This is a genomic window from Enterococcus silesiacus (assembly GCF_001886225.1).
Lineage (GTDB): Bacteria > Bacillota > Bacilli > Lactobacillales > Enterococcaceae > Enterococcus_L > Enterococcus_L silesiacus.
The window spans coordinates 1-108355 of sequence record NZ_JXLC01000012.1 but is presented as its reverse complement, the minus strand read 5'-3'; the positions used below and the strand labels follow the sequence as shown (position 1 = coordinate 108355).

100 protein-coding genes, 1 other RNA gene, 1 pseudogene, 1 riboswitch and 1 other annotated feature are annotated in these 108355 nt (G+C 37.0%); of the genes and pseudogenes, 83 read left to right on the top strand and 19 right to left on the bottom strand.

From position 1 onward, the window contains the following. From RV15_RS09900 to RV15_RS09805, 20 genes and pseudogenes are all read left to right on the top strand, one after another. The coding region (locus RV15_RS09900) for an LPXTG cell wall anchor domain-containing protein (protein WP_139243009.1) at window positions 1-248 on the top strand (248 nt) is incomplete at its 5' end. Window positions 249-481: 233 nt separating this feature from the next. Continuing rightward, window positions 482-676 (top strand): annotated as a pseudogene (locus RV15_RS09895) (Cna B-type domain-containing protein); the annotation flags it as partial. 100 nt (window positions 677-776) lie between these two features. Continuing rightward, window positions 777-2396, top strand: a complete 1620-nt coding sequence (locus RV15_RS09890; RefSeq protein WP_083429147.1) for an amidase family protein — start codon at window positions 777-779, stop codon at window positions 2394-2396. A 236-nt stretch (window positions 2397-2632) separates the two neighbouring features. Continuing rightward, a complete protein-coding gene (locus RV15_RS09885; protein ID WP_071877889.1) occupies window positions 2633-2929 on the top strand; it encodes a bacteriocin immunity family protein in 297 nt (98 codons plus the stop codon). 123 nt (window positions 2930-3052) lie between these two features. Beyond that, complete coding sequence (locus tag RV15_RS09880) at window positions 3053-4669, top strand: GMC family oxidoreductase (RefSeq protein WP_071877888.1); 1617 nt, start codon at window positions 3053-3055, stop codon at window positions 4667-4669. A gap of 879 nt (window positions 4670-5548) precedes the next feature. Further along, window positions 5549-8080 (top strand): lectin-like domain-containing protein, encoded by a 2532-nt coding sequence (locus RV15_RS09875; protein WP_217265814.1) that lies wholly within the window; start codon window positions 5549-5551, stop codon window positions 8078-8080. 112 nt (window positions 8081-8192) lie between these two features. After that, the gene (locus RV15_RS09870) at window positions 8193-8495 is read left to right on the top strand and encodes a hypothetical protein (RefSeq protein ID WP_071877886.1); all 303 of its coding nucleotides are present in this window, start codon (window positions 8193-8195) and stop codon (window positions 8493-8495) included. A gap of 108 nt (window positions 8496-8603) precedes the next feature. Continuing rightward, window positions 8604-8933 carry a conjugal transfer protein gene (locus tag RV15_RS09865; RefSeq protein ID WP_071877885.1) on the top strand — a complete coding sequence of 110 codons (330 nt, stop codon included), beginning with the start codon at window positions 8604-8606 and terminating at the stop codon, window positions 8931-8933. Window positions 8934-9535: 602 nt separating this feature from the next. Then, window positions 9536-10759 carry an arginine deiminase gene (gene arcA / locus RV15_RS09860; protein WP_071877884.1) on the top strand — a complete coding sequence of 408 codons (1224 nt, stop codon included), beginning with the start codon at window positions 9536-9538 and terminating at the stop codon, window positions 10757-10759. A 32-nt stretch (window positions 10760-10791) separates the two neighbouring features. Then, window positions 10792-11814, top strand: coding sequence for an ornithine carbamoyltransferase (gene argF / locus RV15_RS09855; RefSeq protein WP_071877883.1), 1023 nt, complete (start codon window positions 10792-10794; stop codon window positions 11812-11814). A 37-nt stretch (window positions 11815-11851) separates the two neighbouring features. Next, on the top strand, window positions 11852-12790 hold the full coding sequence (arcC, locus tag RV15_RS09850) for a carbamate kinase (RefSeq protein ID WP_071877882.1): 939 nt from the start codon (window positions 11852-11854) through the stop codon (window positions 12788-12790). Between the two features lie 63 nt (window positions 12791-12853). Next, on the top strand, window positions 12854-13546 hold the full coding sequence (locus RV15_RS09845; protein ID WP_071877881.1) for a Crp/Fnr family transcriptional regulator: 693 nt from the start codon (window positions 12854-12856) through the stop codon (window positions 13544-13546). 83 nt (window positions 13547-13629) lie between these two features. After that, complete coding sequence (locus RV15_RS09840; protein WP_071877880.1) at window positions 13630-15087, top strand: YfcC family protein; 1458 nt, start codon at window positions 13630-13632, stop codon at window positions 15085-15087. A 24-nt stretch (window positions 15088-15111) separates the two neighbouring features. Further along, window positions 15112-15576, top strand: a complete 465-nt coding sequence (gene argR / locus RV15_RS09835; protein WP_071877879.1) for an arginine repressor — start codon at window positions 15112-15114, stop codon at window positions 15574-15576. A 195-nt stretch (window positions 15577-15771) separates the two neighbouring features. Further along, complete coding sequence (locus RV15_RS09830; protein ID WP_071877878.1) at window positions 15772-16509, top strand: TraX family protein; 738 nt, start codon at window positions 15772-15774, stop codon at window positions 16507-16509. A gap of 119 nt (window positions 16510-16628) precedes the next feature. Then, entirely contained in the window at window positions 16629-17297 is a 669-nt protein-coding gene (locus tag RV15_RS09825) for a response regulator transcription factor (RefSeq protein ID WP_071877877.1), read from the top strand. 85 nt (window positions 17298-17382) lie between these two features. Beyond that, window positions 17383-18300, top strand: coding sequence for an ATP-binding cassette domain-containing protein (locus RV15_RS09820; RefSeq protein WP_071877876.1), 918 nt, complete (start codon window positions 17383-17385; stop codon window positions 18298-18300). Then, the gene (locus RV15_RS09815; protein ID WP_071877875.1) at window positions 18293-19096 is read left to right on the top strand and encodes a hypothetical protein; all 804 of its coding nucleotides are present in this window, start codon (window positions 18293-18295) and stop codon (window positions 19094-19096) included. Before RV15_RS09820 ends, RV15_RS09815 begins: the two co-directional genes overlap by 8 nt. Window positions 19097-19125: 29 nt before the next feature. Beyond that, window positions 19126-20031, top strand: a complete 906-nt coding sequence (locus tag RV15_RS09810; RefSeq protein WP_071877874.1) for a sensor histidine kinase — start codon at window positions 19126-19128, stop codon at window positions 20029-20031. 485 nt (window positions 20032-20516) lie between these two features. Continuing rightward, window positions 20517-20717 (top strand): cold-shock protein, encoded by a 201-nt coding sequence (locus RV15_RS09805; RefSeq protein ID WP_010761095.1) that lies wholly within the window; start codon window positions 20517-20519, stop codon window positions 20715-20717. A gap of 500 nt (window positions 20718-21217) precedes the next feature. Here the strand turns inward: RV15_RS09805 and RV15_RS09800 are convergent, their stop codons facing one another. Further along, entirely contained in the window at window positions 21218-22582 is a 1365-nt protein-coding gene (locus RV15_RS09800) for a TrkH family potassium uptake protein (RefSeq protein ID WP_071877873.1), read from the bottom strand. Window positions 22583-22819: 237 nt separating this feature from the next. Between RV15_RS09800 and treP the strand changes: the two genes are divergently transcribed. Both treP and RV15_RS09790 read left to right on the top strand, forming a co-directional pair. Further along, window positions 22820-24286, top strand: a complete 1467-nt coding sequence (gene treP, locus RV15_RS09795; RefSeq protein WP_071877872.1) for a PTS system trehalose-specific EIIBC component — start codon at window positions 22820-22822, stop codon at window positions 24284-24286. Window positions 24287-24817: 531 nt separating this feature from the next. Continuing rightward, window positions 24818-25822 carry a nucleoid-associated protein gene (locus tag RV15_RS09790; RefSeq protein ID WP_071877871.1) on the top strand — a complete coding sequence of 335 codons (1005 nt, stop codon included), beginning with the start codon at window positions 24818-24820 and terminating at the stop codon, window positions 25820-25822. 119 nt (window positions 25823-25941) lie between these two features. On the opposite strand, the gene RV15_RS09785 is transcribed toward RV15_RS09790, so the two are convergent. Next, window positions 25942-26301, bottom strand: a complete 360-nt coding sequence (locus tag RV15_RS09785; protein WP_071877870.1) for a YxeA family protein — start codon at window positions 26299-26301, stop codon at window positions 25942-25944. 183 nt (window positions 26302-26484) lie between these two features. Here RV15_RS09785 and RV15_RS09780 point away from each other — a divergent pair, with 183 nt between their 5' ends. Then, entirely contained in the window at window positions 26485-27189 is a 705-nt protein-coding gene (locus RV15_RS09780; RefSeq protein WP_071877869.1) for a zinc metallopeptidase, read from the top strand. An 82-nt stretch (window positions 27190-27271) separates the two neighbouring features. Beyond that, window positions 27272-27607, top strand: coding sequence for a hypothetical protein (locus RV15_RS09775; protein WP_071877868.1), 336 nt, complete (start codon window positions 27272-27274; stop codon window positions 27605-27607). Between the two features lie 78 nt (window positions 27608-27685). Here the strand turns inward: RV15_RS09775 and RV15_RS09770 are convergent, their stop codons facing one another. Beyond that, the gene (locus RV15_RS09770) at window positions 27686-28540 is read right to left on the bottom strand and encodes a helix-turn-helix domain-containing protein (RefSeq protein WP_071877867.1); all 855 of its coding nucleotides are present in this window, start codon (window positions 28538-28540) and stop codon (window positions 27686-27688) included. 81 nt (window positions 28541-28621) lie between these two features. Here RV15_RS09770 and tadA point away from each other — a divergent pair, with 81 nt between their 5' ends. The 4 genes from tadA (at window position 28622) to RV15_RS09750 (ending at window position 30156) form a co-directional block, all read left to right on the top strand. After that, window positions 28622-29122, top strand: coding sequence for a tRNA adenosine(34) deaminase TadA (tadA, locus tag RV15_RS09765; protein ID WP_071877893.1), 501 nt, complete (start codon window positions 28622-28624; stop codon window positions 29120-29122). A 40-nt stretch (window positions 29123-29162) separates the two neighbouring features. Then, window positions 29163-29247: signal recognition particle sRNA small type (gene ffs, locus RV15_RS09760), an RNA gene on the top strand. 129 nt (window positions 29248-29376) lie between these two features. Continuing rightward, a complete protein-coding gene (locus tag RV15_RS09755; RefSeq protein WP_245791321.1) occupies window positions 29377-29661 on the top strand; it encodes a hypothetical protein in 285 nt (94 codons plus the stop codon). 198 nt (window positions 29662-29859) lie between these two features. Continuing rightward, window positions 29860-30156: a putative quinol monooxygenase gene (locus RV15_RS09750; protein ID WP_071877866.1), complete on the top strand. Its 297-nt coding sequence runs from the start codon at window positions 29860-29862 to the stop codon at window positions 30154-30156. 95 nt (window positions 30157-30251) lie between these two features. Here the strand turns inward: RV15_RS09750 and RV15_RS09745 are convergent, their stop codons facing one another. From RV15_RS09745 to RV15_RS09730, 4 genes are all read right to left on the bottom strand, one after another. Continuing rightward, complete coding sequence (locus RV15_RS09745; protein WP_071877865.1) at window positions 30252-30800, bottom strand: DUF5067 domain-containing protein; 549 nt, start codon at window positions 30798-30800, stop codon at window positions 30252-30254. 524 nt (window positions 30801-31324) lie between these two features. Beyond that, window positions 31325-32131: a TPM domain-containing protein gene (locus RV15_RS09740; protein WP_071877864.1), complete on the bottom strand. Its 807-nt coding sequence runs from the start codon at window positions 32129-32131 to the stop codon at window positions 31325-31327. After that, window positions 32128-33300: a TFIIB-type zinc ribbon-containing protein gene (locus tag RV15_RS09735; protein WP_071877863.1), complete on the bottom strand. Its 1173-nt coding sequence runs from the start codon at window positions 33298-33300 to the stop codon at window positions 32128-32130. Before RV15_RS09735 ends, RV15_RS09740 begins: the two co-directional genes overlap by 4 nt. A gap of 122 nt (window positions 33301-33422) precedes the next feature. Then, complete coding sequence (locus RV15_RS09730) at window positions 33423-34655, bottom strand: SPFH domain-containing protein (protein WP_071877862.1); 1233 nt, start codon at window positions 34653-34655, stop codon at window positions 33423-33425. A gap of 288 nt (window positions 34656-34943) precedes the next feature. Between RV15_RS09730 and pbp4 the strand changes: the two genes are divergently transcribed. The 6 genes from pbp4 to argS all read left to right on the top strand — a co-directional run bounded on the left by pbp4 (window position 34944) and on the right by argS (window position 42062). After that, window positions 34944-36980 carry a penicillin-binding protein PBP4(5) gene (gene pbp4, locus RV15_RS09725; protein ID WP_071877861.1) on the top strand — a complete coding sequence of 679 codons (2037 nt, stop codon included), beginning with the start codon at window positions 34944-34946 and terminating at the stop codon, window positions 36978-36980. A gap of 128 nt (window positions 36981-37108) precedes the next feature. Beyond that, window positions 37109-37828: a tRNA (adenosine(37)-N6)-threonylcarbamoyltransferase complex dimerization subunit type 1 TsaB gene (tsaB, locus tag RV15_RS09720; RefSeq protein ID WP_071877860.1), complete on the top strand. Its 720-nt coding sequence runs from the start codon at window positions 37109-37111 to the stop codon at window positions 37826-37828. Next, entirely contained in the window at window positions 37812-38360 is a 549-nt protein-coding gene (gene rimI / locus RV15_RS09715) for a ribosomal protein S18-alanine N-acetyltransferase (RefSeq protein ID WP_071877859.1), read from the top strand. Before tsaB ends, rimI (RV15_RS09715) begins: the two co-directional genes overlap by 17 nt. Before the next feature lie 4 nt (window positions 38361-38364). Then, entirely contained in the window at window positions 38365-38829 is a 465-nt protein-coding gene (rimI, locus tag RV15_RS09710; protein ID WP_071877858.1) for a ribosomal protein S18-alanine N-acetyltransferase, read from the top strand. Then, window positions 38826-39860, top strand: a complete 1035-nt coding sequence (gene tsaD, locus RV15_RS09705; protein WP_071877857.1) for a tRNA (adenosine(37)-N6)-threonylcarbamoyltransferase complex transferase subunit TsaD — start codon at window positions 38826-38828, stop codon at window positions 39858-39860. The genes rimI (RV15_RS09710) and tsaD overlap by 4 nt, the downstream gene beginning before the upstream one ends. 66 nt (window positions 39861-39926) lie before the next feature. Continuing rightward, window positions 39927-40133 (top strand) — a binding site (T-box leader). Window positions 40134-40370: 237 nt separating this feature from the next. Continuing rightward, window positions 40371-42062, top strand: coding sequence for an arginine--tRNA ligase (gene argS / locus RV15_RS09700; RefSeq protein ID WP_071877856.1), 1692 nt, complete (start codon window positions 40371-40373; stop codon window positions 42060-42062). A 221-nt stretch (window positions 42063-42283) separates the two neighbouring features. Here the strand turns inward: argS and RV15_RS09695 are convergent, their stop codons facing one another. Then, window positions 42284-43246, bottom strand: a complete 963-nt coding sequence (locus RV15_RS09695) for a Gfo/Idh/MocA family protein (RefSeq protein ID WP_071877855.1) — start codon at window positions 43244-43246, stop codon at window positions 42284-42286. Window positions 43247-43484: 238 nt separating this feature from the next. Here RV15_RS09695 and RV15_RS09690 point away from each other — a divergent pair, with 238 nt between their 5' ends. From RV15_RS09690 to purB, 9 genes are all read left to right on the top strand, one after another. After that, a complete protein-coding gene (locus tag RV15_RS09690; RefSeq protein ID WP_071877854.1) occupies window positions 43485-44006 on the top strand; it encodes a hypothetical protein in 522 nt (173 codons plus the stop codon). Window positions 44007-44026: 20 nt separating this feature from the next. Then, entirely contained in the window at window positions 44027-44227 is a 201-nt protein-coding gene (locus RV15_RS09685) for a hypothetical protein (RefSeq protein ID WP_071877853.1), read from the top strand. 85 nt (window positions 44228-44312) lie between these two features. Further along, the gene (locus tag RV15_RS09680; protein WP_071877852.1) at window positions 44313-44936 is read left to right on the top strand and encodes a glycoside hydrolase family 73 protein; all 624 of its coding nucleotides are present in this window, start codon (window positions 44313-44315) and stop codon (window positions 44934-44936) included. 27 nt (window positions 44937-44963) lie between these two features. Next, on the top strand, window positions 44964-45647 hold the full coding sequence (locus RV15_RS09675; RefSeq protein ID WP_071877851.1) for a beta/alpha barrel domain-containing protein: 684 nt from the start codon (window positions 44964-44966) through the stop codon (window positions 45645-45647). A gap of 105 nt (window positions 45648-45752) precedes the next feature. Beyond that, window positions 45753-45850: riboswitch (purine riboswitch) on the top strand. 82 nt (window positions 45851-45932) lie between these two features. Further along, complete coding sequence (locus tag RV15_RS09670; protein WP_071877850.1) at window positions 45933-46514, top strand: xanthine phosphoribosyltransferase; 582 nt, start codon at window positions 45933-45935, stop codon at window positions 46512-46514. A 32-nt stretch (window positions 46515-46546) separates the two neighbouring features. After that, complete coding sequence (locus tag RV15_RS09665; RefSeq protein WP_139243012.1) at window positions 46547-47845, top strand: nucleobase:cation symporter-2 family protein; 1299 nt, start codon at window positions 46547-46549, stop codon at window positions 47843-47845. Window positions 47846-47999: 154 nt separating this feature from the next. Continuing rightward, the gene (gene purE / locus RV15_RS09660) at window positions 48000-48488 is read left to right on the top strand and encodes a 5-(carboxyamino)imidazole ribonucleotide mutase (RefSeq protein WP_071877848.1); all 489 of its coding nucleotides are present in this window, start codon (window positions 48000-48002) and stop codon (window positions 48486-48488) included. Next, window positions 48472-49602, top strand: a complete 1131-nt coding sequence (purK, locus tag RV15_RS09655) for a 5-(carboxyamino)imidazole ribonucleotide synthase (protein WP_071877847.1) — start codon at window positions 48472-48474, stop codon at window positions 49600-49602. Before purE ends, purK begins: the two co-directional genes overlap by 17 nt. Before the next feature lie 17 nt (window positions 49603-49619). Next, a complete protein-coding gene (purB, locus tag RV15_RS09650; protein WP_071877846.1) occupies window positions 49620-50915 on the top strand; it encodes an adenylosuccinate lyase in 1296 nt (431 codons plus the stop codon). A 156-nt stretch (window positions 50916-51071) separates the two neighbouring features. Here purB and RV15_RS09645 read toward each other — a convergent pair whose 3' ends face one another. Together RV15_RS09645 and RV15_RS09640 are read right to left on the bottom strand one after the other, a co-directional pair. After that, window positions 51072-51395, bottom strand: coding sequence for an inorganic pyrophosphatase (locus RV15_RS09645; protein ID WP_071877845.1), 324 nt, complete (start codon window positions 51393-51395; stop codon window positions 51072-51074). Between the two features lie 82 nt (window positions 51396-51477). Beyond that, window positions 51478-51864, bottom strand: coding sequence for a hypothetical protein (locus RV15_RS09640; RefSeq protein WP_071877844.1), 387 nt, complete (start codon window positions 51862-51864; stop codon window positions 51478-51480). 306 nt (window positions 51865-52170) lie between these two features. Between RV15_RS09640 and purC the strand changes: the two genes are divergently transcribed. The 10 genes from purC (at window position 52171) to RV15_RS09590 (ending at window position 62707) form a co-directional block, all read left to right on the top strand. Continuing rightward, window positions 52171-52887 (top strand): phosphoribosylaminoimidazolesuccinocarboxamide synthase, encoded by a 717-nt coding sequence (gene purC / locus RV15_RS09635; protein WP_071877843.1) that lies wholly within the window; start codon window positions 52171-52173, stop codon window positions 52885-52887. 19 nt (window positions 52888-52906) lie between these two features. Further along, window positions 52907-53155 carry a phosphoribosylformylglycinamidine synthase subunit PurS gene (gene purS / locus RV15_RS09630; protein WP_071877842.1) on the top strand — a complete coding sequence of 83 codons (249 nt, stop codon included), beginning with the start codon at window positions 52907-52909 and terminating at the stop codon, window positions 53153-53155. Between the two features lie 2 nt (window positions 53156-53157). Then, entirely contained in the window at window positions 53158-53841 is a 684-nt protein-coding gene (purQ, locus tag RV15_RS09625; protein ID WP_071877841.1) for a phosphoribosylformylglycinamidine synthase subunit PurQ, read from the top strand. Beyond that, the gene (purL, locus tag RV15_RS09620) at window positions 53838-56060 is read left to right on the top strand and encodes a phosphoribosylformylglycinamidine synthase subunit PurL (RefSeq protein ID WP_071877840.1); all 2223 of its coding nucleotides are present in this window, start codon (window positions 53838-53840) and stop codon (window positions 56058-56060) included. The genes purQ and purL overlap by 4 nt, the downstream gene beginning before the upstream one ends. Continuing rightward, the gene (purF, locus tag RV15_RS09615) at window positions 56045-57484 is read left to right on the top strand and encodes an amidophosphoribosyltransferase (protein ID WP_071877839.1); all 1440 of its coding nucleotides are present in this window, start codon (window positions 56045-56047) and stop codon (window positions 57482-57484) included. The genes purL and purF overlap by 16 nt, the downstream gene beginning before the upstream one ends. A gap of 43 nt (window positions 57485-57527) precedes the next feature. Further along, window positions 57528-58568 carry a phosphoribosylformylglycinamidine cyclo-ligase gene (gene purM / locus RV15_RS09610; protein ID WP_071877838.1) on the top strand — a complete coding sequence of 347 codons (1041 nt, stop codon included), beginning with the start codon at window positions 57528-57530 and terminating at the stop codon, window positions 58566-58568. Between the two features lie 2 nt (window positions 58569-58570). Continuing rightward, window positions 58571-59155: a phosphoribosylglycinamide formyltransferase gene (gene purN / locus RV15_RS09605; RefSeq protein ID WP_071877837.1), complete on the top strand. Its 585-nt coding sequence runs from the start codon at window positions 58571-58573 to the stop codon at window positions 59153-59155. Continuing rightward, on the top strand, window positions 59152-60693 hold the full coding sequence (gene purH / locus RV15_RS09600; protein ID WP_071877836.1) for a bifunctional phosphoribosylaminoimidazolecarboxamide formyltransferase/IMP cyclohydrolase: 1542 nt from the start codon (window positions 59152-59154) through the stop codon (window positions 60691-60693). Before purN ends, purH begins: the two co-directional genes overlap by 4 nt. Window positions 60694-60706: 13 nt before the next feature. Next, entirely contained in the window at window positions 60707-61975 is a 1269-nt protein-coding gene (purD, locus tag RV15_RS09595; RefSeq protein WP_071877835.1) for a phosphoribosylamine--glycine ligase, read from the top strand. A gap of 237 nt (window positions 61976-62212) precedes the next feature. After that, a complete protein-coding gene (locus tag RV15_RS09590) occupies window positions 62213-62707 on the top strand; it encodes a type II toxin-antitoxin system Phd/YefM family antitoxin (protein WP_071877834.1) in 495 nt (164 codons plus the stop codon). Window positions 62708-62718: 11 nt separating this feature from the next. Here RV15_RS09590 and RV15_RS09585 read toward each other — a convergent pair whose 3' ends face one another. The 3 genes from RV15_RS09585 to RV15_RS09575 form a co-directional block, all read right to left on the bottom strand. Continuing rightward, window positions 62719-63468 (bottom strand): TIGR03915 family putative DNA repair protein, encoded by a 750-nt coding sequence (locus RV15_RS09585; protein WP_071877833.1) that lies wholly within the window; start codon window positions 63466-63468, stop codon window positions 62719-62721. Continuing rightward, window positions 63458-64771: a putative DNA modification/repair radical SAM protein gene (locus RV15_RS09580; RefSeq protein WP_071877832.1), complete on the bottom strand. Its 1314-nt coding sequence runs from the start codon at window positions 64769-64771 to the stop codon at window positions 63458-63460. Before RV15_RS09580 ends, RV15_RS09585 begins: the two co-directional genes overlap by 11 nt. 133 nt (window positions 64772-64904) lie before the next feature. After that, on the bottom strand, window positions 64905-65714 hold the full coding sequence (locus RV15_RS09575; protein ID WP_071877831.1) for a Cof-type HAD-IIB family hydrolase: 810 nt from the start codon (window positions 65712-65714) through the stop codon (window positions 64905-64907). A gap of 184 nt (window positions 65715-65898) precedes the next feature. Between RV15_RS09575 and RV15_RS09570 the strand changes: the two genes are divergently transcribed. The 4 genes from RV15_RS09570 (at window position 65899) to RV15_RS09555 (ending at window position 72078) form a co-directional block, all read left to right on the top strand. Next, a complete protein-coding gene (locus RV15_RS09570; protein ID WP_083429150.1) occupies window positions 65899-66504 on the top strand; it encodes a DUF1361 domain-containing protein in 606 nt (201 codons plus the stop codon). A 68-nt stretch (window positions 66505-66572) separates the two neighbouring features. Next, complete coding sequence (locus RV15_RS09565) at window positions 66573-68876, top strand: 5'-nucleotidase C-terminal domain-containing protein (RefSeq protein ID WP_071877829.1); 2304 nt, start codon at window positions 66573-66575, stop codon at window positions 68874-68876. A 285-nt stretch (window positions 68877-69161) separates the two neighbouring features. Further along, a complete protein-coding gene (locus RV15_RS09560) occupies window positions 69162-70568 on the top strand; it encodes an NCS2 family permease (RefSeq protein ID WP_071877828.1) in 1407 nt (468 codons plus the stop codon). A 313-nt stretch (window positions 70569-70881) separates the two neighbouring features. Beyond that, window positions 70882-72078: a multidrug efflux MFS transporter gene (locus RV15_RS09555; protein ID WP_071877827.1), complete on the top strand. Its 1197-nt coding sequence runs from the start codon at window positions 70882-70884 to the stop codon at window positions 72076-72078. Between the two features lie 128 nt (window positions 72079-72206). On the opposite strand, the gene RV15_RS09550 is transcribed toward RV15_RS09555, so the two are convergent. Next, window positions 72207-72398, bottom strand: a complete 192-nt coding sequence (locus RV15_RS09550) for a YjzD family protein (protein WP_025868754.1) — start codon at window positions 72396-72398, stop codon at window positions 72207-72209. A gap of 252 nt (window positions 72399-72650) precedes the next feature. Between RV15_RS09550 and dnaE the strand changes: the two genes are divergently transcribed. The 13 genes from dnaE to RV15_RS09485 all read left to right on the top strand — a co-directional run bounded on the left by dnaE (window position 72651) and on the right by RV15_RS09485 (window position 90028). After that, window positions 72651-75983 (top strand): DNA polymerase III subunit alpha, encoded by a 3333-nt coding sequence (gene dnaE / locus RV15_RS09545; RefSeq protein ID WP_071877826.1) that lies wholly within the window; start codon window positions 72651-72653, stop codon window positions 75981-75983. Between the two features lie 171 nt (window positions 75984-76154). Beyond that, window positions 76155-77117, top strand: a complete 963-nt coding sequence (gene pfkA / locus RV15_RS09540; RefSeq protein ID WP_071877825.1) for a 6-phosphofructokinase — start codon at window positions 76155-76157, stop codon at window positions 77115-77117. Window positions 77118-77215: 98 nt separating this feature from the next. Further along, a complete protein-coding gene (pyk, locus tag RV15_RS09535; RefSeq protein ID WP_071877824.1) occupies window positions 77216-78973 on the top strand; it encodes a pyruvate kinase in 1758 nt (585 codons plus the stop codon). Between the two features lie 188 nt (window positions 78974-79161). Then, on the top strand, window positions 79162-80181 hold the full coding sequence (gene adhP / locus RV15_RS09530) for an alcohol dehydrogenase AdhP (protein WP_071877823.1): 1020 nt from the start codon (window positions 79162-79164) through the stop codon (window positions 80179-80181). Between the two features lie 671 nt (window positions 80182-80852). After that, window positions 80853-81155: an Fpa/YlaN family protein gene (locus RV15_RS09525; RefSeq protein ID WP_071877822.1), complete on the top strand. Its 303-nt coding sequence runs from the start codon at window positions 80853-80855 to the stop codon at window positions 81153-81155. 3 nt (window positions 81156-81158) lie between these two features. After that, the gene (locus tag RV15_RS09520) at window positions 81159-82349 is read left to right on the top strand and encodes an FtsW/RodA/SpoVE family cell cycle protein (RefSeq protein WP_071877821.1); all 1191 of its coding nucleotides are present in this window, start codon (window positions 81159-81161) and stop codon (window positions 82347-82349) included. Window positions 82350-82465: 116 nt separating this feature from the next. Further along, entirely contained in the window at window positions 82466-85894 is a 3429-nt protein-coding gene (locus RV15_RS09515; protein WP_071877820.1) for a pyruvate carboxylase, read from the top strand. A 19-nt stretch (window positions 85895-85913) separates the two neighbouring features. Next, complete coding sequence (locus RV15_RS09510; RefSeq protein WP_071877819.1) at window positions 85914-87035, top strand: CAP-associated domain-containing protein; 1122 nt, start codon at window positions 85914-85916, stop codon at window positions 87033-87035. Window positions 87036-87037: 2 nt separating this feature from the next. Next, window positions 87038-87469, top strand: coding sequence for a YlbF/YmcA family competence regulator (locus RV15_RS09505; RefSeq protein WP_071877818.1), 432 nt, complete (start codon window positions 87038-87040; stop codon window positions 87467-87469). After that, a complete protein-coding gene (locus RV15_RS09500; protein ID WP_071877817.1) occupies window positions 87459-87809 on the top strand; it encodes a YlbG family protein in 351 nt (116 codons plus the stop codon). Before RV15_RS09505 ends, RV15_RS09500 begins: the two co-directional genes overlap by 11 nt. A 108-nt stretch (window positions 87810-87917) precedes the next feature. Further along, window positions 87918-88481, top strand: a complete 564-nt coding sequence (gene rsmD / locus RV15_RS09495) for a 16S rRNA (guanine(966)-N(2))-methyltransferase RsmD (RefSeq protein ID WP_071877816.1) — start codon at window positions 87918-87920, stop codon at window positions 88479-88481. Then, a complete protein-coding gene (gene coaD / locus RV15_RS09490) occupies window positions 88474-88977 on the top strand; it encodes a pantetheine-phosphate adenylyltransferase (RefSeq protein WP_071877815.1) in 504 nt (167 codons plus the stop codon). The genes rsmD and coaD overlap by 8 nt, the downstream gene beginning before the upstream one ends. Next, a complete protein-coding gene (locus RV15_RS09485) occupies window positions 88967-90028 on the top strand; it encodes a SepM family pheromone-processing serine protease (protein WP_071877814.1) in 1062 nt (353 codons plus the stop codon). The genes coaD and RV15_RS09485 overlap by 11 nt, the downstream gene beginning before the upstream one ends. Window positions 90029-90161: 133 nt before the next feature. Here the strand turns inward: RV15_RS09485 and RV15_RS09480 are convergent, their stop codons facing one another. Together RV15_RS09480 and RV15_RS09475 are read right to left on the bottom strand one after the other, a co-directional pair. Beyond that, a complete protein-coding gene (locus RV15_RS09480; RefSeq protein WP_071877813.1) occupies window positions 90162-90983 on the bottom strand; it encodes a PH domain-containing protein in 822 nt (273 codons plus the stop codon). A 127-nt stretch (window positions 90984-91110) separates the two neighbouring features. Continuing rightward, window positions 91111-91635, bottom strand: a complete 525-nt coding sequence (locus tag RV15_RS09475) for a sigma-70 family RNA polymerase sigma factor (protein WP_071877812.1) — start codon at window positions 91633-91635, stop codon at window positions 91111-91113. A 99-nt stretch (window positions 91636-91734) separates the two neighbouring features. Between RV15_RS09475 and RV15_RS09470 the strand changes: the two genes are divergently transcribed. The 5 genes from RV15_RS09470 (at window position 91735) to RV15_RS09450 (ending at window position 96828) form a co-directional block, all read left to right on the top strand. Continuing rightward, window positions 91735-92358 (top strand): helix-hairpin-helix domain-containing protein, encoded by a 624-nt coding sequence (locus tag RV15_RS09470; protein WP_071877811.1) that lies wholly within the window; start codon window positions 91735-91737, stop codon window positions 92356-92358. 164 nt (window positions 92359-92522) lie between these two features. Then, entirely contained in the window at window positions 92523-93032 is a 510-nt protein-coding gene (locus RV15_RS09465) for a ComE operon protein 2 (protein WP_071877810.1), read from the top strand. After that, the gene (locus tag RV15_RS09460; RefSeq protein ID WP_245791319.1) at window positions 92995-95337 is read left to right on the top strand and encodes a DNA internalization-related competence protein ComEC/Rec2; all 2343 of its coding nucleotides are present in this window, start codon (window positions 92995-92997) and stop codon (window positions 95335-95337) included. Before RV15_RS09465 ends, RV15_RS09460 begins: the two co-directional genes overlap by 38 nt. A 49-nt stretch (window positions 95338-95386) precedes the next feature. Continuing rightward, complete coding sequence (gene holA / locus RV15_RS09455; RefSeq protein ID WP_071877890.1) at window positions 95387-96418, top strand: DNA polymerase III subunit delta; 1032 nt, start codon at window positions 95387-95389, stop codon at window positions 96416-96418. A 20-nt stretch (window positions 96419-96438) separates the two neighbouring features. Next, the gene (locus tag RV15_RS09450; RefSeq protein WP_071877809.1) at window positions 96439-96828 is read left to right on the top strand and encodes an ester cyclase; all 390 of its coding nucleotides are present in this window, start codon (window positions 96439-96441) and stop codon (window positions 96826-96828) included. A gap of 95 nt (window positions 96829-96923) precedes the next feature. Here RV15_RS09450 and rpsT read toward each other — a convergent pair whose 3' ends face one another. Further along, complete coding sequence (gene rpsT, locus RV15_RS09445; protein ID WP_071877808.1) at window positions 96924-97178, bottom strand: 30S ribosomal protein S20; 255 nt, start codon at window positions 97176-97178, stop codon at window positions 96924-96926. Between the two features lie 270 nt (window positions 97179-97448). Between rpsT and RV15_RS09435 the strand changes: the two genes are divergently transcribed. From RV15_RS09435 to RV15_RS09425, 3 genes are all read left to right on the top strand, one after another. Then, complete coding sequence (locus tag RV15_RS09435) at window positions 97449-98426, top strand: inorganic phosphate transporter (RefSeq protein ID WP_139243011.1); 978 nt, start codon at window positions 97449-97451, stop codon at window positions 98424-98426. Between the two features lie 12 nt (window positions 98427-98438). Beyond that, window positions 98439-99062, top strand: a complete 624-nt coding sequence (locus RV15_RS09430) for a DUF47 domain-containing protein (RefSeq protein WP_071877806.1) — start codon at window positions 98439-98441, stop codon at window positions 99060-99062. 82 nt (window positions 99063-99144) lie between these two features. Beyond that, on the top strand, window positions 99145-99783 hold the full coding sequence (locus RV15_RS09425; protein WP_071877805.1) for an HD domain-containing protein: 639 nt from the start codon (window positions 99145-99147) through the stop codon (window positions 99781-99783). Between the two features lie 138 nt (window positions 99784-99921). Here RV15_RS09425 and RV15_RS09420 read toward each other — a convergent pair whose 3' ends face one another. Both RV15_RS09420 and RV15_RS09415 read right to left on the bottom strand, forming a co-directional pair. After that, the gene (locus tag RV15_RS09420; RefSeq protein WP_139243010.1) at window positions 99922-101829 is read right to left on the bottom strand and encodes a heavy metal translocating P-type ATPase; all 1908 of its coding nucleotides are present in this window, start codon (window positions 101827-101829) and stop codon (window positions 99922-99924) included. Between the two features lie 312 nt (window positions 101830-102141). After that, entirely contained in the window at window positions 102142-102972 is an 831-nt protein-coding gene (locus RV15_RS09415) for an undecaprenyl-diphosphate phosphatase (protein ID WP_071877803.1), read from the bottom strand. Window positions 102973-103151: 179 nt separating this feature from the next. Between RV15_RS09415 and RV15_RS09410 the strand changes: the two genes are divergently transcribed. From RV15_RS09410 to RV15_RS09390, 5 genes are all read left to right on the top strand, one after another. Continuing rightward, entirely contained in the window at window positions 103152-103643 is a 492-nt protein-coding gene (locus RV15_RS09410; protein ID WP_071877802.1) for a PTS sugar transporter subunit IIA, read from the top strand. A 173-nt stretch (window positions 103644-103816) separates the two neighbouring features. Further along, window positions 103817-104881, top strand: a complete 1065-nt coding sequence (locus tag RV15_RS09405; RefSeq protein ID WP_071877801.1) for a DUF871 domain-containing protein — start codon at window positions 103817-103819, stop codon at window positions 104879-104881. A gap of 1 nt (window position 104882) precedes the next feature. Then, window positions 104883-105770 (top strand): N-acetylmuramic acid 6-phosphate etherase, encoded by an 888-nt coding sequence (gene murQ / locus RV15_RS09400; protein WP_071877800.1) that lies wholly within the window; start codon window positions 104883-104885, stop codon window positions 105768-105770. A 23-nt stretch (window positions 105771-105793) separates the two neighbouring features. Beyond that, window positions 105794-107230 carry a PTS transporter subunit EIIC gene (locus RV15_RS09395; protein ID WP_071877799.1) on the top strand — a complete coding sequence of 479 codons (1437 nt, stop codon included), beginning with the start codon at window positions 105794-105796 and terminating at the stop codon, window positions 107228-107230. A 245-nt stretch (window positions 107231-107475) separates the two neighbouring features. Beyond that, on the top strand, window positions 107476-108355 hold an 880-nt coding region (locus tag RV15_RS09390), incomplete at its 3' end, for a MurR/RpiR family transcriptional regulator (protein ID WP_071877798.1).

The window sequence follows — 108355 nt, the reverse complement described above, 5'->3', positions numbered from 1 at the left end:
TAACAGGCAATATCATACCGACGGATCCAAATACCAAAATTACTCCTGGGAATAGTATTGGCGTTACACATACGAATAACACTCCAAATATATTTAGTAAACCAAACGCATCATCTATTCGTTCAATACTGAAACAACTGCCTCGAACAGGTGTAGATCAAATTTCTAGCATCTTGATATCCTTGATTGGTTTAATGAGCTTGGGATTGTTTTTCTTTGGAATCAAGCCGCCTGAAAATAAAAATTGAAAAAAGAGTAAGAATGTACTGTTTGCATTTGTACGGTATAAGTTTTTGGTTTATATGGCATAATGGTAAAAATTTTCTCTAATATATGATTAGGGAAACAAAAGCCCCAGACGGCTCTGAATTGTCTGGGGACAAAATAAAAATTGCACCAGTTGATTTTGGAACGAATCAAGCAGTTCTTAAAAACGTTGTAAACAAAAAAATAAGAACTCAAAAGAGATGTAAAAGGAACAAAGATCTGGAAAAATACCGATAATCAAGATGGCAAACGACCAGACATAATTATTGTGAACCTTCTAGCAGATGGCCGACAAGTCGATTTAAAAGAAGCAATGGAAATTGATGGTTGGAATTATGAATTTAAGTATTTACCTAAATTCAAAGACGAACCATCAATCGTCTATACGATAACTGAGAATGCCGTGTAACACTATATTACTAATACTTATACCCTGATGAAACCTGGTACTCCCTATAAACCAATTAAAGAGAACTTCGCAACAGAACAGTTATTTAAAGGAGAAAACGATGAAAAAAATGGGGAATAAACTCCAATCGTGCGGAATACTTTTACTTATAAGTATTGTTTTAGCACCATTTTCACTTGGGTATGCTGAAGCAATTGAGACATCTCAGTCCCCAAAGACAATTGTTGATATTGCAATAAGCCCTAATGTAAATGAAGGTGTAACAAGCAATTTCACAATAGAAGAGTATGAAAGCAGTTCTGCTTTAGAATTAGCTGAAGCTGTTCGAAACAAACGGATAACTAGTGTACAGTTAGTGAATTTTGCCTTTAAAAATATCAAAGAAAAAGATGCTACGTTGAATGCTATGATCACATTGAGAGAAGAAGAAGCTTTAAAAGAAGCTGCCGAGCTTCAAGACAGAGGACAACCATTTTTAGGAGTACCATTACTTGTAAAAGGTTTGGGACATACTATTACGGGAGGAAGTAATTCTAACGGATTAACGTTTTCAAAGGATGTCATTTCTCATTCAACCAGTCCATTTACAAAAGCTTTTCAAGAAGCAGGATTCATTGTTATTGGGCAAACCAATTACCCAGAGCTAGGTTTGAAGAATATTACGGATTCTAAGTTGTATGGGCCAACGGGTAGTGCTTGGGACCCGAGGTATCAAGCAGGAGGTTCTTCTGGTGGGTCAGCTGCTGGAGTTGCGGCGGGTTATGCTCCTGTTGGATCTGGAAGTGATGCGGGAGGTTCTATCCGGATCCCAGCTTCTTGGAATGGTGTTATCGGGCTAAAACCCTCTCGGGGTGTTTTGGTTGGTAATTCAGCTAGCGAAAGGAATCAAACCAGTCATTTTGCTGAAACGAAAACGATGGCTGATACTAAGACTTTATTCAATACTTTTCAAAAAAAAGAGCTACCACAAATTAATTTTACGACTGACTTAAAAATTGGGTATTCTACAAAATCACCTGTCGGGACACCAGTTCAACCCGAAGCTGTTGAGGCAGTCGAAAACGCAGTTGTATTCTTAAGATCAGAGGGCTTTCAAGTCGAAGAAGTAGATCAGCCTTATAATGGTGTCGAATTGATGAAAAACTACTATACTATCGGTGCAAGTTCGGCTGGGATTATTGAGTTTCTTGCCAAACAACAACTTAAGCGTTCTGTTTCCATTGATGATGTTGATTTGACGACCTGGGCTCTGTACCAAACGAGTCAAGAGTTAACAAAAGCCGATGTTAATCACGCTTGGGAAACTATTCAAAAGATGTCTGCAGAGTTAGCTAGCTTCCAAGCAAAGTATCCCTTGTTTCTGACACCTACTACCGCATCAACTGCACCTTTAGTAGGTGATTCAATGATGAAACCTGAAGACATTGAAGCAATTAGGAATATGGAAAATTTATCTAAAGAGGAAAAACAACAGTTGGTTTATGATCAGTGGTTTCTAGGATTATCTTATACGCCTTTTACTCAAGTAGCGAATTTAACTGGTACGCCAGCCATCAGTTTACCAACTTATGTAACCTCTAAAGGTTTGCCATTAGGAATTCAATTTATGTCTGCAAAATATAATGATCGTTTGCTACTGTCAGTGGGGGATTTTTTTGAAGAACACAAAAAGTTTAATCAATTAGCATCCAAATCCCAAACATATAGTGAAGAAAAATAAAGTCAGATCCTTTAGAACCTGAAAGAAAATGTTGGTTATAACAAAAAGCTATTTGTCATTTGTTTGGAAAAACAGTGGGTCAAGGTATTTTCTTTTGAAACGACAGGCTATCCGCTTTCTTGTGGTTTGTATGTTTGATAAAGCCCATTAGTGCTACGTTGCATCATGGAGTTTTTTTTATAAAGGAAGGCACAATTAATTTAATAGATTAATTAATATACATTGGAGGGAATTTCATGGGTACATTAAAATGGTATTCCGGAGGAGTCGAACGAGGCAAACAAGCAGAAAGCATCATTAATGATATATTAGGTGATTTAAAAAAAGAACTAGGTCACGCATCGCTAAAAAAAGTTTTACAGAATTATCTTAAAAAATTAGAGCAAAGAGGTGCTGCTGTTCCAATGTTTTTAAGTCAAATGAACTTAGATATTTCTAAAGCAATCAGAAATGATGGCGTTACTTTATCAGACTATCAATCTAAAAAGCTAAAAGAGTTGATTTCAATATCCAATATTAGATACGGCTATTAATTTCGTACAAACTTATTTGTTTACAGAAGTATCTCGAAAGTTAGCGTATTGTTTCATTCCACATGCATAAAAAAATATAGTATCAGATAGTTAAAACGAATATAACAAGGAGGTTCTATTAAGATGATTGTTTCTAACACGGTAGACTATATTATAGTTGGTGCAGGTGCAGCAGGTCCTGTTGTTGCTTCAAGACTAAGTGAAATTTCTGATATATCAGTGGCCATAATTGAAGCTGGTTCTGAAAACACATCTGAAATATCTAGATCTCAGGGAGCTTTTTCTAGTGTATGGGGAACGGATATGGATTGGAAATATTCTACTATTAAACAAAAAGGGTTGAATAGCAGAGAAATTTATCATCCTAGAGGTAAAGTCATTGGAGGCTCAACTGCTATAAATGTGGGTTTTTGGATGAGAGGAATGAAGTCTGATTATGATAATTGGGAAAAACTAGGGGCTAAAGGTTGGAATTTTGACTCTGCTGTAGAGAAATTTAAACTAATCGAACATACAAAAAAAGGAACTCCTGAATACAGAGGCCGAGATGGGATAATAACTCTTGAAGATATTCCTGTTCCGACTACTTTAGCCGATGTGTTATTAGAAGGTGTGGAAGATTCTAAACTTGCCGATATTGGGGATTACAATGATTTAAATCCTTATTCAATAGACAGAGTACAGACTGACTTTGTTGACCATATTCGAACGTATCCAGCTGATTATTATCTTTCTGACGAAATTAGAAAGCGCGATAATTTAACGATCCTTACGAATGCTTTAGTTTCTCGAATACTTTTTAAAGGGACTAGAGCTATTGGTCTAGAGTATGAAAAAAATGGAGAATTGAAAAAGTTATTTGCAAGGAAAGAAATTATTCTTTCAGCGGGTGCGTACAATACTCCAAAAATTTTGAAACTCTCTGGAATAGGTCCTAAAGAAGAACTAGAGAAACTTAATATTCCAGTTATTGCTGACGTACCTGGTGTTGGAGAACATTTACAAGACCACCTATCAGCAGCGATTTCAGTTGTTTCCCCAGTAAGTAGTAAAGACTTTTATTCGAGTAACGCATTATCAGAAGAAGCTATTAACGAGTGGCTAAAATTTAAAACAGGGCCAGCACTATACTTTGCTGGTGCAGATGCGGGGCTTATTCGAACGAATGGGGGGCCAACTTTTGAAATAACACTAGCATATACTACTAATGTTGGAGATAATAATTCCAATTTTCCAACTATTTCGGATATCAAATCTAGAGGAGGCTATACGATCAGTATCCTTTTAGTAGACCCAAAAAGTCTTGGAAATGTGACTCTAGCTTCTGCTAACTATCAAGATGCTCCCATTATCGATCCGCGCTATTTAGTAAATTATGAAGATATAAAGAATTTTATCCATGCGTTTAGAACCTTTTCGAGGATAACTCAATCAGAAGTACTGTCAACATATACCGAAGCTGTTTATCCAAGTGTAGAAGTTACAGATAAAGAACTTGAAGAGTATATAAGAAATACGGCTACAACAGTTTATCATCCAGTAGGCACTGCTAGAATGGGTTCTCTTGATGATCCGATGGTGGTTGTTGATTCCGAACTAAGAGTACGAGGAGTGGAAGGTCTTAGAGTAGCTGATGCCTCAGTTATGCCGAACATTATCCACGGTCATACAATGGCTCCAACTGTTTTCATTGGAGAAATGCTAGGATCAATTCTGTTGCAAACATATCAAAAAAATTAGCAAAATTTGTAGTATTCCTGCTTGATCCAATTTAGAGTACAATGAGAACTTTTTAAGCTGAAACAGGCTCTAGTAAGACTATTTCAGCTTAAGTAGGAATACTTAACACTATACAAAGTACGGATGCTAAGGATAAACAGTGGGTAGGGGCTAATCAAAACAGTTTTTTGTCGACTAAATGAGGTAGAAAAACTTGATAAGACTATAGATAAGCTTGATTCCTTTAATTATTTTTCAACATGCTAATTCATTTGCACTCTTTATATTGCCTAGCAAAGTTTCCCCTTTAATTGTACCTTTATCATCTACATACATAGTTCACTACAAAACACCTTCATCTTCGCATAAATGAGGTTTCCATAGATTGTGACATTGTTAAGGCAATATTTTAATCCTGATTTTTGAAAGAGCAATATTGGTACTTGATTATGGGAATCTCTTTTTTATATCAGAGAAGGTAAAAGTGATTAACTGAATGTGACGATTAAATGGAATGCAACCATGATACTATTTTTATGAATAAATAGCTATTTATTCTGATTGTATTACAAAATTAAAAAAATAATCAAAGGTCTTCTAACAACTATTAATATCAATGATTCCTATCTTTACAGTGAACGATCAACACCACTTATTTGTAAGTAGAATGATATGGAGGCATGACTTTGTAACACAAGTAATGTTGTGAACGCTAAAGAATAACCGAAATATAAAGATTATACGGGAAAAATTTAACAAAGTAAGCAAAAAGGTCGGAAGTTGATTTCTACATAATATGAATTGGCGGAAGAGTGATAGACGCATTGCTGAAATGTAAATTAGGGAGAGTCTAGAATGAATAATATGAGAAAATGTATAACAACAATTTTAACAATATTTATGGTAGTTGGTCAGAATATTGGAGGTATAACCGCATTCGCTGAAACACTATCTTTAAATAATAATGGGAATGCTGCAGAAGAATTATATTTAAAAAAAGACAACGAAAAGCTTGAAGCCTTAAACTTAGAAGAAGGGGAAGAGGCGATAATATCTCTGGTTGACTCGAATGTAGAAGATGTGTCAGTAGAAATTATTCTTCCTGAAAATGTAGAATATATAAATAAAGAGTCCGAAAATAATGTAGGAATGACAATAAACTATGATAATCAAAGCCGTATTTTACATGTTGATTTTTTAAAAAGTAATGATATAAAAGTTGTCACATTTATGCTAAAAGCAATCAAAAAGGATACTTCCGTAAATAAATTGTATGCTCAAGCAAATAGAGGGGAAGTTGGTTTAGTACATTCTGAAAAAGTAGAAGTGCAAGTTTCTCCTATATTAGAGGCTACTGATAGTGATTCAATTGAATCAGAAGAAACAATTAACTCAAGTAACGAGGTCTTGGATGACCCACAAGTACAAACTAGTTCCTCCGAGAAAGAGGACGGTGACTCTGCTGCTGAACAAAACACTTCACAAGAACAAGGTAGTACTAGAGCAAAAAGATCAGTGGAAAGCAGAGCGAATTTAGACAATAATATTCCTGCACCGCCTGCATCTAATATGAATGTGCTAGATTATTTTGAAGTACCCAATTTAGGAAATAGTAGTAACGCAGCATTTCCTAATCAAGATTATCCTCAATCGGTTACTATTACACCTAACGAGCAGAGTAAATTTGGTGTAATGTGGGCAAAGAATGTTATTGATTTAAATGAAGATTTTTCGTTTGAAGGGTATGTATATTTAAATAATAAAAACGGGAAAAATGCCGATGGAATGGCCTTTGTGTTACAGAATGATCCAAGAGGAACTACTGCTTACGGTTCTCCAGGATGGGGTCTAGGAGTTTACGGAGGAAGACCTGGAGAAAATCCAAGTATAAAAAATGCACTCTCTTTTGAACTAGATACGTGGTATAACGGTCGAGAATCTGAGATAAATACTAATGTCTATGAGAATGGAAAAAATAATACACATCAAAATAAATATGATGGACATTTAGCTGTAGTTGAAACTAATAGAGATATTTCTGCTAATTTATGGAATAATAATGATGATTATGGATTGGATGCTGGACGGGTTAAACATAATAATGTGATTTACGGAACTAGTAGTAATCCTGTTAATAAAGATAAATGGCAAAGTTTAAATATTAAGTGGGATTCAAAAACAAAAACATTTTCGTTTAAATTAGATACTTTTCCAGAATTGATATATTCTGTGAAAGATATAAATGACACCTTTGGAGGAAACTTAGTTCGTTTTGGATTTACGGGATCTACTGGTGATGTTACAGAGAATAACTTAGTTTCTTTTAATAAATTACCCGTGGCACCTGTTAATGTTTTCTATAAGGACATTGATACAAATGAAGAGATATCAGATTCAGAGTTGTTAACGGGTAAATTAGGAGATTCTTGGAAAAGCGAACAAAAAGATATTGACCAATATGAGTTTGTAACAGTAGATAAAAAAACAGACGGTATCTTTACGCAAACTGCTCAAGAAGTAACCTATTTTTATAGAAAACTTCTACCAAAACTAGATATTGCGAAATCAGTTGATAAAACCATTGCCAAAGTTGGAGATGAACTTACTTACACGATTACGGCAAAAAATAGTGGTGAAGGTAGTTGGAATGGCACAATTACGGATAAAATTCCGGCGGAATATGTCAGCTTGGTTAGTGGTACAACAACCATCAATGAAGAAAAAGTAGCCGATGAAACAATTTGGAAAGACAATGTATTAAATGTTACGCAGACTGTCGAAGCCGATGGACAAGTTGAAATTAAATTCACTATGAAAGTGACAAAAGATGCGAAGGGTCAAACCATTGCGAACGTGGCAGAAACAGATGATCCAACTATTCCGCCAACGCCACCCGTAGAAACAAAAGTACCAGATGTATCATTAACCAAAACAGCCGATAAAGCCAACGCTAAAGTAGGAGAAGAGATCACTTACACGATCACAGCGAAAAATAGCGGAAATGGCGATTGGGAAAATGGCACCATCACAGATAAGATTCCGGTGGAATATGTCAGCTTGGTTAGTGGCACAACGACCATCAATGGAGAAAAAGTAGCCGATGAAACAATTTGGAAAGACAATGTATTAAATGTTACGCAGACCATCGAAGCAGGTGGCACAGTTGAAATTAAGTTTACAGTGAAAGCGATAGAAGCTGCCAAAGGGCAAACCATCGCAAACGTAGCAGAAACAGATGATCTAAATACTCCACCAACTCCACCCGCGGCAACCAAAGTACCCAATGATCCTGTGCCAATTAACAATAATATAAAAAAAGTTACACATTTACCTAGAGCTGGCGAAAATGGAAGTAAGTATTTAATAGGAATGGGAATAGTTAGCTTACTGATCACTGCTTACGTCATTTATAGAAAAAGGAAGATTGAGTAAACCTTATGTTTGGGAATTTAGATTAAACTATCTATAAAAAATGAGGGCTATCTAGAACTTGTATTGGATACAACAGTAGTCGAACCAAAACGAGCTGCAGGTGGTGAACAAAATGATTCAAGAAAGAGAAGAAGCAAAACGATTACGAAAGCAATTGCTAGCTTTGCTTAATCAAGATAGTGATTGGTTTCGAAAAGGCGAAACGGAAATGGCAAAGACAATTAGAGATGTGGGAAAGCAATTGTATAGTGCAGAAGCAGCTGCTGTTGCTAATATTAATAAATTAACTGTGGCTCACTACAATGAATTAAGAACCCAAGGCCTCTATTTACGCGAAATTGCCACCAGATATAAGTCAAATGAAAATGCGCTCAGAGTTTGGCGCAAAAAACACAAAGAGGCCATTATCGACTAAAAAAGAAAGGAAACATCTAAAAGTGAAAATAGTAAATACAATTGCCGATATTTTTATCTTCAATAAGCAATCGAGGAATCAAGAAAGAGTAAATAAGAAGGTTTGACAATGTTACCTGAAATAGAAGCAAAGCCATATAAAGACTGGCTTGAAGAAACTTTCCTTCCCAAATACTGCTCTGATACAGCAGTAGAAGAGATGCGGCGTATGATGAAAGAGCCTAAAGTATTGGGTAAAGTACGGAGGTTCAACGGACTTACCGCGTGTGATATTTATGACGACGGCTCACGAGTATTGGCTTATGTCGTAGTAAAAATGATTGATCCAGTAACTCAAACTATACAAGAACGAGAAATTAATCTAACCATTTCAATTCAAAAAGAGAAGCTGTACCGAGTAGAAAGAGTAGACTATTTTGGAAAAGAGTGGAACACATAAAAAGTAAAAAATATCAATTCCGCAAGTGCTACTTGTTGAGAAAATTGATTCACAATAAAGGTTTGCTTTAGAATGTATTTCGATGATAGTAGAACCTTATCAAAAAGTATAGAGCTAGCACAAAACCATCCTCCTGAATTTCAGATGACGGATGGTTTTTGTGTTCACTAGTAGAACAAAGATCTCATTTGTTGGAAAGTGTATCAATCTAAACTAAGAGTCATAACAATAAAGGATTAGAAGTAATTGTACTATTTTTACTTAATGCTAAATGAATCTAACTTTTGTAGTAGACTGATCTATCCTAATAGGGAACGTGAAATTCATAATGTGTCCACTTCAAAAGACAATAAATTAGTGATAATCATTGTCCATTAGAACCCAAGCAATTTTTTTAAATAAAAAGTGTGTATATTCTTAAAAATAAAGGATAAGTATAAATTTCTCTTGTTCATTTTTACACATTTATTTGAGTGTATGAAAGAATATACATCATTTTTGCATAATGTGGTCATCTTAGAATTTTGAATTCGAAAATCTCTAAGAAGAAAGCGCTCTTATTTTGTTAATCTAGGGACGAACCAAAAGAAGGAGGTATTTTGATGAAGAATCCAATTAACGTTTTTTCTGAAATTGGAAAACTGAACACCGTGATGTTGCACAGGCCAGGAAAGGAATTAGAGAATCTGATGCCAGACTACCTGGAATCACTTCTTTTTGATGACATCCCATTTTTGGAACAAGCCCAAAAAGAACATGATTTTTTTGCGGAAACACTGAGATTGAAAGGAGTAGAGGTACTATATCTAGAAGATTTAGCAGCTGAGGCATTAACGGATGCATCGATCAAAGAGCGATTTATTACAGAATATTTAAATGAAGCTGACATCAAAGAAGAACGAACAAAAGGACTGATACTTGAGCATCTTATGTCCATGTCCGATGGTAGAAAATTGATTGATAAGACGATGGCAGGTCTGCAAAAGTCTGAGCTACCATCTTTGGAACGAACTAGTTTATCAGATTTAGCAGATTCTCACTACCCATTTATCATTGACCCAATGCCAAATCTGTATTTTACGCGAGATCCATTTGCTACGATCGGTCATGGTGTATCGTTAAATCGGATGTATTCTGTGACTAGGAGAAGAGAAACGCTGTATGGAAAATACATTTTTGCTCATCATCCAATGTTTAAAAATGCGCAGGTGCCAATGGTTTATAACCGAGATGAAAATACTCGGATCGAAGGTGGTGATGAATTGATTCTCTCGAAAGAATTAATTGCTGTGGGAATTTCACAAAGGACAGATGTTGCTTCTATTGAAAAGCTAGCCAGAAATATCTTTGATAAGAATTTAGGCTTTGAACGAGTGCTAGCGTTTGATATCGGAGAGCAAAGAAAATTCATGCACCTTGATACAGTCTTTACAATGGTTGATTATGACAAATTTACGATTCATCCAGAAATTGAAGGGAATTTAACAATTTATTCGATTTCTAAAGGAACAGATGGTTTAGAAATTTCACAAGAAACAGACACGCTGGAACACATTTTGTGTAAATATTTAGAATTAGACCATGTTGCGTTGATTCGTTGTGGCGGAGGAAATCCAACCGCAGCGGCTCGTGAACAGTGGAATGATGGCTCAAATACTTTGGCGATTGCACCAGGTGAAGTCATTGTGTACGACCGAAATACAATCACCAATCAAAAACTAGAAGAAGCAGGAGTCAAATTAAATTATATTCCCGGTAGTGAACTTGTTCGTGGCCGTGGCGGCCCTCGGTGTATGAGTATGCCATTTGATCGAACGGACCTATAGAATTATCCAATTAAATTCAAGGAGGAAAAAAAATGACAGATTCAGTATTTCAAGGACGTAGCTTATTAGCAGAAAAGGATTTTACTAAAGAGGAATTAAATTACTTGATCGATTTTTCTATCCACTTAAAAAAAATGAAAAAACAAGGGATTCCTCATCATTATCTTGAAGGTAAGAATATAGCGTTACTTTTTGAAAAAACATCGACTCGGACACGTTCGGCTTTTACCACGGCTTCGATCGATTTAGGTGCTCATCCAGAATTTCTTGGAAAGAATGATATTCAATTAGGTAAAAAAGAATCGGTAGAAGATACCGCTAAAGTGTTAGGTAGTATGTTTGACGGAATCGAATTTAGAGGGTTCAGTCAACAAGTGGTGGAGGACTTAGCAAAATATTCTGGTGTCCCAGTGTGGAATGGTCTAACAGATGAATGGCATCCTACTCAAATGATTGCTGATTATATGACAATCAAAGAAAACTTCGGTACGCTTGATGATGTGACACTTGTCTACGTTGGTGATGGACGTAATAATATGGCCAATAGTTTGTTAGTAACTGGCGCTATTTTGGGTGTGAATGTCAGAATTTGTGCACCAGAATCGCTGTTTCCTGAAGCGTCAGTGGTCGCTTATGCCAAAAAATTTGCGGCAGATTCAGGCAGTGAGATTATGATCACCGATAATGTAGAGCAAGGAGTTAAAAATGCGAATGTCCTTTATACAGACGTCTGGGTTTCAATGGGGGAAGAAGATAAATTTGAAGAACGAGTGAACGCATTGAAAGACTATCAAATCAATATGGACATGATCAAAAAAACGGGGAATGCTGAAGGGAAGTTGATCGTTTTACATTGTCTACCAGCCTTTCATGATGCAACAACAGAATATGGTCAAATGGTTAAAGAAAAATTTGGCATTAGCGAAATGGAAATCACCGATGAAGTTTTTAGAAGCAAATACGGACGCCAATTTGAAGAGGCTGAAAATAGAATGCACTCAATCAAAGCAATTATGGCTGCAACCTTAGGCAACCTTTTTATTCCTAGAGTCTAAACAAACAACAAGCGAATAAACAGGAAGAGGGGATTGTATGAAAAAAACAACAATCGTAATTGCTTTAGGTGGAAATGCTATTTTATCGACAGATGCAAGCGCTAAGGCACAACAAGAAGCATTGACTTATACGGCAAAACAGTTAGTTAAACTGATTCAAAAAGGCTATCAACTTGTTATTTCTCATGGGAATGGTCCGCAAGTCGGCAATCTGCTGATTCAACAACAAGCTACTGATTCCAAAGAAAACCCTGCGATGCCATTAGATACTTGCGTTGCTATGACTCAAGGGAGCATTGGGTATTGGTTGGAAAATGCACTGGCAAAAGAGGTGCAAAATGCTGGTATCAAACAAGAAATTGCAACACTTGTTACACAAGTCATCGTATCAGAAAATGATCCAGCTTTTGAAGACCCAACAAAACCAATTGGTCCATTTTTGAGTCAAGAAAAGGCTCAAGCAATTATGAATGAAACTAACACATTATATAAGGAAGATGCTGGGCGTGGCTGGCGTAAAGTTGTTCCTAGTCCTAAACCGTTATCGATCCAAGAACATCAAGTGATCAAGACCTTGATCAAAAATGATATTCTCACGATTTGCGGTGGTGGCGGCGGGATTCCTATTTCAGGCAATGATTTAACTGGTGTGGAAGCAGTCATCGACAAAGATTTTTCTTCAGAAAAAATAGCTGAACTGGCAGATGCTGATCTATTTGTTATTTTGACCGGTGTTGAAAATGTTGCAATCAACTATGGCAAAGAAAATGAACAGCAGTTGAAACAAGTCAGTGTGAAAAAATTAGAAGAATATATAAAACAAGGCCAATTTGAACCAGGAAGCATGCTGCCAAAAGTAGAAGCTGCCATTCAATACGTAAAAGCAAAACCTACTAATAAAGCGGTTATCACTTCTCTTGAAAAATTAAGTGATTTCGGTGAACAAGAGGTGGGAACAGAAGTTGTTTTTGACTGATTAAACACCGCCTTCTTTAAAAAGCATTAGCGAAGAAAATTGACGAAGTTGGAGTTGAAAAAAATGACAGTATTGCAAGAGAATGAAACACTCAAGGGGTGCCCATATTTTTCACATTTAAGTGAAGAAGAAGCAGCGTGTATTCAGAAAAATTCATATTGTAGAGCATATAAAAAAGGCCAAGTTCTTTTTGATGCTGGCGATGAAAGAAACCGCATGTTTATTTTAAAAAAGGGGCTTGTGAAATTTGAAAAAATCGATCAAACTGGCACGCTGTTCTATTTGAACTTTGTTAAAGATAACGCGGTATTTCCATTAACTGGACTTTTTACAGACGAAAACTATCATTTCTCAGCTATCGCGATGACAGATATTGAAGTGTGCTATCTCTCAAAAAAAATCTTTGAAAAAGTAATACAGGGAAATAATCAGCAGTTGCTGTTTTATTTTAATCAAGTGTCTTTGTGCTTAAAAAAACATGTGCTTAAAATAGAAAGTTGTGTGACTTCAAGTGCTTCTGAACGCGTAAAAAATACACTGGCGATCTTGATGAATGAATTAGGTGAAAAGAACTACTTTAATCAAGTGGTGGTACCGTATCCGATTCTAATGAATGATATCTCTCATAGCAGCGGTACAACAAGAGAAACGGCCAGTCTAGTAATAAAGAAACTGATTAAAAAAAAGAAAATCCAGTATCTGCATAAAGAATTGATCTTTTTCGATCCAGCTTATTTTGCTTTGGATCACGACTAGTATTTCCCTGTATTTTTCCCTTTATTTTGACATCAACACCAAAAATTTGAAAGGAAAAGTATGGTTCTCATACAGAAAGAATAATGGAAATAAGAGCACAAAAAAAGCAGAAAAAATCGTTATCCTCGTTTAGTATTTTATTTATTATCATTATTGCTTTAACAATTGTTTCTTGGCTTTTATCTGGGCAAACGTTTACACCTACAGTACCATCGGGTGCTTCTGAAGCTGTGGATCACGTAGTCGGAGCAAAGCTTTCTGATTTTGTGATGGCGCCTTTTAATGGATTCAAAGATGCCATTGAAATTTGCGTGTTTATTTTAGTGTTAGGCGGATTTCTAAATATCGTCACTCGAACGGGCGCCTTAGAAGCGGGGATTCAACATGTTGTTAGAAAGTTAAAAGGAAATGAATTAATCATAATTCCTATTTTGATGGTCTTATTTTCGATTGGCGGTTCTACCTATGGAATGGCAGAAGAGACATTGCCTTTTTATGCATTGATCACGGCAACTATGGTTGCTGCGGGCTTTGACACCTTAGTTGCCGTGGGAACAGTGTTACTCGGAGCAGGTTCTGGTGTGATCGGTTCCACCGTCAATCCATTTGCAACAGGTGTGGCGATGGATGCGTTAAAAAGTATTGATATAACGCCGAACACTGGGGTAATTTTGATCATAGGATTGATTTTATGGGGGACTACAACAGCGTTCTCGATTTTTTATATGATGAAGTATGCTAAAAAAGTCAAAGCTGATAAAGGTTCAACACTTTTATCATTGCAAGAACAAGAAGATATGAAGAAATATTTTGGTCAAGATGAAAATAAAGAGTTGCCTTTTACGAGCAAGGATAAAATCATATTAAGTATTTTTTCGTTTGGCTTTCTGATTATGGTCATCTCTTTGATTCCGTGGGAGTCATTTGGTGTTCAGATTTTTGAAGGTTGGACTTCTTACCTTACTGGGACTAGTTTTGGTCATTGGTATTTTGGGGATCTTGCTATGTGGTTTTTCTTGATGAGTCTGGTAATTGCAATAGTCTATGGTTTGTCAGAAAAACAAACAATTACAACTTTTATTGATGGTGTAAAGGATATTTTGTCAGTTGTATTGATCATTGTTGTGGCTAGAGGAGCCTCTATTTTGATGGCGACGACTCATTTGGATTTATTTATATTAGATAAATCAGCTTCGGCGCTTCAAGGTTTGTCACCTGTTTTGTTTGTTGTAGGTGCGTATATTTTATATTTGTTACTTTCTTTCTTGATTCCTTCTACTTCTGGACTAGCATATGTTTCAATTCCAGTTATGGGAGGGCTTGCACATAACATTGGCTTAAGTCCAGATGTCATGGTGATGATATTTACAGCCGGTTGTGGTGTCATTAATTTAATTACACCGACATCTGGTGTGGTGATGGGTGGCTTAGAGATTGCCAAAATCGATTATGCAACATGGACTAAATTTATGGTCAAACCCATTATTGTGATCAGTTTTATGAATTTGTTGATATTGATCGCTGCTATGTTGCTTTTATAGTAGATAAAACTAGGACGTGTAAAAATGAATAAAGAGGAACGTCAAAAAATCATTCGGCAGCTGATCACTCAAAATACGATCGAAACACAAGAGGAACTGCTGGATTTACTCAGAAAAAATGGAGTAAAGGCAACTCAATCAACCATTTCTAGAGATGCTAGAGACTTATATATTGTAAAAACCTATCAAGAAAATGGAACAATGAAGTATAGTATAGTGGATCAAGAATCGCAGAAAAATAGTGAGAAAAAGCTGCGTGAATCGTTACAAGAGTCATTGAGAAAAATCGAGCAAGTAGGCTTTGTTGTATTGATCCATACAGAAAATGGGCTAGCTGATGTGATTACCAATTATATCGATGAAGTCAACTATGAAGAAATAGCTGGGACTATTGCAGGAAGTGATACGATCATCATCATCACACATTCAGATAAAATGGCCCAAAAGGTTGTTAGAAAATTTGAACTGCTTTTTAAGGACAGCGCATGAGGATAGGGAGCAAAACGGGAAAATCGTTTTGTTCCCTACTTATTTTGGATGGAACTATTTCTAAAATCGTTTAAGCTACGCTAATGACAGCTTTACCTTTTCTTTACCTTTTTTTGAAAGTGAATTTGTACTTTATCGGTAAAGTGTAGATAACACTAAATGTTAGTAGAAAAACGAAAAGAGGGTAACAAGAAAATGAATAAAAAACTAGATGCTTTTCATTTGAAAATCATTGCAGTGACGGCTATGGCCATTAATCATGCTGGAATTATTTTTGCATGGAGTCATAGCGCAAACACAATTGGATTGTATGCAATGTCAGAATTTGTGGGGCGATTTACGTTTCCAATCATGGCATATCTATTAGTGGAAGGGTTTCACTATACTAAAAATTTACGAAAGTATTGCATGAGGTTAATTCTTTTTTGGTTAGTGTCGATTTATCCATTTTATTTGATGCACAATCCAACATATACATTTTCGATCACGGATATCCCTAATAATATTTTCTTTACGTTATTAATGGGTTTATTAATGATGATTGTGTATTCAAGAACGAATAACAAAGCAATTCATGTATTAATTGTTTTAGGGTTTAGTCTCCTTACAGTTCTTTCGGATTGGTCAATTGTTGGCGTCCTTATAATTTGGTCTTTTTACGTAAATCACAATCAAAAAGGCAAAACACAGACAATAATTAGCACATTTATTATTTTTGAAATCATTTCAATTGTGGGCTTGATCATGAACAATGCTTCGCCATCTTGGATAGCAGAAGCTTTTTCACAATTTGGTTTTTTAGTAGTATTATTCTTGTTGCTACAATACAATGGAGAAAGAGGCTATTCTCCCAAATGGATCAAATGGGGATTTTACTGGTTTTATCCGATTCATTTAGTTGTATTTGAACTGATTAGGTATTTCATTTTTTAGAGTGGCAAGTCAAAAAAGGCCCAAGAGTGATCGAACTTGAGGGCTTTTTTAATGCGTACTCTGCTATAATGAATAGCGATAATTATTAAGCGATAGATAACAAGAATGAGGGAGAAGAAATGAACAACATTTTGATTGTCGAAGATGATCCTTATATCAATGATCTACTCTATGAAACGTTAGTGGAAGAATCATTTTCCTGTACACGAGCTTATTCTGGTACAGAAGCATTATTGTGTATAGAAAAGAAAAGCTTTCAAGTTATTTTATTGGATTTAATGCTGCCTGGTATTACAGGAGAAAAATTAGTGCCGCTTATAAAAGAAAAATCCAATGCAGCGATAATCATTATTTCATCAAAAGATGTATTAGATACTAAAGTTGAGATGTTGACTAGTGGAGCGGATGATTATCTCACGAAACCTTTTGCAATTGAAGAACTATTGGCCCGCATTCAAGTACAAATACGAAAAAGTAGTCCATATCAGGGACGATTGCTTTCCTTTCAATCGTTGACGCTGGATAAAGATCGAAATGCTTTAATCGTATCGGGTCAGGAGATTGCTTTAACACATCGAGAATTTAGCATTATGGAGTTACTACTATCCTATCCTAAAAAAATATTTAGTAAGCAGGAAATTTATGAATATGCTTGGGCTGATTTTTATATAGGTGAAGATAAAACTGTTAACGTCCATATTTCAAATATCCGACAAAAAATTAAAAAAAATTCTGGACAAGAGTGGATCAAAACGGTTTGGGGAGTGGGCTTTACTTTACAAGAATAAGCTTTAATGCTTCCTTAATTCTTTTTAGTATTGAATTTGCAGTTGCAAGCTAAAATGAGTTTAGCAAACAAGAGGGGGAAAGAGGATGAGTAACTATTTACTGGAAGCTAATGAGTTAAGTAAAAAGTACAAAGATCAGTTTGCAGTTAATCGTGTAAATTTACATGTGAAACGTGGTGCTATCTATGGATTAGTTGGCAAAAACGGTTCAGGGAAAACCACGCTCATGCGTATGCTTAGTGGGCTTGCTGCACCGACTAGTGGGGAGATTGCACTATTTGGTGAGAGTGGACCTCAAGTTAAAAACTATTTTTCACGTATCGGAATATTGATAGAAACGCCTGGTTTATATGGTGATATGAGTGCTGCTGATAATTTAAAATTAAAGCAAATTGCTATCGGATTATATGGCAAAGAGTACATACCTTCGCTATTAAAACTAGTAGGTCTTGCAGATGTGGGGAAAAAGAAAGTTAAACAGTATTCTTTAGGGATGAGGCAAAGATTAGGCATAGCGATGGCATTGATTGGTGAACCAGATTTACTCATCTTAGATGAGCCAGTCAATGGTTTGGATCCCCAAGGAATCGTAGAGATGCGAGATATCTTGATAAAATTAGTGGAAACTAAAAATATTACAATCATGATCTCAAGTCATCTTTTAGAAGAACTATCTAAAATGGCAACGGACTATGGCTTTATTCATCAAGGCCAACTGATTCGAGAAATTTCTCATGAAAAATTGACAGAGGAATGCAAACAGTTTATCGAGATTCGCTTAAACGAACCGCAACTGGCTACTACTGTGATCGAAAACATAGGAATTTCAAATTATAAAGTAGTTGATCGCAACACCATTCGAATTTATGAACAATTAACTAAAAATAGTGCAATTAATTTAGCACTTGCCAAAGCGAATATTGCTATTGACTCTATTACGATTTCGCAAGTTTCGCTAGAAGATTATTTTTTAAGTTTGACTGGAGGGAACAGCCGTGATTAATGTGATCAAGATGGATCTGTATCGGATGTTTCGCTCGAAAAGTACTTATCTTATTTTGCTGGGGACTTTATCTTTTGTAGGGATGATTTTGTATTCTATGAGCGAGTCAATCGGCACGCCTGATGTGGAGATTACTATAGGAATTACTACAAAGACGGATGGTTTGAGAAGCTATACAGATTTAGCAACACTTTTCAAAATTATGGCAAGTAGTAATTCATTCTTGATTGGGAGTGTGATTTTTAGCGTCTTATTTATCAATCGTGAAGAGGCATCCGGTTTTACTAAGAACATTGCGGGACAAGTGACAAGTAGAGGGTTACTCGTATTATCAAAATTTGTTAGCCAATGTTCATTCATAGTGCTTTCTTTTATTGGCAGTCTGTTTGTTTTCTTTTTTATGGGAAATATTATTTTTGATTCAGTTAGTCTAGGCAATGTTTTTGATTTAGTAAAGGAAATGAGTCTGCAATTTGTTTTTCACATTGCATTTGCCACAATCATATTGGGACTAATTACCTTGATCAAGCAGCCTATTGTGAGTATGCTGGTAGGTATTTTGCTAACCTTCGGTGGATTCAGCTATATCTATCAAATGATCAATAACATTATCCATGGTTTGACTGGAAACGAGACGTTTAATTTGATGAATTACACAGTCACTGGAATTGTCCCAAGTATTACTGGGACTTCTCCTATAACAAGTATTATCCGTGGAATGACGGTCTCTGCTGTATTTATTGTAGTAATGTTGACGTATAGCATCACCGTCAAAACAAAGAGCGATATCAACTAATATTGAGTAGAAAGTAAGGGAGTTTTGCAATGCTTTTAGGCACGATCACCGTTGGGCTTCTATGTATTTTCTTACTGTTGCACGTAGTTCAATACCGGCATCAGATCAAGAGCATCAACCAACAAATGCGTTTTATTCAACAACATGAAAGTAACCTGTTATTGTCAAATCAGTTTAGCGATAAGCAATTAAATGAATTACTCAGCTTATTAAATCAGATGTTGATTGAGCAGCGTTCTAATAAAATGACAACCAAAAAACAGGAACAACAGTTGAAAGATTCGATTGCCAATCTAGCACATGATATTCGGACGCCGTTAACATCATTGGATGGTTATTTTCAATTATTGATCAAAAGTAAAGATAGCGAAAAGCGGCAACAGTATGCAGAAGTCATCAAAAATAGAATTGAGACGTTAACTGAATTATTAGAAACGATTTTTACATATTCTAAATTAGAAAATGATGCGTATAAGATCGAGCTGCAAAAAACAGAAATAAATCAAGTGTTATTGGATACTATCTTTACCTTTTATCTTCAATTTTCAAACGAGGCGATCGAACCAAACATTTCAATTGGCGAAAGCCAACTATACATTTTAGCCAACAGCGCTGCTTTGACCCGAATTTTCTCTAATTTAATAAAAAATAGTTTAGATCATGGGCAAGGAGAAATAAAAATTAGCCAGGCGAAGGAGCGTGATCAGATGCTTTTCCGCATTCAAAATAAAGTTACCGCTGAAAGTGAACTGGATATGTCCCAAATTTTCGACAGATTTTATATGTCAGATAAATCAAGAGCTGGGAATTCAACTGGATTGGGTCTTTTTATTGTAAAAGAGTTTGTGGAGAAGATGAACGGGCATATTGAAGCTGAGTTAATCAAACAAGTCTTTTCGATTTCAATCAGATTTCCTCTTTTGAGTGATGATTAAAGATTTTTTTCTCATCGTAAGACTAGTTTGCTTGAAATATTTTTAGTTCTGTAAATGAAACTGTTAAGCTGTCATTTAGGTCTAGAAGAATTTTTATTTAAGTAAAAGATTAAATCAAAATAAGTATTACAAGAAAAAATCAATATAAGATTGCATCAACCAGTTTTATATAGTACACTGATTGAGTCTGAAAAATCAATACCTTAACAAATAACTATCCTTATGACTGAGATGCGTCTTTAAGAGCAAAACTCAGTCATTTTTTTATAGGAAAATATAGCTTTATTAATAAAAATGAGTATTTTCTCATAAATGAAGAAATAAGTATACTTTCATTTCATTCCATTGTACAATAATAAATGTAGTATAATTGTAATTTAAATTAATAGGTCATTTCATTCGTAAGGGTGTTTTAATTCCTCTTTTTTTATCACAAAGGTATTGCAAAAATTAATCGTGCTAAGAGCACTAGGAGGAACACATTTATGAATACAGGTACAGTGAAATGGTTTAACGCAGATAAAGGTTTTGGTTTTATTACTCAAGATAACGGAACAGATTTGTTCGCACACTTTTCAGCAATCCAAGGTGACGGATTTAAATCTTTAGACGAAGGTCAAAGCGTATCATTTGATATCGAAGAAGGCCAACGTGGACCACAAGCAGTAAACATCGTTAAAAACTAATTGAACTTTTCTGAAACGACTTAATTCATATTGAGTCGTTTTTTTATTTGTCATTCTATTTTTTTGAAACATATTAATTTTTTCAAGGGTTATTAGTTGATATTTTATTTATTTGAGTTTAATATACATATATACCAACAACAACCCTTTTTATTTTTTCATTTTACTCTTTTAGAGTAAAACTCCTTTTCCCATCTTCGAAAGAAGGTGGGATTTTTTCTTTTTTATGTAAAAAGGAAAAAGTATTATTTATAAAAGTAAATAAATAACTTTGTATTGAGGGATATTAGTTGATATTTATTTAAATAAATAGTATTATACATATATACCAACAACAACCCTTTTTATTTTTTCATTTTACTCTTTAGAGTAAAACTCCTTTTCCCACCTTCAATAGAGGGTGGGATTTTTTATTTTAGCATTTGTGATAAAGGATAATAAATATTTTTTAAAATAAAAAATAAACATAAAATGCTAAAAGCTTTTATGTTTATTTTATTTTACCCAATCATGACACTTTCATCAGGATATTTGAATTTGGCTTGTTGTTTTTGCCCTTTCGTGAGTAGTGAAAACCCAACTGTATAAATACCAACTCGTCCAATATACATCAATAACATAATGATAACTTTTCCTACAGCGGTTAAGTCAGGCGTCAATCCCATTGTTAGCCCGACTGTTCCAAACGCAGAAAATACTTCAAATGCGACATATTCTATACCAGAGGATTCAGGAATATTTTCAGTGATTGTTAAGAGCATAATCGATAGGACACATAATGTTAACGTAATGAAAAAAAGCGTTAAAGCTCGAAACACTGTACTGTTTCGAATGGTGCGTCCCTGAAACTCAGCACGTGTCCGACCCTTAAAAATCGAAACGATTTGAATAACTAACACGGCGAATGTGGTTGTTTTGAGCCCACCAGCGGTAGATCCTGATGTTCCACCAATATACATCAAGAAGATGGTTGTGATCAGTCCAGCGTTTGTCATTTGCATATAATCAATTGAATAGTAGCCTGCGGTTCTTGGCGTAACTGACATAAAGAAAGTATTTGCCAGTCGGTCAAAAAAATTAGTTCCTGTAGTCAGAGTACTTGCATTGTGCTCTGTGATAAAAAATATAATAAAGCCGCCGATTAATAAAGAAAGTGTAGTGATCAATGCGATTTTTGTGTGTAAAGAAAATTTTCGTTTGGCTTTAAAGCGTAGTAAATCTTGCCAAACAATAAAACCTAGTCCGCCAGAAATAATTAAACCACCTATAACCAGTAAAACAAATGGATTTGTCTGATAAGGAGTTAAACTGTCGCCTAATAAATCAAAACCAGCATTACAAAAACTGGATATAGAATGAAAAAGACCAAAAAAGAGCCCTTTCTTCCAACCAAACTCAGGGACAAACTCGATTGAAAGTAAAATTGCACCAGCCAATTGAATGATTGTTGCTAATTTAACCACATACATCATCAGACGGAAGGCTCCAGACATATCATCCAGATTGAGTGCTTCACGTAATAAAATACGTGTACTAAGTGTGATTTTTTTCCGTAAAATAAAATACAACAGAACAGGCATCGTCATAAATCCCAAACCGCCGATTTCAATCAATACCATAATAACTAACTGCCCATAAGCATTCCAGTGCAAGGCTGTATTAAGTGTAGTCAAGCCAGTCACACATACTGCAGAGACAGCTGTAAATAATGCGTCGATAAAAGGTGTAGAATTGCCGCTACGTGAGAATATCGGTAAGGATAGAAGAGTTCCGCCTAAAAATATCAACACAATAAATCCCAATGCTAAAACCTGAACGGCAGATAATTGTTTTTTTAATTTTACAGCAAGTTTATTTTTTTTCATCGTTTCCTCGGTTAAAAACTGTCATAAAACAGTTTTTTATTTTATTTGATACATCCAAGTTTACCATTTTATGGAATAAATGCCACTAATTTGAAAAAGTGTTTTTGGTTGAGCGAAACCATAGCGTAAAAGAAATTTATTGTTTAAAAAGAAAACGCTTGTAAAAAATCGAATAATAAAGTATTATACAAATACAGATAAATTGTATATACAAGTTACTTGAGAGGAGCAAAGGAAATGGGTAAGTTTCAAGAAGATGCAAAAAAACTGTTAGAGGATGTAGGAGGAAAAGAAAATATTGCAGCAGTTTCACATTGTGCAACGCGAATGCGCTTTGTACTTAATGATCCAAATAAAGCTGATACTGCAGCGATTGAGAAAATTCCTTCTGTCAAAGGGACGTTTACAAATGCTGGGCAATTTCAAGTCATTATAGGAAATGAAGTACCACAATTTTATAACGAGTTTTCTGCTATATCTGGACTTGAAGGCGTTTCCAAAGAGCAAGGGAAAGCTGCGGCCAAACAAAATTTAAACCCTGTCCAACGTGCAATTTCGGTGTTAGCAGAGATTTTTACACCGTTGATTCCCGCATTAGTAATTGGTGGGTTGATCTTAGGGTTCCGCAATGTATTGGAAGGGATCCCATTTGGCTTTTTGGATGGACAAAAAATTGTTGAAGTCTCTCAATTTTGGAATGGCGTGAACTCATTTTTATGGTTAATCGGTGAAGCTATCTTCCAGTTTTTACCAGTAGGTATTACTTGGAGTATCACTAAAAAAATGGGCACAACACAAATTCTTGGTATTGTTTTAGGGATCACATTAGTATCACCGCAATTATTAAATGCTTATTCTGTAGCGAGTACAGCTGCAGCTGATATTCCGTTTTGGGATTTTGGTTTTGCTCAAGTGAATATGATTGGCTATCAAGCACAAGTTATTCCGGCAATGCTGGCAGGGTTTTTACTAGCATATTTAGAAATCTTTTTCAGAAAAGTAATACCGCAAGCGGTCTCGATGATTTTTGTTCCACTATTCGCTTTAGTGCCAACTGTGATTGCTGCTCACGTGATCTTAGGACCAATTGGCTGGACGATCGGCAGCTGGATATCAGATATTGTCAATGCTGGTTTAACCTCTTCACTAAATTGGTTGTTTGGAGCAGTGTTCGGTTTTATGTACGCACCACTAGTTATTACTGGTCTGCATCATATGACTAATGCAATCGACCTACAATTGATTGCTGATTTCCATTCCACTAATCTGTGGCCGATGATTGCATTGTCTAATATTGCGCAAGGATCGGCTGTTCTAGCTGTTGTCTTTATGCATAGAGGAAATAAAGAGGAAGAGCAAGTCTCCATTCCAGCAATGATTTCTTGTTACTTAGGTGTAACCGAACCTGCGATGTTTGGTATCAACTTGAAGTATATCTACCCGTTTGTTGCAGGGATGATCGGTTCAGCATGTGCTGGATTATTCGCGACACTATTTGATGTCAAAGCAATCAGCATTGGTGTTGGCGGCTTGCCGGGGATTTTATCTATTGTTCCCCAATATTATCTACCGTTTTTCGGAGCGATGTTGATAGCCGTTATTGTGCCATTTATTTTAACGTACATCTTCAGAACAAAAGGGATTTTCAATAAGCTTGATCCTGTTGATGAAGCAACTGGAAAATTATTTGTTGAAGAAAACTAAGAAGGATAAAAATTCACTAAAACAAGGCAGTAACTGTTGGCCTTGTTTTTTTTGCTGCACAAAGTAATTTTAAGAGAGCTGATCAGTTCATACCGCTTCTTATGATCTAGCTACATGAACCAACTCTTCAGGAAAATAGATAAACTTCATATGGAATAAAAAGCATTCCACATTCAGCTTCCTAATTTTCATAAGAGCTGATCGGTTCATTACGCTTTTATGATCTAGCTACATGAACCAACTCTTCAGGAAAATAGATAAACTTCATATGGAATAAAAAGCATTCCACATTCAGCTTCCTAATTTTCATAAGAGCTGATCGGTTCATTACGCTTTTATGATCTAGCTACATGAACCAACTCTTCAGGAAAATAGATAAACTTCATATGGAATAAAAAGCATTCCACATTCAGCTTCCTAATTTTCATAAGAGCTGATCGGTTCATACCGCTTTTATGATAATAATAATAGTTGGCTTTTTTGGTTCTTTCGGGTAGACTAAATAGGGTTTAAGAAAAGGGAGAATGATAGATGGATATTTATTTAAAAAGTGCAATTTTACACATTATTGATCGTGAAACTGGAACGCCAGTGTTTTCGGCGAAAGAGCTAGATTTAACAACTGAGTATATTCGTGTTTATCTTACAAGCAAAATTACAAAGCTCTCGACTGCGCAAACTAAAACAGGTATTTTAGCGGAAGAAAGCGCATTTGTTGATAAGATGCGTGGGATTCCCAATGACTTTGTTCAAAAAAGTCAGCAATTAGCTCAGCATTGGTATGATGTTTATTCAGGTAGTGAGGATGCGCCGAGTGCGGATGTTCTTTTTATTTTGTATGAGCTAGATACAGTGATGCATTTAGCAATGATTAAGTTGAATTACAAAGAAAGCTACACACATTATGTGGACTATGAAGAGGATGCAGTCTACAATAAGCTGATCATCAATCGGGCAATTCTGCCGTCTAAATCACAAAAACCAGATGAAGGAATGACGGTTAATTTAGATACATTAGCGTATGAGTTGTTAGAAAAACGCTATGAGTTCTCTGGGGAAAAAGTCTGGTATTTTTCTGAAAAAGTGATTGAGTCACAGCCGGCTCCTTCTATTGAAGAAAACATGAAAGAAATCAAAAAAGCAGTGAAACGCATCGGTAAAAAGTTCAATGAAGATGAGTTTGAACTAATTGCTTCTGTTAAAGAAGCGGTTTATGAAAGTATCGAGGAAACTGGAACGATTGATAATGAACAAGTCGCTGAACTGGTTTTTAAGGAAAATGTTTCAGCACGGATGGCGTATCAAGAAGAGGTCAATGAATCAAAATTTGTTGATAAAACACCGCCAGTTCGTGAAGCAAGAGAAATTTCAGAGAAAAAATTTGGTAAACAAAAATTAAAAATGAGCAATGGTATTGAGTTGATTGTACCGCTTGAAGTTTATCGCAATGGAGATCTAATCGAATTTGTTAATAATCCAGATGGCACAGTTTCTATTGTATTGAAAAATATTGAAAAAATCAGCAATCAGTTGTAAACACAAAAAAATAAAATGATGTAAGCATGAGAATTAGAGTGGAAAAGTTATTTTTCACTGAATCAAAGAGCCTCAAACAAAACTAAACATCGGTTTTGTTTGAGGCTCTTTATGTTATATTATTGACCGGTTAGCTGTTCGAGGGCTTTTTTAGGAATCTCTTTTTCAGGGATTTCTTCCCAACTGAGTACGCCTTTTCTCGGATTTATTTTTAATTTTAAATACGCATTAATTCGTAGAGGGTTAGCTCTAATTTCTCTCAGTATTTGAATATCTTTTTCCCCTTTTTTATTAAAAACGGCTTGTTTATAGTCGTATTCCGTGTATTTTTCACCATTTGAAAATATGCCCGTTTTTATTTCGGTTGGTTCACCGACTCGAGTATAGAAATCTTTGCCGCCGAAGTAGTAATTATAACCAAACAAAATACCTGCTGTTAAAAGTACGAATGGCAAAATCAAAAGCAATAGTTTTTTCAATATCATCACCTCTTAAATATAGTATGCCTTTTTTTTAATACAGATGCCATTGAAATAACTTAAAATAATGTGACAGTTTTGTTAGAAGGAACATTTGTTAGAGTTCATAAAATCGTCAAGTTATAGTTATACTTTTTTTAGAAACTCATGATACAATATAGAAAAGAATAGGGGGAAGAGAAAATGATGCCTTTTTATGCAGTATTCGATCCAACATACATTTTAGTAATTGCGGGGTTGTTGATTTCATTAGCAGCATCTGCTTATGTAAATAGCACCTTTAAAAAATATGACAAAATTCAAAGTCGCAACAATGTGACAGGGACAAAAGCAGCCCAATATATATTGGAAAAAGAACAGATCAACAACGTTGGCGTTCAGCAAATTGCTGGTGATTTGACTGATAATTATAATTCTGGCAATAAGATGCTGAGTTTATCAGAAGCAACAGCGCAGTCGACATCCGTTGCAGCTATTGGCGTTGCTGCACATGAGTGTGGACATGCAGTTCAAGATCATACTGGATATAGCCCTTTAAAAATTAGAGCGGCGATCGTTCCTGTCGCTAATTTTGGCTCTGCGTTGTCATTTCCGATTATTTTAGTCGGTGTGCTACTTAGCTGGAACCAAACATTGATCAATATTGGCATATTAGCTTTTTCATTGGCGTTGCTGTTCCAATTAGTGACTCTACCAGTGGAGTTCAATGCGTCACGGAGAGCATTGAAAATTTTGTCAGACGGCAATATTTTGACAGAAGAAGAAGTACCGATGGCCAGAAAAGTTTTATTTGCAGCAGCGTTGACGTATGTCGCAGCAGCTTTGGCTACATTTTTACAATTACTTCGTTTAATTATTTTATTTGGTGGCAATAATCGCCGGGATTAAAAACCTTGAGCTTTTGTTTTATTACCTCAATTTTTAAGAGTATGGTATCATAAGATTAGATAATATGAGGAGGCTGAAAAGAATGAAAACATCTACAAAAATTAGTATTGGTTTAAGTATTGCTGCGGTGGCAAGCGTTTCAGTAGCAGTCATTGCGTCTGAGAAAATCGTTAAAAAGGTTTATCATGTATCAAATCGTTTTAAAGCGAAAAAATTCGTAAATGATAAATTTGGCGGTAATGAAAAATTACTTGGAATTGTTGATGATTTATCTGATGACGAGCTTGATTCTATGATGAACGTTTTAGGTAAAGTCAAAGATGGCAGAAAAAAAATCTCCTCTTATGGGGAATCTTTGAAAGACAATACTGAAAATTTAAAAGATCGTTTAGCTAGTTTTGTTGAAGAAATGATGTAAAATGTAGTCCTTACTATGAATATTCGACTTTTAAGGGGCTAAGACATAACTCGAAGAGTTGTGTCTTAGCCCCTTTTTTTATTTCGTGATCAGTAAATAACAAAATACAAGATCGTCCATCCGTTTTAAGGAGAGACCGGTTTGTTCGTAAAATTTCTCCAAACGATAATGAAGTGTATTGCGGTGCATGTATAAATCTTTAGCCGCTGAGCTAATATTTCCCTGATTACGCCAAAGAGAAAGGATGATCTTTTGTATTTCATTTGTTAAAATGAGCTGTTTGCCAAATGTTTGAATGATCAAACTTTTTTCCATAGCATCTTTTGTAAAATAATGTAAGGCAACATCTGTTAGCGAAAAAGTTGATTTACCACGAAGAGTATCTGCCTCTGTTTTAAAAATCTGCTGCTCTTCTTGAAAGAGTTTATATAAAAGTTCATTAACAGGAAAAAAACTGCCAACAAAAACGACTGTGGAAGAATCAAAATCTGCATCCAATGTCAAAAAAATACTTTCCAACTCTTCTAATGCATAATGATTTTTGCTATAGCGCTCGATTAAAGCGCCATCATTTTCGCTGATAAAAAAGAAGTCGCAGAGCTCTGGGAAAATTTCCTTGATGCTATTTTCCCATTCTGTTTGTAAAAATTCCTTTGGTTTTTTGAGTTGAAACTGCAGGATACGGAATGTTCCTTCAATGTCGATAGCTGCTTGATTGAACAAGTAATCAAACCAAGGATGTTTGTTTTGATTGATAGGATATTTTTTCTCAGGGAATAGTTGTTGTAACAAACGAATTTCAGTTTCTTTTAATGAGTCTTTTGCAATAATAAAATAACTTCCAGCGATCGGCAATGAAAGAGCGTTATTGCCTGCTTTTGTTTGTTGGACTTTTCCAGTAGGATATAATTTGATTAATTCTTCAATAGTCATAGACACACCTCACTTGTTTATTGTACCATGAATAAGACAAAAGGATAAAGAACGAGAGGCGGAAATCGCTTGAATGAAAAGATGAGTAATCTAACTATAGAAGAAAAAGAAGCGTTTATGCTGGAGGCTGTTAACGAAGCTAAAAAAGCTGAAGCAATCAAAGAAGTGCCGATTGGGGCAATCGTTGTTTTAGACGGGAAAATTATTGGCCGCGGACACAACCTCAGGGAGCAAAGCCAAGATGCAACAGCACACGCTGAAATGTTTGCGATCAAACAAGCCTGTGCGACTATTGAAAATTGGCGTTTAGAAAGAGCGCAATTGTTTGTCACATTAGAGCCATGCCCGATGTGTAGTGGTGCGATGATCCTGTCTAGAGTCAATGAGGTTTATTATGGAGCGAAAGATCCAAAAGGCGGCACAGCTGGAACACTGATGAATTTATTGAAAGATGAGCGTTTCAATCACGTAGCATATGTAGAATCTGGCATTTTGGAACAGGAATGCGGTACGTTGCTCTCAAATTTCTTCCGAAAACTTCGGGATGAGAAGAAAGTTTTAAAAAAACAAAAGAAAGACTAGCCAAGTGGCAAAAAATGCGGTATACTAAATCTTGCCGAAAGGCTAGGACAATGGTGGGCTTACGAAGCGTGTCAGATCCGGAAGGAAGCAGCACTAAGTAGGTGCCGCCATGTGTCTGAATTGAATAACTGAGTTGCCAAGGCTGCTAGGCCTTTTTATTTTGCTTAAAATAGCAAAAGAGATAGAAAAAGTATTTAGATTTAGGCTGTAATATGAATTTGTAGAAACATGAGAGTAGACATTGAAAAAAATTCGTGTATCATAAAGATATGGATACTCACATAGGATTACTAACCCATATCAAGGTGTTTAAAGAAAAGCCGTATGCTATAACGGGAATGTTAATTTGGGAAAATGATATCTGTATTAATTGTGTAATCAGAAATAAACCATTTGCCAAGTACGTTTTATCGTTACCGATGCACCAATATGAAATCGAGGTAAAAGGAAACTATAATAGTAGAGGTCAATTTGACGTAAAACACATGCGCATCGTTAACATAGATAGCTATATTGCTTTGATTGGGACACCTGAATAAGGTTGAGAGCAGAAGTAACTCTAAAGGAGCTGCTTCTGCTCCAACTGTTTATCAGGCTTTATATTTGAAAACTATTTATTTGTATACAAACACGAATGAAAGCGTTCATACGTTTGATTGAATAGGTAATAGAACAAGGTTACTAAAATTTTTCATTTTACTCAAAAATCATTATTGAAGAAAGTAGGGGAAAATCAGGTGCTAAAATTGATTGCGGAAGATTATATTAAAGTGGAATACATTTCAAAAGTAATGCCTTTATATAAAGAATTAGTAGAAAAAACTAAAAATGAACCACAATGTATCGCATACGATTTATTCATTGATCAAACGGATCCTGGTCATTTTATTTTCATTGAAGAATGGCCAGATGAGGAGGCTTTGAACAACCATGTTGAATCAGAGCACTTTAAAAGATTAGTACCACAAATCAATCAATTTATTCGAGAAGAAAACACATTTTTGCGAATGAAGCCCTTTTTAAGCGATGTCTAAAGATTATTTTTTTGAACATATAAAAAATCGGCATAACAATCATGGATGTAGTGATTGTTGTGCCGATTTTTAAGTTGGTACCGTAACATCGACGTTTATTTTAAGTTAATTGTTTTCTCTCCAAGTTCTTTTCCGGCCATCCCTTGATTTGCTTTTAAAATAACAGGAGTTTCGGTATCATCTAAGTCATAAGAGATGATGGCTTTTGCTGTACCACCGGGTTTGATATCATCCAGTTGATGTTCTGTGTATTCCGTAAATTTTTCATCTTGCGGTGTCATCCCAACGTTTAATTTATTGATGGTATCTTGAGCCTCTTGCGTCAAGCCCATACAAGCAATCCAAACAGTAGAAGCAGAAATTGGCTCCTGGCTATCGTTTGTGACTTCGTAAGTAATTGCTAGTTGAGGTTTTTCTCTAAATAGGCTTTCATCGGCGGGTAACACTTCGGTAGAAAGGATCTTGAGTGTCGCCATATCAATTTTCAACGTGTCATCTTTAAAGTAAACATCTTCAGATTTTTTTTTTGATGTTGCGGTACTATCCGCTTTTTTACTATCTGCCGAATTACTGTTGTCGCTACAAGCAGCTAATGTTAAGCCACATACCGTTAATAAACCTAAACTTAGTAGTATTTTTTTCATCAATAGTTCCTCGCTTTATAAAATAATAGTTATAGAAGACCCAAGCTAAATAGCAGCTAAATTGTTTTATCAGGGTTACTTGTCTATATACTACCTTGTATCTCACTAAATAACAAGATGACATTTGTTGTTTCAGATAATTTTGTTGAAAAAAGCCTGTTTTATTTTTTCCTCGCATTGAGGTGGTCCAAATGAGCAAAATATTCAGTGATTTGGAGTTAAACTGGCTAGCAAACGTTGTGGGATTTCACTTCTGAAACCCTAGTTGAAAGTGTAACTAATGGACAAAATTTTGTCACCAGTTATTTGCTATTATAAGCGGAATTAAAAAAAGATTCTTCCAATCTAGTTCCATTAACGGAGATGGAAGAGTATGATCCATAATTGGCTGAAATTATTAAAAAAACAGCGGGTATTTGGAGTAAAGAAGCAGAAGCGTATGTGTTAAAGACGTTCAATAAAATCTAAAATAAAAAAGGAAAGCCCGTCGTAAAAATACGAGTCTTTCCTTTTTTTATGTGGAATTAGAAACTACGACCGCCACCGCCAAATGTTCCGCCACCAGTGGAATGAGTACTGCTGCCACCGCCAGAGCCTCCACCACCACTAGAATTATTCCTAGGAATGCGGCGAGTCGTAACAAATGAATTAACTAAAACATCATTTCGCCGAGTTAAATTGAGGCTAGATTTTTCCCTAAATGGGTATTTATAGGTGCCAAATTTTAACTGGTATTTCGAAATACTTACAGCAAAGAAAATCCCGCTTAACACGATTGCCGCTACAAAAGCAATAACGATTTCAGTTGTAGTCAGGGATTTGTAGCGTGTAATTTTTCCAGTTTCAGTATCAACTCGATAGTGCCCACCAGAGACACCTTGATCAAAGTAATAGCTAGTTTTTTCTAGAAAAATTTGAGTCGCTTGAAAGTAATTTCCAGCGATCATACTAGGTTCGATAGCATCCAAGCTTTGCTCAATTCTTTTATCAGTCAAATAATCAATCATATTTCCAGAAGTAGAAATAATAAATTTTCTTTGAGCCATATCCAGATAAAATGTAATGCCATTTTCATTTTTTCCGATGCGGTCCAGCATGTAATAATCTGCAAATCTGGCGGAGTCCATATCGTTATCTGTATTTGTCACGATAAAAACACGTGCTTTCGTTTTTGCTTCGATGGGTGCGATTGTCTCTTTGAGTTGAGCGACTTCTTCCAAAGTGAATAGTGAGGCTTGATCATCAATCGAATCTTGTGCTGCCTGCACATTTACCGTGAAGCCAAAGAGTAGAAAAAGAATAGCCAAAAAACTAAAACTGATTTTTCTCATATGAACCAGCCTCCAATCAGAAAAATAGCTAAGATTGCGGCAAAAATACCAAACGTAAATAAGCCTAAACGTTTATAACTCACAGGTAAAATACCACTAACTTTTCCAGTTTGGCCATTCATGGCATAGTAGTACACTTTTTTAGATTGTTCATGGCTTCGATAGGTCACCACCCAAATCGGTAGTAACATATAGTGATTTTCTTCACTGTCCAAAGAAATATCTGTTCGTAATTTTGTTAATGTGGTATAACCAGAAGCTGTGTCGCGTAATAAGGATTCAGAGTAGTCTTTTAACTCACCTTGAATGGCTTTTTGGATCGCCTCATATTCAATATCACGTTTTTCAGCTTGAAATCCTGCTAAATATTGGCTCTTAAAAGAAACGGCTTTATCTAATAAAAAGGGCTGAACTGCTTCAACCATTTTCTGTTGGACGTTTTTAGAAAGGGCATTTTTGATCAATTCTTTAAATGAAATTTTTCCTTGTCGTTCAACATCGAATTGTTTTGTTTCAGTATATTCAAGGTCACCAATTCGCCATACACGAATCGTTGTCCCCATCCCATGCATTTGACCATCGATTTCAGCATCTACGACCCAATAAGGGAAATAAACACCGGTCATTTTATCAATCTGTTCTTTATTGAAAAAGTCTTTTGGGATAAACCATTTTTTCTTGGTCCAAGCTAAAAACTTTTCGACAGCCTCCTCTTTTTCGATTGCAAAAGGTAAAACCTTTTCAGGGAGGAAATGGCCACTCAAGCGTCCTGATAAAACTACTGGATTGTGACAATAATAACAATAAGTAGCGGCTGTTGTTGCTTCAGTGACAATCTGGGCACCACAGCTTGGGCAATCGAATAATTCCATGGCGCCTTCTAAATTATCCTCAGACATAGTGTCAGTTCCGCTAGCTTCTTTAAAGGCAGCTGTTTCTTCAGGAGTCATGTCATCAACTTGTGATTCAGCTGAAAAGGTTAGTTCTGGCTCAGATGTTTGAGCAGAGTCAGCTTCTAAATGTGCTTCTCTTTGTGCTTTTTCATAAGTGGTGACTTCATCTTCTGTATAGATACTTAAACAGTATTCACAGTGGAATTTTTGATCTTTAGGATCAAATAACAGCGGACCACCGCAGTTTGGACATTTGTGTGTAAATGTATCTGTCATGATCGTTCCTTTCTTTGAGTAGAGAATTAAAATTATCGATGAGTGCTTCTTTAGTGTTTCGGTTTTACAATAATAGATGGAAAAAGGGCAAGACACGGTCGCCCAGCCCTAATCCCTTTGGATTATAAAGGAATTCCTTGGAAAGGTTTGCCACAATGTGGACAGAATTTTGGAATTCCATTTGACAAATCAACGATTTCACTGCATTCGCTGCATTTCATTTCTAATTTTGGTTTTTCATTTGTTGGTTTAGGTGTTCCGCAATTTGAACAGAATTTACCGCTGTTTTCAGTTCCGCACTGCGGACAAGTCCAGGTATCAGTTGCCCCTTGAGCATTTTGTTGATTTTGTTTTTCTTGCATTTGTTGCTGATTCGTTTGAGAGGCTTGAGCAAAATAATTGCCACTAGTGTTCATGCCCATACCAACGCCCATAAAGCCGTTCATTGCACCGCCCTCATTATTTCCAGCAGCTTCCATACCGCGTGCCATCGATCCTTGGACATACCCTTCACGAATACTAGCGTCACTAAGCATAGCACCTTGATTGCGCATATTGATTAATTTAGTAGAATCATCAGTATAAGAGATGCTAGCGACAGCCACAGAGACGATTTCCATACCGCGTAATTCACGCCATTCATCATCTAATGCTTGTCCCATATACTTACTTAATTCTAGGCTTTTAGACGGAACATAAGAGATACGTTCGCCATCTGCCGACATTTTATTGATTACAGATTGTAAAGCACTTAAGAATTCTGCTAAATATTGTTCGTTGATATCATTGATATCGACTTGAGATTTATTTCTAGGGATTGCATTTGAAAAGAATAACAATGGATCCGTGATTTTGATTGAATAGTTACCATGAGCCCGCAAAAATAGTTCTGCATTGTAAAAATTATCAAAATAATTGATCGGCGATGACGTCCCAAATTTGATTCCCTTGATTTCTTGTAAATTGATATAAAAAACTTGCTGTTTTTGCGGTGTTACGCCGCCAAATTTGAAGCGGTCAAATGTTTCAGAAATTGCATCTTTTAATGATCCGTTAAATGCAGAAGGCGCGGAATCATTTTTAACTGTGTAGTAGCCTTCTTCAGCTGTATAGTCAATGATTTTGCCACCATCAACTAGAATCATCATCATATTTGGGTAGACATGGATAACAGAACCATCAGTTAAAACATCCTGAGTTCCTTTACGATTTGAGCCGCGTTTGTCATTCTTGCGAACAAAAACCCCTTTTGTCATAACGGTTGTGTCGCCCATATTGTCTGGTTCGATAACTTCGAGCCATTGGTCGGCTAATCCACCGCCGATTGTACTTGTTGCTGCTTTAATAATGCCCATTTGAATTCCTCCTAAAATTAAAAGCATAGCAGGGATGTTAAGTTCTGACAGAAAATTTGAAATAGCCTGCATAGCTAGATAAAAAAGTAGTTAGTAACAACAGTATACCATAGGTCGGTGTCAGAAAAATACTGTTAGAGATCGATTATAGAATGAAAAAAGGATCAACTAAAACGGACAAGTTAATGTTTATTTTTTTGCTAAAGCTAACATTTTTCTACCGTGGATTCTAAATGATAAGGTATAATGAAGAAAATACATTTAAACAAGAACTTGGGGGATTGGAAAGTGGAACGAAAAGACAAGAGAAAATCGAATAAGCCGCTGATTTTAATTGTGAGTGGCGTTGTAGTAGTTGGGGCCCTAACAGGTGGATACTTTGCTTATAGTGCATGGCAGAAGTCACAGGAGTTAAATAAAGCAGAAAAATCTGCAAAAACTTTTTTAAACTATCTATCGAAGCAATCATTTGATCAGTTTCCTGATTTATTAAGTGAATCATCTATAAAGCAAAGCGGCTATGACAAAGCTGCGGTTGTGGAGAAATACCAAACTGTTTTTTCTGGTATTCAAGCCCAAGGGATCAAAAGTAAAGATATCAAAGTGACGCAAGAAAATAATGGGCAGTTTAGCTTTACTTATAAAGTTGAAATGACAACTCCTTTAGGAAAACTAAAAGATTTATCTTATAAAACAATCATAAAAAAAGAAGCTGGAACGTACAAAATCGATTGGGCACCTAGCTTGATTTTCCCAGGAATGTCTGGGCAAGATAAAATCTCAATAGGGGTAGATTCAGCCATTAGAGGAGACATTGTTGATCGTAATGGTGAAGGCTTAGCTGTCAATCAAGCCTTTGATCAAGTTGGGGTAGTGCCTGGAAAACTTGGTGAAGGCGAAGAAAAAACCAATAATGTCAAAGCTTTCAGCGACCAATTTAAAATTCCAGTAAACGAAATTGAACAACAACTCAAACAAGCTTGGGTAAAACCAGATTCTTTTGTTCCGTTGACCATCTCGTTTGATCCGATAACTACCTTACCGACAGGTGCCGCTTCTCAAGATACAATCGTTCGATACTATCCTCTCAAAGAAGCTGCTGCACAACTTGTCGGCTATGTGGGTACGATTACTGCAGAGGATATTGAGAAAAATCCAGACCTAAGCAGTTCTGGTATTATTGGAAAAGTCGGAATGGAGCAAACCTTTGACAAACAATTAAGAGGTCATGATGGCGGAAACATCACAATCACTGACGAAAATGGCAATGCCAAAAGTGTGCTGCAAAAGGTAGATAAAAAAGATGGAGAAAAAATCCAACTAACGATCGATAAAAACGTACAGTCACAATCGTATAACATTTTCAATAATCGCCCAGGTAGCGCAGTCATTATGGACCCTCGTCAAGGAGATGTATTGGCGGCCGCTAGTTCACCTTCTTTTGATCCAAACAAGATGGCAAATGGGATTTCTCAAACAGATTATGATGTCTATGCTAATGATGGAAATCTACCCTTTACGGCAAGGTTTGCAACAGGCTATGCCCCAGGTTCTACCTTTAAAACAATTACGGGTGGCATTGGTTTAGATGCTGGTACTTTAAAACCAGACGAAGAGATCGCAATCAACGGCTTAAAATGGCAAAAAGACGCATCATGGGGCGATTATTTTGTAACACGGGTGAAAGAAGCTAGTCCAGTCAATTTGCGTACTGCATTAGTAAATTCCGATAATATCTACTTTGCGGAACAAACACTGCGCATGGGAGAAGATACCTTTAGGAAAGGCTTAGACAAATTTATTTTTGGTGAAAAATTAGACCTGGCGATTCCAATGAATCCAGCGCAAATTTCTAATGAAGATAAATTTAATTCAGAAATTTTGCTTGCTGATACAGGCTATGGCCAAGGGCAGTTATTGGTAGCGCCAATCCAACAAGCAGCAATGTATACCGTTTTTCAAAATGAGGGTAAACTCGTTTATCCAAAAATCGAGCTAAGCAAAGAAACGAAAACAAAGGAAAATGTTATCAGTTCAAATGCTGCTAATACGATCGTGACAGACCTGCTTGGCAGCGTAGAAGATGAAAGTGGTTATGTGCATAATATGTACAATCCAGATTTTTCATTAGCTGCAAAAACAGGAACTGCCGAAATCAAGGATAAACAAGATACTGTGGGAAAAGAAAATAGTTTCCTTTTAGCGATGGATCGAAGTAATAATAAATTCTCAGCCATGATCATGGTGGAAGATTCTAGAAAAAATGATACAGCAACAAATATCAGTAAACCATTGATCGATTATTTGGAGGCAAATACTAAGTAAAAGTTAAAACTGTGGCAAAGCGCAACGGGCGTTTTTGCCCCTCTTTGTTTTGAATGACTCGTTTTTTTACGAACGAATAAAAATATGCTACAATTAACCAACTACATGATGAAAGAAAGGGATTTTTTGTGCGGATTTTAGCAATTGATACTTCTAATCAAACATTGACAGTCGCTGTTTGTGAAGAGAAGAAAATAATAGGACAATATACAATCACTGTAAAGAGAAATCATAGCTTAACCCTGATGTCAGCCATCACACAATTGGTCAAAGATGTTGGATTAACTCCCAAAGATATTGACCGCATCGTAGTGGCTCAAGGCCCAGGCTCTTATACAGGATTAAGAATAGGAGTCACAACGGCAAAAACACTTGCCTATACCTTAAATAAAGAATTAGTCGGTGTCTCCAGCTTGAAGACACTAGCGGCAAACTGCACTGGTATCTCTGGGCTTATCGTGCCCTTGTTTGATGCTCGAAGAAACAACGTTTATACTGGAGCTTACGAATATAACGAAGGTGTGTTGACTAGCGTTATTGCGGATCAACATATTGCTTTTGAAGAGTGGCTTTTGCAGTTGAAAGAATTTAATCAGGTTTATTTCGTTGGGGAGGATGTCGAAAAATTTCGTTTACAAATCACATCTATCTTGCCGAATGCTAAAATCTGTACCATTGCTCAATGGCAGATTCCAAATGCTGCAGTGCTTGCAGAGCTTGGCCGGGTGAGTGAACCAGTAAACGATATCCATCAGTTTTTGCCTAATTATTTAAAACGAGTAGAAGCAGAAGAAAACTGGCTGAAAGATCATACACCTGAGGTAGAAAATTATGTTGAAAAAATTTAATCTTTTTCATAGTATTCTAGGTCTCTTCTTTAAAAATCGTCCGTATGATGAGCAAACTGTTATGCTTGCTGGTCAGGAATATTTTGTACGGGCAATTAAGTTGGATGATATCAAAGACTTACTTTCAATCGAACGCGAGGTCTACGCAGGAGAACTCCCTTGGACTAAGACAGCCTTTTTAGTCGAGCTTCAATCTGCTGAACCACATTTGTATTTACTGATTCAAAAAGACGGACAAACGATTGGATTTATTGGCTGTCGCATATTTGGTCAAGATGCCCACATTACCAATGTTGCTGTTTTGACTAAGTATCAAGGGAAAGGGCTGGGGAGTTTTTTGATTAGAGAAGTTCAGCGATTTGCTAAACTCAATCAGTGTGAGATGATTTCTTTAGAAGTTAGAATCAGTAACAAAAATGCACAGCGTGTCTATCGACAACTTGGCTTTGTATCTAATACGATCAAGCCTGATTATTATACGGAAAATAAAGAAGATGCGCTAGAGATGATTTTATATTTAAAAGAAGAGTGAAGCGATGTATTATTCAAAAGAAAATTTACCAGCAGAACAACCTGCGGAAAATCTTTGGTCGGTCAGTGAACAATCTTATAATCATGGCTCACCTTGGTCGCAAAAGCAATTTAGTATTGACCTAGCGCAAAAAACGAGTGATTATCTTGTCTTGATTCAAGAAAATCAATGGATCGGTTTTGTCAGCTATCATTTGGTTTTAGATGAAGTCGAAATTACCCACGTTGTGATTCATAAAGAATTTCAACAAAAAGGATATGGCGGTCAATTGTTCGATCACTTGCTCCAACGATTTGTCGAGCAAGAAGTTTGTCAAGTCTTTTTAGAAGTGCGTGAGTCTAATTTAAAGGCACAAAAACTATATGAAAAAAAAGGATTCAAAACAATCAATCATCGGAAAAATTATTACAGTCATCCTAAAGAAGACGGGATCGTTATGTGTTTAACAGTTAAGGAAGTGAATCAATGACTTTTTTTAATAAAGAAAGAAAATTACTATTGGCTATTGAAAGTAGTTGTGACGAAACAAGCGTTGCAGTGATTGAAGATGGCGCTAAAATTTTATCCAATATCGTGGCTTCTCAAGTGAAAAGTCATAAACGTTTTGGCGGCGTCGTACCAGAAGTTGCTAGTCGTCATCATGTGGAAGAAATCACGTTATGTATTGAAGATGCTTTAGTTGAAGCTGGTGTAGAACCCAGTGATTTGAGTGGCGTTGGGGTTACGTATGGACCTGGTTTGGTCGGTGCTTTATTGATCGGAATTTCTGCCGCCAAAGCATTTGCTTGGGCGCATGATTTGCCTTTGATTCCAGTCAATCATATGGCTGGACACATTTATGCGGCGCACTTTGTGAAACCTCTGCAGTTTCCATTGATGGCCTTATTAGTCAGCGGTGGTCATACGGAATTAGTTTACATGAAAGAAACAGGTTCATTTGAAATCATCGGTGAAACGAGAGATGATGCAGCAGGTGAAGCGTATGATAAAGTCGGTAGGGTTTTAGGCTTAACTTATCCAAGCGGCAAAGAAATCGATGAGCTAGCGCATCTTGGACAAGACACGTATCATTTTCCTCGGGCAATGATCAAAGAAGACAATTATGATTTTAGTTTTAGTGGCTTGAAAAGTTCGTTTATCAATACGGTTCATAATGCTGAACAGCGTGATGAAGAGTTGATAGTAAACGATTTGGCTGCAAGTTTTCAAGCGAGTGTGATTGATGTTTTAGTTGATAAAACGATTCGGGCTTGTAAAGAATATCCAGTCAAACAATTAGTGATGGCAGGTGGTGTTGCAGCCAATATGGGCTTGCGTGATCGGTTGGGCAAAGAAGTGACCGAAAAACTCCCAGGAGTCAGGTTTATTGTTCCGCCGCTTAGACTATGCGGAGATAACGCAGCAATGATCGGAGCCGCAGCATTTGTTGAAGCTGAAAAAGGACATTTTGCAGATTATCACTTAAACGCGGAGCCTGGTTTATCCTTTATGACGATCTAAACGTAAAAATCAATAGACAAGACTAGGCATAAAGAAAAATATTTGCTATAATGAATCCAGTTTAATAATGATTCATAGAAAAAGAAAGTACTTCATTACCTATTATCTAAGCGATTTCGGGCAGGTGAAAGCCGAAAATAATCAAATGAAGGAAGCGCACTTTGGAGAATCTGCCTAAGCAGACGGCAATCTACCGTTAACAGATTAAGTGGGTTCGTCTTGATAAAAGTGCGAACAATTAGAGTGGTACCGCGGGAAAATCTCGTCTCTGGTGTTTTTTAACACTAGGGACTTTTTGCTGTTCATCACTGCGACTGGCTTCGTCTGAGCAGATGATGAACAGTACTTGGCGACCAACGGGAGAGAAGTTTCAATACTAGTGAATCACCAATCGCCTTAGGCTAACAAATCAATAGTACACTTTCTCAACAACAAGCTAAAAGCCAATGAATAATTATCGACTAACAAGTTCCTATTAAACAATAACACTCAACCATTAGGAGGATATCTATGAACAACAAAGAAATCGTAGCAAAAGCCATTTTCGAAGTGGTAAAAGAGGACCTATCTTTAGAAACCGTTACACAATTATTGGAAAATCCTAAATCTGTCGATCACGGCGATGTAGCTTTTCCAGCCTTCTCATTAGCTAAAGTATACCGTAAAGCGCCACAGCAAATCGCCGCTGATTTAGCTGAAAAAATCGCTGGAACTGACTTTGAAAAAATCGAAGTAGTTGGGCCTTACTTGAACTTTTTCATGAATAAAAAAATGGTCAGTCAAGCAGTGATTGGTCAAATTGCTAAAGAAAAAGGGCATTATGGCGATAGCTCCATTGGCGGAAAAGGCAATGTCCCAATCGATATGTCTTCACCTAATATTGCAAAACCAATTTCAATGGGGCATCTACGTTCAACGGTAATTGGGAATTCTATTGCTTTTATCCTTGAAAAAATTGGTTACACACCGATCCGCATCAACCATTTAGGTGATTGGGGCACACAGTTTGGTAAATTGATTGTGGGCTATAAAAAATGGGGTTCAGAAGAAGCCGTTAAAACGGCACCAATTACTGAATTATTACGTTTATACGTACAATTTCATGAAGAAGCCGAAACACAACCTGAATTGGAAGAAGAAGCTCGTGCTTGGTTTAAAAAACTAGAAGAAGGCGACGTAGAAGCAACTGAATTATGGCAATGGTTCCGTACAGAATCATTAAAAGAATTCGATAAAATCTATTCCATGTTGGAAGTTTCATTTGATTCATACAATGGAGAAGCGTTCTACAACGATAAAATGGATGAAATCGTAACAATGCTAGAAGAAAAACATTTACTGCAAGAAAATCAAGGGGCTGAAATCGTCGATTTATCTGCATATGAGCTAAATCCTGCCTTGATCAAAAAATCAGATGGTGCCACTCTTTATATCACACGTGATTTAGCGGCTGCTGTTTATCGTAAACGTAACTATGATTTCGCAAAATCAATCTATGTTGTCGGTAATGAACAAAGTAACCACTTCAAACAATTAAAAGCTGTTTTAAATGAACTTGGATTTGATTGGTCGAAAGACATGCACCATGTTCCGTTTGGTTTGATCACACAAGGTGGTAAAAAACTATCGACACGTAAAGGAAAAATTGTTTTACTTGAAGAGGTACTGAATGAAGCCGTTGAATTAGCTAATAATCAAATTATGGAAAAAAATCCTGATTTACCAGATCGTGAAGAAGTCGCAAGACAAGTTGGGATCGGCTCTGTTATTTTCCATGATCTTAAAAATGATCGGTTGAATAATTTTGATTTCGTGTTGGAAGAAGTTGTGCGTTTTGAAGGAGAGACAGGCCCGTATGTTCAATATACGCACGCTCGTGCGATGAGTATTTTAAGAAAAGCAAACTTTACCATCGATGAAACAAAAGAGTATGCGCTAGATGATAAAGAAAGTTGGGAAGTCGTTAAATTATTACAAAAATTCCCAGATATTGTCTTGCAAGCAGCAGAAAAATATGAGCCTTCTGTGATTGCAAAACATGCGATCCAAGTTGCCCAAGCCTTCAATAAATACTATGCTCATGTTAAGATCTTAGCAGAAGATGAGCAAAAAGAATCACGTTTAGCTTTAGTTTATGCAATGGCAACAATTATTAAAGAAGATTTACGTCTGTTAGGTTTACATGCACCAAATGAAATGTAATGAAGAAATTTGAAGTTGATCTGGAAAATGCCTGATTTTTAGACAGTGACGTGATTTTCGCAACTCGTTTTTACTTCGACGATTTATTCAAATGGTGGAGCTGGGCCTGAAATGATGAACCTATATTTGAAGGGAAAAATATGGCAGTCCAGTCATTCAATTTTAAAGGATCAGACAAAACGACTTGTACGTTTTGTCTGATCCTCTTTTGATCAATTCCATTATTGGGCTTGATTTAGCCAAGTTTGTTGCATCTGGTCTAAAAGATCGATTACGTCCTTTGTTAAAAAGAGTGAACGATTCGTTCTGTTACCTTCAATCATTTCAATCATATTCGTAATTTCATAATTTAGTGCTTGAGTACTGCTGCCAGAAACAATTGTTTCTGCGGTGCCATCATTGAAAAAGATCTTTGCTTCATCCGCTCGTGGATAATCGTTGATTACAATATAAGCATCCTCGAAGGCGACGATACCTTGCTTTGGCATTTTTGCTTGGAAGCTTAAAGAAACAGTGGCTATTTCTTGTGCTTGATTTTGCAGAATACTTGCAGACTGTTCATCCACACCCGTTGAAAATGGCTGCATAACAGAAGCAATCACTTGTGGCTGAGAGGTAAAGAACCAGCGGGCAAAAGATACTGCGTAAGTCCCGATATCTAACAGAGCACCGCCTGCTAAATCAGGATTGAAAAAGCGGTTCAGTGGATCAGGCTCTTTATAACTACCAAAAGGAGCCTGAATCATTTTTAGCTTGCCAAAACGCTTCGTATCGATTTGACTGCGTAATTCTTGGTATAGTGGCATATTAAAAATCGTCATCGCTTCAGCTAAAATCAATTTTTTTTCCTCAGCTAATTTCATTGCTTCAGCCAGTTCGTCACTATTCATCGTAATGGCTTTTTCACAAAGAACGTGCTTTCCTGCTGACAATGCTTTTAAAATATGGTCGATATGCTGCCGATTAGGTACGGCAACGTAAATAATATCGATTGTTTTATCAGCTAATAATGCTTCAAACGAACCATAAGCTGATTGGATACCATGTTTCGTTGCAAAGGCTTCGGCCTTAGCCAATGTTCTGGAGGCAACAGCTGAGATCTTGCTGTTTTCTTGTTGGAAACTTTCAACAAAACTAGTGGCGATTTCCCCAAGTCCGATAATACCCCAATTGTAATTCTTCATAATTAATCCTCCTTATAATAAAAGCGTAGTGATAGCCTACGCAGCTAGATGTTTTAACTTGTATATTTCTATTATACATGAGAAGTGCAAAATGGTGGTTTATTTTAGACACAAGCAAGTAATTGTCTGATTTTTATGGGAATCAGCTGAATGTTTCTTAAAAATAAAGAAATAAGTGATCCAAAGAGATGCAATTTTTTGATATTTTCAGTAAAATGGGGAAAAGGGGGCAAATGACATGCACCAAATGTATATAGATATTCTTATCGATGCAATTATAGAACAATTTGAAACAGAAGAAAAATTTTATACCGAGTATCTCCAAACGTCAAAAGAAAACTGGGAAAACTGGAAAAAAGGCAGAATTAATTTGACCAGCGAAGAAATGCAAAAAATAAAAAACTTGTTTTCTGATTATGAATGGATGTTAACACAAAAGATATTACGTCAAACAATCCTATTTCCAGAAAAAAGAAATATTGCCGTTTCAGAGTATAAACGCCTAAAAACGTTGATCGCAAAAAAATGGCTGCAATCTGGATCTGGCATCGCAGAACTGATCCCTTCAAAAGGGAATCACGAAGAAATGGAACAAGCATTTATTGATTTAAAAGTAACGGTTTCTTATGATGAATGGGGCTTTGATGATATTGTGACGTTTCGATTGCCTGCGACATTACAAGGTCAATTAGAAGGCTCAAAAGTAGAACTACTTGATTGGGTAAATGAAAATTTGATGGGTACTTACGTTGGTGAATAAGTAAGTAAGGGAGTTTTTTTGTGAAACAGATTTTAGGAATCTTATCCGTCATTATAGTGTTGGGTGCTGTGATTTTTGTTTTTTTTGGCCATGCTACGCCAAAAGAAAAAACCAAAAACACAAGTGAAGAGACAAAAGAGACTAGTTTGGCAGTTCCATCAACTACGTCTGAAAAACAAACGAATACATCGACAACTATGACTACAACAGCTGTTGATTGATTGTGTGAAAAAAAACTGATATAATCAGTCAGCCATTGTCCTAAACGAATGTGCAGGAACGAATACAAAACAAAGTAGGGAATGTATGAATAGTCCAAGGTATAAAAAGAAAAAAATAAGAAAAACGAATCTACCCGCACTGTTTGCAGGTCTGTTGATTGTTGGTATCGCGTTCATCTTTTCAATCAATGTATTGTCAGATGATTCTAAAACAGCAGAAGAGTCTATCCAACAAAAAGGGGAAGTGACAAAAGAACAGTTTATTGATAGAATAAGCCCGCATGCTAAGGAGCTACAGGCTTCATATGGTGTTTTACCTAGTATTATTATCGGTCAAGGGATTCTGGAATCAAATTGGGGTCAAAGTACACTAGCCTCTAAATATAATAATTTATTTGGAATCAAAGCCTATGGCGATCAAAAAAAGATCAATCTTGAGACTAGGGAATATATTAATGAAGAGTGGATTGTTATCCAAGGAGATTTTAGAGTGTATGACACATGGGAAGAGTCGATGGATGATCATACACGTTTATTTGTTAACGGTGTAACATGGAATCCTCGCTTATATGAACATGTTCTGTTAGCAAAAAATTATAAGCAAGCAGCGCGTGCTTTGCAAGAGGCTGGCTACGCAACGGATCCGACATATGCTGACAAAGTCATACATGTGATCGAAAGTTACGATCTGAATCAGTATGACCATTGATGACCGTTATAAAAAGGAGTGTATTGAATGAATGAAAAATGGGTACCAGAGATCGTGACGCCATTGAAACAAGATATTGTTCAAGTGCCTAAAGTGATTGCCCAAGCAAGCGGAATCCGAATCTTTGGGAAAAAAATCAAATCAATTATTTTTACAACTGATATAGCTATTATTCGGAACACAGATGCGAATGCAGTGATTGCTGTTTATCCATTTACACCACATCCAGCAATTACAAAGAGCATCATTGAAGCTGCTGATATTCCTGTTTTTTCAGGTGTAGGAGGCGGTTTAACTCAAGGTCAGCGTTCTGCTTACATGAGCTTATTTGCAGAAGCACAAGGATCAATCGGAGTGGTCTTAAATGGACCAACACCAGTTGAGACAGTGGAGATGGTTTGTGAAGTAGTGGATATTCCGGTAGTTAGCACGGTGACTTCGATTCATACACCGATTGATGAAAAAATTGCTGCAGGAATCACAATGATCAATATCAGTGCCGGTAAAGATACAGCGAAGACAGTGAAGTTTTTCCGGGAGCGCTATCCAGAATTACCGATTATTGCAACTGGTGGGCCGACCGATGAATCCATTACTGAGACGATCGAAGCAGGAGCGAATGCAATTACATATACGCCACCTAGTAATGGGGAGCTTTTTAGCCATAAAATGGATAAGTATAGAAATTTAGAAAAGAAGAATGATGTATAATTCGACTAAGTGAGACTAAAAAAATTTTGAAAGTAATGATATACTCTGTAAGATTTCAATGAAAAAAATAATTTTTCATTGAAATTTTCAGAGTTTTGTACTATTGTATACTAATACAAAGAAGCTTATATATGGTCATAATAAGGATGGCCGTTTCTACCCAACACCGTAAATGTTGGTCTATAAGCGAAAAAGAGTCGCAGACCCTTTTTTGCTTACGCAGAAAAGGTTTTTTTGTTTTTATAGAACTGTCGTATAGAAAAAATTGGTGAAGGAGTCGGAAAAATGGAAGAATTAGTACAACGAATCAAAGAAGATGGACGAGTGTTGGGAGAAGGTGTCTTGAAAGTAGACAGTTTTGTGACCCATCAAGTAGATCCAGATTTGATGGAGGCGATCGGTTATCGTTTTGCAGAAGTTTTTGCAGAAGCAGGTATTACCAAAGTCGTTACGATCGAAGCGTCAGGAATTGCTCCAGCTCTTTTTGCGGCGAAAAAATTAGCGGTACCGATGATTTTTGCACGCAAAGCAAAAAGCCTAACGATGGATGAAGAATTGCTGACTTCTTCTGTTTATTCGTTTACTAAACAAGTAACAAGTCAAATTTCTATCTCAAGAAAATTTTTATCAAGTGACGATAAAGTACTGATTATTGATGATTTTTTGGCGAACGGTCAAGCTGCAAAGGGATTAGTTGAATTGTGTCAACAAGCAGGGGCTAAAGTTGATGGAATCGGTATTGTTATTGAAAAATCTTTCCAAGATGGCCGGGACTTATTAGAAGAAATGGGGATGCGTGTGGTTTCATTAGCTCGTATTGCTTCTTTAAAAAATGGCGAAGTTGAATTTCTTGAGGGGGATGCATAAACTTGGAAAGCAAAGGAAATTTAAAAGAACAAATCAAGCAACCAGATGCTGAGAATGGTAAGGCCGCAGTTTTAGGGTTGCAGCACTTATTGGCGATGTATGCTGGTGCTGTGGCAGTACCTTTATTAATCGGGACTGGTTTGAATTTTAATTCTGAACAAATGACCTACTTGATTTCAATCGATATTTTTATGTGCGGTATCGCAACATTACTGCAGTTGACGGTGAACAAATTCTTTGGAATCGGCTTGCCCGTTGTCCTTGGCTGTGCAATTCAAGCTGTTGCACCACTAATCATGATCGGCAGTGACAAAGGTGTTGGCGCGATTTATGGTTCAATTATCGCTTCTGGTATTTTTGTTGTGTTGGTTTCAGGGATATTCTCGAAAATCAAAAAATTGTTTCCACCTTTAGTAACGGGAACCGTAATCACTGTAATTGGCTTAACATTAATTCCAGTAGCTGTTGAAAAAATGGGTGGTGGTCTAGCATCTGATCCGGCTTTTGGCGAGGGGACCAATTTACTGTTAGCTTTTGTAACGATTGGTTTAATTATTGTGATTCAAGTTTGGGGTAGAGGATTTATAAAATCAATTGCTGTATTAGTCGGTTTAGTTGGCGGCACAGTTTTGGCTGCACTGTTAGGACAAGTGGATTTAACACCAGTAGGAGAAGCTACTTGGTTCCATTTTCCACAACCTTTTTATTTTGGAACACCGACCTTTGATATTTCTTCGATTGTGTTGATGATCATTATTTCGATTGTCAGTATGGTCGAATCGACTGGGGTTTACTTTGCCTTAGGTGATATTACTGGAAAACATATCGGGGAAGAGGAACTGAAAAAAGGCTATCGGGCGGAAGGTATAGCTGTCATTTTAGGTGGTATTTTCAACACCTTCCCTTACACTGGTTTTTCTCAAAATGTTGGGTTAGTTCAATTATCAGGGATCAAGACACGTCGACCAATATATTACTCAGCGTTCTTCTTAATTGTGTTAGGGCTATTACCAAAAGTTGGTGCAGTTGCTCAGATCATTCCAGAACCTGTCTTGGGCGGTGGAATGTTAGTGATGTTTGGCATGGTGGCTGTTCAAGGAATGCGTATGCTGTCAAAAGTGGATTATAATAATGATAAAAATTTATTGATCATTGCGATTTCGATTGGTTTTGGTCTTGGGTTTAATATGATTCCAACGTTATTCCAGCAAATGCCTGAGACGGTAAGAATGTTTACTGGAAATGGGATCGTGATGAGCAGTTTAACGGCAATTATTTTGAATTTATTATTTAATGGATTAAAAAATGAGAAACAAGTTGAAGGGCACTAAAAAAGAAAAACCGGATGATTATTCGGTTTTTCTTTTTTTGTTCGTTTAATGCGAACATTAGGATTAAAAAAAACTATAATATTCGATTTTTCTTTGACAGTTAAGATTTCCGTTGATAAAATGTAAGGTGAATAGAGAAAGAAAGGGGAATAGTATGTCTGTCATAGTTTCAGTGGTTATGGGAAGTACATCTGATTGGACAACAATGAAACATGCATGTGATTCTTTAGAAGAATTTAATATTTCTTATGAAAAAAAGGTAGTTTCAGCACATCGAACACCTGATTATATGTTTAAATTTGCGGAGCAAGCACGTGGCCGCGGCATTAAGATTATTATTGCAGGGGCTGGTGGAGCGGCTCATTTACCAGGGATGATTGCGGCAAAAACGACGTTACCTGTCATCGGCGTTCCAGTTCAATCTCAGGCACTCAATGGATTGGATTCATTATTGTCGATTGTTCAAATGCCTGGCGGAGTTCCTGTGGCAACAACTGCAATTGGAAAAGCAGGGGCAGTCAACGCTGGACTACTTGCAGTTCAGATGCTTTCCATGTATGATGTAGAGTTAGCAGGGAAATTAGACGCCAAGCGTAAATTTCTTGAAGAATCTGTGATGGAAAGTAGTGATGAACTTGAATAAACCTCTATTACCGGGACAAATGATCGGTATTATTGGGGGCGGACAATTAGGCAGAATGATGGCACTTAGTGCACGAGAAATGGGTTTTCGTGTGGGCGTGTTAGATCCGACTGTTGATTGTCCTGCTGCTCAAGTCGCCGATTGGCATTTATTAGCTGATTATGATGACATAGAAGCCTTAGGAGAACTGGCCAAACGCTCGCAAGTGTTAACTTACGAATTTGAAAATGTCGATGTTGGAGCGCTGATGCAAGTCCAAGAATTGGTAAGTATCCCACAAGGGACCGACCTTTTAGCGATTACTCAAGATCGGCTGTTGGAAAAATCCTTTTTAGAAGCAAATAACATCGTAATAGCACCGTTTGCAACAATTGTTAGCCCTACAGATATTCAAGATGCTATTGATGGAATCGGTTATCCTTGTGTATTAAAAACAACGCGTGGCGGCTATGATGGTAAAGGGCAATTTGTTTTATATAGCACTTCTGATTTGGCTCCTTCAATGAATATCCTTAGAGAAGGTACCTGTGTATTAGAAGCTTGGATTCCATATGAAAAAGAAATATCAGTATTAGTAAGCGGCAATGGTAAAGGCGAATTTACCGTTTTTCCTGTTGTTGAAAATATTCATCGAAATAATATTTTACATGAAACGATTGCTCCGGCAAGGGTCAGTGAAGATGTTGTTGAAGAAGCTCAGCGGATTGCTCGGGTGATTGCAGAGTCAGTGGATCTTGCCGGTACATTGGCTGTAGAAATGTTTTTAACAAGCAATGGTGGTATTTATGTCAATGAATTAGCCCCAAGACCGCATAATTCTGGACATTATTCGATCGAAGCGTGTTCTATGAGTCAGTTTGATGCTCATATTCGCGGGATTTGTGGCTGGCCGTTACCAGAGGTTGATTTGTTGTCAGAAGCCGTGATGGTTAATATTTTAGGAAATGAAATCTATGAAACAATGGATGTAATTGCTGAAAAGCCTGATTGGCATTTTCATTATTATGGTAAAGCAGAAGCAAAAAAAGATCGTAAGATGGGGCATATTACCATTTTGACAGAAGATGTTTTCGAGACGTTAGAAGATATCTATCAAACCAATATTTGGGATTAAAAGGAGTTAATGTAAGAATGATTGATCGTTATACACGACCAGAGATGGGCGCTATTTGGACAGATGAAAACCGTTATAAAGCTTGGTTGGAAGTAGAAATTCTCGCAGATGAAGCTTGGGCTGAATTAGGTGAGATACCAAAAGAAGATGTACAAAAGATTCGCGACAATGCTTCATTTGATGTTGCTCGTATTTTAGAGATCGAAGCAGAAACAAGACATGATGTAGTGGCTTTTACGCGTGCGGTTTCTGAAACTTTGGGAGAAGAGCGCAAGTGGGTACACTATGGCTTGACCAGTACCGATGTGGTGGATACAGCTTATGGTTATCAACTTAAGCAGGCAAATGATATTTTGCGAGAAGATTTAAAAAAATTCACTGAAATCGTTGGTGAAAAAGCCAAAGAACATAAATACACAGTGATGATGGGACGTACTCATGGTGTACATGCAGAACCAACCACTTTTGGCTTGAAATTAGCCTTATGGTATTCTGAGATGAAACGAAATATTGAACGCTTTGAACATGCCGCAAAGGGTGTGGAAGCTGGAAAAATCAGTGGTGCAGTGGGGACGTTTGCAAATATTTCTCCTTTTGTGGAAGAATATGTATGCGAGCATTTAGGTATCCGTGCACAGGAAATTTCTACCCAAGTTTTACCACGGGATTTACATGCGGAATATTTATCTGCAATGGCTTTAGTAGCGACGAGTATCGAAAAATTTGCTACAGAGATTCGTGGTTTGCAAAAATCAGAAACAAGGGAAGTAGAGGAATTTTTTGCCAAAGGCCAAAAAGGCTCTTCTGCAATGCCTCATAAGCGCAATCCTATTGGTTCTGAAAATATGACAGGACTTGCCCGTGTCATTCGTGGTCATATGGTAACTGCCTATGAAAATGTGACGTTATGGCATGAACGAGATATCTCTCATTCTTCAGCTGAGCGAATCATTATTCCGGATACAACGATATTATTGGATTATATGTTGAATCGATTTGCCAATATTGTGAAAAATCTAACGGTTTTCCCTGAAAATATGAAACGAAATATGGATGCCACATATGGATTGATTTACAGTCAGCGAGTGCTATTGAAATTGATCGATCACGGTATGGCTAGAGAAGCTGCTTACGATTTAGTTCAGCCCAAAACGGCTTATGCTTGGGATCATCAAACGGCCTTTAGACCGTTGCTAGAGGCGGATGAAAAGATTACTGCTATTTTATCCAAAGAAGAATTAGATGATGCGTTTGATTATAACTATCATTTGAAAAATGTTGATCTTATTTTTGAACGTGTGGGACTTGCATAAAATATAGCAATGGGTGAGGTTAGTGCAGAAGTGCTTAGCTCTTAGCTGGACAGCATCATCGAATCACGTTGTGTTTTATAACAATAATCGTTTTTTAGGGTCTGAGATCATAACTCCTCGAGTTATGATCTCAGACCCTTTTTTATTATTATAATTTCAAAGAAGTTCAACGTAAGTATCAAAGTATTGTTCGATAAAATAAGTTTGAGTGATGATTTCCTCTTCAGAAATAGACGTACCTTCTGGAATGACGATCCATTTTGTTTCATTGTCATCACGCCTATGGATGATTGCTGAAACTATGCCAATAAATAAGTCTATTTTATTAACGGGACCATTTAATATATACGCGTCTTGTTCTTCCCCATCGCCACCAATAACGCCTGAAATGTACCCATAGTTAACTGGGTAGATATTTCCAAAAGCATCTTGGTAACCAATCGGGCGATCAATTGTGACTTTTACTTTCAATTTTTTCATTTCATTCCTCCGTTTTTACATAAAAAAACCTTAATAAAAACTCTATGAGTCCTCACTAAGATTTTTAAATGGTGTAATTAATTTAAACTGTAATTTCTTGAAAACTCCGTAATGGTGAAGTGGCTGGAGCTTTCAAATGAGCGAGTAACTGGTCAATAAAAACATAACTATATTCGGTTGCATTGAAATAGACATGAATACAATAGTTGTTTTTAAAGAAATGCTGCTCATGGATTTGATGGATAACTAACTCGTTGCTTAAGTTATTCATATAGCGAAATGTTCGTTTACGTCTTTCTGAATGACGATGTACCGCGCGTTTCAAATTTTTGAATGTGTAGTAAGAACTATGCTGATTTAATTTGTGGACATCTTCTAAAGCAAGTAAATCATTGTATAATCTTGTTCTTTCTTCTGGTATTAATCCTGCCAAAAACTCCTGAGCTAAACTGTCATAATCGCTAGTCATTCTTGTGTTCCCTCCTAAAAAATCTTCACTAATTACATTAAAAATAAAGTGAATTTTCTAAAGTTCTCTTCTTGATTAGCATATCATTTTTCTCTGTTGTTGTAAATGCTTACAAGCTCTTTTTAATCTATTGGATACTATTTCTGGATACATTTTTAAAACACGAACATTATTGTTGTTTTTAGATGATATAGTTAATAAAAAATTGACTGAGAGATTGAATCTTGTTAAACTGTAAACAAGATGAAACACGAACTATGTTCGATGGTTTGTATTTAATATACGTGAAAAGGAGTGTTTGTAGTAGTGGGAAAGAATACCTTATTATACGAAGGGAAAGCAAAGCGATTGTTTAAAACAGATGACTCAAACATACTGAGAGTTGAATATTTGGATCAAGCTACTGCGTTGAATGGTATTAGGAAGGATACTGTAAAGGGCAAAGCTGAATTGAATAATGAGATTACAGTGTTGATTTTTGAACATTTAAAGAAAAAAGGCCTTCAGAATCACTTAATTAAAATAGTGTCAAAACACGAACAATTAGTAGAAGCACTTGACATTATTCCTTTGGAAGTTGTGATTAGAAATGTTTCAGCAGGAAGCTTTGCCAAACGACTTGAGATACCAGAAGGACGGCCGTTGGCGTTTCCCATTCTAGAATTTTACTATAAAGATGATCCACTTGATGATCCGTTTATTAATGACGATCATGTTAAAATTTTAGAAATCGCAACAAATCAAGAAATTGAATTCATAAAACAGAAAGCGCATCAAATTAATCTGATTTTGATCGATTTATTTGAAACAATCGGCATTCGTTTGATTGATTTTAAAATAGAATTTGGTCGACGTGGAGACGGAACTATTTTATTAGCTGATGAAATCACACCAGATACTTGTCGTTTGTGGGATAAACAAACAAATGAACATTTAGATAAAGATGTTTATCGTAGAAATTTGGGTGATATTGTACCGGTCTACCAAGAAGTTCTCGAACGCCTAGAACAAGCATTACACTAAAAATAAAGGAGCGGCGATTATGTATAATGTAAAAGTATATGTTACGTACAAAGATTCTGTATTAGATCCTCAAGGTGAAGCTGTTAAAGGAGCGGTTCACCGTCTCGGCTTTGGCGAAATCGATGAAATCCGGATTGGTAAGTATTTCGAAATAAAGGTAAGAAAAACACAGAGACCTATTGAATTAATGATTGAGGAAATTTGTGATAAATTGCTGGCTAACGTTAATATGGAAACATATCGGTATGAAATCGAGGAGGAAGCTTGAGCATGAAGTTTGCAGTGATTGTTTTTCCAGGATCAAATTGTGATATGGATCTTTTATGGGCGGTTAAAAATGTATTAAAGGTCGATGCTGAGTATGTTCGTCATGATGCAGATAGTTTAGCTGGCTTTGATGGCGTGTTGATCCCAGGGGGATTTTCTTATGGCGATTATCTTCGGTGTGGTGCTATTGCTCGTTTTTCAAAAATCATCCGTGAGGTCATCCGCTTTGCTGACGAAGGGAAACCGGTTTTTGGGACGTGTAATGGATTTCAAATACTAACGGAAACAGGCCTTTTGCCAGGAGCTTTACTGCGGAACGAATCGCTTCATTTTGTGTGTAAAACAGTTCAACTAAAAGTAGTCAATAATCAGACTGACTTTACCTCAGAATATCAAAAAAATGAAATGATTAAGTTACCTATTGCGCATGGAGAAGGCAATTATTATTGTGATGAAGCAACGCTTGCACACTTAGAGGCGAATAATCAGATTGTCTTTACTTATGCTGATGAGAATCCTAATGGAAGTGTGGCGAATATTGCAGGAATCATCAATGAAAAAGGGAATGTCTTAGGTATGATGCCGCATCCGGAGCGTGCTGTAGAAAGCTTGTTAGGTTCAGACGATGGTTTGCGCTTTTTCCAATCGATCGTTAAAAATTATAGAGAGGTTAGGGAAAACGTATGATGAAAGTGAAAGAGCCAACACCTCAGGAAATCAAAAATCAACGAATTTATGCCGAATGGGGCTTGACTGACGAAGAATATCAGCTGATCGAAGAAACTATTTTAGGACGCATGCCTAATTATACTGAGACAGGATTATTTTCCGTGATGTGGAGTGAACATTGTTCTTATAAGAATTCAAAGCCAGTCTTAAGAAAATTTCCAGTGACAGGGCCAAACGTTTTGCAAGGACCAGGTGAAGGCGCAGGAATCGTTGATATTGGAGATGGACAGGCCGTTGTTTTCAAAGCGGAAAGTCATAATCATCCCTCGGCAGTTGAACCATATGAAGGAGCTGCTACAGGGGTTGGTGGAATCATTCGCGATATTTTTAGTATGGGGGCAAGACCAATCGCGATTTTAGATTCATTACGCTTTGGGGAGCTGGACAATGAACGGACAAAATATCTTTTAGAAGAAGTGGTAGCCGGTATCAGTGGCTATGGAAACTGTATTGGGATTCCAACGGTTGGCGGTGAAGTAGCGTTTGATCCGTGTTATGAAGGGAATCCACTAGTAAATGCAATGTGTGTTGGACTGATCGATCATAAAGATATTCAAAAAGGTCAAGCTAAAGGAGTCGGTAACGCCATCATGTATGTCGGTGCGAAAACAGGACGCGACGGGATTCATGGTGCAACATTTGCTTCTGAGGAATTTGTTGAAGGTGAGGAGCAGCAACGATCGGCCGTGCAGGTGGGCGATCCATTTATGGAAAAATTATTGCTGGAAGCGTGTTTGGAATTGATCTTAGAGCATTCAGATATTTTAGTTGGAATTCAGGATATGGGTGCCGCAGGATTGGTCTCTTCAAGTGCAGAAATGGCCTCAAAAGCAGGTTCTGGTTTGATTTTAGATTTGGATGATGTTCCTCAGCGGGAAAGTGGAATGACACCTTATGAAATGATGCTCTCGGAATCTCAGGAACGGATGCTGATTTGTGTGAAAAAAGGACATGAAGCAGAAGTGGTCGCATTGTTTCAAAGATATGAATTAGATGCTGTGACGATTGGGAAAGTTACGGATGATGGATTGTATCGTTTGAATCATCACGGTATAGAAGTAGCTAATTTACCAGTTGATGCTCTAGCAGAAGATGCACCGGTCTATACTAAAGAACGTCAAGAGCCAGCCAGAATGAAAAAATTTGAAGCACTAGCAGATTTTCAACCTGAAATAGTTGATGGCACAAAAACCTTATTACAATTGCTTCAGTGTCCGACGATCGCTTCTAAAAAAATGATTTATGAGACGTATGATTCCCAAGTGCGGACAAATACAGTGGTTGCCTCAGGGAGTGATGCTGCTGTTTTGCGGATCCGGGGGACAAAAAAAGCTTTAGCGATGACGACAGATTGTAATGCACGTTATCTGTATTTGAATCCGGAAATTGGCGGGCAAATCGCAGTAGCGGAAGCCGCAAGAAATATTGTCGCTAGCGGTGGTCAGCCTTTGGCGATTACAGATTGTTTAAACTATGGCTCGCCAGATAAACCAGAGGTATTCTGGGAGCTTTGGACTTCGGCTGACGGAATTGCTAAGGCGTGTGAAGTTTTGGAGACTCCAGTGATTTCGGGAAATGTATCTTTATATAATGAAACAAATGGACAAGCCATTTATCCGACCCCAGTGATTGGAATGGTAGGCTTGATCGATGATTTAGCGGATATTACAACACAAGATTTTAAAAATAGCGGGGATCTAATTTATGTCTTAGGAGAAACAAAAGCGGATTTTAATGGTAGTGAGCTACAAAAGATGACCCTTGGCTTGATTGAAGGAAAATTAATGGATTTTGACTTAGCGATTGAAAAGGACATTCAGCAATTGATGTTAGCTGCAATCAGAGCGAGTTTAATCGAAAGTGCCCATGATTGTTCTGACGGTGGTTTAGGTGTTGCTTTGGCTGAATCAGTCTTTAAAAATGGTTTAGGTATCGATGCAGTGTTGGATATGCCTGTAGTTCTGCTCTTTTCTGAAACCCAGTCTAGATTCGTTGTGTCGATCAAACCAGAAAATCAGGAAAAGTTTGAAGAAATGGTCGATGGTCGGGCACAGTTTATTGGGAAAGTAACGGATGACGGAACGATTAGTATACAAATGAACAATCAAAAAATCGAAGTGTTGACACAAACAGCCAAAGCGTTGTGGGAGGAAGCGATTCCATGTCTTATGAAGTGAAAAGTTTAAATGAGGAATGTGGTATTTTTGGTATCTGGGGACATCAAGATGCAGCTCGTGTAACTTACTTTGGGTTGCATAGTTTACAACATCGAGGGCAAGAAGGTGCTGGGATTGTCTCGAATCATAACGGAAAATTAAATGGTTATCGGGGGCTAGGTTTGCTTTCTGAGGTGTTTAAAGATGATCGTTCTTTAAGGTCGTTGAGCGGAAGTTCTGCCATCGGGCATGTTCGCTACGCAACCGCTGGAAACGGTAGTGTGGATAATATTCAGCCATTTTTGTTTAAATTTTATGATGGTGCCTGTGGTTTGGCGCATAATGGCAATTTAACCAACGCCAAAAGCCTAAGAAACGAATTAGAACAAGACGGAGCAATTTTTCATTCAAACTCGGATACTGAGATTTTGATGCATTTGATTCGCCGTAGCAAACAGCCGACGTTCATCGAGTGTCTGAAAGAAAGCTTACGAACAGTCAAAGGTGGTTTTGCTTACTTATTGATGACTGAGACTGCAATGATCGCAGCATTGGATCCTAATGCTTTTCGACCGTTATCGATTGGTCAAATGAAAAATGGGGCGTATGTGATTGCCAGCGAAACCTGTGCACTAGAAGTGATTGGTGCTACTTTTGTTCGCGATGTAGGACCAGGAGAGGTGATCATCATCGATGATTCTGGGTACAAAGTAGAAACCTATACAGACGACACACAATATGCGATTTGCTCAATGGAATATATTTATTTTGCTAGACCAGATTCCAATATAGCTGGCGTGAACGTTCACACTGCACGCAAAAATATGGGCAAACGTTTGGCACAAGAAGCACCGATCGAAGCAGATATGGTTGTTGGCGTCCCTAATTCTTCCCTTTCAGCTGCAAGCGGCTATGCTGAGGCTAGTGGTATTCCATATGAAATGGGTTTAGTGAAAAATCAGTATATTGCGCGCACGTTTATCCAACCCACGCAAGAGCTGCGAGAACAAGGTGTTAGAATGAAACTTTCGGCTGTCCGTGGTGTAGTAGAAGGAAAAAGAGTGATCATGGTTGATGATTCGTTAGTTCGGGGAACGACAAGCCGCCGCATCGTTGAACTACTTAAAGAAGCAGGTGCAAAAGAAGTTCATGTTAGAATTGCTTCGCCGCCATTAAGATTTCCTTGTTTTTATGGCATCGATATTCAGACGAGAAAAGAATTGATCGCAGCGAATCATTCAGTATCTGAAATTGAGCAGTTGATTACGGCTGATTCCTTATGCTTTTTGAGTGAGCAAGGCTTGATCGATGCCATCGGACTGACGTACGATGCGCCATATTCTGGCTTGTGTATGGCCTATTTCAATGGTGATTACCCAACACCATTATATGATTATGAAGAGAAATACAGAGCCTCGTTGAAAGAAAAAAGTAGTTTCGCTTAAAAAAACGTAGATTTATTTTTGATAATAGTTAGGAGGAACTTGAGTGGCAAATGCCTATGCAAGAGCTGGTGTAGATGTTGAAGCTGGCTATGAAGTAGTCGATAGAATCAAAAAGCATGTGAAAAAAACAGAACGTCTAGGTGTGATGGGAACACTTGGCGGTTTTGGCGGTTGCTTTGATTTAAGTACGGTGGAAGTGAAGGAACCTGTCTTAATTTCGGGAACAGATGGGGTTGGGACTAAATTGATGGTTGCCTTTCAAGAAAATAAACATGATACGATAGGAATCGATTGCGTGGCAATGTGCGTGAATGATATCGTTGCTCAAGGTGCTGAGCCGCTGTATTTTCTAGATTATATTGCCACCGGGAAGAATCAACCTGACCGTTTGGAACAAGTCGTTGCAGGGATAGCTGAGGGCTGCATACAAGCTGGAGCTGCTTTGATTGGCGGTGAAACCGCTGAAATGCCGGGAATGTATAATGAGAATGAATATGATCTAGCTGGATTTGCTGTTGGTATTGCTGAAAAAAGTCAGTTGATCACTGGAAATGCGATTCAAAAAGGAGACGTCTTGATTGGATTATCTTCTAGTGGTATTCATTCAAATGGTTACTCGTTAGTCCGAAAAATTTTCTTTGAAACGCATCAGCTAACTGGAGAAAGTGTTCTTCCGGAGCTAAACGAAAAAAACTTAGGAACTGAACTTTTAACCCCAACTAAAATCTATGTAAAAACGATACTACCGCTAGTAAAACAGGAACTAGTGAACGGTATTGCTCACATTACTGGTGGTGGTTTTGTAGAGAATATTCCTCGAATGTTGCCGCAAGACTTATCTGCGGAAATTTACCTTGGAACTTGGCCGTCGTTGCCGATTTTTACAGCATTAGAAAAGTATGGTCAAATTCCTAAAATGGAAATGTATGAGATTTTTAATATGGGCATTGGCATGGTTTTGTCTATTTCTCCTGATAAAGTTGCTGATGTACAGACGATCTTAAGTGAACTTAACGAACCAAGTTATGTGATTGGAAGAGTTACGACCAAGGAGAAACAAGCGATTGTTTTTAAAGAGGTGTAACAATGAAACTAGCGGTATTTGCCTCAGGGAACGGCAGCAACTTTCAAGCAATTGCTGAAGCCGTAGCAGCAGGAATAATCGATGCAGAAATTACGTTACTGTTTTGTGATAAAAAAGATGCCTATGTTGTTCAACGAGCAAAATCAATGTTGATTCCGGTGATTTCTTTTTCGCCAAATGATTTTGCCTCAAAAGCGATGTATGAAGCAGAAATTCTTCATTTACTTGAGGAAGAGCAGATTGACTTAGTCATTTTGGCAGGATACATGCGAATTATCGGCCCGACTTTGCTGGAAGTATTTTCAAATCGCATGATCAATATCCATCCCTCACTGTTACCGAATTTTCCTGGTTTGCATGGTATCAGAGATGCGTTTTCTGCAAATGTTTCTGAAACAGGTGTGACCATCCATTATGTAGATGATGGTGTTGATACGGGACCGATCATAGCCCAAGAAAAAGTAGAGATCAAAGAAACAGACAGCCTGGATTCTTTAGAGAAAAAAATCCATAAAGTAGAGCATAAACTATATCCAAATGTCTTAGCAAAACTTATTAAAAATCAGCAGGGAGAGAGTCATTCATGATAAAAAAAAGAGCGTTGATCAGTGTTTCGGATAAAACAGGCGTTACTGATTTTGCTAAAGGATTAGCGGATCAAGGAATAGAAATTATTTCTACTGGAGGCACGAAAGCTGCTCTTGAGCAAGCTGGTATTCCAACTATTTCCATTGAAGAGGTTACAGATTTTCCAGAGATGATGGATGGGCGGGTCAAAACGCTGCACCCAAAAATTCATGGCGGATTGTTGGGACGTCGAGATTTGAGTGCACATGTGGAAGCGATGGAAACCTATGGTATTCAACCAATCGATTTTGTTTGTGTGAATCTATACCCCTTTAAAGAAACGATTTTGAAAGCTGATGTAACGCAAGATCAGGCCATTGAAAATATTGATATCGGTGGACCAAGTATGTTAAGAAGTGCTGCCAAAAATCACCAATTTGTGACAGTTGTTGTTGATCCTAATGATTATGATCTTGTGCTGTCAGAGCTTTCTAACGCTGGTGAGACGACTTTAGAAAGCAGACAAAAACTTGCAGCCAAGGTCTTTCGCCATACTGCAGCATACGATGCTTTGATTGCAGGCTATTTAACGGATGCCGTGGATGAAAAAGAACCTGAATCACTAACGCTCACTTATGATCTGAAGCAAGTGTTACGATATGGAGAAAATAGTCATCAACGTGCAGCCTTTTACCAAGACGCGTTGCCGGTCTCTTTTTCAATTGCCAGTGCGAAACAGCTACATGGAAAAGAATTATCTTATAATAACATCAAAGATGCTGATGCGGCGATTCGGATTTCCAGAGAATTTGATCAGCCAGCTGTGGTAGCTGTTAAGCATATGAATCCCTGCGGAATCGGAATTGGTGAAACAATCAATGAGGCTTATCAATATGCCTATGCAGCAGATCCAGTTTCAATTTTTGGTGGGATCATTGTTTTGAACCGTGAAGTTGATGGGCAGACTGCTAAAAAAATGCATGAACTATTTCTCGAAATTATCATTGCCCCAAGTTTTTCAAAAGAAGCATTTGAATTATTAAGTAGTAAAAAAAATCTACGCTTGATGACATTGGATTTTACTCAAAAAGAACAAGCTGTGGAAGATGAAAAAGTTTCTGTCTTAGGTGGACTACTGATTCAACATCAGGATCTTGTAAAAGAACACACACAAGACTGGCAGGTTGTAACGAAGAGACAACCAACAAGTGAGGAACTGGCAGCGTTGGAATTCGCCTGGAAAACAGTCAAGCATGTAAAAAGTAATGCCATCGTTGTAGCAAATGCTCACCAAACATTAGGCATTGGTGCTGGACAAATGAATCGGGTTGGTTCAGTCCAAATAGCAATAGAGCAAGCTGGTAAAGTACTTGACGGAACTGTCTTAGCTAGCGATGCTTTTTTCCCGATGGGAGATAGTGTGGAATATGCTGGCAAGCATGGAATCAAGGCGATCGTGCAACCAGGAGGTAGTATCAAAGACCAAGAATCAATCGACATGGCAGATCAATACGGTATCGCCATGGTGTTTACAAAGATCAGACACTTTAGACATTAAAAAGGAGAATTTGATGGGATTAACAATTTTAGTCATTGGAAGCGGCGGCAGAGAACACGCAATTGCCCAAAAACTGATTCAGAGTCCTAAAGTAACGACAGTTTTTTGTGCTAAAGGAAATGCTGGGATGAAAAAAGAGGGGATTCAGTTGGTAGATATTGTGGAAGATGACCATCCTGAATTGATTAAATTTGCTAAGGAAAATGCGATCGATTGGACGTTTGTTGGACCTGAACAGCCATTATTGAATGGGATTATTGATGATTTTACTGCGGCGGGCTTACTGGCATTTGGTCCTTTGAAAGCCGCCGCATTAATTGAAGGGTCAAAAGATTTTGCTAAAGAATTAATGAACAACTATGAGATTCCTACAGCAGATCATCGGACTTTTACTAATTATGAAGAGGCAAAGGCCTATGTACTTGAAAAAGGCACACCGATTGTTATTAAAGCAGATGGTTTGGCAGCTGGTAAAGGGGTTATTGTAGCGCAGGACGTTGAATCAGCGCTTGCAGCATTAAAAGATATGCTTGAACATAATAAATTCGGGGCAAGCGGTGCAAAAGTAGTGATCGAAGAGTTTCTTAGTGGAGAAGAATTCTCCTTATTGGCTTTTGTAAGAGAACAAGAAGTCTATCCAATGGTAATAGCTCAAGATCATAAACAGGCATATGAAGGAGATAGGGGACCAAATACTGGTGGAATGGGTGCTTATGCTCCGGTACCTCAAATTCCTGATGAAATGGTTAACGACGCAATTGAAACGATCGTGAAGCCGACAGTCCGAGGTTTGGCAGCTGAAGGAAGGTCGTTTACAGGGATCTTATATACTGGTTTGATTGCGACCGAACAGGGACCTAAAGTAATTGAGTTTAATGCTCGATTTGGTGATCCAGAGACCCAAGTTGTTTTACAACGTTTAGAAAGCGACTTTGCTGAAATTGTTGATGATTTACTGAACGGACGGCAGCCAAAAGTTGAATGGAAAAAAGAAGGCTATAGTTTAGGCGTTGTCGTCGCGGCAGCGGGCTATCCTGATGCTTATGAAAAAGGACATCAAATTCCTAATTTTTCTGACTTAAATACAGCGCATATTTATTATGCTGGAGTGAAAGGACATGAAGATCAGTTGGTTTCAACTGGTGGGCGTATTTATCTTGTAGAAGCAAGTGGTAAAACATTGCGTGAAGCACAAAAAGCTGTGTACAGACTTTTAGATAAAGCGGACACAGCGGGTACATTTTATCGAAAAGACATTGGCTTCAAGGGGATAATCGACTAAATGAGAAGCATGATTCTTCATTTAGTTTTGCCTGATAAATAATGAAGAATCAGATATTTGAAGTAGTGTATCATAAATTAAAGATCTTTTTTCTTTGTCATGCGGTCACCACATCTTTTTATTATAACAAAGAAAAATAAAAAATCATGAATGATATTAACGAAATTCTGATAATTCTAAAAAGCCCTTCACACGATAAATCTGTATGATATAATCATTTGGAAGGGGAGTTGACCAATGGATAACAAAGTTAAAGAAGATCTTATATTTTCAATTACAGATGTGAAGCAGTCTCCGATGACCATTTTTGAAACAGCCAAAGAAAAAAAGACTGGTGCGTATATTTACAACAGAAATAAGGTTGCTGGAGTAATGTTGACTGCAGAACAATATGAAAGACTAGTCAAGAAAAAGACGAATGAGCAAGGACAAGATCTAAAGATAACGCAATTAAATCAGGCAATTCGCCAAAAAATTGCTTTCGGTTCATTGATCTCTACTAAAAATTTAGATGATCAATTGGTATCATTGGGGTTTGTTACCAGAAAAATCAAGACAGACGATTATAGTGAAATGATGAATGAGCTAAATGAAACTGGGAAGATCGACTATCAATTTCAGAAAAAAGAAGATCGGACTAACATTTTAGCTGAAGTAATTGGCGAACAAAGCAACCAGTCTCATCTATCAGATAAACTTATTGTAAAAAAAATTCATCTTAGAATAGACTAACGATCAAGCAATCAATAAAAATCGATCATATGGTTGCGATAACGTTTTGGTAAATGGGAAAGCTGTGCTTGCTCATTTTTCCTTTCCTTAATGGTAGCAGCTTGAAGAAACTTCCGCCAATTTTCTTGGACGGCCTGTTCACTATTTTCTTTATTGAATGTTGGTACTTCACAGTCTTCAATAAAGCGGATTTGCCCTTTCTCTATAATTCCTAATAACCGATGTGTCTCATCGTAAATCATGAGCGTTTCTCGCGAATAGCGTTGGGCAAAATGAGGGCATAAATATGGTAATGAAAAGTGTTTTGGGGCGATTTTACTATACAGCAATGTTCCAACGTATTCAAAGCGCACAAAACCTGTAAATTGATGGACTTCACTAAATAAAGCCTTCAAAGAATTATGTAATGCTAGAATAGATGGATGACCAAGATGATTGATGATTAAATCATCGGTATTTAAACTGATTTGGATAGCATCCAACAAGCAACGATCTTTTTCTTTTAGGGAACAATAAAACCCATCCAGAATAAACTGAGTATTTTCTTTTCTAAGCCGTTGAGTTAGACGTTGTTGCATTTTTTTTGCTAAAGCCTCATCAGTGTTGATCCAATGACTAAAAAATAAATTTTCTACAGCAGTTTCCTGTGTCAAGATGACCTCAGGAAACTGTCTTTTTTTGAATGCAAAATAAACAAGGGTTAAAAAGCCATAATAGGTTCCATCATATTCCCAAATCTCAGTTGTTTTTTCAATGAGCATGACGAGCTTCCTTTCGTTTAATTGTTTCAAAGCGTTCTACATCAAATAAAGATAATTGCTCGTGCAGTGGTTGGCTATTTGCTTTTTTTAACGTTTCATATTGTTTAGATGATATCAAAGAAGAAATCACCCACTCAGGATCATTGACCAATCCAGGTTGGGTAATACCGTTGCAGCTGACAAAATATTGTGCTCGTTTGATAACGACTCCTAGTTTCTTTAAATCAGATAAATGCAACTGATAATATTTTCTAGCTTTTAAAATATTTTGGGCACTTTTAGGACCGATACCAGGAATTCGCAATAATTGTTCATACGATGCAGATTGGACATCGACAGGAAATTGCTCGTAATGTTGAACAGCCCAGTTGGCTTTGGGATCTAGATATAAATTGAAATTAGGCTTATCTTCAGATAAAATTTCATCAGCAGAAAAACGATAAAATCGCAATAGCCAATCTGCTTGATATAACCGATGCTCTCTTAATAAGGGAGGATCAGTTGTGATTGCAGGTAGCAAGGAATCATGATTTACAGGAATATAAGCAGAATAATAGACTCGTTTTAATTCATACTGCTGATAAAGCTTTTCAGCGATTTTAACGATTGAATGATCGCTTTCCGGAGAAGCGCCAATAATCATTTGAGTTGACTGACCAGCAGGAACAAAGGCAGCGCTGTTTCGCAAAGCAGGAACTTGAGCCATTTCTTTTTTCTTGTGGGTAATTTGCTTCATTGGCTTATACAGTGCTAAGGGATCTTTATCAGGAGCTAAAAGTTTGAGACTTTCTCTTGAAGGTAATTCTACGTTGACGCTCATTCGATCAGCTAAAAAACCAAGTTCTTCAATCAGTTTTTCATCAGCCCCTGGAATTGCTTTAACGTGGATATAGCCTTTGAAGGCTTTTTCGTAACGTAAAATTTTTAATGTTTTAATCAACAATTCGCTAGTATAGTCGACATTTTTTATAATAGCAGAACTTAGGAAAAGACCCTCAATGTAATTTCTCATATAAAAATCCATCGTTAAATCAGCAACTTCTTGTGGCGTGAACGTCGCTCGAGGGATGGCATTGGATTTTCGATTGATGCAGTAATGACAATCAAAGATACAAGCATTTGTGAATAATAGTTTTAACAGAGAAACACAACGTCCGTCACTTGTGAAGGAATGGCAGATTCCAGCTGTTGCAGTACTGCCAATCGAGCCTTTTCGCGTGTTATTCATCACACCACTACTAGAACATGAAACATCATACTTTGCTGACTCAGCAAGAATTTCTATCTTTCTAGACAAATCCATTCCAATCCCTCATTTCTAAATAAAAACAGAACGTATGTTCTTATTTTAACAAGAGCTTTTAGTTTTGTCAAAGGTGCAAAATAAAAATGACTGGAATAAAGCACAAGGCTTTGTTCCAGTCATTAAAAACTTACTAATCATTTAACTCTAAATACCGTTCTAGATAATCGGCTAAGCCGTCTTCATCATTGTTTTTGTCAGTAACGTCATTAGCGACGGATTTGATCTTATCAGTCGCGTTTTTCATAGCAACGCCCCAACCAACGTAATCTAACATTTCTTCATCGTTATGTTCATCGCCAAATGCAATAATATCTGAACGCTTTACATCTAAATACTTAGCGACTTGCTCCACACCTTTGGCTTTTTGTATCCCTTTAGAGACGATTTCCAAAATGGGGGTAGGTCCACCCCAAGTTCTAACATCTACATACTCTCCATATTGCTTCATTAAAGAGTCAGATACGAGTGCTGCTTGATCTTTTGAAGTCCGGACCATCATTGATGTTGGGTCCGTAATCAAATTTTTAGCAGTTAAAAGATTGCTTGGTGTAGCTTCAGAGGCAAAGAATGCCGAATCAAAGTAATCCAAAGTATCAATGTAAAATGTCTCTTTATTTTCAGCAGCGACAAAATCAAGATTCAAGGCTTTCTTTTGAGCCAAAATATCAAAAACTAAGTCTCGTTGTATTCCAGTTTCTTTTTCATCTGCCCATTGTTTTTCAGGCATATGAACAAGTGCACCATTAAAATTGACCATGGGTGTTGCTAAGCCTAATTGGCGGTAGAATTGACCGCTCATTCGATAAGGGCGTCCAGTCACGATACTGACGTAGTGCCCGTGCGCCATTGCTTTTTTCAGCGCTTTTTCAGTTGTTTCAGTAATGAGTGATTGTGCATTTAAAGTGGTACCATCTAAGTCGATTGCAATTAATTTTTTCAAAATCGTTCCTCCCGGAAAGTTTTCTTTAACTTAGTCTAGCATAAAATAGCAGAATGACAAGTTTTCAAGAAAATTTTAGAAAGAAATTTCTTTATGATACACTATAATGAAAAAGGCGGTGAAAAATGTGAATCTTACGTTACGTTGGTCGATCCGAATAGGGACTCTACTTTATTGTGTGTATATGCTGTTTTTTGCTAAGACTTATCAATTTATGGCGTTAAATGTTTTTTTAGCCTATCTTCCGATTGAACTTAGTTTGCATTTTCAGCAAAGAAATAATCAATTGTTTCTTATACTAGCAGGACTCTGGTTACTATTTTATCCAAATGCCCCGTATTTATTCACGGATTTTTTTCATTTAGAAACATTATCGATTTACCAAGGAATGAACCGACTATTTGAGCAATCTTTATCTGCTTGGCTTTCTTTTAGCTTATTAACTGTGGGAATTTGCGTTTACGGGTTTTTAGGGATGGCGACTTTATTTACAGTTCTCAATGAAGGATATCGAAGACGTTTGTTGAAAAGAAAATGGCAAGGTTTTTTGATTTTTTTGATTGTTAATATTCTATCTAGTTTGGCTATTTATGTGGGGCGTTTTGATCGTTTACATAGCATTCATTTATTTACAAAGCCTCTCCAGACGCTGAAAACCATCTTTTTCAATTGGTCATTGGAAAAGTCATTCTTTATTTTGTTGTTTACAATGCTACAAGCTATTTTATTAGCTGCTATTATTGGTTTAAGATGGTTGGAACCGCTTGAAAAACAAGAAAAATTGTATTGACAGTGTGTGAGAAAATCGTTACTATTTAGCTAAGTGTATTTGTAATTAATTGAAGAGGAGTTATACGAATGAAAAAGTGGCAAGGCTCTTTGTTAACTGTTTTATTGACTATTTGGGGAATAGGCAGTGGGTTAGTTGGGACTAGTAACGCTGTAGAGGCGCAAACGGTTGGAGGATTAGAGAATAACAATCTGCCGATCGAAGCTAAAACAATGAATAAACAATCATCAGAAAATGAAAACATCCCATTCCAAATTTTAGGGATCAATGATTTTCATGGTGCGTTAAATACGACTGGATCTTTCTTTGATGATGAAGGAAAAAAAATCGCAAACGCTGGAACAGCCCCTTTATTGGCGGGGTATTTAAATCGAGCGCAAGAACAGTTTGCCTTAAAAAATAACGGTGCTCAAACATTACGTGTGCAGGCTGGCGATATGGTTGGCGCAAGTCCGGCCAGCTCTGGTTTACTTCAAGATGAGCCGACAATCAAAGTGTTGAACCAGATGGATTTCTCTGTTGGAACACTAGGTAATCATGAATTTGATGAAGGTCTCCAAGAGTTTAACCGTATCATGATCGGTGGTAAGCCATTGAATGATCCCTATGGTATCTTAACGGCTTACCCGCGAGAAGCATCAAAGACTCAAATCGTGATTGGTAATGTAGTCAAAAAGGGAACAGAAGAAATTCCTTTCAACTGGAAACCTTATACAATCAAAGAAGTAGGACCGACGAATAATAAAGTCAAGGTTGGGTTTATCGGTGTCGTCACTACAGAAATCCCAAACTTAGTTTTAAAAGAACATTACGAAGGATATGACTTTTTAGATGAAGCTGAAACGATTGCCTATTATTCTAGTAAGCTAAAGGAAGAAGGTGTGAATGCAATCATCGTGTTAGCGCATATACCGGCTACTAGTAAAGCAGAGAAAGTCAATGGGGAAGCTGCCGAAATCATTGATAGGGTCAATGAAATTTATCCTGAAAATAGCGTAGATGCATTTTTTGCGGCACATAATCATCAATATACCAATGGTGTTGTGAATAAAACAAGGGTTGTCCAGTCTACAGCGCAGGGAAAAGGGTATATTGATCTACAAGGAATCCTTGATCCTGAAACTAAGGACTTTATTGAAACACCCAAAGCGAGCGTTTTACCAGTTGATCCAGCTGCAAAAGATGTTCCTAAAGTGGATGCTAACGTTGAAGCAACGGTAAAAGATGCGGAAGAGCGTGTGGCGACTGTAACGAATAAAAAAATCGGAACAGCGAAAGAAAATGGCGTGATTACCAGAGAAGTCAATGAAGCGAAGGAATCACCACTTGGAAATCTGATTACAGATGGTCAAGTGGCCATGGCTAAGGCCCAAGGAATCAATGCTGATTTTGCTATGACTAATAATGGCGGGATCCGTGCTGATTTGGCAGTTGAGGAAAACCGAGATATTACCTGGGGAGCTGCACAAGCAGTACAGCCATTTGGGAATATCATGCAAGTGGTAGAAATGACTGGCTCTCAAATCGAGCAAGTATTAAATGAGCAGTACGATGAAGAAGAGCGGTACTTTTTACAAATTTCTGGGCTGAACTATACTTATGTAGCTACTGAGGATAAGGAACAACCGTTTAAAGTGCATGAAATGTTTAAAGCTGACGGAACACCGATTCAGGCAGATCAGACATATCTTGTTGTAATCAATGACTTTTTATTTGGTGGTGGTGATGGTTTTTCAGCCTTTACTGGAGCCAACTTAGTTAATGCGATTCAACCTGATACAGAGACATTCATTGGCTATATCGAAAGCCAAGAAGCGGCTGGAAAAATGATTGCAGCCTCTGTTGAGAATCGTAAAAAGCTCGTTGACCCGTTACGACCAACCGATCCGCAAGTGCCAGATCCAAGTGAAGGGGAAGAAACGCTTAAAAGAGCGACTATATTTGACCCGTTGTATGAAGATGACGAGCTTTTAAGAGGGGTTACATTACCAAACGCAACAATTGTACTTTATGATGGGGAATTACCTGAGACTAAGACAAGGACATTGGAAGACCCCAAAGGAGATTTAGTTGAACAAGCTGATTCGGAAGGTCGAATCAAGATTAATGTCACTTCACTAAAAATCAAAGGGAAAAAGCTATTAACAGCTATCGTAAGCGATCTGCAAGGGAATAAAGCTGTTTTTCAAATAGAGATTTTACCTAAGAAAGAAGTACTGACAGAAGTAACAAAACCAAAAGATCTTTCTGAAAGTGGAACTAAAAAAGAATTACCAAAAACAGGTGAACAACAATCAATTTCGACCGTTTTATTTGGATTAGCAGTTATTAGTGCTACTTTCGTTGTGTTATCAAAAAGAAAATTTTTGTAGAAAATCATACTTTACAGTTGCATGGGGTATTTTGTAGCTGTAAAGTTTTTTTGTATGTTAAGTCGATGCGTTTAAACACGAACATTAAAAAGAATTAATGTTGATAAAGTTAATAATTTGTTGAAATAATATCGACTCTCACCTATACTTTAAAAGTATTCATCAGGAAAAGGGAACTAGCACTTATATTTTTTTAAATAATTTGACTTTTTAAAAGGAAATTTTTAAAAAGGGGACTAAGTTATCCTGGTGAAATTTTGGTGTATAGAGGAGCGAAACAATTTCATGGAAAAGTTTTTCAAATTAAAAGAAAACAAGACAACTATTTCAACGGAAATGATGGCAGGGGTAACGACATTTTTTGCAATGAGCTATATTTTATTTGTAAACCCGTCAATTTTATCTCAAACAGGCATGCCATTTCAGGCAGTATTTTTAGCAACAATTATTGCATCGATCATCGGAACATTGATCATGGGGCTTTTTGCAAATGTTCCCTATGCACAGGCACCAGGGATGGGGCTTAACGCTTTTTTCACCTTCACTGTTGTCTTTGGTTTAGGTTATACGTGGCAGCAAGCACTGGCGATGGTCTTTATCTGTGGTTTGATCAACGTCTTGATTACCGTGACTAAAATCCGCAAATTGATTATCAAAGCTATCCCGGAAAGTATGCAACATGCAATCGGCGGTGGTATTGGAATTTTTGTGGCTTATGTAGGAATCAAAAATGCTAAGCTTTTGGATTTTACAGTCCAAGCAGAGCCGAAAAATGGCGTTGTTAATGGAGATAGTATTGTTCCAGCTTTAGGAAATTTCAACAATCCAGAAATTATATTGGCCGTGATTGGTCTAGTTTTAACAACCGTATTAGTCGTGTTAAATGTTCGTGGTGCGATTTTGATTGGGATCGTAGCGACTACGATTATCGCTATTCCATTAGGTGTTGTTCATTTATCTTCAATCAATTGGCAGGAAAATTCTTTGGGAAGCTCAATTGGTGCATTAGGAACAACTTTTGGTGCAGCTTTTGGAGCTGACGGGATGCAGTCGTTGTTTAGTGATGCCTCAAAAATCCCGCAAGTCTTAATGACAGTGATTGCGTTTAGTTTATCAGATACATTTGATACGATTGGTACGTTTATCGGTACAGGTCGTCGTACAGGTATTTTTTCTAAGGAAGATGAATTGGCTCTAGAAGATAGTAAAGGGTTTTCGACAAAAATGGATAAAGCACTGTTTGCTGATGCGATTGCAACATCGATTGGGGCTGTTTTTGGAACGTCAAATACAACAACTTATGTAGAGAGTGCCGCAGGAATTGGCGCTGGTGGGCGAACTGGTTTGACGTCTGTTGTAGTAGCCGCTTTATTTGCCTTAAGTAGTTTATTTTCACCACTAATTGCCATCGTTCCAGCACAAGCAACGGCTCCGGCATTGATTCTTGTAGGTGTGATGATGTTAGCCTCATTTAAAGACATTGAATGGACAAACTTAGAAGAAGCTGTTCCTGCTTTCTTCGCATCGATTTTTATGGGATTATGCTATAGCATTTCTTATGGGATCGCAGCTGGTTTTATCTTTTATGCGATCGTAAAAGTAGCAAAAGGTAAGTTCAATGAAGTTTCCCCAATCCTTTGGGTCGTCAATGCGTTATTTATTTTGAATTTTATTATCTTAGCCATCTTATAAGTTCGTCAGATAATAAAGGACTAAGACAGAACTCTTTGAGTTTTATTAATACCTCAAAAAATCTAAATAGATGTTGTCAAAAAGTCAGTCTTTTTGACAAATTCCTAAAAACCGCACAATGCGCTTTATGCATTAGGCGGTTTTTAGTCTAATTGGGGAAGAAACACATGTATGTAAACAGGTACATGATGGCCGCTTGACTGTAAACAACTTTTCCCACAAACTTTTTATTGTTATTTACAGAAAAATTTTTTGAGAGATTAGAGAATTTGGAGTATAGTAATAGTGAAGAACTTGTGAGGTGTGCTTTAAGATGAAAATTGATTGGAAAAAGAATTTAATGGTTGCTTGGTTAGGCTGTTTTTTTACAGGCGCAAGTATTAGCTTAGTGATGCCCTTTATACCTGTTTACGTTGAACAACTAGGAACGCCAAAAAATCAAATTGAGTTATTTTCAGGACTGGCGATAGCTGTTACAGCGTTTGCAGCTGCAATTGTAGCACCTATTTGGGGGAATCTAGCAGATCGAAAAGGTCGGAAACTGATGATGATCAGAGCGGCGGCTGGAATGACAATCACGATGGGTTCACTAGCGTTTGTACCGAATGTCTACTGGTTGTTGATCATGCGTTTTTTCAATGGTATTCTTTCCGGCTATATTCCTAATGCCACAGCGATGATCGCATCTCAAGCGCCAAAAGAAAAAAGTGGTTGGGCGTTAGGTACTCTTTCAACAGGCGCAATTGCTGGGAACTTGATCGGTCCATCTATGGGTGGCGCATTAGCCCAATGGTTTGGTATGGAAAATGTCTTTATTATTACTGGAGTAGTGTTATTGATCACGACATTATTGACGATTTTTATGGTAAAAGAAGATTTCCAACCAGTTGAGAAAAAAGATTTACTTAGCACAAAAGAAATTTTTTCCACAATGGATCATGTTTCGATTTTGATTGGTTTATTTATCACGACCTTGATTTTGCAAATTGGCGTTACGAGTATTAGTCCAATTTTGACGTTATATATTTGTTCGCTGAGTCAGGATACTGGGAATATTTTATTCATCAGTGGATTGATTGTTTCGGTGGCAGGGGTGTCTGCTGTCATATCTTCACCAGTCTTAGGGAAACTTGGAGATAAGATAGGCAATCATAAGGTGTTAATAGCTGGTTTGATACTTTCAATGATTTGTTACATCCCGATGGCATTTGTAAAGACGCCTTTTCAACTGGGACTGCTACGTTTCTTTTTAGGATTTTCAACAGGCGCTTTAATGCCGTCAATCAACACGCTGATTAGCAAAATTACACCATCAGAAGGCGTTAGCCGAATATACAGCTATAATCAAATGTTCAGTAATTTCGGCCAAGTTTTAGGCCCGATGATTGGTTCGACTGTTGCACATGGTTTAGGCTACAGCGCAGTCTTTATTGTTACAGCTTGTTTTGTCCTAGGAAATATCTGTCTTTCATTGTTTAATTTCCGCAAAATTTTAAATAAAAGACTATAAATAGTTGAAAACATAAAAAAACCAGTTACAATGTTTGTAGTAACTGGTTTTTTTATAAGTGCGATTTTCAAGCAATAAACGGTAAGAAGCATTAGCTTCAAACATAAACTGCTCTGTTCGTTTTTTAGTTATTGAACACTTTTGGTGGTTTCTTTTTTTGGTAATGCAAATTGACCAATCAATAAGATAATCACGCCAGTAATCAATGATATAATTGTTGTCAGCATAAAATCGTAGGTTCCGCCGTTTAAGGCACCACCGATATATCCGACCACTTGTCCTAGTAAAAAGGACCACAACAATACAAGAATGTAACGCATGGATTGCACCTCTTTTCATGCTATAGTTTAGCACAATTTTTCTAAATGTAAAGAAATTGAAAGTAATGTTTTCAATTTAAACGCGTCATAATAAATGGCAGAGATAGATATCGATTGGTTAGGTTATCATAAAAGTATTAAAATCGAGTATCTTACGAATGATTTTTCGTTAGAAATTCACTCCAAATAAACATTGTAGTAATTTTCAACGTTAAACAGTTCTGTCTCAGCCTCAGATAAAGGAGATGTCCTATGCCCTTTCCACAATTAGCAACAATTACTTCCTACTCATTACTTTCCAGTACTATTCGTATTCAAGAACTAGTGCAGCAAGCAAAAAAATTGGGTTATACGACTTTAGGAATTGCTGATATCAATGTGCTTCACGGAGCAATAGAATTCTACGAAGCGTGTAAAAAAGCGGACATCAAGCCGGTTATCGGTTTAACGCTAGAATACACCCCTCAAAAGTCCGAACAATCAGCTCAATTATTATTGTACGCAAAAGATTTAAAAGGCTATCAAAACTTGATGCGGATTTCGACAGCAAGGATGAATAGCGAAAGAATTTTTTATCTAGATGAAATCAAAGAAAATCTAAATCATTTATTCGCTGTGATGCCTTCTGACAAGGGCGAAATTCCGTTTGCTTTGAAAAGAAGTGAAGTAGAAGCGAGTGAAAGTTTAGCCCAATTAGTGCAGCTTTTCGATCCAACTGCTTTTTTTGCTGGAGCATCGTTTACCTGCAATCCAGAAACAGACCCAGCACTATTCCAATTTTACGCATCCCAAAATCAACCACTCATCGCCTTACAAGAAACGCGTTATTTAAGTCGTGAGGACGGTTTTGCAGTGAAAGTTTTAGCTCATATCAATGAAGGGCAGCAAATGAGTTTGAATGCTGAGGAAACGGAAATTGAAGGACCTTTTTATTTAAGAAGCCAACAGGATGCAGCAGAGCAATTGTGTATAAAAGTAAATAAACAAGCGGTGAGTAATGCCGAGAAATTAGCTACTGATTGTTCAGTTGAGATTCCGCTGCATCAGCGTTTATTGCCTCATTATCCAATACCAGATGGGAAACAAGCAGGAGATTTTTTAAAAGAGCTGTGTGTGCAAAAACTACCTGAACGGGTTCCAGACGCTACAATAGAATATGAAGAACGCTTAGCGAAAGAACTTAACATCATCCATACCATGGGATTTGATGATTACTTCTTGATTGTTTGGGATGTAATGGCTTTTGCGCATGAAAGAAAAATCGTGACTGGTGCAGGTCGTGGTTCTGCTGCAGGATCTTTAGTGTCTTACGTTTTATCGATTACGGATGTTGACCCAATTAAATATGATCTACTTTTTGAACGTTTCTTAAATCCTGAACGACATTCAATGCCAGATATCGATTTAGATATTCCTGATAATCGTCGGGAAGAAGTACTGCAGTACGTTCGTGAGAAATATGGTCACTATCATATGGCGCAAATCGCTACTTTTGGTACAATGGCAGCAAAAATGGTCCTAAGAGATGTTGCTAGAGTGTTTGGGTTATCACAAAGTGAATCGAATCGTTGGTCCAATGCTGTACCAAGTGCTTTAAAAATGACCTTGAAAACAGCTTATACGGACTCAAAAAAACTAGTTGAGCTAGTCAATTCATCTGAGACCAATCGTTTATTGTACGATACTGCTGTTCGTTTAGAAGGTCTTCCCCGTCACGTGTCAACACATGCTGCGGGTGTGGTGATCAGTGATCTAGATCTATTAGATATTGTTCCGCTACAACCAGGTTCAAATGATATATTCCTTACCCAGTTTACGATGAATGATGTTGAAAAAATCGGGTTGTTGAAGATGGATTTTCTAGGCTTAAGAAATTTGTCAATTATTGATGATACAATCAAATCTATCAAGCGAGTTTACAAAAAGGAACTGATTTTAAATCAAATTCCTTTAGATGACGATCAAACGTTGGCCTTGTTTAGGCGAGGCGAAACAAGCGGAGTTTTTCAGTTTGAATCAGCGGGGATCAGGAACGTTTTAAGAAAATTAGGCCCAACGAGTATTGAAGATATTGCGGCAGTCAATGCCTTATATCGTCCAGGACCAATGCAAAATATCGATCTATTCATCCGTAGAAAAAAAGGGCTAGAACCAATCGATTATCCGGATGCTGTGTTAGAACCGATTTTAAGGAATACGTATGGCGTTATTGTCTATCAAGAGCAGATCATTCAAGTTGCTTCTACGATGGCAGGATTTAGCCTAGGACAGGCGGATATCTTAAGGCGAGCAGTCAGTAAAAAGAAAAAGGAAGTACTGGACGAAGAGCGAAAGCACTTTGTCGAAGGAGCAATGAATCAAGGGCACAGTGAAGAAGTAGCAACTACGATTTATGATTATATCGAACGATTTGCTAATTATGGTTTCAATCGTTCCCATGCATTTGCGTATTCTTTTATTGGGTTTCAAATGGCCTACTTAAAAGTACATTATCCCGGTGCTTTTTATGCTGCAATTCTCCATTCTGTACGGCATAATCCAACTAAAATCAAAGAGTATATTGGGGAAGCACGTAAAAATAAAATGGCGATCATTCAACCGTCTATCAACTCCAGTCAGTATAGTTTTTACTTAAATAATGATAATCAAATCATGTTTGGCTTTAGTTCTTTAAAAGGAATCCGGCGAGATTTTATCCAAAATATCTTAGATGAACGCAAAGAGCGCGGTCCCTTTAAATCTTTTGATCAATTTTTGCTTCGAATTGACCGCAAGTGGCTAAAAGCAGAGAATATCCAACCTTTGATTGCTATTGGTGCTTTTGATGAACTGCAAGTTAATCGTCGTCAGTTAGCAGTCAGTCTAGACAGTGAGATTCAAAATATCATATATAGTGGTGGCAGCATGAATCTTTTAGAAGACACGTTGAAATTAAAAGAAGTCGAAATTGCTGATTATTCACTGGAAGAAAAATTAGAGCAGGAAGAGCAATATTTAGGTGTTTATTTATCTGGACATCCAACAGAAGAATTCAAGAAAACTCGTTTGGCTAAGCAAGTAATGTTGGTCAGTGATGTCGTGGAAAATCAGACGGCTCGTTTATTGATTTATGTAAAAGATATCCGAGTGATCCGCACGAAAAAAGGCGAACAAATGGCTTTTGTCGAAGGTGATGATCTAACGGGTTCATTATCGTTAACACTTTTTCCAACAGTTTTCAGAACGTTACGTCAAAATGTTGAAAAAAATCAAGTTTATTTCGTAGAAGGTAAAATAGAAAAAAGTAATTATAACCAAGAGCTGCAACTCTTAGTAAATCAAATCGAGAAAGCCAGTGAAATAGAAAAAAGTATTAGTGCAACTACGTGCTATTTGAAAATCATTGAAGCAAAAGACCAAAAAGACATTTTACAAAGTGTTCACGAAGTTATTCAAGCGCACAAAGGCAATACTCCTGTCATTATTTACTTTGAAAAAAACGGTAAAAAATTGGTTTTAGGAGCAGAGAATTGGATAGCAGACACAGTAGATGCAAAAGAGCAATTAGAGCTGATTTTAGGCAGTCAAAATGTTGTTTTCAAATGATTTACGGTAAAAAATACTAATTGTTTTCATCTTTTTTCAATTATTTCTTCTTAAATCAAGACATTTTGCACTATTAATGGTAAAATGAGTGACGTAATATTTTTGAGTAATGAATAACTGTGACAAAACTTGTTACAGCTTAAAAGTATAATATATGAGGTGAAAGAACGAATGAAACGTATCGGTATTTTAACCAGTGGGGGAGACGCCCCAGGAATGAACGCTGCAATTCGTGCAGTGGTACGTAAAGGGATTTTTGACGGAATCGAAGTGTATGGTATTAACTATGGTTTTGCAGGTTTAGTGGCAGGAGATATTCGCCGTTTGGACATTGCAGATGTTGGCGACAAAATTCAACGTGGAGGAACTTTCTTATACTCTGCCCGTTATCCAGAATTTGCAACAGAAGAAGGTCAATTAAAAGGTATTGAACAATTGAAAAAATTCGGCATCGAAGGATTAGTTGTCATCGGTGGTGATGGTTCTTATCATGGTGCAATGGCACTGACAAAACGTGGTTTTCCAGCTGTAGGGATTCCGGGCACAATCGATAATGATATTCCAGGGACTGATTTCACAATTGGCTTTGATACAGCTATCAATACTGTTTTAGAATCAATTGACCGAATTCGTGATACAGCTACTTCTCATGTTCGTACATTCGTAATTGAAGTAATGGGCCGTGGTGCAGGCGATATCGCTCTTTGGTCAGGCGTTGCAGGTGGTGCTGATGAGATCATTATTCCAGAACATGATTTCGATATGGTCAATGTTGCTCAACGGATTAGAGAAGGCCGCGATCGTGGCAAAAAACATTGCTTGATCATTTTAGCAGAAGGCGTTATGGGCGGGAATGAATTTGCTGACAAACTTTCTGAACATGGCGATTTCCACACACGTGTATCAATCTTAGGACACGTTGTTCGTGGTGGTTCACCAAGTGCCCGTGATCGTGTATTGGCTAGTAAGTTTGGATCATATGCTGTTGAGCTATTGAAAGCAGGAATTGGCGGTCAATGTATTGGAATGCTTGATAACAAAGTTGTTTCAGCTGATATTGTTGATACATTGGAAAATAATAAACACAAACCAGATTTATCACTTTATGATTTAAATCAAGAGATTTCTTTCTAAAGATACGCTTAAAAAAATTGAGCGAGCTTAAGTATCTCTTGAGGAAAATAGATAATCTTCATGACGTATAAACAAAAATGGAATAGGAGCGTTTGGTAATGAAAAAAACGAAAATCGTATGTACGATCGGACCAGCTAGCGAAACAGTTGATATGCTAGTAAACTTAATGAATGCAGGAATGAATGTTTGCCGTTTGAACTTCTCACATGGTGACTTTGAAGAACATGGCAACCGCATCAAAAATATTCGCGAAGCTGCAAAAATTACAGGAAAACGTGTTGCGATCTTACTTGATACAAAAGGTCCTGAAATCCGTACGAACGAAATGGAAAATGGCGCGATCACTTTAAGAACTGGTGATGCAGTCCGTCTTTCTATGACAGAAGTTTTAGGAACAAACGAAAAATTTTCAATTACTTACCCAGAATTAATCAACGATGTAAATGTTGGTTCTCATATTCTTTTAGATGATGGTTTGATCGACTTAGAAGTAACCGATATCGATCGTGCTGCTAACGAAATCGTTACACTTGTTAAAAACGAAGGTGTATTAAAAAATAAAAAAGGTGTTAACGTACCAGGTGTTTCTGTAAATCTTCCTGGAATAACTGATAAAGATGCTGCTGATATCCGTTTTGGTATCGAACAAGGTGTTGACTTTATCGCAGCAAGCTTCGTTCGTCGTGCAACTGACGTTTTAGAAATTACCAAAATTTTAGAAGAAGAAAACGCAACACACATCCAAATCATTCCTAAAATCGAAAACCAAGAAGGTATCGACAATATTGACGAAATCCTAAAAGTTTCTGATGGTTTGATGGTTGCTCGTGGTGACATGGGTGTTGAAATTCCAACTGAAGATGTTCCTGTTGTTCAAAAAGAATTGATCAAAAAATGTAATGCTTTAGGTAAACCAGTTATTACAGCAACTCAAATGTTAGATTCTATGCAACGTAACCCACGTCCAACTCGTGCTGAAGCCAATGACGTTGCCAATGCAATCTACGACGGAACAGATGCAGTAATGCTTTCTGGTGAAACAGCGGCTGGGGATTACCCATTAGAGGCGGTTCAAACAATGGCTCGCATCGCTGTTCGTACTGAAGAAGCGTTGATCAATCAAGATTCATTTGCCTTAAAATTATACAGCAAAACAGATATGGCTGAAGCAATTGGTCAATCAGTTGGACATACTGCACGTAACTTGGGCATCCAAACAATCGTTGCAGCAACTGAGTCAGGTCACACGGCTCGTATGATTTCTAAATATCGTCCAAAATCACATATCGTGGCAATCACTTTCACAGAGCAAAAAGCGCGTAGCTTATCATTATCTTGGGGTGTGTATGCAACAGTTGCTGACAAACCAGCAAGCACTGATGAAATGTTCAACTTAGCGACCCATACCGCTCAAGAAGAAGGCTTTGCAAGCGAAGGTGATTTGATCATCATCACAGCTGGTGTACCAGTTGGTGAAAAAGGAACAACTAACCTAATGAAGATTCAAATGATCGGATCAAAATTAGTTCAAGGTCAAGGAATCGGCGAAGCTTCAGTTATTGCTAAAGCAGTTGTAGCCAACACAGCAGAAGAAGCAGTAGCAAATGCAGTAGAAGGTTCAATTCTAGTGGTTAAGACAACTGACAAAGATTACATGCCTGCAATCGACAAAGCAATTGCTTTAGTGGTTGAAGAAGGTGGCTTAACTTCTCATGCAGCAGTTGTCGCAATTGCGAAAGATATTCCAGTAATCGTTGGAGCAGCAGATGCAACAAGCTTAATTGCAAATGATGAGTTAATCACTGTTGATCCTCGTCGCGGTATTGTATACCGTGGTGCAACAACAGCAATTTAAAAAACTCAAGTATACACTAAAAAGAGTGAGAATGAATCATGCAATGTGATTCATTTTCGCTCTTTTTTATTTATGTTGAACAAAGTTTTATTTGGTTGTGAACAATTTCTCAAAAAGACTATTAAAACGATTTCATACATGTTAAAATATAATTATTACCATATAATACTAAATACAGGAGTGATAGAATGAAAGCAGCTGTTGTAACAAAAGAAAATAATGGAAAAGTAGAAATCAAGGAACTGGATATCAGACCGCTCGAAGCGGGTGAAGCTTTAGTAGATGTAGAGTTTTGTGGCGTTTGTCATACTGACCTACATGTAGCTCATGGCGATTTTGGCGAAGTTCCTGGTCGAGTAATCGGTCATGAAGGCATCGGAATTGTTAAAGAGATTGCTCCTGGAGTTGACAGTTTAAAAGTAGGCGATCGTGTAAGTATTGCTTGGTTCTTCGAAGGATGTGGTACTTGTGAATATTGTATTACAGGTCGCGAAACATTCTGTCGCCAAGTAAAAAATGCTGGATTTTCAGTGGATGGCGCCATGGCGGAACAATGTATCGTTAAAGCAGATTATGCAGTTAAAGTGCCAGAGGGATTAGATCCAGCTCAGGCCAGCAGTATCTCGTGTGCCGGCGTTACTTGCTACAAAGCAATCAAAGTGTCAGATGTAAAACCCGGACAATGGGTCGCTATTTATGGTATTGGTGGATTAGGCAACTTGGCTATCCAATATGCTAAAAATGTGTTCAACGCTAAAGTAATTGCTGTTGATATCAATGATGATAAGTTAGAATTCGCTAAAGAATTAGGTGCAGATTTAGTTTGTAACCCGTTAACAGATGGGGATGCAGGAGCATGGATCCAAGAAAAAGTCGGCGGCGCTCATGCAGCAGTTGTCACGGCTGTTTCAAAAGTAGCATTTAACCAAGCAGTCGATTCTGTAAGAGCTGCTGGAAAAGTTGTTGCAGTTGGTTTACCACCAGAAACAATGGATTTAGCAATTGTTAAAACAGTGTTAGACGGAATCCAAATCGTAGGTTCTTTAGTAGGGACTCGTAAAGATTTAGAAGAAGCCTTCCAATTTGGAGCAGAAGGTAAAGTAGTACCAGTTGTGGAAACACGTTGTCTACACGAAGTGAATGATATTTTTGAAGAAATGGAACAAGGTAAAATCAAAGGAAGAATGGTTGTCGATTTAAAAAAATAAACAAATCGTAAGTTAAAAGTAAATAAAATAGCAAAGACCCTTAAAGAGAGAGCAGAAATTCTAACTTTCAAGGGTCTTTTTTTACAACAATAAACACAATAATATTTTTACCTAGGTACTTTGATAGCATCTTAAAATAGATTCTGTTACTATTAATAATAGCATTTCTGTAAAAAAGAAATACGAATAAACATCTCTTTAGAAACTGAAAAAAATTTCTCATTGGTGGATATGACTTCGCGATAAAAAGCGTTTAAAACAGCAAAAGCCAAAGTCGGGGGATTTCGTTTGAATGTGCATTAGTATTAGTTATGTCATAGTATGATTTTGGCAGTGTTTCATAGCACATTAATAGGTTTTTTTGTTATTTATTATGCCATTGTTTATGGGGGGATTAAGCTAAAAGAAAACCTTCGGTGATAAAATTTAAATAAAGATGAAAAGCTGATTTGATAAGCAAAGTAGCAGTCCGGCTACGATCTTGGATGCTATGTAATTTTACGCACAGACCATGTTTCTTTTTCTAAGCTTTAAAAAAAATGAGAATTTCATCCATTTCTATTTGTGAAAAATTAAAAAAATTTTTAAACAAAGGATTTTCAGAAAATTTCTGTTAATAATCAGGCAAATTATGCTATAATTACATAATTAAGATGGGAGGTTTAGTGCAAATGGAATCCATTTCAAAAGATTTTGCCGTTCAGCTGTTAAACGATGATGCACAAAGGATCTTAAAGTTAATCCGTAATCAAAAAAATAGCCTATGTATTTCCCAATGTAAGGCGTTTGAGGAAGTCGTAGATACACAAATGTATGGTTTCTCTCGTCAAGTGACATATGCCATCCGATTAGGTATTTTAAGTTCAAAACAAGGACATCAATTGCTAAGTGATTTAGAAAAAGAGCTTAACCAATTATATAGTGACGTTTATGAGGAAACACAAGAAAAAAAAGAGATTGGCAAGGAGGTTTAAACTTTGCCGAACAAGATAAAAAAGAGGCATCTGTTAGATTATAGTATTTTAATCCCGTACTTGGTCCTTAGTGCAGTGGGATTGATCATGGTTTATAGTTCGACATCCTCTTTGTTAGTTTCACAAGGGAAGCCACCTACAGGGATGGTTGTCACCCAATTACAATTTTGGTTACTAAGTCTGGTTGCGATGTTTTTCATTTATAAGATGAAAACCACTGTGTTTCAAGTCAAAGGATTCATCATGTTTGCAATCGTGGTCATTTCTGTACTGCTTTTAGCTGTTCGCTTTACGAAGTTAGGTGCTGAAATCAATGGTGCTAAAGGCTGGATTCAGATTGGGACATTTTCAATGCAACCTGCTGAATACCTAAAAATCATGGTAATCTGGTATCTAGCGTATATTTTAGGTCGGAGACAGAAATATATCGATAAGGAATTTAAAAAAGCAGTATTCAGACCAATGCTTTTGGTTGGTTTTTTAATTTTCCTTGTTGCGATTCAACCCGATTTGGGTAATGCCGCAATTTTAACTTTATTGGTCATCATCATGGTACTTGCTAGTGGCATCAACTATATGTACACCTATTTAGTCGGTGGTGCTGGGATTTTGGGCAGTATTGCGGTCATCCAAACCTTACTTTTAACTGGAGGAAGTTTTATTCCAGATAGATATCAGTATGTGTATCAACGCTTCGCTATCTTTTTAAATCCATTTAAAGATGAACGAAATGCTGGGCATCAGCTAGCGAATTCTTATTATGCCATCAACAATGGTGGTTGGTTTGGAAAAGGTCTTGGGAATAGTATTCAGAAAAAGGGTTTCTTACCCGAAGCGCATTCAGATTTTATTTTTGCCATTACAATTGAGGAATTAGGTTTACTTGCCGCTTTGATGATATTGGCAATCTTAATGTTTATGATCGCTCGGATCATTTTAGTCGGTGTCCGCTCTAAGAAACCATTCAATTCGTTGATGTGTATCGGTATTGGTTCAATGCTGTTACTACAAGTCTTTATCAATCTTGGTGGGATTACGGGAGTGATTCCTTTAACAGGTGTAACATTTCCTTTCTTAAGTCAAGGGGGAAACAGTGTATTGATTATTTCAATTGCTGTGGCGTTTGTATTGAATATCAGTGCAGATGAGAAAAAGCAAAAAATGGACCAAGAATACCAATTACTTGGTAGTTAATAAATAAATGAAGGTTAATAAAAGGTGAAACACAAGTCATTTCTTCAAAACGAATAGAATGTTCTCGGAGTTAAAGACTGATGTTTTGGCCTCATCAAACGGGTAGGAGTGAAAAAATGAAAAAAGTTTTAGTAGCAAATCGTGGAGAAATTGCAATTCGAATTTTTAGAGCCTGTACAGAAATGCACATCGGGACAGTGGCAATCTATGCAGCAGAAGATGAATATTCTGTTCATCGTTTTAAAGCAGATGAAGCCTATTTAGTTGGTAAAGGTAAAAAACCGATTGAAGCCTACCTTGATATGGAAGATATTATTCGGATTGCAAAAAAATCTGGTGCGGACGCGATTCATCCAGGTTACGGGTTTCTTTCTGAAAATTTAGAATTTGCTCGACGTTGTCAAGAAGAAGGCCTGATTTTTGTCGGTCCCACACTCCATCACTTAGATATTTTTGGCGATAAGATTAAAGCCAAAGATGCAGCAGTTGCAGCAGGTATTGCCTCAATTCCAGGTACTGATGGACCTGTAGACACAGTTGAAGGTGTTTTAGAGTTTGCTCGGACGCATGGTTTTCCAATCATGATCAAAGCAGCACTTGGTGGCGGCGGTCGTGGAATGCGGGTTGCTCATGATGAAAAAGAAGCTAGAGAAGGCTACGAACGAGCAAAAAGTGAAGCAAAAGCGGCTTTTGGTTCTGATGAAGTTTATGTAGAAAAATACATTTCTAATCCTAAACATATTGAAGTTCAAATCTTAGGGGATCAACATGGCAATGTCATTCATTTATTTGAACGTGATTGTTCAGTTCAGCGTCGTCATCAAAAAGTAGTAGAAGTTGCGCCTTGTGTTTCAATGAATGAAGCCAAACGAAAAGAGATTTGTGATGCGGCGGTTCAATTGATGAAACATGTTGGGTATGTCAATGCTGGAACAGTTGAATTTTTAGTTGAAGGTGATCAATTTTATTTCATCGAAGTCAATCCTCGTGTTCAAGTAGAGCATACGATTACTGAGATGATCACAGATATTGATATTGTAGTATCTCAACTTCAAATCGCTCAAGGGCTTGATTTGCATACAGACATGAAGATTCCACACCAAGAGCACATCACTTTAAATGGTGCAGCAATCCAATGTCGGATTACGACAGAAGACCCATTGAATCACTTTATGCCAGATACGGGGAAAATTGACACCTACCGTTCACCAGGTGGTTTTGGGGTTCGTCTTGATGTTGGAAATGCCTATTCTGGTGCTATCGTTACACCTTATTTTGATTCACTTTTAGTGAAAGTTTGTACGCATGGTTTTACATTTGAAAAAGCAATTCAAAAAATGGAACGTTGTTTAAGAGAATTTAGAATTCGTGGTGTAAAAACCAATATTCCATTTTTACACAAAGTGATTGCTCATCCAGAATTTAAATCAGGCGAAGCAAAAACAACGTTTATTGATAACACACCGCAATTATTTGAATTTCCAAAATTAAGAGATCGCGGCAATAAAACAATGAAATATATCGGTGAAGTAACCGTTAATGGATTTCCGGGAATCGAAAAATCGACGAAAAAATACTTCGATGCACCACGCATTCCAACGGACTTAGAATTACGCAATGATTATGTGACTGCTAAAAATGTTTTAGATGAAGCAGGCGCACAAGGGGTTGTCAATTGGATTAAAAAACAAGAAAATGTTTTACTGACTGATACAACGTTCCGTGACGCTCATCAAAGCTTATTGGCGACTCGTGTAAGAACTCAAGATTTCAAAGAAATTGCACGCTTAACTGGGGAAGGATTACCAGAGCTATTTTCTAGTGAGATGTGGGGCGGAGCGACTTTTGATGTTGCCTATCGTTTCTTAAATGAAGATCCATGGCAAAGATTGCGTAAAATTCGTAAATTAATGCCTAATACCTTGTTACAGATGTTGTTTAGAGGCTCGAATGCGGTTGGTTATCAAAACTATTCTGATAACGTTATCGAAGAGTTTATTAAAGAGTCAGCGCGACAAGGAATTGATGTATTCCGCATTTTTGATAGCCTAAACTGGCTACCACAAATGGAAAAAAGTATTCAGACTGTTCGAGATACAGGGAAAATTGCGGAAGCTGCTATTTGTTACACTGGTGACATCAATGACCCATCAAGAGCAAAATACAATGTTGAGTATTACAAAAATATGGCCAAAGAACTTGAAAAAATGGGTGCACATATTATTGCCATCAAAGATATGGCTGGGTTGTTAAAACCTCAAGCTGCCTATCGCTTGATCAGTGAATTGAAAGATACGACAGATTTACCGATTCATTTGCACACGCATGATACAAGTGGCAATGGGATCATTACGTATTCCGCAGCAACAAAAGCAGGCGTAGATATTGTTGATGTAGCAACTAGTGCGATGAGCGGTGCAACAAGCCAACCTAGTATGAGTAGTTTATATTATGCTTTAGTCAATGGCGATCGTACACCAGATGTCAATATTGATAATACGCAAAAAATCAATCATTACTGGGAAGATGTCCGCATGTATTATAAACCATTTGAAAATGGCTTGAACGCGCCTCAGACAGAAGTTTATATGCATGAAATGCCTGGTGGACAATATTCTAATTTACAACAACAAGCTAAAGCCGTTGGTCTTGGCCATCAGTGGGATGATATCAAGAAAATGTATCATACGGTCAACTTGATGTTTGGAGATATTGTGAAGGTAACCCCGTCTTCAAAAGTAGTCGGAGATATGGCACTGTTCATGGTTCAAAATAGTTTAACCGAAGCAGATATCTACGACAAAGGAACAGAATTGAGTTTTCCAGAGTCTGTTGTGACGTTTTTCCAAGGTGACTTAGGGCAACCAGTAGGCGGATTTCCAAAAGATTTACAAAGAATTATCTTAAAAGGACGTCCCGCTTTCACTGAAAGACCTGGAAGTTTAGCAGCACCAGTCGATTTTGATAAAATAAAAGCAGAGTTAGCTGAAAAAATCGGCTATGAGCCAAAAGTGGAAGAGATCTTAAGTTACCTCATGTATCCTCAGGTGTTCTTAGATTATCGCACGTCTTATCAAAATTTTGGTGACGTAACGTTATTAGATACACCAACGTTCTTCCAAGGGATTCGTCAAGGTGAGTCTGTAGAAGTTCAAATTGAAAAAGGGAAGACGCTGATTATTCGGTTAGATGAAGTTGGAGATCCTGATATTGAAGGAAATCGAGTGTTGTTCTTTAATTTAAATGGCCAACGTCGTGAAATAGTGATTAAAGATACATCTATTAAGTCCTCTGTTCAAGCAAAACGTAAGGCAGAACCAACGAATAAAGAGCAGATTGGTGCAACCATGTCGGGCTCTGTTCTCCAAGTATTGGTAAACAAAGGCGATAAAGTGAAAAAAGGTCAAGCGTTATTAGTAACAGAAGCAATGAAGATGGAAACAACCATTGAAGCGCGTTTTGATGGAATCGTTGAGCATCTGTATGTATTTGAAGATGAACCGATCAGCTCAGGTGATTTATTGATAGAAGTAAAAGAAAATTAAACGAAAAGTGGGGAAAGAGATGAAACGATTTTTAGCTTTCTTAGGCGTGTTCTTAGTAGTCCTGATTGGCGGCTATTTACAACCAGTCTTTTTTCCCACTGACAAAATGCCACAGGAAGCAGATAGTGGGAAACGTGTTGTTTCCCATACTGCTTTACCTTATGAAGAAATTACAACTTCAGGTTATGCTGCATACATAGGTGAAAAAACGGAAAATTTTATAGCTGAATTTGGAGAACCTAGTGAAAAACAGAAAACAGCGATGGATTACGAGCTATGGATCTATGGAGAAAAGGATGCAGACTATCTAGAACTCAATATACAAGATAATAAAGTTTCTATGATCAAGGCCTTCAATAATTCAAAAAAAACCGCACCATTTTCAACGGGCATGGAATTATCCGATGTTTCGGAGTTAATGACTATTTATTCAAACTTTGCATTTACATATAAAGAAAATAATTATAATATTGAATTAATGGAAGAAGATATGAATTATCGTCCATTGGTTGCTTTTGATAATAAAACGTTCGCAATTTTATTTTTCGATCATGGCACTGGTAAACTAGCTGCTGTCACTTATTTAGATAAAAAAGCATTATTGACATTGATGCCGTATCAATTGCTTGAAGGTGAAGCAATCCCATTTCCTATAACCGAACAAATAGCCGGATTTGATGCTGTTAGAAGCAATCAGGTGATTCGAGTAATCAATTTATTGAAACTAAAAGAAGGCCTACCTGTCTATAGGGCGAATACTGAAAGCCAAAAAAATGCTCAAAAACTATTTGACACGCTCACCAACAACCAAAAAGCAATTCTTTCACCAGAAAGGACAGAGGCTTGGCAATTTGGTAAAGAAGAAATGGCCGCAGGTTCGGTTTTTACGTTAACAAATGATGAATATCAAAAGTTACTGAAAAGTGCACAAGTAGATAAAAAAAAGGCGACTGGTATGTTTATTGAACCAGTGTATGATCCAAGTTTTACCGTACTTTCGTGGTTTTCTGATTCATTGTACCATTCCCGCTTTGCACATCAAGACAAGGAAAACATTGGCGTTGCATTCTATAAAGCAAGTATGTTAGTCTTATTACAAGAAACTGAAAAAGAAATATCTCAAACAGAGGAAAGTGAATAAGTATGATAGTGACAGAAAAACTTTTTGAAATAGAAGACCAGACAGAAAAACTTGTTCAAGCAATTTTGGCAAGTGACAGTATCGTCTCTTATAAAATAAATCGCCAATCAATGTATCACTCTAAAGATGTTCGGGAAAAGCAAAAAGCTTTTTTAGATGCGAAAGATTCCTTTGAACGAATCGAGGCCTATGGAAAATATGCGCCAGATTTTCGTACAAAACAACGAGCAGTCCGTCAAGCGAAACGAGCATTGGATATAAGTGAAGAGGTAGCCGAGTTTCGTTTTTCTGAAACGGAGGTTCAAACGATTTTGGATTTAGTAGGTATGGCAGTTGCTAAAACAATTTCAGATGATATTAAAGTCGATGCTGGAAATCCTTTCTTTGAAAAAGGAAAACATTCAGGGTGCGGAGGTAGTTGCCATGCAAGTTAATGAAGAAAAAGAATTTATGATCCAAAAACGCCGGTGCTTGGTTGTTTTTGTGTATAGTTTGAAACAATTAAAGACGTTGAAACGTTATGGGCTGATTCACTATGTATCTCGCCGGATGAAATATGTTGTCATTTATATGAATGAAGAAGATATTGAAAGCTCAGAAACTAAAATTAATGGTCTGCATTTTGTGCGCAAAGTAGAGCGATCTTATCGCCCCGATGTGGAAATGAATTTTGCTGAAAAAATTGGTACAAAAGCTGCTTACCAGTATGAGAAAGAAGAAGGCTTTGAAGTTGAAGAGTTAAGCACTCAGATCCGTTTAGCTGAAAATGTGTAAAAATTAAGATGAAAAATGTGAACGGATTTCAAACATTTTTCATCTTTTTTCTGTATATTTGATATACTATGAATGGTATAGAAGCATTATGTAAAGGAGCGCTAAAAGATGCGGGTTATTTCTGGAGAGTACGGTGGTAGACGTTTAAAAGCTTTAGATGGCGATAATACACGTCCCACAACTGATAAGGTAAAAGAATCGATTTTTAATATGATCGGTCCCTATTTTGATGGAGGAACAGCTTTAGACTTGTATGCAGGCAGTGGCAGTCTTGCGATTGAAGCAGTGTCCAGAGGAATGGATCGAGCTATTTGTATTGAAAAAAATTTTGCTGCAATTAAAATCATAAAAGAGAATATCGCTGTAACAAAAGAAGCGGAAAAGTTTATTATTAAAAAAATGGATGCCAATAGAGCATTAGAATTTCTGAAAGAAGATGGGACTAAGCTAGCGTTGGTTTTACTTGATCCCCCATACGCTAAACAGGAAATCGAAAAGCAAATCTTGCAAATGCTTGCTTTTGATTTGCTAAGTGAGGATGCTTTGATTGTGTGCGAGACAGATAAATCTGTAGACTTTCCTGAAACGATCGGTCCCTTAGTGAAGACGCGTGAAACAACCTACGGGATTACCCAAATAACTATTTATAAACAGGAGGGAACCAATGACTAAAGTCGCTCTTTTTCCAGGAAGCTTCGACCCTTTAACAAATGGTCATCTAGATTTGATCGAACGTAGCACAAAGCTATTTGATAAAGTGATTGTTGGCGTGTTTGTGAATACCAATAAAACCGCTCTTTTTACTCTAGAAGAAAAACTTGCTTTGATAAAAGAAACAGTTGCACATTTGGAAAATGTTGAAGTAATCGTTCAAGAAACCAAGCTCACAGTTGAAAGTGCTGCACAATTAGGGGCAAAATTTTTAATTAGAGGGATCAGAAACGTGAAGGATTACGAATATGAAAAAGATATTGCGATGATGAATCATCATTTAGCGCCTGAACTAGAAACTGTTTTTCTATTAGCAGATGAAGCATATGACCATGTTAGCTCAAGTTTATTAAAAGAAGTACTAAAATTTGGCGGAGATGTTTCAGCGTATTTACCACAGCCAGTCAATCAAGCGTTAAATCAAAAGAATCGTGAGATGAAGTCGAATGAACAATAAACAAGAAGAAAAAATATCAATCAAATCAATGCTGCCATTTATCGTGGTTATTTTGTTGATTATTGTCATGATTTTCCCGATCCCTTATTATATCGAAGGGCCAGGTACAACTGAGAATTTGAAAGAATTCGTTACAGTGAACAATGAAAAAGATTCGGAATCAGGCGCTTTTTACTTAACAACTGTTGGCGTTCGTAAAGCAACGCTGGGATCTGCTTTAAAGGCTAAATTTTCTGATTTTCAAGAATTAGTAAGCAAAGAGGAATTGATGGGTTCTAGCACAAATAGTGAGTATGAGCGGATTCAACAATACTACATGGACTCTTCAAAAAATGCTGCGATTGAACAAGCGCTAAAATTAGCTGAAGTCCCTTATCAAATGAAATTTAAAGGGGTTTATGTGTTAGCAATTGAAGATAATTCTAATTTTAAAGGGAAAATCTCCGTTGGAGACACTGTAACAGGCATTGACGGGAAAACTTTTAAAAGCAGTGAAGAGTTTGTGGATTATGTAAAAAAACAGAAAGTTGGACAAGCAGTTACGGTTAGCTACTTGCAGGATGGAAAATCAAAAGAGGCAGTTGGCAAGTTAATTGAGCTGCCAACAGATAAAAAAGCAGGTATCGGAATCGGTTTGACTGATCATACTGAAATCGATTCTTCCATTCCAATTGAAATCGACGCTGGAGACATCGGCGGTCCGTCAGCAGGTCTAATGTTTACACTAGAAACCTACGAACAATTAACCCAAAAAGGGATTCGCAAAGGACATAAAATCGCTGGAACAGGAACGATCAATACGAAAGGTGTCGTTGGCCGGATTGGTGGCATCGATAAAAAAGTTGTTACCGCAAGTAAAAACAACACTGAAATTTTCTTCGCACCTGATGACGAAATCACTAAAGAAATGAAAAAAGCCGAACCTGGCATTCAAACAAATTATGAAGAAGCAAAAGCCGCTGCCAAAAAAATCGGTACAGACATGAAAATCGTACCAGTGAAAAATGTACAGGATGCATTAGATTATCTTGACACATTAAAAGAAAAATAAATTTTTTTACGCTAGGCCGAAATATGGCAGTTCCTGCCAACATTTTTAGGAGACTGAGATATAACTTATAAAGTTATATCTCAGTCTCCTCTTTATTTTGTGCAAACATATCAGAATAACTACCGCTTTAACCTTAGTATAAATAGCGAAAAATGATCGTTTGTATGACCGATACAGCAGAAGCATCGAATGCCTGTTTGAATGGTCCTATATGGAAAAAACCACCTAAGGCAAAGAGGGCTAAAACGACGATTGCAAGGATGTTAAAGAAGTAAAAGGTTAATCGATAAGCTAACACAGGGTTATTGACGATTCTGTCAAATCTTCGTTCACGGTAGATGTTTTTTGTCACAAGAATTTCTTTCAATACGGGGATTTCGGATAATTGCCGTTTTAAAATATCGGCATCCCGCTGACCTAACATTTCTGAAAAAATATGGTTTTCAGATTCAAAATCAAAAGTATAAGTGAAAAGAGCTACTCGTTTAGGCGGAAACGAGTCATCCCAGTCAAAGTAACTTGTTTTATTTTCTTTCAGGGTAATTGCCTTGATCGTTGTGTAAGGATAGCTGAAAAAAGTCCTTTGATCTAAAAACTCAATGATCGTTGTAAAAATCATTCGTTGGTCAGTGAAAATAAGCAGACGATTTCCTCTAAGATCATTAAAATCTTTTACATACGCTTTCGCTTCTTCTGACTCAGGATGATACATACCTAATAAACCAAGTCCAACAGCAGATACATTTTCTCCATCATTTGTCATAGGAAGGTAGGCATGAATCGTTTCACCTTCCTCTAAACAGGGTTTGACTTTCTCTATAAAATCTTGTAAAAATATATACATTTTTGTTTGATTGAATAACTTTTTCTTTTGCTGTGCATTTAATTCTTTTTTTGAACTGGAGCTTATTTCATTGTTTAGTTGGTTAATTACGACTTTAAATGGGTTGACCATCTTAAATTCCTCCTTGAATTGAGAATTGATTTAGTCTGTAAGATTGATAGTGTACGGGTCACAATAGGTTCGTAATACTCCTTTTGAGAAGGGGCTATTTTTCAAAAAAATAGAATAATGAGTTTATTTATAGCGTTAGATCGATCATTTCTTTAATTTTTTTTCGACCACGGGAAAGATGATTATAAACTTGCGAGACATTCATCTTTAACATGTCAGCTATTTCATCAGGCGTATCTTGATAGTAATAATATTTTAAGAAAATCAATTGATCTTCTGTTGTTAAGTGTTTCACTAACTCCAGAAAATGTTCTTTCTCAAAGTAATCTGCTTCAAAAGTATTCTCGGGCAATTGATCCATAGGAATAATGTTTCGCTCACGGATAATCAATCGTTTCTTATCTAGACAAATATTTCTTGTAATTGTTAAGCTCCATGTTTTTAAGCTGCTCTTTTCAGCATCATAAGTAGAAATTTTCTGCCAAATACGATAAAACACCTCATTTTCAACTTCTTTTCGGTAATTTATTTCACCTGAATGGCTTAAGATTGCTTGAATACATTTAATGATATCTGTGCCAAAAAGATCAATAAATTGCTCCAACCCCAAAAAATCTCTGTTAATCAATAATGCAACAATTTCCTTTTCCATCTGTTATCACCTTCTTATCCTATTATACGATGAACTTTCTTGATTTCTATCATGAAAAAAAAGAAATAATGCGTATCTTTACTTTGAAGGAGGGAAATGATGGATTATCGTACATTGTTACAGAAATATAAGCACTATATTATCGTTGGCGGTATTTTGAGTACTGTTACTTTGATCATGATCATCTTTTTGTTAGTTAGATCAATTCAAAAAACACCTGTGGAAGAAGAGGTGTTAGGGACCTTGACCAGCTCTTCGGCAACGTTAGAAACTGAATCGATTTCTCAACAACTATACGTCGATATAAAAGGCGCTGTGAAAAAACCAGGAATGTATGAAGGAAGTGCTGACATGCGCGTCTGGGACGCTGTGATGCTTGCTGGTGGGCTAGGTGAGGATGCTGATACAAAACAAGTGAATTATTCTGAAAGAATTACCGATCAGATGGTGATCTACGTTCCAAAAGTTGGCGAAGAAATCCAAATTGCTGAACAAAGCGCTGATTCAATGACTAAGGAAAGTAACAATCTAAGCAAAATCAATCTTAATAAAGCTAGCGAGAATGAATTACAGTCATTACCAGGCATTGGCCAAAAGAAAGCTCAAGAAATCATTCGATATCGTGAAGAAAATGGTGGGTTCAAATCAATTGAAGACTTAAAAAATATTTCAGGCTTTGGCGAGAAAACATTTGAAAAATTAAAAGACTCGATCACAGCTTAACAGAATAGCTAGATTTCAAAAGCGGAAAGACAATTATTTTACTAATATCTGCTATCCGTTCTTGACGAGACTTTTTCTATACTTTACTATTTGTGTATCCTACTTTAATTTTAATTCAGCAAAAAATGATCAAAAAAATAAATCACTACTAAAAGGAGCAAATCATGACGTTAGAAAGAATCCCTTGGGATCAATATTTTATGGCACAAAGTGTGCTGTTATCTTTGAGAAGTACGTGTACCAGACTAGAAGTTGGTGCAACAATTGTTAGAGACAAACGAATCATCGCAGGTGGGTATAATGGATCAGTTAGTGGGGATGTTCACTGTATTGATGATGGTTGTTATGTGGTTGACGGTCATTGTGTAAGAACGATCCATGCCGAAATGAATGCTGTTTTACAATGTGCAAAATTCGGTATTCCCACTGATGGAGCGGAGATTTATGTCACGCATTTTCCTTGCTTACAATGTACTAAGATGATTCTACAGGCAGGCATTAAAAAAATTCACTATCTAAAAGATTATCGTAATGATGAATACGCACTGGCTTTGATTGAGCAAGTGGGTGCAACGGTGGATCAAGTAACCTTATCAAAGAAATATTTTGCTGAATTACAATTAGGAGAAGAAGAGCTTGCTTCCGTGGAAGAAGCACCTCAAACAGATCAATAATTACTGGATTTTTCCAGTATTAGTAACGATAGGAACAGTTTTTTTCGTCTTAGAAGCGAGTGTCTTAATAGGAATTATTTGGTTTTATCTTGTTTATCGGGTCTTTTGTACAAGAAGTACGGCAATCATCAGTGTTAGTTGCTGCTGTATCCTGATGATCTTTGTTTCATGTCTGTTGACTTTAAACAAAGAAAAGCAATCAAAATTTCCAGAAGCAACTGAAATAGCAGGAGAGTTATTTGTATTACCCGACCAAGTTAAAATCGATGGTGATCGTCTCCAGTTGAATGGCAAATTTTTATCAGTGAATAAAGAGGAGCGAGAAGTAATCGCTTTTTACCGCTTTGCAACAGAAGAAGAACCTCAAAAGTGGAAAAAATTCAATCAGCCAATACGAATCAGACTCTCAGGTGAGTTTACAACACCGCTGGGACAAACGAATCTGAATGGGTTTGATTATCGTAAATACCTAAAAGAAAATGGTGTCTATCAAACATTAACGATCAGTAATATCCATAAAATTAAAGTTGAAAGCCTTAAATTTTATCAAGTTTTTGCTCAGTTGAGTAGTTATAGGAAAAAAGCAATCGATTATTGTGACTCGACATTTTTAAAAGAAACAGCACTGTATCTTAAAACCTTAATTTTTGGATTTAAGTCTAGTGAGTTTTCTCAAAAAGAAGGAGTATTGGCTAACTTAGGAATTCTTCATTTGTTTAGTTTATCAGGAATGCATGTCACCTTTTTTATAGGAGGCTTTCGTTATTTATTCTTAAGGTGGGGGATCACAATTGAGCGTCTGTTTTGGTTGCAAGTCCTTTTCTCCATTGTGTATGCCGGGCTGACTGGCTTTTCAATCAGTGTTGTACGAGCGTTACTGCAAAGTATGATATCTAGAAGTAGTCGCAAGTTTAACTGGCATTTATCAGGATTGGATTGTTGGGGTGTAGCACTGTTAATTGGATTGTTTTTTCAACCCTATTTGTTGTTTTCCGTTGGGGGGCAACTAAGCTACGGGCTATCTTTTTTTATCTTATATGTTTTACCTATTACAGAAAGAATCAATAATCGGTATCTTCAAATGTATTGCTTCTCTCTTTTGCTGAACATTACCATGATCCCGCTAATGGGACGAACCTTTTTTGAATGGCAGTTAACAAGTAGTTTGTTTACATTTTTACTGCTGCCAGTATTTGAACGGTTTATTTTACCTATATTAAGTATTAGTTTGTTGAGTTCCTTTGTGGTAAATATAAAATTTTTGAGTGATTGTTTAGAAATATATTTTCTGATCCAGCAATCTATTTTTGAATGGCTGAGCCGTTATAGTACGTTGACGATCGTTACTGGTATTTTTTCTCCGTTACTTTTTCTAGTTATCTGTGCGTTGCTTTTTTTACTCCTGCACATGTTTTATGAGCGCTCAAAGAAAGTTTACGTAATAATAATAGGTCTTTTTTTGATTATGCATAATAAGTATGTTTCTCCAACCGGAACGATTGCTTTTATTGATGTTGGACAAGGAGATAGTATTTTCATTCAAAGTCCATTTCATCAGGAAAATATTTTGATCGATACGGGCGGGAAAGTTGAGTTTGGCAAGGAAAAATGGGCTGTTCGAACAAAGCAAACTGCAAATGCTGATTATTCTGTAATTCCCTATTTGAAGAGTAAGGGAGTCAAATATTTGGATAAAGTATTGATCAGTCACGGTGATATTGATCATTGCGGCGATTTATTAGCGATTGATGAAAAAATACCAATTCGCTCACTTTATTTTCCCGAGGGGACAGAAAATAAAGTAGCTTTTCGACATATGCTTAAGCAGCTAAAACGCAAGGGTACAAAATGTTATCCAATAGTAGCTCAGGCTGAGGTTAGCCGTTCAATTTCAATGAAAATACTGGCTCCAAGCAGTCCAGGAACTGGAGAGAATAAAGATTCCATGGTCGTTTATGCTAAAGCCGCTGAAAGTCGCTTCTTATTTACTGGTGATTTGGAAAAAGAAGGAGAAAGACTCTTACTTCAGCAATTTCCAGCACTAAAAGTAGATATATTAAAAGCAGGACACCACGGCAGTAAAACCTCGTCAGACCCTATATTTATTCAAAAAATCGCTCCTAAGAATGCGATTATTTCTTGTGGGCGAAATAATCGATTTAAGCATCCTCATGAAGAAACACTTGCAACCTTGAATCAAGCCAATATAGATATTTTTCACACAAATAAAGACGGTATGATCTACTATGAGTGGACACCATTTTCAAACATGTCAGCGGCTCAGACAGTTATAAAAGAAGACTAGCATTTCTTGAAATGACATGATAGGATGGAAAAGAGAAATGGGGGAACGTATGAACTTACAAGAAGCATTAAAACAAGTGCGGCAGCAACATTTTGCGTCAGTTTATTTAGTTCAGGGAACAGAAGGTTATTTAAGTGAATTATTTAAAACAGAGTTGATGAGTCAGTTGATTAAAACAGAAGATGATCAGTTTAATTATTCTTCTTTTGATATGGATGAAGTCCCATTATCTATAGCTATGGAAGAAGCTGAAACAATTCCTTTTTTCGGTGATTATCGGCTAGTTTTTATTGAGAATCCATATTTTTTAACTGCAGAAAGAAAAAGCAATGGACTAGATCACGATATTGACAGCTTACTGAAGTATCTGGAACAGCCTTCACCAACGACTATCCTAGTTTTTATTGCAAATGTTGAAAAGCTAGATGAACGAAAAAAAATAACTAAAGCTATCAAAAAACAGGCAGAAATCATCGATGTTAATCCGATGGGTGAGCGTGAAGTAAGGCAATATGTAGAGCAAACAATTCAAAGTGAAGGGTATGAAATCCGTCCTGAAGCTTTTGATTTATTATTGCAACTGACTGATTTGAATTTATCAAAAGTAATGGGGGAACTGCAAAAACTATTTTTATTTGCCTCTGACACTAAGATAATTTCATTAACAGGCGTTAAAGAATTAGTGCCAAAATCATTGGAGCATAACGTATTTGATCTAACAAATGATGTTTTATCCGGGCATAGCGAAAAAGCCATTCAATTATATGAAGATCTATTACTTCAAGGTGAAGAAACAATCAAATTAAATGCGATTTTACTGAATCAAATTCGCTTATTTTTGCAGACAAAAATTTTAGCAAAATTAGGATATCAGCAAGCGAATATTGCCGATACATTGAAAATCCATCCTTATCGTGTAAAACTGGCTTTACAACAAGTCCGGCGCTTTGAATTAGAACGCTTGGAGGCAATTTATGATGAATTAGTTGAGAATGACTTTTTAATGAAAACAGGCAAGATGGATAAAGAGCTACTTTTTGAATTATTTATTCTTAAATTATCTGGACAAGTTACTAGATAAAATCGCAAGGAGGGATCTTTTTGGATAAGTCTAAAAGGTTAATTGAAGCTTTTTTTCAAGATGTTCGTTCCGGAAGAAATCTTCAAGCAGCCTATGATTTTATGCATCAACGTGTCATTGCTCATCAAGTTCAGTCTGAAAATGAATACACGGTAATTAGATCTCCGCAAGATTACATTGAGCATGTGCAAGAGATGCTGGAATGTTATGGGGAATTTGAACTAGACATTCAAGAAATACTGGCAGAGAAAAATAAAGTATTTGTCCGTTGGAAACAAACGGGTCAAACGAGTGAAGGCAAAATAATCATTCAACTTGCAAGTGCCATTTACTTAATTAAAGAGGGAAAGATTTCTGAATACTGGATTCAAATTGATCGAAAAGGTCTTGAAATTCAGAATGAAACGTAGCTTACATGTGATTGAGATTGGACTCAAAGAGTTCCGTTTCAATCATTTTTTTACAAAAAAAAGAAGCTAACACGAAGTTAGCTTCTACAAGATCATTATTTTGCTACTTTTTTGCTTAGACGAGATTTGTCACGGCTTGCTTTGTTTTTATGGATTAATCCTTTTGTTTCAGCCATATCAACAGCTTTGATAGCCTCTGTATATAACGCATCAACATTGTCAGCACCTGCTGCTACAGCATCTTCAAATTTCTTGATAGCTGTACGCATTGCATTTTTTTGAGATGAATTTTGAGCATTCTTATTAGCGTTAGTACGTACACGTTTAATTGCAGATTCAATATTTGGCATTTCTTTCACCTCCGATAAATTAAGGTCTTACACAGGAAAATCCATATGTAATTCAACACTAATCATTATACCTAATCCAAACAGGCATTGCAATAAAAGATGACAAGTTTTTTTCCTTAACAGTAAAATTCTTGATTTCATTGAGCAAAATTCAATTAGAATATTGGAAAAATAGATACTTTTTATAAAAAATATGCTATTATAACAGGTGAAAAATGAAATGGTGGTGTCAATGTGAATATTGCTCTAGTTGTAACAGTTACACTTGTGATGGGGGTTATTTTCGTCAATGGTTGGACAGATGCGCCAAATGCAATTGCAACCGCTGTCTCTACTCGCGTTTTAAAGCCAAATATAGCGATTTGGATGGCTGTTGTAATGAATTTTTTTGGTGCGTTGGTGATGACGTATTTTAATGCACAAGTAGCTGAAACAATCAGTAACATCGTGAGTTTTGATGCTCATGGAAATGCATCTCAGGTAGCTTTAGCAGCCGCTTTATTTTCAATCGTTGTATGGTCGGTAGCCGCATGGTATTTTGGTATTCCAACAAGTGAGAGCCATGCCTTGATAGCTGGTTTGACAGGCTCAGCTATGGCTTTAGGCGGAATCGGTGCAGTGAATGGTTCTGAATGGGCCAAAGTATTGGTGGGCTTAGTTGTATCCACTGTGATGGGTTTTGGTGGTGGTTTTCTTGTCACAAAGCTAATTGTAATCCTTTTCAAAGGTGTAGCTAGAAGAACCGCGAATAAAGTTTTTACTTATGGGCAAGCCTTTGGTGCAGCGGCTAATGCCTTTTTACATGGGGCTCAGGACGGTCAAAAATTTATGGGCGTATTCATGTTGGGACTTTATTATAATAATCTAGCAGAAAAGTCTGGTTCAGGGTTTATCATTCCAATTTGGGTCATGGTTCTTTGTTCTGTTACGATGGGATTCGGTACATCTGTAGGTGGCATGAGAATCATTAAATCGGTTGGAATGGATATGGTGAAATTAGAACGTTACCAAGGATTTGCGGCTGATTTAAGTACAGCAGTTTGTTTGTTTGCGGCTTCTATGTTTGGTATTCCTGTCTCTACAACTCATACTAAAACTACGGCGATCATGGGTGTAGGCGCTTCAAAACGGGTATCTAGTGTTGATTGGCGCATCGTAAAAGAAATGCTGATTGCTTGGATCTTGACGTTTCCTGGTTGCGGAATCATTGCCTTTGTTATGGCAAAAATATTTATAGCACTATTCTAAGGAGAGAGTAAAATGGCTAGAAAGAAGCAATTTGATTATTTTGGTGAATTAGAGCATTTAGCAAAAAATGCACATCAGGCGGCAGAATTGTTAGAAATGATCGCAACGGATTATTCACTTGAAAAACTTGAAAGTGAAGCTGAAAAAATCCATATACTAGAGCGTGAAGGAGATCAAATTGTTCAAAAAATCTTAAGTGAATTATATGTGTCCTTTATAACACCTATTGATCGGGAAGATATTGTTGAAATAACTCAACGCTTGGATGACGTATTAGATACCATTAACAGCATCTCTTATTTGCTTAGCACTTTAGTTGTAAAGGAATTAAATGAAAATGCTATGGTGTTTATTACGTATGGCGTAGAATCGACGGCTGGAGTTTTGACTGCGACAAAAGAATTTGCTAAGTTTAAGAACTCTAAAACCTTGCGTCTGATGATCGACGAGGTCAGCGAAATTGAGGGAAAGGCTGACAAACTTTATAGTGATTCGCTTAAAGACTTGTTTACAAACGAACAAAATCCTATCGAGGTTATCCGGTGGAAAAATGTTTATGACCAGCTAGAAGCGCTATTAAATGCCAGTGAATCAGTAGTGGATGTGATTAGCGGGTTAGTAATAAAAAATAGTTAACGATAAATCATTAAAATAACAGGTTGAGCTGATTGTAGAATTGTCTCAACCTATACTTGTTTATTATTTTGGAGGCGTCTAGATGTATAATCACAAAATCGAAGCCATCAAGAAATATACCCAAGCAAAAATGGCGCAGGATCAAACTGGACATGGAATGGATCATATAAATAGAGTGGTCCATTTAGCGCATAAAATTGCCGAAACTGAAACATGTGATTTTTTCATCGTGACAGCTGCTGCGTATCTTCATGATACTGTGGACGATAAATTAGTTTTGGATCCTGAGCAAGCATATCAGGAGTTAAAAAGCTTTTTACGTGATCTTAATTTAACTGAAAGTGACATCAATCAGATTGTCCATATTATCCAGAATCTTTCTTTTAGCCAGGAATTGAACGGAACAGTAGAAGAACTTACGATAGAAGGACAGATAGTCCAAGATGCGGATCGCTTAGATGCTATGGGGGCAGTGGGAATTGTACGAACGATTTATTATGGTGGTAGCAAAGGAAACCTCATTTATGATCCTAAAATAAAACCAAGAAATTTAAAATCAAAAGCAGAGTACCGAGAAGAGAGTACGGTCATCAATCATTTCTATGAAAAAATACTACTGCTTAAAGATAGCCTTAATACGGAATATGCCAAAAAAATTGGCGGAAAACGGCACACGTTTATAAACACTTTTTTAAAAGAATTTTTAGAAGAGTGGGATTAAAGAAAAAAATTGGAGCTAAAATGATAGACATTATCGAATCATTAGTTTTTTTCGTGTTATACAATAATATACTATTTTGTTATATCGTTAATTCGTATTTTAAAAGCCTGGGGCGTATACCCCAGGCTTTTTTTACAATCAAACGATCTCTGCCGTTTGAGATGAATACTTGGTTGGGGACGGTTTTTCGATTGGGATTGATTTTAACATTCTTAATCCGTTTAGGATGACAAGAATGGTACTTCCTTCATGACCGATAACGCCAAGCGGTAAATTGATGATCTGGAAAAAATTAGACAAAATCAATAAAATAATGATGATAGCAGAAAAAGTAATATTTTGAGTCACGATACGCTTTAATTTTTTTGAAAGTAAGTGACTCATTTGTAGTTTCTCTAAATCATTTTGGATTAAGACGATATCCGCTACATCCATCGCAATATCAGTTCCTTCACCCATAGCCACTCCAATCGCTGCATTTGCTAAGGCTGGAGCGTCATTAACGCCATCACCGACCATGATGTTAACGCCGAAAGCAGCTTTTTGTTCTTTGATCAACTTTGTTTTTTCCTCAGGTAAACAATTTGCGAAGAGCTCGTCTACTTCAAGTTCAGCAGCGACTGCCGCAGCTGTTTTTTCATGATCACCAGTAATCATAGTAGTATGGATGCCAGCCTGTTTGAAATAATTGATCACTCTTTTTGCTTCTGGTTTGGGGACATCTAATAAGCCAAAATAGGCGATGATTTCTTGATTTTGTGAGAGATAAATCACTGTTTTTCCGTCTGTTTGTAGTTGGTTAATCTCGGTTTGAATGTTATTTGAAAGAATTGTTTGGTCATTAAATGAGTTTTTTCCAACGCGCCAAGTAACTGAATCAATGGTTGTTTCCATTCCGCAGCCAATAACATTTTTCACTTCGATTTGGCTATATGTTTCGGTACTTTCATCATCAAATCGAGTAAGGATCGCTTGAGCTAAAGGGTGTGTCGATTGTCGTTCCATTGCTAAGAGAATATTTAGTCCTTCTTGCTTATTTTTTAGAAATACGGCATCTGTAACAACAGGAACTCCTCGAGTCAAGGTGCCAGTTTTATCAAATGCGATCGCTTTTAAAGAAGCTAAATTTTCTAAATAGACGCCACCTTTAAACAAGACACCATTTCTCGCGCCATTTGAGATAGCGGCCAAGGTTGCAGGTGTAGCCGATGCAACTAAGGCACAGGGAGAGGCAACTACGAGTAAGACCATCCCTCTGTAAAAACTCTCATTCCATGACCAATCTAAAAAAAGGTACGGAATCAAAATCATCATAGGAATTGCGATCAAAACGACTTTTACATAAATATTTTCCAGCTTTTCAATAAAGGTTGCTGTTTGCGAAGGTGTGTTTTGGGCTTCATCAACGAGACGAATGATTTTAGCGAATAAAGTATCCTCACTATTTTTGTTAACGGTCATTGTCACGGCTTCACCTAGATTGATTGTTCCGCCAAACAACTGTTCTTCATTTCCTTTTTCTACGGGAATTGATTCTCCCGTAATTGCGGCTTCATCAAAGGTTGATGATCCTTTAGTTAACACGCCATCGATTGGAATGCGTGCGCCTTTGGGGACAAGCAGACTATCGCCAATCTGTAATTCAGTGACAGCTACTTCAGTAGTTTTACCTAAGTCATCAAGTAAAAAAGCTGTCTCTGGTTGTAAGTTCATTAAACTCGAAATTTCTTTTTTACTTTTATTCGTTGTGTACTCTTCTAGAGCACCGCTGAGACAAAAGATAAAGGTCAACATGGCTCCTTCAAACCAATTTCCAATGATACAAGCACCGATAGCGGCCAAAGCCATAAGTAAATCGACATTTAGATGTTTGTTTTCAACAGTATCAAGCAGTCCTTCTTTTGTTTGTTTGAATCCACCAAAAAGTATAGCTAAAATAAAGCTGAACGGATAAAAAATTGCACCTGTTTTTTCCAAGATAAATCCTGCAATCATAAATATTAAACATAAAGCTGTGGCTAATAGCGCCTTTTTTTCTTCTGAAATTTTCATTGCTATCACTCCTTATAAAGAGCATAGCATAAGTAGAATCTAATTGATAACAAAAAGTTGTAAATGAGAACGATAGTGATTATCAATTAGGTGAACGCACGTTTTAAAGGGTTTTCAATTTTTTATAAATAGATTTATTCTAAATAACAACGATAATCATTATCAGTATAAAGTTGTAGTATATCTATTTTAGGATAATGGTACAAGTTGTTTATTAAGTACAAAAAAGCGACCTAGAGAAAACTTAAAAAGTTCTCTTTAGGTCGCTAATAAGATTAAGTGCTGTTTGTTATCACCTTAAAATAATTATGAAAAAAGCCAATAACTAATAAGTAAAACACCTAGTATAATTCGGTACCAACCAAACGCTGTGAAATCGTTTCGTTTCAAGTAGTTCAATAAGAATTTAATCACGACGATTGAAACAACAAACGCTACAATAGAGCCCGTGAGTAGAATAATTATTTCACCAAAACCAAATGAGTTGCCTTTCATAACAAACTTGACAATTTTCAAGAAACTGGCACCGAACATTACCGGAATACCAAGGAAAAAAGAAAATTCTGTTGCGACAAATCGTGAGGCACCGATGATGATTGCACCAAGAATGGTTGCGCCTGAGCGTGATGTTCCTGGAATCAATGACAGCACTTGGAAGAAACCGACAATTGCGGCTGCTTTATACGTAAACTCTCTTAAATCTGTACACTTTGGCTTGCGGTTGCGGTTTCTTTTTTCGATCACAACAAAGGCAATCCCATAAACAATCAGCATCAAGGCAACGGTAAAGAAATTATGGAATTTTGCTTCTAGCCAGTCATCTAAAGGAATTCCGATGATTGCAGCAGGTGCACAAGCAACCACTACTTTTGACCATAAAATCCAAGTATCTTTCTTTTCAGTCTGATCCTTTTGTGGAGAGAAGGGGTTTAGCTTATGGAAATAAAGTACAACAACCGCCATGATTGCACCGAGCTGGATGACAACATTGAACATTTCCATAAAATCTTTGCTGAGGTTCATCTTAATAAATTCATCGACTAAGATCAAATGTCCGGTACTACTAATTGGGAGCCACTCAGTTACTCCCTCAATGATTCCTAGAATAATTGCTTTCCATAAATTTGATAAAAGCATAGATTCAATCCTTTCCAGCATAAAATAATAAATCACTAATAGTATACCTTTTAGTCTGAGAAAAACCAACTAACTTTTGATTAGCATTAGAAAATTTTAGAATCCAGTCCCTCCAGTGTTGTAATTATTCGAAGAATTTTCTATACTATTACTATTCGTGAAAATTGGAGGAGAGAACAATGTTTGGATTTTTAAAAAAGAAGGAACCGGTTCAATTAAATGAAATGTTATACGCCGTAACAACGGGAAATTTGATTCCGATTAGTGAAGTTAATGATCCCGTTTTTTCACAAAAAATGATGGGTGACGGATTTGCTATTATTCCTGAATCAGGCGATATTTATTCACCAATTGTCGGAGAAGTTTTAAGTGTTTTTCAGACAAAACATGCTGTAGGCATGAAAATGGCTAATGGGTTGGAAATTTTACTTCATATGGGTATTGATACAGTTGAACTAAATGGGGAGCCATTTGATATAAAAGTCAGCGAAGGTGCTAAAGTAACACATGAAACATTGATTGCCAAAGTAGACTTAGAGGCGATTACTGTTGCCGGTAAAGCGATTGATATGGTTGTTGTGATCACTAACATGGATAATGTGAAAAACTTTAAGCTTAGTAAAACAGGGGCAGTTGTCGCTGGAGTAGAAGTTGGCATTGCTGAAGCTTGATCCAATAATTTTTTATACTCAAAAGGAAGGAAAAACATATTTCTGCTTTTCCTTCCTTTTTTTGTTGCTATTTTTGAAATGAGATTTCGAATATGGGATTAAATAAATGTTTTGTTTGAAATTTTATTTCAAACAGTTTATAATGAAAGCGAATTAAGAGGGAGCGAATAACAGTGTATGGCATTTCGATTTTTTTAAATGAAGACATGACAAATGAAACGCGAAACTATATTCAAGAAATGAGTGCTATTGGATTTAAAGGGCTCTTTACTTCTCTACACATTCCAGAAGACAATACCGCATTATATAGCCAAAGACTTAAAGAACTTGGGGCTATTGCTTTAGAATGTGAGATGAGTCTCATGGTGGATATTTCAGGTACAGCATTAAAACAAGCAGGGTTTTCTTTTGACGATTTAGCTGAGCTTTTAGCTATTGGAGTAACTGGTTTACGGATGGATTATGCTGTGTCAAATCAAAAAATAGCTGAAGCTTCTCAGCAATTAAAGATCGGATTGAATGCAAGCACAATTTCAGAAGCTGATATAGTCGAATTAAAGTCTTTTAATGCAAATTTTGCTAATTTTGAAACGTGGCATAATTATTATCCGAGACCAGAGACTGGTTTGTCTAGCCACACTTTTGCTGAGAAAAATCATTGGCTAAAACAGTCCGGATTTCAAGTGTTTGCGTTTGTTTCAGGAAATTCACAGTTAAGAGGTCCTTTATTTGCAGGACTGCCAACTCTTGAGAAACATCGTTATGATAATCCATTTGCGGCTGCAATTGAGTTGAAAGAAAATAATCAAATTGATGGTGTTTATATCGGCGATCCTGAGATTTCCAAACGCACAATGCACCAATTTAAACAATTTAATGCCGATCAAATGATATTGTTAGAAGTAGCAGATATCGGAAGTAGTTATTACACACATATTTTAGGCAAGCATTATAATCGTCAAGATGCTGCCCGTGATGTAATCCGCAGTGCCGAGGCTCGTTTTAAAGAAGTAGCAACGATCCAACCTGAACGGGCATTAGAACGAAAAAAAGGTAGCGTTACTATTGATAATCTGCTTTATGGAAGATATATGGGTGAAATTCAGATCGCCAAAAAAGATTTACCAGCTGATAAAAAAGTTACGGTTGCAGCACAAGTTGTACCCGAAGATCGCTCGTTACTGAAATTAATCAAAGCTGGCCGTGCTTTTAAACTGATAGAGAAGGGAACCATATAAAATGGACTTAGATAAATTAACAACTGAATGTAGAAATCAAGCAACGATGAACTTGGACGAACTAACAATAAAAGAAGCATTGATTAAGATGAATCAAGAAGATCAGAAAGTGGCCTTAGCAGTAAAAGAAGTACTGCCTGATATAGAACCTATTATCAAAGCAATTATCGCTGCCTTTAATCAAGGCGGCCGATTGATCTATATGGGGGCTGGAACGAGTGGTCGTTTAGGAGTTCTGGATGCGGCGGAGTGTGTACCAACTTTTGGTGTGGCACCTGAAATGGTTCAAGGATTGATTGCTGGTGGTCAAAAAGCGATGACGATTGCCGTTGAAGGAGCAGAAGATTCTCAAGAATTAGGACAGCAAGACTTATTAAAATTGAACCTAACAGACAAGGATATAGTTGTTGGTATTGCAGCAAGTGGACGGACGCCATATGTGATTGGTGGCTTGATTTATGCTGATTCAATCGGAGCAGTTACAGCGTCTATTTCCTGTAATAAAGAAGCTATAATCAGTCGCTATGCCAAAATGCCAATCGAAATCGATGCAGGACCGGAGTTTCTAACAGGTTCTACGCGATTGAAGTCTGGGACTGCTCAAAAGTTGATCTTAAATATGTTGTCGACGATTTCAATGATCGGCATCGGTAAAGTATACAATAACTTGATGGTGGATGTGAAAGCAACAAATGAAAAATTAATAGAACGCTCAAAACGAATTATCATGGAAGCCACGAATTGTGAATATAAAACAGCTGCTGATTACTTTATCAAAGCGGATGAGAACGTAAAATTGGCCATAGTCATGCTGTTGACAAACGTTACAAAAGAAGAAGCGGCAGAAAAATTAATTCAAGGAAATCATTTTATAAAAAATACACTTTAAAGAAAAATAAAGGAGGAATCAGCATGGTAGAAGATAAAATTAAGCGTTTAGCTAGGGAAATATACGAAGAAGTTGGCGGCCAAGACAATGTATTGAAGGTACGGCACTGTATGACGCGGGTCCGTATGGATATTCGTGATGATGATAAAGTGAAGTTAGAAGGTTTAAAAAAAATCAATGGTGTGATGGGAGTAGTAGAAGATGACACGCTACAAGTGGTAATCGGTCCTGGAACGGTTAATAAAGTGGCGCAAGAAATGGTCGATATGGTAGGCGTAAAGCTAGGAGAACCATTTCCAGATCAAGAGCAGACTCCGTTATCGGGTAAACAACTAGTAGAAGAAAAAGCCGCCACAGTCAAAGCCGCTCAGAAAGAAAAAAATAAAAATAACTCCAGATTTAAAGCTGTTTTGAAATCAATCTCTAATATTTTTGTCCCAATGATCCCAGCGTTTGTTGGAGCTGGAATCATTGGCGGCATTGCTGCCGTAATGTCAAATTTATTAGTCGCAGGAGCAATTGGGGATTCTTGGCAGCAGTATATTGATATACTGAATGTCATCAAAAATGGTATTTTTGCCTATCTTGCGTTATATACGGGGATCAATAGCGCAAGTGAGTTCGGCGCAACTCCAGCTCTTGGTGGCGTGATTGGTGCAGTGACGATGCTGACAGGAATGAACACTGAAACGCCGCTGCCAAATATTTTGACCGGTGGTACGTTATCAGCAGGGCAAGGAGGGATTATCGGGGTGATTTTTGCTGTGTGGCTTCTTTCATTGATCGAAAAAAGACTGCATAAAGTGATTCCTGATTCAATTGATATTATTATTACGCCAACCGTTTCGTTACTTGTGATTGGTTTGGTCACAATCTTTCTAATTATGCCAGTTGCAGGCTTTATTTCAAATAGTCTTGTAGGCGCTATCAATATTGTGCTGGAAAAGGGTGGTATGCTTGCTGGATTTACTTTAGGTGCAACATTTTTGCCAATGGTTATGTTTGGACTGCATCAAATATTAACACCTATCCATATTGAAATGATCGCTCAAACCGGCATGACATTACTCTTGCCGATTCTTGCAATGGCTGGTGCAGGTCAAGTGGGTGCCGCACTCGCATTATGGATTCGTTGTAAAAAAGATACTCAACTGGTTGAGATGATCAAAGGTGCCTTGCCAGTAGGGATACTAGGCATTGGTGAACCCTTGATCTATGGTGTAACATTACCATTGGGACGTCCATTTATTACAGCTTGTGTCGGCGGAGGAATCGGTGGCGCTGTAATTGGTGCTTTTGGAAATGTAGGCTCGATTGCAATTGGCCCAAGTGGTGTGGCTTTGATTCCGCTGATTGCCAATAATCAGTGGCTGGCCTACGTTTTAGGCTTATTGGCCGCATATGCTGGTGGTTTTGTCGCGACCTTTTTCTTTGGTATACCAAAAGATTTAAAAGAGTAATAATACATTATTTTAAAGTAATTTAGTAATGTATTAAAAACAACTGATTTTTAGTGTACAGCGACTTGTTGACGTGCATGAGGTATCAGTTGTTTTTGTCATTAACGGAGAATCGCCATATTTAACGAATGCGTTTCTTTTCTGTTATTTTTTCGCTATAATGAAGTAATAACTCACTGGAATCATTGCAATTTATTCATAATTAGATTGAAAATGTTTTTGGCAGAGAAAAGGACGGGTGAACGATGCAGCAAAATATTATTTTAACGATACAAGACCATTTTAAACATTTACCAGGATCCGAACAAAAAGTGGCAGACTATATTTTAAATAATACAAGTGAAGTCATTAACTTAAGTGCGCAAGAATTGGCTAAAAAATCAGGATCTAGTCCCGCTGCGATTATTCGTTTTTGCCGCTCTATTGAAGTTAGCGGTTTTACTGATTTAAAGCTATTACTTTCAGCAAATCTTGGAAGTGTGGATACACAAATGTATACAGAAGTCGAAAATGGTGAGGCGACAAGTGCGATTAAAGAAAAACTTCAGCACCGATTAGTTCATGTACTGGAACGGACAAATGAACATTTAGAGGATAAAACAGTCGATTTAGCAGTTGAACAATTAGAAAAAACAGAAATTATTTTTGTCTATGGTTTAGGAGCTTCTTCGCTAGTGGCACAAGATATTTATCAGAAATTTACTAGACTCGGGCTAAATGTATTTTTCACGATGGATCATCATTTGTTTGCATCAGCTATTGGAACAAATAGGTTCAAAGGGATTTTTATCGGTATTTCAAGTTCAGGTACGAATCAGGAGACAAACGCTTTGGCAGAATTAGCACTCGAAAAAGAGATGCCAGTAATCGGACTAACAGCTAATGCCACTTCGCCTCTGGCGCACAAGAGCTCGATTATATTACTGACACCAGCAGGGGAAGAAGCACCGCTTAGAAGTGCCGCAACTGTTTCGTTGACAGCCCAGCTTTATGTGGTAGATGTCTTATTTTTTGCCTATGCAGCTAAAAATTATGATAAAACACTAGAAAAAATTCAACATTCTAAAGGGGCAGTTGAAATTGTAAAAAAAGAGGGTTCTATAATATATTGTGTTGGTGGAAATC

Coding starts and splice junctions, on each gene's coding strand:
- tsaD (WP_071877857.1), top strand. CDS start 38,826: ATGACTTTTTTTAATAAAGAAAGAAAATTACTATTGGCTATTGAAAGT.
- dnaE (WP_071877826.1), top strand. CDS start 72,651: ATGCCCTTTCCACAATTAGCAACAATTACTTCCTACTCATTACTTTCC.
- RV15_RS09580 (WP_071877832.1), bottom strand. CDS start 64,771: ATGGATTTGTCTAGAAAGATAGAAATTCTTGCTGAGTCAGCAAAGTAT.
- purE (WP_071877848.1), top strand. CDS start 48,000: ATGTCTGTCATAGTTTCAGTGGTTATGGGAAGTACATCTGATTGGACA.
- RV15_RS09435 (WP_139243011.1), top strand. CDS start 97,449: ATGGGGGTTATTTTCGTCAATGGTTGGACAGATGCGCCAAATGCAATT.
- arcA (WP_071877884.1), top strand. CDS start 9,536: ATGAAGAATCCAATTAACGTTTTTTCTGAAATTGGAAAACTGAACACC.
- RV15_RS09890 (WP_083429147.1), top strand. CDS start 777: ATGAAAAAAATGGGGAATAAACTCCAATCGTGCGGAATACTTTTACTT.
- RV15_RS09880 (WP_071877888.1), top strand. CDS start 3,053: ATGATTGTTTCTAACACGGTAGACTATATTATAGTTGGTGCAGGTGCA.
- murQ (WP_071877800.1), top strand. CDS start 104,883: ATGGACTTAGATAAATTAACAACTGAATGTAGAAATCAAGCAACGATG.
- RV15_RS09480 (WP_071877813.1), bottom strand. CDS start 90,983: ATGGTCAACCCATTTAAAGTCGTAATTAACCAACTAAACAATGAAATA.
- rimI (WP_071877859.1), top strand. CDS start 37,812: ATGTTGAAAAAATTTAATCTTTTTCATAGTATTCTAGGTCTCTTCTTT.
- RV15_RS09830 (WP_071877878.1), top strand. CDS start 15,772: ATGAATAAAAAACTAGATGCTTTTCATTTGAAAATCATTGCAGTGACG.
- RV15_RS09410 (WP_071877802.1), top strand. CDS start 103,152: ATGTTTGGATTTTTAAAAAAGAAGGAACCGGTTCAATTAAATGAAATG.
- pfkA (WP_071877825.1), top strand. CDS start 76,155: ATGAAACGTATCGGTATTTTAACCAGTGGGGGAGACGCCCCAGGAATG.
- RV15_RS09690 (WP_071877854.1), top strand. CDS start 43,485: ATGCACCAAATGTATATAGATATTCTTATCGATGCAATTATAGAACAA.
- RV15_RS09730 (WP_071877862.1), bottom strand. CDS start 34,655: ATGGGCATTATTAAAGCAGCAACAAGTACAATCGGCGGTGGATTAGCC.
- RV15_RS09670 (WP_071877850.1), top strand. CDS start 45,933: ATGGAAGAATTAGTACAACGAATCAAAGAAGATGGACGAGTGTTGGGA.
- RV15_RS09505 (WP_071877818.1), top strand. CDS start 87,038: ATGATAGTGACAGAAAAACTTTTTGAAATAGAAGACCAGACAGAAAAA.
- RV15_RS09680 (WP_071877852.1), top strand. CDS start 44,313: ATGAATAGTCCAAGGTATAAAAAGAAAAAAATAAGAAAAACGAATCTA.
- RV15_RS09805 (WP_010761095.1), top strand. CDS start 20,517: ATGAATACAGGTACAGTGAAATGGTTTAACGCAGATAAAGGTTTTGGT.
- RV15_RS09475 (WP_071877812.1), bottom strand. CDS start 91,635: ATGGAAAAGGAAATTGTTGCATTATTGATTAACAGAGATTTTTTGGGG.
- treP (WP_071877872.1), top strand. CDS start 22,820: ATGGGTAAGTTTCAAGAAGATGCAAAAAAACTGTTAGAGGATGTAGGA.
- RV15_RS09780 (WP_071877869.1), top strand. CDS start 26,485: ATGATGCCTTTTTATGCAGTATTCGATCCAACATACATTTTAGTAATT.
- purH (WP_071877836.1), top strand. CDS start 59,152: ATGATAAAAAAAAGAGCGTTGATCAGTGTTTCGGATAAAACAGGCGTT.
- RV15_RS09510 (WP_071877819.1), top strand. CDS start 85,914: ATGAAACGATTTTTAGCTTTCTTAGGCGTGTTCTTAGTAGTCCTGATT.
- purQ (WP_071877841.1), top strand. CDS start 53,158: ATGAAGTTTGCAGTGATTGTTTTTCCAGGATCAAATTGTGATATGGAT.
- purB (WP_071877846.1), top strand. CDS start 49,620: ATGATTGATCGTTATACACGACCAGAGATGGGCGCTATTTGGACAGAT.
- RV15_RS09845 (WP_071877881.1), top strand. CDS start 12,854: ATGACAGTATTGCAAGAGAATGAAACACTCAAGGGGTGCCCATATTTT.
- RV15_RS09525 (WP_071877822.1), top strand. CDS start 80,853: ATGGAATCCATTTCAAAAGATTTTGCCGTTCAGCTGTTAAACGATGAT.
- RV15_RS09885 (WP_071877889.1), top strand. CDS start 2,633: ATGGGTACATTAAAATGGTATTCCGGAGGAGTCGAACGAGGCAAACAA.
- RV15_RS09585 (WP_071877833.1), bottom strand. CDS start 63,468: ATGCTCATTGAAAAAACAACTGAGATTTGGGAATATGATGGAACCTAT.
- rsmD (WP_071877816.1), top strand. CDS start 87,918: ATGCGGGTTATTTCTGGAGAGTACGGTGGTAGACGTTTAAAAGCTTTA.
- RV15_RS09470 (WP_071877811.1), top strand. CDS start 91,735: ATGGATTATCGTACATTGTTACAGAAATATAAGCACTATATTATCGTT.
- RV15_RS09740 (WP_071877864.1), bottom strand. CDS start 32,131: ATGAGAAAAATCAGTTTTAGTTTTTTGGCTATTCTTTTTCTACTCTTT.
- RV15_RS09745 (WP_071877865.1), bottom strand. CDS start 30,800: ATGAAAAAAATACTACTAAGTTTAGGTTTATTAACGGTATGTGGCTTA.
- RV15_RS09570 (WP_083429150.1), top strand. CDS start 65,899: ATGCTGTTTTTTGCTAAGACTTATCAATTTATGGCGTTAAATGTTTTT.
- purD (WP_071877835.1), top strand. CDS start 60,707: ATGGGATTAACAATTTTAGTCATTGGAAGCGGCGGCAGAGAACACGCA.
- tadA (WP_071877893.1), top strand. CDS start 28,622: ATGAGTAATCTAACTATAGAAGAAAAAGAAGCGTTTATGCTGGAGGCT.
- RV15_RS09565 (WP_071877829.1), top strand. CDS start 66,573: ATGAAAAAGTGGCAAGGCTCTTTGTTAACTGTTTTATTGACTATTTGG.
- RV15_RS09590 (WP_071877834.1), top strand. CDS start 62,213: ATGGATAACAAAGTTAAAGAAGATCTTATATTTTCAATTACAGATGTG.
- RV15_RS09425 (WP_071877805.1), top strand. CDS start 99,145: ATGTATAATCACAAAATCGAAGCCATCAAGAAATATACCCAAGCAAAA.
- purS (WP_071877842.1), top strand. CDS start 52,907: ATGTATAATGTAAAAGTATATGTTACGTACAAAGATTCTGTATTAGAT.
- RV15_RS09485 (WP_071877814.1), top strand. CDS start 88,967: ATGAACAATAAACAAGAAGAAAAAATATCAATCAAATCAATGCTGCCA.
- argS (WP_071877856.1), top strand. CDS start 40,371: ATGAACAACAAAGAAATCGTAGCAAAAGCCATTTTCGAAGTGGTAAAA.
- RV15_RS09820 (WP_071877876.1), top strand. CDS start 17,383: ATGAGTAACTATTTACTGGAAGCTAATGAGTTAAGTAAAAAGTACAAA.
- arcC (WP_071877882.1), top strand. CDS start 11,852: ATGAAAAAAACAACAATCGTAATTGCTTTAGGTGGAAATGCTATTTTA.
- RV15_RS09875 (WP_217265814.1), top strand. CDS start 5,549: ATGGTAGTTGGTCAGAATATTGGAGGTATAACCGCATTCGCTGAAACA.
- RV15_RS09800 (WP_071877873.1), bottom strand. CDS start 22,582: ATGAAAAAAAATAAACTTGCTGTAAAATTAAAAAAACAATTATCTGCC.
- pyk (WP_071877824.1), top strand. CDS start 77,216: ATGAAAAAAACGAAAATCGTATGTACGATCGGACCAGCTAGCGAAACA.
- RV15_RS09790 (WP_071877871.1), top strand. CDS start 24,818: ATGGATATTTATTTAAAAAGTGCAATTTTACACATTATTGATCGTGAA.
- RV15_RS09770 (WP_071877867.1), bottom strand. CDS start 28,540: ATGACTATTGAAGAATTAATCAAATTATATCCTACTGGAAAAGTCCAA.
- RV15_RS09695 (WP_071877855.1), bottom strand. CDS start 43,246: ATGAAGAATTACAATTGGGGTATTATCGGACTTGGGGAAATCGCCACT.
- RV15_RS09395 (WP_071877799.1), top strand. CDS start 105,794: ATGGTAGAAGATAAAATTAAGCGTTTAGCTAGGGAAATATACGAAGAA.
- RV15_RS09430 (WP_071877806.1), top strand. CDS start 98,439: ATGGCTAGAAAGAAGCAATTTGATTATTTTGGTGAATTAGAGCATTTA.
- RV15_RS09870 (WP_071877886.1), top strand. CDS start 8,193: ATGATTCAAGAAAGAGAAGAAGCAAAACGATTACGAAAGCAATTGCTA.
- RV15_RS09810 (WP_071877874.1), top strand. CDS start 19,126: ATGCTTTTAGGCACGATCACCGTTGGGCTTCTATGTATTTTCTTACTG.
- RV15_RS09675 (WP_071877851.1), top strand. CDS start 44,964: ATGAATGAAAAATGGGTACCAGAGATCGTGACGCCATTGAAACAAGAT.
- purL (WP_071877840.1), top strand. CDS start 53,838: ATGATGAAAGTGAAAGAGCCAACACCTCAGGAAATCAAAAATCAACGA.
- adhP (WP_071877823.1), top strand. CDS start 79,162: ATGAAAGCAGCTGTTGTAACAAAAGAAAATAATGGAAAAGTAGAAATC.
- RV15_RS09550 (WP_025868754.1), bottom strand. CDS start 72,398: ATGCGTTACATTCTTGTATTGTTGTGGTCCTTTTTACTAGGACAAGTG.
- RV15_RS09825 (WP_071877877.1), top strand. CDS start 16,629: ATGAACAACATTTTGATTGTCGAAGATGATCCTTATATCAATGATCTA.
- RV15_RS09645 (WP_071877845.1), bottom strand. CDS start 51,395: ATGAAAAAATTGAAAGTAAAAGTCACAATTGATCGCCCGATTGGTTAC.
- RV15_RS09555 (WP_071877827.1), top strand. CDS start 70,882: ATGAAAATTGATTGGAAAAAGAATTTAATGGTTGCTTGGTTAGGCTGT.
- RV15_RS09640 (WP_071877844.1), bottom strand. CDS start 51,864: ATGACTAGCGATTATGACAGTTTAGCTCAGGAGTTTTTGGCAGGATTA.
- rpsT (WP_071877808.1), bottom strand. CDS start 97,178: ATGCCAAATATTGAATCTGCAATTAAACGTGTACGTACTAACGCTAAT.
- argF (WP_071877883.1), top strand. CDS start 10,792: ATGACAGATTCAGTATTTCAAGGACGTAGCTTATTAGCAGAAAAGGAT.
- rimI (WP_071877858.1), top strand. CDS start 38,365: ATGTATTATTCAAAAGAAAATTTACCAGCAGAACAACCTGCGGAAAAT.
- RV15_RS09560 (WP_071877828.1), top strand. CDS start 69,162: ATGGAAAAGTTTTTCAAATTAAAAGAAAACAAGACAACTATTTCAACG.
- purN (WP_071877837.1), top strand. CDS start 58,571: ATGAAACTAGCGGTATTTGCCTCAGGGAACGGCAGCAACTTTCAAGCA.
- coaD (WP_071877815.1), top strand. CDS start 88,474: ATGACTAAAGTCGCTCTTTTTCCAGGAAGCTTCGACCCTTTAACAAAT.
- RV15_RS09865 (WP_071877885.1), top strand. CDS start 8,604: ATGTTACCTGAAATAGAAGCAAAGCCATATAAAGACTGGCTTGAAGAA.
- RV15_RS09840 (WP_071877880.1), top strand. CDS start 13,630: ATGGAAATAAGAGCACAAAAAAAGCAGAAAAAATCGTTATCCTCGTTT.
- RV15_RS09500 (WP_071877817.1), top strand. CDS start 87,459: ATGCAAGTTAATGAAGAAAAAGAATTTATGATCCAAAAACGCCGGTGC.
- RV15_RS09465 (WP_071877810.1), top strand. CDS start 92,523: ATGACGTTAGAAAGAATCCCTTGGGATCAATATTTTATGGCACAAAGT.
- RV15_RS09415 (WP_071877803.1), bottom strand. CDS start 102,972: ATGCTTTTATCAAATTTATGGAAAGCAATTATTCTAGGAATCATTGAG.
- holA (WP_071877890.1), top strand. CDS start 95,387: ATGAACTTACAAGAAGCATTAAAACAAGTGCGGCAGCAACATTTTGCG.
- argR (WP_071877879.1), top strand. CDS start 15,112: ATGAATAAAGAGGAACGTCAAAAAATCATTCGGCAGCTGATCACTCAA.
- RV15_RS09775 (WP_071877868.1), top strand. CDS start 27,272: ATGAAAACATCTACAAAAATTAGTATTGGTTTAAGTATTGCTGCGGTG.
- RV15_RS09515 (WP_071877820.1), top strand. CDS start 82,466: ATGAAAAAAGTTTTAGTAGCAAATCGTGGAGAAATTGCAATTCGAATT.
- purF (WP_071877839.1), top strand. CDS start 56,045: ATGTCTTATGAAGTGAAAAGTTTAAATGAGGAATGTGGTATTTTTGGT.
- RV15_RS09735 (WP_071877863.1), bottom strand. CDS start 33,300: ATGACAGATACATTTACACACAAATGTCCAAACTGCGGTGGTCCGCTG.